At 44.7% G+C, this 115,343-nt stretch carries 109 protein-coding genes, 1 pseudogene and 2 riboswitches (2 of these 112 only partly in view); of the genes and pseudogenes, 33 read left to right on the top strand and 77 right to left on the bottom strand.

Features of this window, described 5'->3' with window-relative positions; all coding sequences use genetic code 11:
* The gene (locus tag RH061_RS04500) for an IS3 family transposase (protein WP_311070725.1) occupies positions 1 to 47 on the bottom strand (it extends 1,134 nt beyond the left edge of the window). Within the gene, positions 1 to 47 belong to an annotated coding region that runs on past the window's edge; the region does not span the whole gene.
* A gap of 206 nt (positions 48 to 253) precedes the next feature.
* Here RH061_RS04500 and RH061_RS04495 point away from each other — a divergent pair.
* Genes RH061_RS04495 through RH061_RS04485 form a run of 3 tightly spaced genes read left to right on the top strand, consistent with a single transcriptional unit; the run spans position 254 to position 1,310 of the window.
* Positions 254 to 619: a DUF2089 domain-containing protein gene (locus RH061_RS04495; protein WP_311074254.1), complete on the top strand. Its 366-nt coding sequence runs from the start codon at positions 254 to 256 to the stop codon at positions 617 to 619.
* Between the two features lie 12 nt (positions 620 to 631).
* Positions 632 to 1,015 (top strand): SHOCT-like domain-containing protein, encoded by a 384-nt coding sequence (locus RH061_RS04490; RefSeq protein ID WP_311074253.1) that lies wholly within the window; start codon positions 632 to 634, stop codon positions 1,013 to 1,015.
* A 4-nt stretch (positions 1,016 to 1,019) separates the two neighbouring features.
* The gene (locus RH061_RS04485; RefSeq protein WP_311074252.1) at positions 1,020 to 1,310 is read left to right on the top strand and encodes a hypothetical protein; all 291 of its coding nucleotides are present in this window, start codon (positions 1,020 to 1,022) and stop codon (positions 1,308 to 1,310) included.
* Between the two features lie 56 nt (positions 1,311 to 1,366).
* On the opposite strand, the gene RH061_RS04480 is transcribed toward RH061_RS04485, so the two are convergent.
* The 3 genes from RH061_RS04480 to RH061_RS04470 all read right to left on the bottom strand — a co-directional run bounded on the left by RH061_RS04480 (position 1,367) and on the right by RH061_RS04470 (position 2,849).
* A complete protein-coding gene (locus RH061_RS04480; protein ID WP_311074250.1) occupies positions 1,367 to 1,885 on the bottom strand; it encodes a GNAT family N-acetyltransferase in 519 nt (172 codons plus the stop codon).
* 21 nt (positions 1,886 to 1,906) lie between these two features.
* On the bottom strand, positions 1,907 to 2,035 hold the full coding sequence (locus tag RH061_RS04475) for a hypothetical protein (protein ID WP_311074249.1): 129 nt from the start codon (positions 2,033 to 2,035) through the stop codon (positions 1,907 to 1,909).
* A 184-nt stretch (positions 2,036 to 2,219) separates the two neighbouring features.
* Positions 2,220 to 2,849, bottom strand: a complete 630-nt coding sequence (locus RH061_RS04470) for a cell wall hydrolase (RefSeq protein WP_311076265.1) — start codon at positions 2,847 to 2,849, stop codon at positions 2,220 to 2,222.
* A 284-nt stretch (positions 2,850 to 3,133) separates the two neighbouring features.
* Here RH061_RS04470 and RH061_RS04465 point away from each other — a divergent pair, with 284 nt between their 5' ends.
* The 3 genes from RH061_RS04465 (at position 3,134) to RH061_RS04455 (ending at position 6,176) form a co-directional block, all read left to right on the top strand.
* Positions 3,134 to 4,342, top strand: a complete 1,209-nt coding sequence (locus RH061_RS04465; RefSeq protein WP_311074248.1) for an MFS transporter — start codon at positions 3,134 to 3,136, stop codon at positions 4,340 to 4,342.
* Positions 4,343 to 4,648: 306 nt separating this feature from the next.
* On the top strand, positions 4,649 to 5,371 hold the full coding sequence (locus RH061_RS04460) for a DUF3784 domain-containing protein (RefSeq protein ID WP_311074246.1): 723 nt from the start codon (positions 4,649 to 4,651) through the stop codon (positions 5,369 to 5,371).
* A gap of 178 nt (positions 5,372 to 5,549) precedes the next feature.
* Positions 5,550 to 6,176 carry a nitroreductase family protein gene (locus RH061_RS04455; RefSeq protein ID WP_311074245.1) on the top strand — a complete coding sequence of 209 codons (627 nt, stop codon included), beginning with the start codon at positions 5,550 to 5,552 and terminating at the stop codon, positions 6,174 to 6,176.
* Positions 6,177 to 6,203: 27 nt separating this feature from the next.
* Here the strand turns inward: RH061_RS04455 and RH061_RS04450 are convergent, their stop codons facing one another.
* From RH061_RS04450 to RH061_RS04420, 7 genes are all read right to left on the bottom strand, one after another.
* The gene (locus RH061_RS04450; protein ID WP_311076264.1) at positions 6,204 to 6,863 is read right to left on the bottom strand and encodes a DsbA family oxidoreductase; all 660 of its coding nucleotides are present in this window, start codon (positions 6,861 to 6,863) and stop codon (positions 6,204 to 6,206) included.
* Between the two features lie 150 nt (positions 6,864 to 7,013).
* The gene (locus RH061_RS04445; RefSeq protein WP_311076263.1) at positions 7,014 to 7,466 is read right to left on the bottom strand and encodes a GNAT family N-acetyltransferase; all 453 of its coding nucleotides are present in this window, start codon (positions 7,464 to 7,466) and stop codon (positions 7,014 to 7,016) included.
* Positions 7,467 to 7,596: 130 nt separating this feature from the next.
* Positions 7,597 to 8,445 carry an STAS domain-containing protein gene (locus tag RH061_RS04440; protein ID WP_311074244.1) on the bottom strand — a complete coding sequence of 283 codons (849 nt, stop codon included), beginning with the start codon at positions 8,443 to 8,445 and terminating at the stop codon, positions 7,597 to 7,599.
* Between the two features lie 224 nt (positions 8,446 to 8,669).
* Positions 8,670 to 9,284, bottom strand: a complete 615-nt coding sequence (locus tag RH061_RS04435) for a protein kinase family protein (RefSeq protein ID WP_311074243.1) — start codon at positions 9,282 to 9,284, stop codon at positions 8,670 to 8,672.
* Between the two features lie 65 nt (positions 9,285 to 9,349).
* Positions 9,350 to 9,742 (bottom strand): sporulation protein, encoded by a 393-nt coding sequence (locus tag RH061_RS04430; RefSeq protein WP_311074241.1) that lies wholly within the window; start codon positions 9,740 to 9,742, stop codon positions 9,350 to 9,352.
* 15 nt (positions 9,743 to 9,757) lie between these two features.
* A complete protein-coding gene (locus RH061_RS04425) occupies positions 9,758 to 9,886 on the bottom strand; it encodes an FbpB family small basic protein (protein WP_311074238.1) in 129 nt (42 codons plus the stop codon).
* 413 nt (positions 9,887 to 10,299) lie between these two features.
* Positions 10,300 to 11,145, bottom strand: a complete 846-nt coding sequence (locus RH061_RS04420; RefSeq protein ID WP_311074237.1) for a pirin family protein — start codon at positions 11,143 to 11,145, stop codon at positions 10,300 to 10,302.
* A gap of 184 nt (positions 11,146 to 11,329) precedes the next feature.
* A riboswitch (PreQ1 riboswitch) is annotated at positions 11,330 to 11,374 on the top strand.
* 8 nt (positions 11,375 to 11,382) lie between these two features.
* On the opposite strand from RH061_RS04420, the gene RH061_RS04415 reads away from it, so the two are divergent.
* Both RH061_RS04415 and RH061_RS04410 read left to right on the top strand, forming a co-directional pair.
* A complete protein-coding gene (locus RH061_RS04415; RefSeq protein WP_311074236.1) occupies positions 11,383 to 11,868 on the top strand; it encodes a QueT transporter family protein in 486 nt (161 codons plus the stop codon).
* Between the two features lie 423 nt (positions 11,869 to 12,291).
* Positions 12,292 to 13,710, top strand: coding sequence for a glycoside hydrolase family 18 protein (locus RH061_RS04410; RefSeq protein WP_311074234.1), 1,419 nt, complete (start codon positions 12,292 to 12,294; stop codon positions 13,708 to 13,710).
* Positions 13,711 to 13,743: 33 nt separating this feature from the next.
* On the opposite strand, the gene RH061_RS04405 is transcribed toward RH061_RS04410, so the two are convergent.
* Positions 13,744 to 14,493, bottom strand: coding sequence for a 2-phosphosulfolactate phosphatase (locus RH061_RS04405; RefSeq protein WP_311074233.1), 750 nt, complete (start codon positions 14,491 to 14,493; stop codon positions 13,744 to 13,746).
* 326 nt (positions 14,494 to 14,819) lie between these two features.
* Between RH061_RS04405 and RH061_RS04400 the strand changes: the two genes are divergently transcribed.
* Entirely contained in the window at positions 14,820 to 17,879 is a 3,060-nt protein-coding gene (locus tag RH061_RS04400) for an efflux RND transporter permease subunit (RefSeq protein ID WP_311074232.1), read from the top strand.
* Between the two features lie 168 nt (positions 17,880 to 18,047).
* Here the strand turns inward: RH061_RS04400 and RH061_RS04395 are convergent, their stop codons facing one another.
* The 11 genes from RH061_RS04395 to RH061_RS04345 all read right to left on the bottom strand — a co-directional run bounded on the left by RH061_RS04395 (position 18,048) and on the right by RH061_RS04345 (position 34,178).
* Positions 18,048 to 20,057, bottom strand: coding sequence for a phospholipase D-like domain-containing protein (locus tag RH061_RS04395; protein ID WP_311076261.1), 2,010 nt, complete (start codon positions 20,055 to 20,057; stop codon positions 18,048 to 18,050).
* Positions 20,058 to 20,325: 268 nt separating this feature from the next.
* Positions 20,326 to 21,435 (bottom strand): MBL fold metallo-hydrolase, encoded by a 1,110-nt coding sequence (locus tag RH061_RS04390; protein WP_311074230.1) that lies wholly within the window; start codon positions 21,433 to 21,435, stop codon positions 20,326 to 20,328.
* A gap of 24 nt (positions 21,436 to 21,459) precedes the next feature.
* Positions 21,460 to 22,122, bottom strand: coding sequence for an NAD-dependent epimerase/dehydratase family protein (locus RH061_RS04385; RefSeq protein ID WP_311074229.1), 663 nt, complete (start codon positions 22,120 to 22,122; stop codon positions 21,460 to 21,462).
* A 190-nt stretch (positions 22,123 to 22,312) separates the two neighbouring features.
* A complete protein-coding gene (locus tag RH061_RS04380; protein WP_311071405.1) occupies positions 22,313 to 23,866 on the bottom strand; it encodes an IS1182 family transposase in 1,554 nt (517 codons plus the stop codon).
* A 307-nt stretch (positions 23,867 to 24,173) separates the two neighbouring features.
* Entirely contained in the window at positions 24,174 to 25,790 is a 1,617-nt protein-coding gene (locus tag RH061_RS04375) for an FMN-binding glutamate synthase family protein (protein WP_311074227.1), read from the bottom strand.
* A 15-nt stretch (positions 25,791 to 25,805) separates the two neighbouring features.
* A complete protein-coding gene (locus tag RH061_RS04370; RefSeq protein WP_311074226.1) occupies positions 25,806 to 26,435 on the bottom strand; it encodes an NAD(P)H-binding protein in 630 nt (209 codons plus the stop codon).
* A gap of 67 nt (positions 26,436 to 26,502) precedes the next feature.
* Entirely contained in the window at positions 26,503 to 28,581 is a 2,079-nt protein-coding gene (locus tag RH061_RS04365) for a catalase (RefSeq protein WP_311074224.1), read from the bottom strand.
* 154 nt (positions 28,582 to 28,735) lie between these two features.
* Positions 28,736 to 29,119, bottom strand: a complete 384-nt coding sequence (locus RH061_RS04360; protein ID WP_311074223.1) for a hypothetical protein — start codon at positions 29,117 to 29,119, stop codon at positions 28,736 to 28,738.
* A gap of 527 nt (positions 29,120 to 29,646) precedes the next feature.
* Entirely contained in the window at positions 29,647 to 30,156 is a 510-nt protein-coding gene (locus tag RH061_RS04355) for a ferritin (protein WP_311074222.1), read from the bottom strand.
* Positions 30,157 to 30,330: 174 nt separating this feature from the next.
* A complete protein-coding gene (locus RH061_RS04350; RefSeq protein ID WP_311074220.1) occupies positions 30,331 to 32,124 on the bottom strand; it encodes a YhgE/Pip domain-containing protein in 1,794 nt (597 codons plus the stop codon).
* On the bottom strand, positions 32,121 to 34,178 hold the full coding sequence (locus RH061_RS04345) for an efflux RND transporter permease subunit (protein ID WP_311074219.1): 2,058 nt from the start codon (positions 34,176 to 34,178) through the stop codon (positions 32,121 to 32,123). The genes RH061_RS04350 and RH061_RS04345 overlap by 4 nt, the downstream gene beginning before the upstream one ends.
* 162 nt (positions 34,179 to 34,340) lie before the next feature.
* Between RH061_RS04345 and RH061_RS04340 the strand changes: the two genes are divergently transcribed.
* The gene (locus RH061_RS04340) at positions 34,341 to 34,895 is read left to right on the top strand and encodes a TetR/AcrR family transcriptional regulator (protein ID WP_311074217.1); all 555 of its coding nucleotides are present in this window, start codon (positions 34,341 to 34,343) and stop codon (positions 34,893 to 34,895) included.
* 32 nt (positions 34,896 to 34,927) lie between these two features.
* On the opposite strand, the gene rlmD is transcribed toward RH061_RS04340, so the two are convergent.
* The 3 genes from rlmD to pdaA form a co-directional block, all read right to left on the bottom strand.
* Positions 34,928 to 36,445 carry a 23S rRNA (uracil(1939)-C(5))-methyltransferase RlmD gene (gene rlmD, locus RH061_RS04335; RefSeq protein WP_311074215.1) on the bottom strand — a complete coding sequence of 506 codons (1,518 nt, stop codon included), beginning with the start codon at positions 36,443 to 36,445 and terminating at the stop codon, positions 34,928 to 34,930.
* A gap of 15 nt (positions 36,446 to 36,460) precedes the next feature.
* A complete protein-coding gene (locus tag RH061_RS04330; RefSeq protein ID WP_311074214.1) occupies positions 36,461 to 37,321 on the bottom strand; it encodes a DNA-3-methyladenine glycosylase family protein in 861 nt (286 codons plus the stop codon).
* Positions 37,322 to 37,639: 318 nt separating this feature from the next.
* A complete protein-coding gene (gene pdaA, locus RH061_RS04325; protein WP_311074213.1) occupies positions 37,640 to 38,449 on the bottom strand; it encodes a delta-lactam-biosynthetic de-N-acetylase in 810 nt (269 codons plus the stop codon).
* Between the two features lie 117 nt (positions 38,450 to 38,566).
* Between pdaA and RH061_RS04320 the strand changes: the two genes are divergently transcribed.
* Positions 38,567 to 39,580, top strand: a complete 1,014-nt coding sequence (locus tag RH061_RS04320; protein WP_311074212.1) for a DUF3231 family protein — start codon at positions 38,567 to 38,569, stop codon at positions 39,578 to 39,580.
* A 106-nt stretch (positions 39,581 to 39,686) separates the two neighbouring features.
* Here the strand turns inward: RH061_RS04320 and RH061_RS04315 are convergent, their stop codons facing one another.
* Together RH061_RS04315 and RH061_RS04310 are read right to left on the bottom strand one after the other, a co-directional pair.
* Positions 39,687 to 41,240, bottom strand: coding sequence for a fumarate hydratase (locus RH061_RS04315; RefSeq protein ID WP_311074211.1), 1,554 nt, complete (start codon positions 41,238 to 41,240; stop codon positions 39,687 to 39,689).
* A gap of 290 nt (positions 41,241 to 41,530) precedes the next feature.
* Entirely contained in the window at positions 41,531 to 41,716 is a 186-nt protein-coding gene (locus RH061_RS04310) for an SE1561 family protein (RefSeq protein ID WP_311074209.1), read from the bottom strand.
* Between the two features lie 181 nt (positions 41,717 to 41,897).
* On the opposite strand from RH061_RS04310, the gene RH061_RS04305 reads away from it, so the two are divergent.
* Complete coding sequence (locus RH061_RS04305; protein ID WP_311074208.1) at positions 41,898 to 42,401, top strand: DUF421 domain-containing protein; 504 nt, start codon at positions 41,898 to 41,900, stop codon at positions 42,399 to 42,401.
* 38 nt (positions 42,402 to 42,439) lie between these two features.
* On the opposite strand, the gene ggt is transcribed toward RH061_RS04305, so the two are convergent.
* From ggt to RH061_RS04275, 6 genes are all read right to left on the bottom strand, one after another.
* Positions 42,440 to 44,125, bottom strand: a complete 1,686-nt coding sequence (gene ggt, locus RH061_RS04300) for a gamma-glutamyltransferase (protein WP_311074206.1) — start codon at positions 44,123 to 44,125, stop codon at positions 42,440 to 42,442.
* A 219-nt stretch (positions 44,126 to 44,344) separates the two neighbouring features.
* A complete protein-coding gene (locus tag RH061_RS04295) occupies positions 44,345 to 45,703 on the bottom strand; it encodes an IS1182 family transposase (RefSeq protein ID WP_311074204.1) in 1,359 nt (452 codons plus the stop codon).
* Between the two features lie 320 nt (positions 45,704 to 46,023).
* On the bottom strand, positions 46,024 to 46,809 hold the full coding sequence (locus RH061_RS04290) for a YtxH domain-containing protein (protein WP_311074203.1): 786 nt from the start codon (positions 46,807 to 46,809) through the stop codon (positions 46,024 to 46,026).
* A gap of 329 nt (positions 46,810 to 47,138) precedes the next feature.
* Positions 47,139 to 47,972, bottom strand: coding sequence for a YfkD famly protein (locus RH061_RS04285; RefSeq protein WP_311074201.1), 834 nt, complete (start codon positions 47,970 to 47,972; stop codon positions 47,139 to 47,141).
* Positions 47,973 to 48,127: 155 nt separating this feature from the next.
* Positions 48,128 to 48,745, bottom strand: a complete 618-nt coding sequence (locus RH061_RS04280) for a YczE/YyaS/YitT family protein (protein ID WP_311074199.1) — start codon at positions 48,743 to 48,745, stop codon at positions 48,128 to 48,130.
* 716 nt (positions 48,746 to 49,461) lie between these two features.
* Positions 49,462 to 49,848, bottom strand: coding sequence for an OsmC family protein (locus RH061_RS04275; RefSeq protein WP_311074197.1), 387 nt, complete (start codon positions 49,846 to 49,848; stop codon positions 49,462 to 49,464).
* A gap of 161 nt (positions 49,849 to 50,009) precedes the next feature.
* Between RH061_RS04275 and RH061_RS04270 the strand changes: the two genes are divergently transcribed.
* Positions 50,010 to 51,188: an MFS transporter gene (locus tag RH061_RS04270; RefSeq protein ID WP_311074195.1), complete on the top strand. Its 1,179-nt coding sequence runs from the start codon at positions 50,010 to 50,012 to the stop codon at positions 51,186 to 51,188.
* A 47-nt stretch (positions 51,189 to 51,235) separates the two neighbouring features.
* Here the strand turns inward: RH061_RS04270 and RH061_RS04265 are convergent, their stop codons facing one another.
* Positions 51,236 to 52,174, bottom strand: a complete 939-nt coding sequence (locus tag RH061_RS04265; protein WP_311074194.1) for a DMT family transporter — start codon at positions 52,172 to 52,174, stop codon at positions 51,236 to 51,238.
* 192 nt (positions 52,175 to 52,366) lie between these two features.
* On the opposite strand from RH061_RS04265, the gene RH061_RS04260 reads away from it, so the two are divergent.
* Positions 52,367 to 54,286 carry a heavy metal translocating P-type ATPase gene (locus RH061_RS04260; protein WP_311074192.1) on the top strand — a complete coding sequence of 640 codons (1,920 nt, stop codon included), beginning with the start codon at positions 52,367 to 52,369 and terminating at the stop codon, positions 54,284 to 54,286.
* 414 nt (positions 54,287 to 54,700) lie between these two features.
* Here the strand turns inward: RH061_RS04260 and RH061_RS04255 are convergent, their stop codons facing one another.
* The gene (locus tag RH061_RS04255; protein ID WP_311074190.1) at positions 54,701 to 55,516 is read right to left on the bottom strand and encodes a YihY/virulence factor BrkB family protein; all 816 of its coding nucleotides are present in this window, start codon (positions 55,514 to 55,516) and stop codon (positions 54,701 to 54,703) included.
* A gap of 52 nt (positions 55,517 to 55,568) precedes the next feature.
* The gene (locus RH061_RS04250) at positions 55,569 to 55,931 is read right to left on the bottom strand and encodes a YtxH domain-containing protein (RefSeq protein WP_311074189.1); all 363 of its coding nucleotides are present in this window, start codon (positions 55,929 to 55,931) and stop codon (positions 55,569 to 55,571) included.
* Positions 55,932 to 56,240: 309 nt separating this feature from the next.
* Between RH061_RS04250 and RH061_RS04245 the strand changes: the two genes are divergently transcribed.
* Both RH061_RS04245 and RH061_RS04240 read left to right on the top strand, forming a co-directional pair.
* Positions 56,241 to 57,596: an alanine/glycine:cation symporter family protein gene (locus RH061_RS04245; RefSeq protein WP_311074188.1), complete on the top strand. Its 1,356-nt coding sequence runs from the start codon at positions 56,241 to 56,243 to the stop codon at positions 57,594 to 57,596.
* Positions 57,597 to 57,691: 95 nt separating this feature from the next.
* Positions 57,692 to 57,916, top strand: a complete 225-nt coding sequence (locus RH061_RS04240) for a DUF1128 domain-containing protein (protein WP_311074187.1) — start codon at positions 57,692 to 57,694, stop codon at positions 57,914 to 57,916.
* Positions 57,917 to 58,065: 149 nt separating this feature from the next.
* Here the strand turns inward: RH061_RS04240 and RH061_RS04235 are convergent, their stop codons facing one another.
* The 13 genes from RH061_RS04235 to RH061_RS04175 form a co-directional block, all read right to left on the bottom strand.
* Positions 58,066 to 58,650, bottom strand: coding sequence for a molecular chaperone TorD family protein (locus RH061_RS04235; protein WP_311074185.1), 585 nt, complete (start codon positions 58,648 to 58,650; stop codon positions 58,066 to 58,068).
* 48 nt (positions 58,651 to 58,698) lie between these two features.
* Positions 58,699 to 61,797 carry a molybdopterin-dependent oxidoreductase gene (locus RH061_RS04230; RefSeq protein ID WP_311074183.1) on the bottom strand — a complete coding sequence of 1,033 codons (3,099 nt, stop codon included), beginning with the start codon at positions 61,795 to 61,797 and terminating at the stop codon, positions 58,699 to 58,701.
* Complete coding sequence (nrfD, locus tag RH061_RS04225; protein ID WP_311074182.1) at positions 61,787 to 63,079, bottom strand: NrfD/PsrC family molybdoenzyme membrane anchor subunit; 1,293 nt, start codon at positions 63,077 to 63,079, stop codon at positions 61,787 to 61,789. Before nrfD ends, RH061_RS04230 begins: the two co-directional genes overlap by 11 nt.
* A 12-nt stretch (positions 63,080 to 63,091) precedes the next feature.
* Positions 63,092 to 63,979, bottom strand: a complete 888-nt coding sequence (locus RH061_RS04220; RefSeq protein ID WP_215023242.1) for a 4Fe-4S dicluster domain-containing protein — start codon at positions 63,977 to 63,979, stop codon at positions 63,092 to 63,094.
* A 24-nt stretch (positions 63,980 to 64,003) separates the two neighbouring features.
* Positions 64,004 to 64,204 carry a twin-arginine translocase TatA/TatE family subunit gene (tatA, locus tag RH061_RS04215; RefSeq protein ID WP_192469611.1) on the bottom strand — a complete coding sequence of 67 codons (201 nt, stop codon included), beginning with the start codon at positions 64,202 to 64,204 and terminating at the stop codon, positions 64,004 to 64,006.
* 398 nt (positions 64,205 to 64,602) lie between these two features.
* Positions 64,603 to 65,574, bottom strand: coding sequence for an NERD domain-containing protein (locus RH061_RS04210; protein ID WP_311074179.1), 972 nt, complete (start codon positions 65,572 to 65,574; stop codon positions 64,603 to 64,605).
* Positions 65,575 to 65,813: 239 nt separating this feature from the next.
* Entirely contained in the window at positions 65,814 to 67,154 is a 1,341-nt protein-coding gene (locus tag RH061_RS04205) for a sigma-54-dependent transcriptional regulator (protein ID WP_311074178.1), read from the bottom strand.
* Complete coding sequence (locus tag RH061_RS04200; protein ID WP_311074175.1) at positions 67,126 to 69,384, bottom strand: ATP-binding protein; 2,259 nt, start codon at positions 69,382 to 69,384, stop codon at positions 67,126 to 67,128. The genes RH061_RS04205 and RH061_RS04200 overlap by 29 nt, the downstream gene beginning before the upstream one ends.
* Complete coding sequence (locus RH061_RS04195) at positions 69,384 to 70,385, bottom strand: ABC transporter substrate-binding protein (RefSeq protein ID WP_311074173.1); 1,002 nt, start codon at positions 70,383 to 70,385, stop codon at positions 69,384 to 69,386. Before RH061_RS04195 ends, RH061_RS04200 begins: the two co-directional genes overlap by 1 nt.
* A 133-nt stretch (positions 70,386 to 70,518) precedes the next feature.
* Positions 70,519 to 71,415 (bottom strand): phosphogluconate dehydrogenase (NAD(+)-dependent, decarboxylating), encoded by an 897-nt coding sequence (gnd, locus tag RH061_RS04190; RefSeq protein ID WP_311074172.1) that lies wholly within the window; start codon positions 71,413 to 71,415, stop codon positions 70,519 to 70,521.
* 145 nt (positions 71,416 to 71,560) lie between these two features.
* Positions 71,561 to 72,421, bottom strand: coding sequence for a MurR/RpiR family transcriptional regulator (locus tag RH061_RS04185; protein WP_311074171.1), 861 nt, complete (start codon positions 72,419 to 72,421; stop codon positions 71,561 to 71,563).
* A gap of 219 nt (positions 72,422 to 72,640) precedes the next feature.
* Positions 72,641 to 73,390: a type I methionyl aminopeptidase gene (gene map / locus RH061_RS04180; RefSeq protein ID WP_311074169.1), complete on the bottom strand. Its 750-nt coding sequence runs from the start codon at positions 73,388 to 73,390 to the stop codon at positions 72,641 to 72,643.
* Positions 73,391 to 73,712: 322 nt separating this feature from the next.
* Positions 73,713 to 74,231 carry a type 1 glutamine amidotransferase domain-containing protein gene (locus RH061_RS04175; RefSeq protein WP_311074168.1) on the bottom strand — a complete coding sequence of 173 codons (519 nt, stop codon included), beginning with the start codon at positions 74,229 to 74,231 and terminating at the stop codon, positions 73,713 to 73,715.
* Between the two features lie 202 nt (positions 74,232 to 74,433).
* Between RH061_RS04175 and RH061_RS04170 the strand changes: the two genes are divergently transcribed.
* The gene (locus tag RH061_RS04170; RefSeq protein WP_311074167.1) at positions 74,434 to 74,709 is read left to right on the top strand and encodes a late competence development ComFB family protein; all 276 of its coding nucleotides are present in this window, start codon (positions 74,434 to 74,436) and stop codon (positions 74,707 to 74,709) included.
* Positions 74,710 to 74,810: 101 nt separating this feature from the next.
* On the opposite strand, the gene treR is transcribed toward RH061_RS04170, so the two are convergent.
* Positions 74,811 to 75,536 (bottom strand): trehalose operon repressor, encoded by a 726-nt coding sequence (gene treR / locus RH061_RS04165; RefSeq protein ID WP_311074166.1) that lies wholly within the window; start codon positions 75,534 to 75,536, stop codon positions 74,811 to 74,813.
* A gap of 284 nt (positions 75,537 to 75,820) precedes the next feature.
* Between treR and RH061_RS04160 the strand changes: the two genes are divergently transcribed.
* Positions 75,821 to 76,141: a helix-turn-helix domain-containing protein gene (locus RH061_RS04160; RefSeq protein ID WP_023625726.1), complete on the top strand. Its 321-nt coding sequence runs from the start codon at positions 75,821 to 75,823 to the stop codon at positions 76,139 to 76,141.
* A 134-nt stretch (positions 76,142 to 76,275) separates the two neighbouring features.
* On the opposite strand, the gene RH061_RS04155 is transcribed toward RH061_RS04160, so the two are convergent.
* Positions 76,276 to 76,404, bottom strand: a complete 129-nt coding sequence (locus RH061_RS04155) for an anti-repressor SinI family protein (protein WP_311074163.1) — start codon at positions 76,402 to 76,404, stop codon at positions 76,276 to 76,278.
* Between the two features lie 29 nt (positions 76,405 to 76,433).
* Positions 76,434 to 76,519: riboswitch (cyclic di-GMP riboswitch) on the bottom strand.
* Between the two features lie 229 nt (positions 76,520 to 76,748).
* The gene (locus tag RH061_RS04150; protein ID WP_311074161.1) at positions 76,749 to 76,943 is read right to left on the bottom strand and encodes a hypothetical protein; all 195 of its coding nucleotides are present in this window, start codon (positions 76,941 to 76,943) and stop codon (positions 76,749 to 76,751) included.
* Positions 76,944 to 77,164: 221 nt separating this feature from the next.
* Here RH061_RS04150 and RH061_RS04145 point away from each other — a divergent pair, with 221 nt between their 5' ends.
* The gene (locus RH061_RS04145) at positions 77,165 to 77,509 is read left to right on the top strand and encodes a helix-turn-helix domain-containing protein (protein ID WP_311074159.1); all 345 of its coding nucleotides are present in this window, start codon (positions 77,165 to 77,167) and stop codon (positions 77,507 to 77,509) included.
* Positions 77,510 to 77,770: 261 nt separating this feature from the next.
* Positions 77,771 to 78,436: a nitrous oxide reductase accessory protein NosL gene (locus RH061_RS04140; protein ID WP_311074157.1), complete on the top strand. Its 666-nt coding sequence runs from the start codon at positions 77,771 to 77,773 to the stop codon at positions 78,434 to 78,436.
* Between the two features lie 77 nt (positions 78,437 to 78,513).
* Here the strand turns inward: RH061_RS04140 and RH061_RS04135 are convergent, their stop codons facing one another.
* The 8 genes from RH061_RS04135 to motA form a co-directional block, all read right to left on the bottom strand.
* Entirely contained in the window at positions 78,514 to 79,224 is a 711-nt protein-coding gene (locus tag RH061_RS04135; protein ID WP_311074155.1) for an ABC transporter ATP-binding protein, read from the bottom strand.
* Positions 79,217 to 80,035: an ABC transporter permease gene (locus RH061_RS04130; protein WP_311074153.1), complete on the bottom strand. Its 819-nt coding sequence runs from the start codon at positions 80,033 to 80,035 to the stop codon at positions 79,217 to 79,219. The genes RH061_RS04135 and RH061_RS04130 overlap by 8 nt, the downstream gene beginning before the upstream one ends.
* A complete protein-coding gene (locus RH061_RS04125; RefSeq protein WP_311074151.1) occupies positions 80,032 to 80,496 on the bottom strand; it encodes a nitrous oxide reductase accessory protein NosL in 465 nt (154 codons plus the stop codon). The genes RH061_RS04130 and RH061_RS04125 overlap by 4 nt, the downstream gene beginning before the upstream one ends.
* Complete coding sequence (nosD, locus tag RH061_RS04120; RefSeq protein WP_311074150.1) at positions 80,493 to 81,839, bottom strand: nitrous oxide reductase family maturation protein NosD; 1,347 nt, start codon at positions 81,837 to 81,839, stop codon at positions 80,493 to 80,495. The genes RH061_RS04125 and nosD overlap by 4 nt, the downstream gene beginning before the upstream one ends.
* A 764-nt stretch (positions 81,840 to 82,603) precedes the next feature.
* Complete coding sequence (locus RH061_RS04115) at positions 82,604 to 83,962, bottom strand: IS1182 family transposase (RefSeq protein ID WP_311072532.1); 1,359 nt, start codon at positions 83,960 to 83,962, stop codon at positions 82,604 to 82,606.
* 314 nt (positions 83,963 to 84,276) lie between these two features.
* Positions 84,277 to 85,494, bottom strand: coding sequence for an MDR family MFS transporter (locus RH061_RS04110; RefSeq protein WP_311074149.1), 1,218 nt, complete (start codon positions 85,492 to 85,494; stop codon positions 84,277 to 84,279).
* A 114-nt stretch (positions 85,495 to 85,608) separates the two neighbouring features.
* Positions 85,609 to 86,382: a flagellar motor protein MotB gene (gene motB, locus RH061_RS04105; RefSeq protein WP_311074148.1), complete on the bottom strand. Its 774-nt coding sequence runs from the start codon at positions 86,380 to 86,382 to the stop codon at positions 85,609 to 85,611.
* Positions 86,375 to 87,169: a flagellar motor stator protein MotA gene (motA, locus tag RH061_RS04100; protein ID WP_311074146.1), complete on the bottom strand. Its 795-nt coding sequence runs from the start codon at positions 87,167 to 87,169 to the stop codon at positions 86,375 to 86,377. Before motA ends, motB begins: the two co-directional genes overlap by 8 nt.
* A 199-nt stretch (positions 87,170 to 87,368) precedes the next feature.
* Here motA and RH061_RS04095 point away from each other — a divergent pair, with 199 nt between their 5' ends.
* Positions 87,369 to 88,850 carry a methyl-accepting chemotaxis protein gene (locus RH061_RS04095; protein ID WP_311074145.1) on the top strand — a complete coding sequence of 494 codons (1,482 nt, stop codon included), beginning with the start codon at positions 87,369 to 87,371 and terminating at the stop codon, positions 88,848 to 88,850.
* Between the two features lie 57 nt (positions 88,851 to 88,907).
* Here RH061_RS04095 and RH061_RS04090 read toward each other — a convergent pair whose 3' ends face one another.
* Positions 88,908 to 89,282: a DnaJ family domain-containing protein gene (locus RH061_RS04090; protein ID WP_311074143.1), complete on the bottom strand. Its 375-nt coding sequence runs from the start codon at positions 89,280 to 89,282 to the stop codon at positions 88,908 to 88,910.
* A 173-nt stretch (positions 89,283 to 89,455) separates the two neighbouring features.
* Between RH061_RS04090 and RH061_RS04085 the strand changes: the two genes are divergently transcribed.
* Positions 89,456 to 91,270 (top strand): solute:sodium symporter family transporter, encoded by a 1,815-nt coding sequence (locus RH061_RS04085; RefSeq protein WP_311074141.1) that lies wholly within the window; start codon positions 89,456 to 89,458, stop codon positions 91,268 to 91,270.
* Between the two features lie 542 nt (positions 91,271 to 91,812).
* Here RH061_RS04085 and cydB read toward each other — a convergent pair.
* The 3 genes from cydB to RH061_RS04070 all read right to left on the bottom strand — a co-directional run bounded on the left by cydB (position 91,813) and on the right by RH061_RS04070 (position 95,019).
* Entirely contained in the window at positions 91,813 to 92,841 is a 1,029-nt protein-coding gene (cydB, locus tag RH061_RS04080) for a cytochrome d ubiquinol oxidase subunit II (RefSeq protein WP_311074139.1), read from the bottom strand.
* Complete coding sequence (locus RH061_RS04075; protein WP_311074137.1) at positions 92,831 to 94,183, bottom strand: cytochrome ubiquinol oxidase subunit I; 1,353 nt, start codon at positions 94,181 to 94,183, stop codon at positions 92,831 to 92,833. Before RH061_RS04075 ends, cydB begins: the two co-directional genes overlap by 11 nt.
* A 224-nt stretch (positions 94,184 to 94,407) precedes the next feature.
* Positions 94,408 to 95,019, bottom strand: coding sequence for a peroxiredoxin (locus RH061_RS04070; protein WP_311074134.1), 612 nt, complete (start codon positions 95,017 to 95,019; stop codon positions 94,408 to 94,410).
* Positions 95,020 to 95,134: 115 nt separating this feature from the next.
* Here RH061_RS04070 and RH061_RS04065 point away from each other — a divergent pair, with 115 nt between their 5' ends.
* Positions 95,135 to 95,299, top strand: a complete 165-nt coding sequence (locus RH061_RS04065; protein WP_311074132.1) for a hypothetical protein — start codon at positions 95,135 to 95,137, stop codon at positions 95,297 to 95,299.
* A 126-nt stretch (positions 95,300 to 95,425) separates the two neighbouring features.
* Entirely contained in the window at positions 95,426 to 95,743 is a 318-nt protein-coding gene (locus tag RH061_RS04060) for a YbjQ family protein (RefSeq protein WP_311074131.1), read from the top strand.
* Positions 95,744 to 95,774: 31 nt separating this feature from the next.
* Here RH061_RS04060 and RH061_RS04055 read toward each other — a convergent pair whose 3' ends face one another.
* Positions 95,775 to 96,194 (bottom strand): GNAT family N-acetyltransferase, encoded by a 420-nt coding sequence (locus tag RH061_RS04055; protein WP_311076260.1) that lies wholly within the window; start codon positions 96,192 to 96,194, stop codon positions 95,775 to 95,777.
* A 54-nt stretch (positions 96,195 to 96,248) separates the two neighbouring features.
* Positions 96,249 to 96,680 (bottom strand): annotated as a pseudogene (locus RH061_RS04050) (NUDIX hydrolase); the annotation flags it as partial.
* Between the two features lie 85 nt (positions 96,681 to 96,765).
* Here RH061_RS04050 and RH061_RS04045 point away from each other — a divergent pair.
* A complete protein-coding gene (locus RH061_RS04045; RefSeq protein ID WP_311074130.1) occupies positions 96,766 to 98,862 on the top strand; it encodes a DNA topoisomerase III in 2,097 nt (698 codons plus the stop codon).
* A 130-nt stretch (positions 98,863 to 98,992) separates the two neighbouring features.
* Positions 98,993 to 100,261: an MDR family MFS transporter gene (locus tag RH061_RS04040; protein WP_311074129.1), complete on the top strand. Its 1,269-nt coding sequence runs from the start codon at positions 98,993 to 98,995 to the stop codon at positions 100,259 to 100,261.
* 231 nt (positions 100,262 to 100,492) lie between these two features.
* Here RH061_RS04040 and RH061_RS04035 read toward each other — a convergent pair whose 3' ends face one another.
* Positions 100,493 to 100,888 (bottom strand): hypothetical protein, encoded by a 396-nt coding sequence (locus RH061_RS04035; protein WP_311074127.1) that lies wholly within the window; start codon positions 100,886 to 100,888, stop codon positions 100,493 to 100,495.
* A 200-nt stretch (positions 100,889 to 101,088) separates the two neighbouring features.
* Between RH061_RS04035 and RH061_RS04030 the strand changes: the two genes are divergently transcribed.
* The gene (locus RH061_RS04030) at positions 101,089 to 102,321 is read left to right on the top strand and encodes an aminopeptidase (protein ID WP_311074125.1); all 1,233 of its coding nucleotides are present in this window, start codon (positions 101,089 to 101,091) and stop codon (positions 102,319 to 102,321) included.
* 114 nt (positions 102,322 to 102,435) lie between these two features.
* On the opposite strand, the gene RH061_RS04025 is transcribed toward RH061_RS04030, so the two are convergent.
* Positions 102,436 to 102,642, bottom strand: a complete 207-nt coding sequence (locus RH061_RS04025; protein WP_311074124.1) for a lipocalin/fatty acid-binding family protein — start codon at positions 102,640 to 102,642, stop codon at positions 102,436 to 102,438.
* Between the two features lie 392 nt (positions 102,643 to 103,034).
* Here RH061_RS04025 and RH061_RS04020 point away from each other — a divergent pair, with 392 nt between their 5' ends.
* The gene (locus tag RH061_RS04020) at positions 103,035 to 103,307 is read left to right on the top strand and encodes an acylphosphatase (RefSeq protein ID WP_167833894.1); all 273 of its coding nucleotides are present in this window, start codon (positions 103,035 to 103,037) and stop codon (positions 103,305 to 103,307) included.
* Positions 103,308 to 103,345: 38 nt separating this feature from the next.
* Here RH061_RS04020 and RH061_RS04015 read toward each other — a convergent pair whose 3' ends face one another.
* From RH061_RS04015 to RH061_RS04005, 3 genes are read right to left on the bottom strand one after another with little or no spacing between them, the layout of a single operon-like run.
* Positions 103,346 to 104,617, bottom strand: a complete 1,272-nt coding sequence (locus RH061_RS04015) for a hypothetical protein (RefSeq protein ID WP_311074121.1) — start codon at positions 104,615 to 104,617, stop codon at positions 103,346 to 103,348.
* Between the two features lie 12 nt (positions 104,618 to 104,629).
* Entirely contained in the window at positions 104,630 to 105,022 is a 393-nt protein-coding gene (locus RH061_RS04010) for a DUF6114 domain-containing protein (protein WP_311074120.1), read from the bottom strand.
* A gap of 14 nt (positions 105,023 to 105,036) precedes the next feature.
* A complete protein-coding gene (locus RH061_RS04005) occupies positions 105,037 to 105,609 on the bottom strand; it encodes a DUF6230 family protein (protein ID WP_311074118.1) in 573 nt (190 codons plus the stop codon).
* Positions 105,610 to 105,814: 205 nt separating this feature from the next.
* On the opposite strand from RH061_RS04005, the gene RH061_RS04000 reads away from it, so the two are divergent.
* The 3 genes from RH061_RS04000 (at position 105,815) to RH061_RS03990 (ending at position 108,805) form a co-directional block, all read left to right on the top strand.
* Positions 105,815 to 107,314, top strand: a complete 1,500-nt coding sequence (locus RH061_RS04000; protein ID WP_311074116.1) for a LuxR C-terminal-related transcriptional regulator — start codon at positions 105,815 to 105,817, stop codon at positions 107,312 to 107,314.
* A 110-nt stretch (positions 107,315 to 107,424) separates the two neighbouring features.
* Complete coding sequence (gene mscL, locus RH061_RS03995) at positions 107,425 to 107,793, top strand: large-conductance mechanosensitive channel protein MscL (RefSeq protein ID WP_311074114.1); 369 nt, start codon at positions 107,425 to 107,427, stop codon at positions 107,791 to 107,793.
* Positions 107,794 to 108,472: 679 nt separating this feature from the next.
* A complete protein-coding gene (locus tag RH061_RS03990) occupies positions 108,473 to 108,805 on the top strand; it encodes a DUF3243 domain-containing protein (RefSeq protein WP_311074112.1) in 333 nt (110 codons plus the stop codon).
* Positions 108,806 to 108,874: 69 nt separating this feature from the next.
* Here the strand turns inward: RH061_RS03990 and RH061_RS03985 are convergent, their stop codons facing one another.
* Positions 108,875 to 109,813 carry a magnesium transporter CorA family protein gene (locus RH061_RS03985; protein ID WP_311074110.1) on the bottom strand — a complete coding sequence of 313 codons (939 nt, stop codon included), beginning with the start codon at positions 109,811 to 109,813 and terminating at the stop codon, positions 108,875 to 108,877.
* A gap of 180 nt (positions 109,814 to 109,993) precedes the next feature.
* On the opposite strand from RH061_RS03985, the gene RH061_RS03980 reads away from it, so the two are divergent.
* Both RH061_RS03980 and RH061_RS03975 read left to right on the top strand, forming a co-directional pair.
* On the top strand, positions 109,994 to 110,257 hold the full coding sequence (locus RH061_RS03980) for a hypothetical protein (RefSeq protein ID WP_311074108.1): 264 nt from the start codon (positions 109,994 to 109,996) through the stop codon (positions 110,255 to 110,257).
* Between the two features lie 88 nt (positions 110,258 to 110,345).
* Complete coding sequence (locus RH061_RS03975) at positions 110,346 to 111,005, top strand: TrkA C-terminal domain-containing protein (protein ID WP_311074107.1); 660 nt, start codon at positions 110,346 to 110,348, stop codon at positions 111,003 to 111,005.
* 13 nt (positions 111,006 to 111,018) lie between these two features.
* On the opposite strand, the gene RH061_RS03970 is transcribed toward RH061_RS03975, so the two are convergent.
* The 4 genes from RH061_RS03970 to RH061_RS03955 all read right to left on the bottom strand — a co-directional run.
* A complete protein-coding gene (locus tag RH061_RS03970; protein WP_396654883.1) occupies positions 111,019 to 111,402 on the bottom strand; it encodes a DUF1284 domain-containing protein in 384 nt (127 codons plus the stop codon).
* A gap of 115 nt (positions 111,403 to 111,517) precedes the next feature.
* The gene (locus RH061_RS03965) at positions 111,518 to 112,849 is read right to left on the bottom strand and encodes a polysaccharide biosynthesis protein (protein WP_311074104.1); all 1,332 of its coding nucleotides are present in this window, start codon (positions 112,847 to 112,849) and stop codon (positions 111,518 to 111,520) included.
* Positions 112,850 to 113,267: 418 nt separating this feature from the next.
* The gene (abc-f, locus tag RH061_RS03960; RefSeq protein WP_311074103.1) at positions 113,268 to 115,157 is read right to left on the bottom strand and encodes a ribosomal protection-like ABC-F family protein; all 1,890 of its coding nucleotides are present in this window, start codon (positions 115,155 to 115,157) and stop codon (positions 113,268 to 113,270) included.
* 161 nt (positions 115,158 to 115,318) lie between these two features.
* Positions 115,319 to 115,343, bottom strand: partial view of an RAxF-45 family protein gene (locus RH061_RS03955; RefSeq protein ID WP_311074102.1) — the 3' end only. 131 nt of this gene lie beyond the right edge of the window; the window shows 25 of its 156 coding nt (coding positions 132-156); its start codon lies off the right edge, out of view; it ends in the stop codon at positions 115,319 to 115,321.

The raw sequence follows: 115,343 nt of genomic DNA, 5'->3' as shown, positions 1-115,343 counted from the left end.
TTGAATTCATTTGTATAACGTTGAAACTGTTGTCCTTTCTTAGCCATAGAAAAATCCCCTCCAAGTATCCATTCTTACCTCCATGGTACCATGGAGGTTTTTTTGAATGTCTACTTAAAGGGGATAATATCATAGGACAGGTTTTTATATTTTTAATAATAAAATTGAATTTATTAATTATTTTTTAAAATTATATTTACATTTTTAATTATGATATATATTATAAGTTTAATAACACCGAAAGGAGGCAGTCATGGCATATCCTGTACTAACAAATTGCCCTGTTTGCAGCCAAACCCTAAAAATCACAAAGCTAAAATGCAATCACTGTGATACAACCATTGAAAATGAATTTGAACTATCAAGACTTGCTTCTTTAACAAAGGAACAGCTTCATTTCGTCGAAATCTTCCTTGTATCCCGAGGAAATATTAAAGAAGTGGAAAAAGAGCTCGGAATTTCCTATCCGACTGTCCGGGGAAAGCTTAACGATATTATCACTGCCCTAGGATATGACACTCAAAAGAAAAATGAAACGGATGAAAAGAAAATTGTTACGATGCTGGAGAAGGGTGAAATATCTCCAGAAGATGCAATCAAACTCTTAAAAGGTGAATAGGAGGAAATTGTGATGAGTGAAGAAATTTCAAGGATATTAACGATGGTACAAGAAGGAAAAATCGATTCCGAAAAAGGTGCCCAGCTGATCGCTGTGCTCAAGGAAAAAGAAACCTCTGTCTTACCTGGCAAACAAAATAAATACTTAGATAAAACACTAAAAATCCGTGTTGTATCCAAGGAAAGTGACAATGTTAATGTCAATGTACCGATCAAGCTAGTAAAAGCCCTTCTCAAAACAGGACACAGCATCGCTTCAAGCATCCCTCAATCCCAACAATACGTCAAAGATCTCGATATCAACATGCTGATCGATGCAATCGAAAATGAGCTGGACGGGAACATCGTTGACATCCAATCAGCAAACGGCGATACAGTTAAAGTCGTCATTGAATAAAACCATGATGAAAATAAAAATCAGAACCTCTAACAAGATTGCATTCTCCCTCCCTATTCCTTACACAATTTTAAAAGCGGCCAGTTCCATTCTTGCATCTGAAAAATTCAGGAACCATATGCACAAATGGGCGGATCAGGATCTTGAACATAGACATGTTCCCGTTGCAATTTTCGATACTATATTGAACAAGCAGCTGATGAATGAAATGATCCGCGAACTGGGCAATCATAAAGGAACCGTGCTTGTTGATGCCCGTTTACATGACGGTACTGAAGTCATGGTAAAACTATAAAACAAAGAAACCCTGACTCCACTCCATTTATAGTGAAGCCAGGGTTTTTATCTATTTTAGAACAATTTTTCAAAGCAAATATACAACTCATGTCCTTCCGGCTTTCCATTCATCATTACTTTTCCGGTAACCTTATAACCCCTTTTTTCGTAAAAGCTGACTGCTCCTTCGTTTCCGGAATATGTATCAAGCCGGAGCGCACCATATCCGTGATCCTTTGCAAAGTCCTCGGCAAACTGCAGCATTTTGCTGCCATACCCGCCGCCCTGTGCAGATGGGTCTACACAGAATGAATGAAGAATCAGCGGCATGCCTTCTGTTTCAGACCAATCAGCATTCTCCCATTCCGGAGCCTGCCACTCGTCGAGAACCATCACTCCAATGGTGTTCTCTCCTTTTTTCAATACAAACAACTCTTCCCCCTGCATTGCGTTCTCAAAATACTCATGGTTGGGATACTGTTCATCCCATTGCAGAATGCCTCTCGACTCAAGGTACTCTTTGCAATCCGCAAACATTGAGCCGATGACAGGCAAATCTTTTTCTGTAGCCCTTTCAATCCGTTCTTCAGCCATTTTCGCGCTCCTTCGATGCCATTATTCACTGTCAGGCGTTGAATTAAAAAAGTTTGCACTCTTGTTCTTCTTCTTTTCCTCGTTTTTCTTCTTATTCATTTTTCCATCGGATTCATAACTTAACTTGAATTGTTTGTCCTTCTTTTCCATCCCGATTCCTCCTAGATTGAAATACTTACAACGCCGTCCTCGCTGATTTAGCTTTTTAAAGAATCTGTTTTGCACATCCGGGCAGCGAAATTCGAGTCGTCCTTACTTAACAGTATTCTGTGCCTTTTTTTACCTCTGAATGCATAAAAAGCACCGGTTTCTAAGGAAACCGATGCTTAACGCTTTAATATGCAAAGGAATGATTGCCTATCTGTTTGGTCACTGTCCTCGTAAAAATCCAGTGATCTGTCGCAAGCTTAGGATTATAATAATAAACAGAACCATAAGAAGGATCCCAACCAAGAAGAGCATCCTTTACAGCCTGGTACGCTGTATCATTCGGCTGAAGATTGAACTGTCCATCATTCACCGCTGTAAAAGCATTTTTCTGAAAAATGACATCATGGACGCTATCAGGGAAGTCAGCAGAATCAACTCTGTTTAAAATCACTGCAGCTACAGCTACTTGTCCCTGATAACTCTCACCCCTGGCTTCTCCATAAACCACATGGGCCATCGTCTCGATTTCCTGGATAAGCCTTAATGTCTTCGGGCCGACGCCTCCAACCTGTTCGAGACCAAAGTCCCTTTGCAGCTCCTTCACCGCTTCAGTAGTAACTGGTCCAAAGTATCCCGTTGTCGCCGCATTAAAATACCCGAGCTTCTTCAAAACCGATTGAACATATGTAACGTCTGACCCGACCGACCCCATTCCGATCGTGGCTGCCTGTGCTCCTGTCTGCCCAAAACCAAGCACAGCCAAAGCACAGAAAGCAGCTGTCAGGCTTTTCAAATACTTCTTCAAAAACTCCACTCCCATTTCTATTCAACTTGTATGTATGATCAACTCCAGCGGTCTTGAAAGTAGCACCTCCTTTTTTTCATATCCATATACATTTCCCGGAAATCAACACTGGAAACTCGTACAAAAGAATGAAATTATATCCTTTTCATAGTGTAAATTTCATATGCCCATATCTTTTTTTACATTCTCAACGTTATTAACATGCACAGTAAAAATATTTAGCTTTACGAAGATTTGTAATTATTTCATAATGGTGTAGAGGATAAAAATAAATGAAACCGAGAGGCATAGATATGTGGAGAAATAAGAATGTCTGGATTTTATTGACCGGAGAGTTTATTGCCGGTTTAGGACTGTGGCTTGGGATCATTGGTAACCTTGAATTCATGCAGGAACAGATTCCTTCTGACTTTTTAAAATCACTGTTGCTTGCCGCGGGATTGCTGGCCGGGATAGCCGTTGGCCCGCTCGCAGGGAGATTGACGGATCAATACAGCAAAAGGACGGTCATGCTGATTTCAGGCTTCGTACGGGTCATCAGTGTCGTTTTCATGCTGATTGCCATTCAAACCAGTTCAGTATGGTGGATGCTTGTATTTCTCGTTTTACTGCAAATTTCCGCTGCTTTCTACTTTCCGGCATTACAGGCAGCGATTCCGCTTGTTGTCGACGAGAAGGACTTATTGCAGCTGAACGGAGTCCATATGAATGTGTCCACATTATCGCGGATTATCGGAACTGCCGCTGCAGGGATTTTACTTGTGGTCATTCCCTTGAATGCTGTGTATCTGCTATCGATGGCGGCATATATCGTCCTTTTCGGACTGACCTGGTTCTTAGATTTTGCCGAAAATAAAAAGGATTCTTCAGTCAAAGGCAGCCAGCAAAAGCAAGGATTCAAAGATGTATTCCCTATCATCGTCAAGCTGCCGATCGTCATGATGACCCTTATTTTGACCCTGATTCCACTCATTTTCCTGGGAGGTTTCAACCTGGTTGTCATCAATATCAGTGAACTCCAGGACAGCAGCGCCATAAAAGGCTGGATCTATACTGCCGAAGGACTTGCCTTCATGAGCGGTGCTTTTTTAATCAAACGAATCAGCTATAAATTCTCACCATACAAAATTTTGTTTGCAAGCTCGATGCTGATTGGCTTCTCCCAGCTAATGCTCTATTTTGCCAATCAGCCAATCCTGACAATCATCTCTTTTCTGATGTTCGGATTTTCTGTAGGCTGCTTCTTCCCGACGGCCGCGACCATTTTCCAGACAAGAGTGCCTAAAGACTTCCACGGCCGTTTCTTCTCGTTCCGGAATATGATGGACCGTGTCTTCTTCCAGGTTGTCCTGTTGATGACCGGATTCCTTCTCGATGCAGTCGGGCTCCAGAATATGAGCGTCATGTTCGGTGCATTGTCGATCGTCATGACCGCAATCTTCTTCCTGGGCTCACGCAATCTAAGAGCCTCCGCGGAAACCGAGCAAAGCATAAGCTCATGAATCACTAACTGTAAAAGCTGCCGCTTGTAACCGGCAGCTTTTATTTTTTAGCATAAAATGAATTAGCAAGTATGGAGAAGCAACGTAATGATTCTATGACGGACACTTTTCTTCTTAAAAATCAAATTTCTGTCTGTCATCATGGGTATTACGGACACTTCTGTTCATAAATATCAAATTTCTGTCCGTCATCGGGACCATGACGGACACTTCTCCCCTCAATCACCTAATTTTTGTCCGTAAGTGAAACTTGTGTTCCTTGCAATCCGTATTATTAGAAAAGGAATTGTTCTGGAGGTGTTTTTGATGACATTATTCATTGGGATCCAGCTGTTTATGATCCTTCTGTTCCTGTTCTTCGGCTGGGCGATTGTGAAAAGGGAATGGTACTGGCTGATATCCAATTTCAATGGCAAACCGAAGGATGAGCAGAAGCAATTAATCATGAATGGCTATCCACAAAGGGTCGGGAAGCTGATGCTCGCCACAGCAGCGGGAATGGTCATTTTGCTGCCTTTAAGCTTTACCTCTTTTCCATATTCGCTGGAAGTCCAGTTTGGCTTCATGATGTTATTCTTACTCGGCGGTCTAGTTTATCTGTCAAAATATGAAGTCAGGGAAAAGCGGAAGCGAAGCTACATCTTCAGTAGCCTTCTCGCCATTGGAACGATTGGGTTTGTCGTCGGCCTTTACATTTTGGGGTATCAGGACTTTGAACTAAAGGACAATGGTGATTCTTTTGAAATTACAGGCATGTATGGCGAGGAATGGGACTACGCAGAAATTCGGCATGTGGAACTTCTCGAGGAAATGCCCGAAGTGACCTGGAAGGAAAATGGCTTCGGCCTTGCAACGTTGGCAAAGGGACAGTTCAAAGTAACGGATTACGGGAGCAGCCTGCTCTTTATCCACAAAGATTCCCAGCCTTATTTATTCATAAAAACGGATCAAGACAAGATCTTTATCAATAGCAAGAATTCTAAACAAACGGCGAAATGGTATGAGTTAGTGACTGAAAAGACTAAATGAGGATGTACCGTGGAAACGGGCATCCTTTCTTTCTGTCTCCCTTAAAAAATTTTAAAAGCCCCCTAAAGTCCAGTTATTGGATTGAAAGGTTCAGGTCATACTGTTTGACTTAATTACTTACTAATAGTAACCTGAATACTGCTTACTAAAAGTAACTACAACTTTGGAGGAATTCAAAATGAACACTTCTGAGACTAGCCTGTCCAGTGTCATACGTGAACGGCGTTCTGTCAGAAAATATGATCCCGACTTCAAGATTTCACAAGAAGAGATTATAGATATTTTAAGAGAAGCTGCCCTGGCACCTTCTTCAAGCAATCTCCAGCCATGGAAGTTTCTCGTCATCCAGGACGAGGAAACCAAACAAGAACTAAGAATGATTGCCAATAATCAGGAGCAGGTCGAAACTTCTTCAGCGGTTATTGCGGTTCTAGGCGACAGAGAAATGTACCGTAATGGCGAAAAAGTATACCGCAGTTCATATGAAGCTGGCTATATGGACGAATCAATAATGAACAGAATGATTGAGAACACCAATAAATTATACTCTTCTGCACCTGTTGCGATAAGGGAGAACATCGCGTCTTTCGATACCGGACTTGTTACGATGCAGCTTATGCTGATTGCCAGAGCCCGAGGTTATGATACTGTTCCAATGGGCGGATTCAACAAGCAGCAATTCATCGAAAAATTCAACATTGATGAGCGCTATATGCCTGTCCTCCTGCTGGCTCTTGGAAAGGCTGCTTCACCTGGGCACCCAACGACCCGCATTCCAGTCGAGGAAATCGTGGAGTTTATATAAGAGTATAGAAAAGAACTAGTCCTCAGACTAGTTCTTTTTATTAGGGATTTCACAGCCATCGTCATCACAAATCATTTCATCATCGCTGTTCAAAACGGTAATTTCATTCTCGGCAATAACCTTTTTCAATGACTGGACGATCACATCCGTCGGCTGTGCGCCTGTAATGGCGTATTTCTTATTGATAAGGAAGAATGGCACACCAGTAATGCCATACTGCTGCCCGGTGCTTTCATCAGCACGGACTTCATCGGCCATTTCACCATTGGCAAGCATTTTCTCTACTGCTTCACGGTCGAGTCCCACTTCGACAGCCAATTCTGTCAAAGTTTCATGGTCTCCTATGTGCTTTGATTCGGTAAAATAAGCCCTTAAAATTCTTTCCGTCATCTCTGCCATCAATCCATGCTTTTTCGCAAACATCGTCAGACGGTGCGCATCGAATGTATTGGTCAAGATGAGTGTATCAATATTATATTCCAGGCCGGATTCCTTTGCCATTTGCACCATATTTTGCGTGCTTGCTTTTGCCTGGGCAATGCTCATTCCATACTTCTTCGAAAGACCCTCATACATATTATAATCAATATCCCGTTTCATGTTCGGATCTAGCTCAAAGCAGCGATACGTCACTTCTATCGGGTGATCAATCTGTTTGATAGCGTCATCCAGACGCCTTTTGCCAATATAGCAGAACGGTCAAGCAAAATCAGTCCACATTTCAATCTGCATGTTGGATCCCTCCAGTTAGTTATTTCACACTATAGTATAGGTGTTAACCCTGTAAATTACACGAAATTCGACTCGCAGAACGAAGGCCTGCCAATGCCGTGATCTCTATTCGATTTCATAAACCATCCAGTCTGTTTGCATACCGCCCATTTTATTGTAAAGGCTCTGGGCAACATCATTATCCTTTGCCGTTTCCCAAGTCATATAAGCGAAGTCATTCTCCCTTATATATGCCAGGCACTTCGCAAATAGCTGCTCTCCTGCCTTCTGGCCTCTTGCCCCAGCAGAAACGAATAAGTCATTCAGAATCGCCGCCCGTTTTACCTGAAGAGTACTGAAGGTAAAATACAGCGTTGCAAATCCGACAACTTCCTCCTCTATTTCTGCCACAAACTGAATACCCGATTCTGGATGTTCCTGCAAATGTTGAATCAATTTTTTCAGATCAGCTTCATTGGGTTCAGGTTTTTTGTAAAAACCAACAATATACTGGGTCATTAAGTTGTATAGCTCCGAAATATCCCCTTCTTCAGCTTTCCTAATTGTCAGTTCCATTATCTTTCCTCCGAAAAATATATTTTCCTTTACAATCCAAAACATCTTTTCTATCAGTTAAACTGAAATTCTCTTTTTATTTGGTAATTCCTCTTTATAAAAAATAAAAAAGCTGCCGCGGCAGCTTTTGGATTTATGCATTTTGCAGAGTCTGGATCTCTTTGAATGCCTGGTGCAGATTTGATTTTACCATGATACCTTCGAGGTTGAGACCAAGTGTAACCATTGTATGTGCAACCTCAGGACGGATTCCGGTCATGATGGTCTTAACACCTACTAGTGATAGGGCACTGATAACCTTGAAAAGCTGGTCCGCAACCATTGTATCGACGATCATGACTCCTGATACGTCAAAGATAAGATGAGAAAGCTTGAGTTTCACAGCCTGGTCCAGCGTTTCTTCCATCAACAGCTGGGCTCTTTCCGTATCAACATTCCCTACTAGCGGCAATACCCCTACCCCAGGCATTAATGGAACGACTGGTACTGACAATTCCAATAATGCTGTTTTTGCGTTTTCAAGGCTCTTCTGGTGCGCGTCGACAAAAGTCAGGCTGAAGCTGTATATTGCATGGTCCATTAAAGGATCAATAATATCCAGTACATCAAAGACTACTGTTGCAGACATCTCCTTGGCCTCATGTTTGAGCGCCTTCCAGATATGCTCACGATAATAGCTCGTATCTTTAAGTGCCTCATCGAGTGATGCACCAAGTCTATAGATATACTCACCGGTTTCCTTGCCCCAGTTAGTAATTTTTTCAAAAACCTTGCTCTTGTCCTCATGCTCTATCAAAGCCTGGCCGAATAATTCGATGAAGTTAGCACGGATTTCAAGGATTTGAAGTTCAATTTTACCAAGTTCATATTTCTGCGCCTCTGTCAAAACGGCGTCAGAATAGCGGTCTTCATGGACAGCCTTTGCGATTTCGTGCTTCCTGCTGACAATAGCTTCTCCCAATGCTTGCAGTTCTGTGGTCATTTAGATTCCTCCATATGTTCACTGACAGTATGATATATATTTTTCCTACGGATTAGATTTCAAAATTCACTGTTATAATCCATCATAACGCAGTTTTAGAATTCAGGACAAGTTTTTGCACTTATGGGCCTCCACATACAAGGAATCTTACTCGACTGCCATTTTCGCAGTCATGAATTATAAACTATAACAAGCCATTGATAGCAAAAAAAAGACTGCAGCCGTTAATTAATTGATGGCAGCAGTCCTTTCTTATAGAAAAATGCAATTAAATTGATCGCAGGCTCTGGCATTTTCTTGGGAAAACGTTCATGCCTGTAATATTTGTAGAACGCGTTTTTCAAGTCCTCCCACTGGGAGCATCGCTTCGTTTGCCTAAATCTCGCCACATCGATCAGCTTGACTTGATCATCAGGCGTGATGATAATGTTCCGCAGGTGGATGTCGGATGGATTCAAGCCTTTTTCTCTGGCAAGCTTAAGGGCATGATCGACTTCCTCAATATGTCCGGCAGCGATCGGCATGCCATTTGCCAAACATTGATAGAGCGTCATGCCCCGGACATAATCCATGACTAAATAATTCCGTCCTGATTCATGGAGAGCAGGGAAAAATGGATTTCCGGCAAGCTCCTTATAAATTTCCGCTTCTTCTGCTGCAATCTTCTCAAACTGTGGAAAAAATACCTTCAGAACAAGATTTGTACCGTTAATCCTGAACGCAAACGCACTCCTGCCCTCTCCAACAAGTCTTAATGATGAATCTTTATGAACCAAAGCTGCTTTTGATCCACGGATTGAATAGACTACACTGTTTGCAAGATGTTCATATTGATTCATTCTCATGCCCCTTTCCCTTTATTTCCAAAAGGCTGCAAAGGTTTGTTCATTACTGATTCCCAGAATCAGCCCTTTACAACCTTGATCAAATCTTCGTCCCAGCTCTCTATGCCCTGTTTAAAGACTAACTTTGTTTTAAAGTGATAAGAGATATCTTTATTTGAAGGAGGAACATCTTCCGGGAGCAGGAAGCTGAACGGCACGTCATCATCCCCATCCGGCTGGATCTTTAACTGCACATCGATTATTACAGTATCCAGTACGCTTTCTTCCTCAGTCTTTAAGTTAACCATGACAAGGGCACACTCAATCATCTGGAGGTCCTGGTCTACCGTCCCACCCTTAATCAAGAACTTTCCATTCACTGACTCACCTGGGATTAAAACATCCTTCTCCAAAATCAAGTCAATCTGGGCTGAGCCTACCCCCATCAAAGACATATACTTTCGTAATAACATCCTGTTCCTCCGTATTCACTTTTTTGGATTGGTGTATTTCTCATCAAGCCGCTTCTCAATTAGCTCGATCCTCTTCTCGTCTGCTAGCAATTCTTCCTTATTCTTTTTAATTAATTCATTAAAACTAAGCTGTGTTTTTCTCATACTATCCACACTCCAATACTTAAATTTATGTTCGTACATCGTAAAATGTCTCTTTCTATTTATAAATAGCTGAAGATTTGCCTTCATTTTTTCATATGCACGGATCATGGCAATCCTCGCAAGCTTTACCACTTCTCAATCAGGTCAGTGTTCACTTCCGCCGGTTATCCAATAGAATAAAGAAAAGACCTTCACCTAACCTGGTGAAGGTCTCGAAACAAATAAAGACCTTCACCGAATTGGTAAAGGTCTTGCTAACAACTGTCGTTGCCAACAAAGCCGGGAGGGATTCTCCGTAATGACGACTCTGTTGTGAAAGCTACTCCCCTTTAGGAGAAGTATTCGAATTTATACTGTTATGATACATGACTGAATAGCATACGTCAATTATTCAGCTTGAAGGCCAGACTTCCTTATTTTGCCGCCTCTCCGAACTTACCTTCCTGGTAATCACGGTAAGCCTGGCGAATCTCTTCCATTGAATTCATCACGAAAGGACCGTAGGCAACGACTTCTTCTTTGATCGGCCTTCCTGAATAGACCAACACTCTTGATCGCTGGTTTGCTTTCAGGCTTAGTTCGCTTGTTCCCTCGCCTCCGTCATTGAAAGTCAATGTCGCTGCAGCAGACTTTTTAAGGTTTGTACGGCTTGAACCGGCCTCTATATCACCTGAAAGTACATACAGGAAGGCGTTATGTGACTCAGGCAATGCATATGAGAAGTCAGCGCCCTCATCCAGCTGGATTTCTGATAAGGTAAAAGGCACCAGTGGCTCTAGAGGCCCTTGCACTCCAGCTGTTTCGCCTGAGTAAACCTTTAAAGTGCCGCCTTCGAACTGGACAACCGGTGCATGTTCGGAATACACATTTTGATAAGAAGTGGTTGTGCCCTTCAGCTCCTTCGGCAGGTTCAGCCAGAGCTGCAGTGTATGCGCTATGTCATTATCCACTGCCTCTTCTGCATGCCGCGCGCCGCTGCCAGCGTTCATGTACTGGATATCACCAGACTCCAGGATGCTGTGTCCTCCATGGTTGTCAATGTGCTCCAGCCTGCCATCAATGATATACGTGATGGTCTGGAAACCACGATGCGGGTGATCGGAGAAGGTCCCGCGCTTAAACCAATCCTCCGCCATTAAAATGAAAGGATCTAGTTCCTTCCAGTCTTGGGGATTCAGCACAAGCCCTGCCTGGACATGCGGCATCCCTCTTTCCTCATATTGGACTGTCCAATGCTTCTTGATATCTCTTATGAACATCTTCATATCCCCTTTATCGAACTAGCTTACATTACTATCATTAAATTATAACAATCCTATGTAATATTTTAAAATAAAGATACTTTAAACTGAGATATCCTGTGGTTGGCCCAACAACTATTATTCTAAGAAAATTATATTGTGAGAAGGCCTTCTATCCTATATAATATTAAATTGGCTTTTAAATAACGTGGTTCGTAACCATCCCACGTAAAAAAACTAGGAGAGATGAAAAAAATGAATACTAGAACGATTGTCCGGAATGGGATTCTGGCGGCTTTATACATTGCCGTTTCCGCCGTCATCCAGCCATTTGGCTTCACTAATGTGCAATTCCGTGTGTCAGAAATGTTCAACCACCTGATCGTTTTCAATAAAAAATATTTCTTTGGAATCGTTTTGGGAGTATTTTTAACAAACCTGCTCTTTTCACCAATGGTCGCATATGACCTCGTCTTTGGAGTGGGGCAGTCAGTGATATCCTTGTTGATCACGATTTTCACAGCCAAATATATTAAGAGCATCATTGGCCGCATGCTTGTGAACACATTGGTCTTCACATTCACGATGTTCCTGATTGCGATTGAACTGAACCTGGCATTCCAATTGCCATTCTGGTTCACATGGCTGACAACGGCTGCAGGCGAATTCACGGTAATGGCTGTTGGTATACCTGTCATGCTTGCAATCCACAAACGCGTAAACCTTGAAAAATTAGTATAAGATAGATGAAAACGCATGGATAAGAGAGTCCATGCGTTTTGCTATGTCTCAAAATTGAAATTCTAGATACCGACTTAAGCTTCAACTGCGATTTGCCCGAACTTGCACCTACTTCGGACATTTCAATCAGCTTCTCCTCTAATTTTGTCCGAACTTGCACCCACTTCGGACATTTCAATCAGCTTCTCCTCTAATTTTGTCCGAACTCGTACCTACTTCGGACATTTCAATCAGCTTCTCCTCTAATTTTGTCCGAACTCGTACCTACTTCGGCCATTTCAATCGGATTCTCCAGTAATTCTGTGCGAACCCGGCAGATATTTATCAAACTCTTATGTACAGGCCGATAAACATCCTCCTTCAACATATAATAACTTTTTTTCTCATAGCATATTGTAGGACTTTTTCCTGAGGGGGTTCATTATGATCATTCATGTTGTGCAAAGAGGGGAAGCTCTGTGGCAGATTTCAAACAGATACCAGGTGAGTGTAACACAAATCAGCGAAATAAATGACCTTGAAAATCCAAATCAATTGGCAGTGGGCCAGGCATTGCTTATTCCATCTTATGATGCATTTCATTCGGTTCAATACGGTGAGGCACTATGGTCCATTGCCCAGCGTTACGGAACGACCGTGGATGCCATCATCCGTGCTAATGCCATAACCAACCCTGCTCTGATCTACCCTGGGACCGTACTCCGCATACCTGCTTCCCGCCACATCATCCAACGCGGCGAGACCTTATGGCAAATTTCCCAGCGCTATGGTGTAACCGTACAGGCAATCATCAAGGCTAATCAGATTCAAAATCCTAATCTTCTTTATCCAGGGACGATCCTCGTCATTCCAAAACCGAAACCGACGATTGAATCAAATTCCTTCACTTACCATTCTGACGAAAAGGCGATAGAACTTGTCGGTGAAGTTGCTGACCTGATGACCTATATCGCTCCGTTCGCATATGTCATCCAACCTGATGGTTCCCTAATCCTTTACATGAAGGACGATACCGAAGCTATCCAGACAGGACTGGCACAAGGGGCATTGCCAATGATGTCGATCACCAACTTTACATCGACAGAAGCCGGAGAGAACATAGCCCATGCAGTTCTCGCCAGTGAAGCGAATCGTAATACATTGCTCAACAATATCCTTTCTGTCATGCGAGAAAAAGGTTACCGCGGCTTGAATATTGATTTTGAAAATGTACTGCCTGCAGACCGAGAGTTTTATAATACCTTTCTTCAAGAAGCTGTTGATGCACTCCATAAAGAAGGCTATTTCGTTTCAACTTCGCTTGCGCCGAAAGTCAGGGCTGACCAAAAAGGTTTATTATACGAAGCCCATGATTATCCCGCACATGGCAGAATAGCGGATTTCGTCGTTTTGATGACCTACGAATGGGGATACCGCTTTGGTTCGCCGCAGGCTGTTTCACCATTGAATGAAATCAGAAGAGTGCTTGATTATGCAGTTACTGCGATTCCAAGGAATAAGATCCTGATGGGCTTCCAGCTATATGCCAGAGACTGGATCATCCCCCATGTCCAGGGCCAGGAAGCTGAAACATACAGCCCTCAGGAAGCTGTCAGCCGAGCCATCAAATATGGAGCTGCAATCCAATATGATACAGTGGCAGCATCACCCTATTTCCGCTACACCGATGAACAGAGCCGACAGCACGAGGTATGGTTCGAAGACGCCCGAAGCGCCCAGGCTAAGTTTGACCTGATCAAGCAATACAACCTGCGTGGCGTCAGCTACTGGGTGCTCGGCTACCCATTCCCGCAAAACTGGGCTTTGCTGGAGGATAACTTCAATATTAAAAAATTGACATAGTTTGAAAGTGCCCGGCTCCAAGCCAGGCACTTTCTATTTATATATAATAAACCTTCCTTCATTTAAAACGGGCACGATGTCCGTCAGATTTAATTGGCTGCAAAACTTCACATCTTCCTCATATCCTCTTTCTCTCAATTCACGTCCGCTGCCTGAATCCCAAACCAATTCTCTTAATCGAGATTCCGAACTTTTAAAAGCTCCAGCGCATACCTCTGCTTCCGGGGACTTGCTGCCGCCAAGAGCTGCAAGGATGGCCCCTGCTCCTAAATAATCCTCTATGGACGGCCTAAGCCGGTCTTCATTTTCATGGGCATCATTCCACAGTTCCCCACATGGCACGACCGTGATGTCTGCTCCTGTTTCCTGCTGCAGTGTATCCGCAACCACCGCAGCCGCAGAAGCATTGAGCAATGACCCAATCAATAGTGCTGGCACTTTGGAAGCAATCCACGAACAATATGCACCATTGAGTGAAGATAATACATAACGCTGGTTGCGATGCTCCTGATTAAATGTTACCGGCGACAAGGTGGGATTTCCCGTCCTTGCTGCTTCTGCCCTGCCAAGTATATATGTTGCTCCAATGCCGCTCGCATATTTTTTGCCATCGAGATTTGGAGGGTATGGAAAGATCACTGCCCCTGCATTCAATGCAGCGACAACTGTTGAGGAAAAGCTTAGTACATCGATAATGATGACAATATCCCCTCGGCCGGCTGCTTCCCTTGCCCCTCTTCTTCCCCATTCCATTTTCACTTTAAAAGGAGCCTGACTGAACATGAAACTCACCTCGTTTTTTTACAAAACTATATTCTCGTTTTATATGCCTATTCCTTCTCAGTCTTAAGCCCTATATGAAAATCTGTCTCTGGCTCATTATGAATATCCCACACGAGGGATAAAATGGAAATATCTTAAAGGACATGGAAAATTTCTTACTTTCTTCAGATGATTAATACACAGATAGGTATTTATATGGAAAAATATTAATAAAAACGCAAATAAATAGTTATTTTTTCCTATGAATATGTGTATAATCTGTTTTCGGGTGAATAAATTAGAAATTTTTTACAATCCTATTTTGCGATAATAATGGGGAGGAACTTATGGATTTATTAAGATTTATTGTTCAAAGGAAAATCTTGATCAGTTTAATGGTTGTATTAGTTTTATTGATTGGCAGCTTTTCAGTTTTAAAACTCGATAAGGAACTCTTTCCATCAATCAAGATGGATGGTGCTTATGTGGAAATCTATGCAGGGGAAATGCCGGCAATTGAAGTGGAAAGAACCATCACTACTCCGCTTGAAAAAAAGATCCTCGGCATTGAAGGTGTAGAGGAAGTCCTTTCGAGCAGCAACATCGGAAAAAGTTCCATGCAGCTAACAATTGAACGTGGCCGTGGAGAGGAAGTATTCAAGGAAGTCGAGTCAGTTGTTAATTCCACAACCTCCGATATGAGCGGTGTCAAAGATGTGATGACCGGACAATTTGGCACTAGCCAGGCTTACGACTTTTTCATGGATGTATCTGGCTCTGACATGGAAAAGATGACAGCCTTCACTAAGAATATTCTGGAACCAAGGCTGGAAGCTCTTCCTGAAGTTCATGATGTCTTGCTTTCAGGCAGCCTGGAAAAAGAAGTGACTGTTGAACTGAAGCGTGACGAACTATTAAAAAACGGGCTGGATGCCGCACAGGTGATTGGAGCAATCCAGCAGGCAAACAATGAAGCAACACTGGGCCAGCTAAACAACGAAACAAACTCCCCTTCTCTTAGATGGAATACACAGCTAGAATCGGTCGAGAATGTTAAAAACCTTCAAATCCCGGCAGCGAATGGTTTTATCAAATTAACACAGATTGCAGACGTTAATCTGCAGCCCCTGGAAAGCTCCTCATTCGTCTGGAAAAATGGCTCGAAGGATTTCATTTTTGTCCAGGTAGGCAGAGTAGCCGATGCCACTCAAATCGAGATGGCGGAGGCAGTGCGTGAGGAAATCAAACAAATCAGAAAAGAAGGCTTGGTCAGCGGCGTTGAATTGAATGAAATGGTTGCCCAGGCGGATTATGTCAAGGAATCCATAGATGGTGTGACAAGCAACATCCTGTTTGGTGCCGCTATTGCCGTTGCGATCCTTTTGCTGTTCTTGAGAAATATCCGTGCTACATTGATTGTCGGACTATCGATCCCAACATCAGTGCTGCTCACTTTCGCTTCAATGTGGGTTTTTGGTTACAGCTTCAATATGCTGACCCTGATTGGTCTCGGACTCGGAATCGGGATGACGGTCGATTCATCCATCGTTATTCTTGAATCCATTTACCGCAAAAAAGAACTAGGTTTAAAGAGTCTTGAGGCAGTCATTAACGGAACCAAGGAAGTAGCTACTGCCGTACTGGCTTCGATGCTGACGACGATCGTCGTGTTCGTGCCAATCGGCCTGCTTGGCGGTGAGATGGGCTCCTTCATGATCATCCTTTCCGTTGTTGTCGCCATCACGCTCATCAGCTCTGTGATTGTTTCATTCACACTGATTCCTTCTCTATCCGAGAAGTTCCTGAAGCTGAAAAAGAAAGAAAAGATTAACAAAGATGGCCGCCTTGTACGTGGATACAGCAAAATGATTTCATGGACCATCAAGAAAAAACGCCACAGCTTTGCTGTCATCGGCCTTTTCTTCCTGATGCTCATTGGATCGCTTATGCTTGTAACAAAGATTCCAATGACCATCATGCCAGACATGATGAACCGCTATGCTGAGCTCATGGTAACCGTCGAACCGGGTCTAAACCTGGATGAAAAACAGGAAATCGTAAGTGAAATGAACAAAGCATTAGACGAAATTCAAGATGTTGAATCAAACTATGTAATGGATAACGGCAACATGCTTTACACGATCATCAACATGACAAAAGGCGATGAAATCACAAGAGAACAAAAAGATGTAAATGAAGAAATCCTTAAGTCATTACGAGGTCTTGAAGAGAAGGTACCTTTGAAAAGCGCAGCAGCAGCTATGTCTGGAGGCGGCGGTTCCCCTGTTCAAGTCAATATCTCAGGTGAAAGCTTTGATGAACTCCAATCTACTGCTGACGGGTTTATTGAAGAGCTTAAGTCTATTGAAGGAATTGTAGCAGTCGAAAACTCCATTGAAAGAACTTCAGTTGAACAAGTCGTCCAACTGAATGAGTCTGAAATTGAAAAAGCGGGATTGTCACAGCCGCAGATCAAGCAATTCATTGAGCAGGCCTTTTTACAGATGCCTGTAGGGGAACTGAAAATCAATGAGGAAAACGTTCCGTTAAAAGTGAAATGGGACGAAGAGATGAACACTAAATCCGCTTTGCTTGACCTGAAAGTACCAACTCCTTCAGGTGAGAAAAAGCTATCTGAGTTCATCTCATTGAAGAGCGTCGAAAATCCAAACGAAATCTCTCACAAGGATGGCGAACGATATATCACGATTTCTGCAGATATTGAAGGAAAAGACCTGGGCACCATCAACCGAGAAGTCCAGAAGCTGATGGACAGCTATGACGTACCAGAAGGCTACAGTATTGCACCTGCAGGGGATCTTGAGCAGCAGCAGGAAATGGTTCAGGATATGGTTCTGATCCTGTCGATTTCCATCTTCCTTGTATACCTGGTTATGGCTGTCCAGTTCAACCATCTGGGACACCCGCTGATCGTCATGTCCGTCATTCCGATGACCATCGTCGGCGTCATTCTCGGATTATTCCTGACACAGCAGGAATTGAGCATCATGTCCGGAATGGGCATCATCATGCTGATCGGGATTGTCCTGAACAACGCAATTTTATTGATTGACCGCACCAATCAACTGCGCAATGAAGGCTTTACAGTCCAGGAAGCACTCGTTGAAGCTGGTAAAAACCGCATCCGTCCAATTTTGATGACAACACTGACAACAGTTGGCGGCATGCTTCCACTTGCAATGGCTTCAGGGGAATCAGGCAACTACCAGGCACCAATGGCTACTGCCATCATTGCCGGCCTGAGTTTCGCAACCCTGATCACCCTGCTGCTGATTCCAGCCGTTTACTGCATCTTCACAAGAAGCGCTGAAAAGCGAAGCTGGTTCAGTAGGAGAGCTAAGAAAAGAAAAGAAACTATCACACCTGTTCCAGAGGTATTGAGCTAAACAACGATAGGAGGCAAAGCGATTTTTGGAATCGTTTTGCCTTCTTGCTTTTTCAGGAGTGTCAGGACATCTAGATCCTTTCACATTTTCTCGCGAGATTTTCACTAGGGCATTTTGCTATCGCTATAAATATAAAAGTGCCTAACCACTCGGTTAGACACTTTTTTGTTACTGCAATATTCCGCCAGCCTGGACATAGCGTGCGTTGAATTCTTGCACGAACTGGTTGGTGATGGCTGCGTCATGGATGATCAGCATGTTCTCGTCATTCACATTGTTGCCATTGTTGCTCCAGTTCGTTGATCCGACGATGACAGTCGGGTCACTGTCTGTATCGGCATCGATCAGCATTGTTTTGCTGTGGAGCTTGCGTGTCTCTGCATCCGCATAAACAGGTGCTGGGTTATTCCAGCGCGTGTTTGGATTGTTCACGCTTGTCTGTGAAGCAGTCCGCCCTGTCATATCGACACTCGCAGACCACCACTGGTTCCAAAAATCAGAGTCGAACAACCCTTTCACATCAAAACCAGTCAAGGTTCCTTCCATATCATTGTAGGATCCTTCCCACTTATTCTTCAATTCATCCGCTAACGCCTGGTCGCTCCAGGCAAAAATCGAAAAGTATGTATTGAAGTCAGCTTCGTGTCGGATCAGCTCGGCCATTTTCCCCACTGCGTTATCCCCTGCAGAAAAATAGATTTCGACCTTTTTCCCATTGATATCAAGTACATGTGTAGTATTGTCAGTTTTTCGTGTGCTGAAATTCGACGATGCCGGATCTGGATTCACTGTATCGCTGCCCCACATTTCATTGAATTCTGTTTCATAGATACCTGCCAGATGTGGCCAGTTGATTTCGACAATCTGATTCTGGTTGCCGTCAAGGATTCCCTGTTGCATATTTTCATCTGAACCATAAAGTCCAGTGACCGTAAAATTCCATGTTCCCGTAAATACCCAACGGTCATCGACAATTGCGAATTTATTATGCATCTGGTTTCCAGGACTATAGTAGCTCCCTTCCGATTTTGCCTCAGCATCAACGAACAGTCTGCCAGTCGTCGTACTGTTTCCGACAGTGGCAGTTTCTTGTGCAATATCGCTTACACTGGCCGGCAATCCTTTCTCCATTCTTTTCGCGCTGTCTTCCACTGCGAACATTGGTGAGTCTGAAAAAACAACAATGTCATCTGCGGTGCCGATTTTCAGGTCCTCTCCGCGCACCATTTTTTCCAAGTAAAGCCGCATCGTTTCGAAGCGTTCTGCATAGTGAGGGTCCGCTGCGTCCTTTGAATCCGCAATCACACGCACATCTATACCCTCTGCCGCTTTCGCAATCAAAGTATCAACCACTCGCGGAAGGTTGATTTCATATGTAGCAAAATCAATGCTCTTTGTTGCCGAGTTCAGCCTCTTGATTAAAATATCCTCAAAGTTCACATTATAGTTCGCCTCATTCCCTGCTGAAGCATACTGTGGAAATGCGCATTTATTAAAATAAACGTTCATTGCACCCTCAGCTTCGGAAACATTATTCACACGCTGCGTCCTGTCATCACAAACGCTTGGTGCTACAGGAGGTGTCGAACCACCACCTGCATCGCCGCCAGAACCGCTGCCATCTGCACCTGTTGAATTGAAGGCCTTTGGAGTTCCGATTCCATCAGCGTAGCTTGCACTGGCAGTTGCCCAGTTCGTGGAATCGAGGCCCGAAACACCTGGGTCAATTCGTTCCATTGACGCTTTCGCCGTATTATCACCCGCATACCAGCTGTCTACCTCGTCGATCACCGCTCCGGATGCATCAATCAATTTAAGATGTTCAGCTGTGTTTCCCAGCGACCCGCTGTAGATAAGATCAGCCTGGATTTCTGTTACGGATTGGTCATCTGTTTTTTCAAGCAAAAAATAACCGTTTGCTGGAAGAGTGCCGCTCAGCGTGATGGCAGGTGCACCATCGGCTGCATTCAGCTGCCAGCCGTCAAGCACTACATCAGAACCTGAATTGTTATAAAGTTCGATCCATTCATCGCTATAGCTTTTGTTCGTGCCCATCCAGGCAACTTCACTGATGACTACATTCGCGGTCTCAGCAGCATTCACGGTTGGTGCACTGGTCATGAATGACGGGTAAAGAGTTGAAAATAATAGAATCATTGCTGGTAAAACAGAAATCATTTTCTTCAACTTTGACTACCTCCTCAAATATAAATCCAAGATAATCATAATGTAAAAAAGTTGTCGAAATATGATGATTTTGTAAATTTTACGAAAAATGATTCTATTTAAGGAGTTTAAAACTAGTGTGAACAATCACAAAGGAATCTATTGACCCAGAAACCTTCCAACCTGTTTCCAATCCTATCTACAAAAAAAGATTCCAATTGAATATGGAATCCTTTGCACTTATAAAACTGATGTAAGCGTGTCAAAACCAGACACCCTTTTACATTCTAACTTTGGTCAACCCCCACCAGACTGTTGCTGGATAATCATCAAGTCCAACCGTGAACGTCTCTCCAATCCTCGGGGTCGCTATCTGGACTCCTGCTTCTTTCGCTGACCGGACTGCCCTTTCAACAGGATCATGCCATGCGTGGAGAGCAAGGGTGAAAGCTCCCCAGTGCACTGGTATCATCAGCTTTCCTTGTACGTCCTGATGTGCCTGAACTGTTTCTTCAGGCATCATATGAAGCGCTGCCCATCGAGCGTCATACTGGCCGCATTCCATCAATGTTAAATCAAATGGGCCATATTTTTCGCCGATTTCTTTAAAATGTGGACCATAGCCGCCATCTCCGCTGTAAAAGATGTTTGCTTCATTGCCATTGATCACCCAGGAGCACCAGAGGGTGGCATTCCTGTCGGTAAGACTTCGGCCAGAAAAATGGCGGGCAGGGGTACAGGCAAGCTGAAGCCCATCGAAGGAGAATTCATTCCACCAATCATGTTCCTGGATGATTTGAGGTGAAATTCCCCATCTCTGCAGATGTGCTCCTACTCCGAGTGGAGCGATAAAATTCTTCACCTTACCCTTTAGTTTCATGATCGAGCCATAATCCAAATGATCGTAATGATCGTGCGAAAGTACAACTGCATCTATAACCGGAAGGTCCTCAATCTTAAAAGGCAGTTCCTTGCTATACCGCTGGTTTCTCACCGGAAACGGAGTCGGTGCTTTCCCGAACATCGGGTCGAATAATATAGTCTTGCCTTCTATTTCAAGCAGGAAGGCAGAGTGCCCAAACCAGGTCACTTTTGCTGCTGAATCTTCTTTTGCTCCAGGTGCATATGAAGCCATCTGAATCGGGACTACCGGCCTTCTCTCTGGATTGCCTTTTATATAGTCCCTCATCATCGAAATCATTGAGCTGAAACTGGTATTCCATGAAGTTTCAACCTGATTGATAAACCTTCCGTTTCGATATTGCGTAGAGCTCGCGTAAATGGATTTTCTTTCATGAGTATGTTTTCCGCCAAAAGCCGGATAGTAGGTCAGTACAGCATAAGCTGCCAATAAAAATAACGCCAAGAATATGAATAGATTCAACATCATGTATACCTCACAAGAATTGATTGATCATTGGCCCATTTCCTGGATTTTTTCAGATGGATATACCGTAAGTCCCGGCGCATCTTTCTGGGCTGCCTGATACATGGCGGATGCTACCGTCCTGCCTTCGATGGCTCTGAATTTCCTGAGCGGCCCAGCAAAAAGGAATGGGACTTTCGTAAAAATGGCAGCAGCCGTTCTTTCACCCAGCCTGAATTCATCCCGCTCTCCCAATAACAAAGATGGACGGAAGATGGCGGTTGTCTCAAATGGAATTTGTTTGATCTCTTCTTCTAGCTTCCCTTTCATTTTCGAATAGAAGATCGGTGATTCAGGATTGGCATTCATCGAACTGACGAGTAAAAATTTCTTTGCTCTCTGTGAACTGGCCAACCTGGCAATCGCCACTGGATAATCGACATCTATTTTCCACATTGCTTCCTTTGTCTTCGCCTTCTTGATTGTTGTCCCCATGGCACAGAAGACTTCATTAACAGCAAAAATCTCTTGGTGCTGATCCAGATGATCGAAATCCACGATTCTTTCTTCGAGTTTAGGATGATCGATTCCAATCGATCTTCTTACAAGCGCTACGACTTTATTATATTCGTTCGCATTTAATAGAAACTCCAGCAACTCTTTTCCTATCAAACCGGTCGCACCGACAATCAAAGCTGTTTTACCCGCCAAGCAAGTAACCCCCTAATTCATACCGTAATACTTTCTAATTTTGCTGATAAGAATATTTTAACCTTAAAACGAGGCTGACTCAAAAGGTTGAATAAATTCGACCTGAGAGTCGCCTCTTTTACTTTTTATCCAATTTATGGGTTTGGATTTGATGGATTTATAAGGGAAAGAGGGATATTCCTCCCCTTAGTTACCCTAATTTTTGTTCGCTTTCCTTGTTGGCTGCCCACTTCAAAAGATTGTGTGCAGCGCAAATAAGACCCCAATCCGTGGTATTTTTGGAGAGGCCTCTTAACCCAAATCTTTTAAACCCTCGATTGTGTTTAATCTGCCCAAATACTGGCTCGACATCTATTTTTCTCTGCCTGTATCTTTGGCTTCCTTCTTCCGCAGCCAATCGTTCCCGAACTTCTTTTCGTTGTTGTTGGTTTTTCACTGAGACCTGTACGGTCTTTGTATCTTTGTCTTTGGCACAGGTTGTTTGGAATGGACAGTTCATACAATCGGTACAGCGGTACGTGCGCTTCACGGAATCGTAACCGTTGTCGGACTTTCTTTGACTCTCATACTGGAAAACCAGGCGTTTTCCGTTTGCACAAATCCATTCATCTAGCTCTTCGTCATACTCCATATTTTCAACTCGGCCAATTTGTTCCTTCCATGCCTTTGTCTGTTCCTTGTCAAAAGTATTGTATTTAATGTACGCTTCTATTTCCTGTTCTTCACAATGTGCATAGTTCTCTTCGCTTCCATAACCAGAGTCGGCAATAACGGCCTTTGGCTTCGGGCGGTTATGTTTTTCCAAAAGTTCAAGATGGGGAATCATGCATCCAGGATCTCCAGCCCGTTGATGGAGGCTGAAGTTGGTGATGAACTGATTTTCTGTTCCAATCTGAACATTATATCCAGGCTTTAACTGCCCGTTCATCATGTGGTCCTCTTTCATTCGCATAAAAGTGGCATCGGTATCCGTCTTAGAAAAGCTGTTTCTCTCTCCAAAAGTCTGTTTCTGAAGTTCATACTTCTGCTTTCGAGGTAGAAGGTCTTTTTCCAGTTGGCGCTTTGCCTTCTTTAAAGGTTTGTTTTTTGGATCCTGTTCCAGTCTCTCTTCCAGCTTTTTAATGGTTTCTTCAATTTTTGCAGAAGAGATGGGTGTCTCTTCGAGCTTTTCCTGAAAATCTTGTTCCCTTTCTGCTTCTTCATCTTCTTTGGTGATTTGTTCAATCCCAAAGACAATCTGGCGGAATTTCTCGTCCAACTTTTTATCGTATTTTTCAGTGGACTTCTTCCAAACAAAAGTATACTTGTTGGCGTTTGCCTCCAATTTGGTCCCATCCAGGAAATAGTCTTCTAGCTTCACAAGTCCTTCCTCCCGAAGGAGGTCGACTATGGAAAAGAACGTCTCATAGATGACATCTTTCATGCGTTCGGAACGGAAACGGTTGATGGTACGAAAATCAGGCTTCTGTTCGCCGGAGAGCCACATGAACATAATATTCTCTGTTAGCTGTTTCGCGATTTGTCGAGAGGAATAAATACGGTTGGCATATGCATAAAGAATGACTTTTAACATCATTTGAGGATGGTAAGGCGGCCGTCCTCCACCAGGATAAAGAGAGAGAAAGATATTGGGGTTCATCTGGTCGACGGCAAAATCAATCAATCGAACAAGGTGCTGTTGAGGAATCAAAACTTGAATGTCCATTGGAAGGGTCAATTGGTTTGTGTTATAATTTTTATACAAGAAAATCTCTCCTTTTGTATAGTTGGTTGTGGTGACTTAATTATAACAAAAGAGGTTTTTCTTGTATTTTTTTGCACAAAAAATGAATTTAGAAACCTGAGTTGATTGGAGTGGAAGGCGCGTAGACTCCTGCGGGCGCAGCTGGTCAGGTGAGACCCCGCAAGAGCGAAGCGATGAGGAGGCTCAGCGCCAGCCCCGCGGAAAGCGAAGCGCCTGGAACGGAAATCAACGGACCATTTTTACAAGTAGTCTCAAAAATAAAGAGGGTGCCCAAAAGTTTATACTTTTGGGACACCCTCGCTTGATTCTAATCTATCTTTCTTTCCTTTTGTAATTGTGTTCTCCTTGCAGCAATGATCAAATCTTCTACTGGGGACACACGCCCAAGTTCATCTTTGTGGACGATATGTTTCCGCTTAAACTGTGTCGGGCTGTCCAAGCCTGCAGCGGCTGCCAGATTGTACAGGCCTTCACGCAATGAGATGATATAATTGGCGACCCGGTACATTTTTTCATCCACGACAAGTCCATCCTGAAGCTTCTTGTCTGTGGTCGCCACTCCTGCCGGGCAAGTATTTGTGTGGCATACCTGGGCCATGATGCAGCCGACACTGATCATCATCCCGCGGGCGATGTTCACGAGGTCCGCTCCCATTGCGAGAGCGATCGCCACTTTATCAGGAGTAATCAATTTCCCTGAAGCAATCAGCTTCACCCGGTCCCTGATTTCATACTGGCGAAGCATTTCATCTACAACAGGCAAAGCCGAATGGATTGGCAGTCCGACTGTGTCCGCCAGCTCCTGGTAGGTTGCTCCCGTACCGCCTTCTCCGCCATCAACGGTGATGAAATCAGGACCTTTCCCGCTTTCCTTCATGTAAGCAATCATATTTTCAAGTGCGTCCATATCACCGACGACAATCTTGATTCCTATCGGTTTGCCGCCAACCGAGCGTAATTCTTCAATCCAATCGAACATCGATGGGACATCGCTGAACTCATAGAAACGGTTCGGGCTGTTGATTGTCTTCCCGACATCCACCAGACGGATCTTGGCGATTTCTTCGGTTACCTTCTCACCTTCAACATGGCCGCCGCGCGTCTTCGCTCCCTGTGCTAGCTTAATTTCAAACGCTTTTACCTGGGGCATTTCACTTTTCTTCTTGAACTCTTCCCATGAAAACTCTCCGCTCGGTTTACGCACCCCAAAAAGGTCTGGCCCGATTTGCATGATGATATCTGGGTTCCCGGCAAGGTGATGGTCGGATAATCCGCCTTCCCCTGAATTCATCCATGTCCCGCCTGCCAGCCCAAGCCCTTTTGAAAGTGCCTGGATCGCTTTTTCACCTAGGGCCCCATAGCTCATTGCCGACTGACCTACCTGCCCCTTCACCCTGAAAGGATAGCGACAGGTATGCTCGCCAAGCACAACAGCATCATCATCCTTCAAATAATAAGGATCAGCCAGTTTTTCCTCGCTATGCTCTTTCCTTGTAAAAAGGCCTTCCCCATCAATCTTGTAAACTCTTGTTTTAATTTTATCAGCGTTATCGACCTTCATTTCATCAGTCAATTTAGGAAATAGCGTATTCCTGATGTAAAATCCTTCTGCCTCGAAATCTCGAAGCGATCCGAATCCAATCAATCTTTCTTTATACTTGCCTGCCTTTACGACATCCTGGTACTCCTTTCGGGAGAAAGGCTTACCCTCATTGTCTGCATTGAATAAGTACTGGCGCATTTCCGGACCAATGTGCTCGGTAAAATACCGAACCTTTCCAAGCACAGGAAAATTCCTTAGAATGGAATGCTGCTGCTGCCTGTCATCTTTAAAATATAAATAGATAAAGAGAAGGACAGGGACCAGGATAATCAATGCTATGAAAATAAACAAGCCGATCACTAGATAATCCGTCAAACCCATTGAAATCCTCCTTTCCTATAATGAAGATAAAGCTTTTGTTATGACTGTATCTCCTTCTGCCACTTCGAAAGTTTTGTTAAAAGCAGCCTCGTTTTCCAGCGATATGACTAATACCTCCGCGATGTCCTCATTTGAAATTTCAAGCTCATTTGAATCCAGCGTTTCAGCTGCAGATACTTTCCCATGACCGGGTTTATCTGTTAAAGCTCCCGGCTGCACGATGGTATACGTCAAATTGGATTGCCGCAGCAACTCATCGGGCATCTCTTTCGCGCCAATTTCCCGGCTGTCATCGCCTTCCGCTTCATTGGCCATGATGGCGCTCATCATCACAAAACGCTTAACACCCTGCTTCTCTGCTTCTTTTACAGTCTCAATGACCGACTCATGGTCCACCATTACAGTCCGGCCTGTTTGGGCCCTCGGATTGGTGCCAGTTAGATAAATGGCGGCATCATATCCTTGGAATAATGTCGGCAGGATTCTTTCTTCATATAGAACTACTTCTGTAGCTCCTCTCTTTTTCAGCAGATCGATCTGATTCTCATCGCTGACGACCGCACAGGATGTATATCCATTTTCCATCAGCTTGCTGACAACAAACTCCCCGACGCTGCTATGAGCCCCAATAACGATTACCTTCATTACATTCCCTCCTTTGTAAAAAAGAGAAACAGATAATATCCGTTTCTCTTTTTGAATTACTTAGTCATTACATCATTCGGTTCCAGTGGCGGTGCGCAATAACTGCATCGATGAATTTCTGGCTGTCGCCTGTCACTTCCTTGCTGCTCTCGAAAACGACTACACCAGGAGCACCTTCAGCATTTATGCCTGCCGCTGCGAATAGAACTGATCCCTCTATTCCAGCACCAATTGCCTTGAAATGGCTGTATGCTTCATCGACGAAATATACTGCTTCTTTCTTTTGCTTTAGGCTTTCCACGCTTTGCTGTCCGCCTGCTACATACAGGGCATCGTACAATACGGAACTGCTTGTAAGGAACGTGTGATTCACTTCGATTTCTCTACCGTCATCGCCTTTAAGCATGCCCAGTTTCTGGCTGATGACTTCCGCGGTGATGCCGCTTTTTTCCAGCATTTCCATCAAGCCGAAAATTTCAGCGCCATTGAAGCCATTGTCAGCAAGGATCGCTACCTTTCTTGTATTTGGCAGTTTCACAGTATTCATCTGGCTAAGCGCCGGTGAAGTCAGCGTCACTTCCATCGGCTTGCTGTCTGCCGGAACTTCCATGCCCAGACTATCCGCCACCTGCTCTGCAAGGAAGGAGTCAATATTACTCAGCATCTCGACAACCTTCTTTTGGATGTCCTTGCTTTTCACTTTTCCAAGCTCAAAGCTGTAAGCGTCGATAATATGCTGTTTTTCCACATCCGACATGCTGTTCCAGAAAAGGATCGCCTGGGAATAGTGGTCATTGAAGCTGTCACTGCGCTGACGGACCTTCCTGCCTTCCACTTTTTCCTGATAATGCTCAAAGCCTCCCTCGTTCGCAGGAACAGGCTTTGGATTGTTATTCTGCAAGGAGTTCTGATGATAGGAAACCTGTCCTCGGTCAATCGTCATCCTGTGCATGCCGTCGCGCTGGTTGTTATGGAATGGACAAACTGGCCTATTAATCGGGATCTCATGGAAATTAGGACCGCCAAGACGTGTCAGCTGGGTGTCTGTATAAGAGAACAATCTTCCCTGCAAAAGCGGGTCATTCGTAAAATCGATACCTGGCACTACATGGCCCGGATGGAAAGCGACTTGCTCTGTCTCAGCAAAAACATTCGTGACGTTCCGGTCCAGAGTCATTTTTCCGATGATCTTGACGGGTACTAATTCCTCTGGCCAGATTTTCGTAGGATCCAGCACATCAAAATCGAATTTAAATTCATCTTCTTCCTCAATCATCTGGACGCCAAGCTCAAATTCCGGATAATCGCCTTTCTCAATAGCCTCATACAGATCTTTGCGATGAAAATCCGGATCTTTCCCGGCAAGCTTTTGCGCTTCATCCCAAACCAGTGAGTGGACTCCCAGCACCGGCTTCCAATGGAATTTTACAAAACGGGCCTTGCCTTGTTCATTGACAAAACGGAAAGTGTGGACCCCGAACCCTTCCATCATCCGATAGCTGCGCGGAATGGCGCGGTCGGACATCGCCCAAATGACGGTATGCGCGGACTCCGGATTATTCACAACAAAATCCCAGAATGTATCATGGGCGGTCGAAGCCTGCGGAATTTCATTGTGCGGCTCAGGTTTGAAGGAATGGACCAAATCAGGGAATTTAATCGCATCCTGGATGAAAAAAACAGGGATATTGTTACCGACAAGGTCGTAATTGCCTTCCTCTGTATAAAACTTGGTCGCGAACCCGCGTACATCACGGACAGTATCACCAGATCCACGTGAACCTGCCACCGTTGAAAAACGCACAAAGACCGGTGTCTTTTTGCCCGGATCCTGCAAGAATTTCGCTTTCGTATATTCAGCCATTGGCTCGTACACCTGAAAGTATCCATGAGCCGCATACCCTCTTGCGTGGACTGCACGCTCAGGAATCCGTTCATGGTCAAAATGGGTCATCTTTTCACGGAAGTGGAAATCCTCCATCAATGTCGGTCCGCGCACTCCCGCCTTCAAGGAATGCTCATCATCTGTTACACGCACTCCCTGATTCGTAGTCAGCGCCTCCCCATCATGTCCAGATCTGAATTGTTCAAGCTGCTGATCCTTGGAAGTCTCGTTCACAGAATGATTCTTCTCGTCTTTATTCATCGATTATTCCTCCCGTTCTAGATGTGGGAGCATGTGGACTTCTATGTAATCGCTCTCAGGCTGCCTTTTTATCGTACCAACAGACACCATGCCCCTATATGGTCGTATACCACAAGCTAAAGCCCGCTAAACGATTAGTTAGCGGGCTCTCGATTTATAAGTTCTCATTCAAGTATTGCTTCGCATCCTCAGGTGAAGCAAATGGTTTTACCAAGGTGATCTGCTTGCTGTCATTCGCAACCGCCAGGAACCCGTCTGCAACCTGGATAATATCGGCCGACACCTCTTCTTGCCCGTCAATTTTGACAGTATCCGAAATAGTCGCCTGGCCCTTATCTACCCAGGTCTGTACCTCAACAGCGTAGGCATCATAATCCATTCCTTCGTAAAACCTTTCCTGCAGGTAATCCGTTGTCACCGGATCCTCCTCTGTCTTCACTTCCGTTTCCGGCGGACCCTCCTGGCCAACTTCACTATCATCAGCACTGCATCCAGCAAGAATCCCAGCCGCTGCCAAAGATATCAGTAGTTTCTTCATAAGATCCTCCTTGTTGTAAGATTCTCTTATCATCCCTATACCCTAAATACCAGGCAAAAATAGTTTCCGGGACATTTTGGATGGAATTGGTAAAACCACAACAGTTCAATATCAATTGGTATTAAAACTTGTATAACTGGGATTATAATTGCCACATGGATATTCAAATTCAATCGTCATAAAATTTATAACTGTTAAATCGTATGGTCGTTACTATTCGCGTCTCCATCGAGCCTATGGATCACGCTTTCCCTGCTGGGCGCCTCTTTTCGCGTCTCCATTAGGCTTATGGATAGCACTTTATTTTACTAGAAGCCCATTTTCATGTCTCCATCAAGCCTATGGATGACGCTTTTTCCCCGTAACCTTTAAATCAATTGAATGAACAGATAATGAATCTCCAAAATAGTCAAAAAACACTCCTCTCCTGGCTCGTGCAATCCTATTTCAAAGCCTTTTTAACCATTCCAGCATCCTCTTCGGCACAAAAAACAGGATTCCCATCCGAGGAATCCTGCTGTATCACTTTATTTTGACTCTGGAGCAGTGAATGAACGCTGAGCAAGTTCATTTTCGAGCATGAAGAATGCGTTGCTGTCCTGGTCAATCCGGCGCAGCTTCTGGATGAGGCTGTCGAACAGGGCTTCTTCTTCAACCTGTTCTTCAATGAACCATTTTAGGAATGTCATCGTGGCATGTTCACGCTCATCGAGTGCGATATCCGCAAGTTTGTAAATACGGCGTGTGACTTCCTTCTCGTGCCCAAGTCCTTTTTCAAAAACATCAAGAACGGACTCGAATTCGTTTGACGGGGCATGGAAGCCATCGAATGTCACGCGCTCACCCATATCATTGATGAAATTGTAAAACTTCATCGCATGGAAGCGTTCTTCTTCAGCTTGTACTAAAAAGAAATTCGCAAAACCATCTAAATTCTCCGCTGAGCAATACGCAGCCATCGCCATATACGCATGTGCAGAATAAAATTCATAATTCATTTGTTCAACCAAACCATTAACCAACTTGTCGCTGATCATTGTGATTCCTCCTCAATTCATGCAGCATTATCTTTGTACGCTAACATAGTTATTTTGCCTTCACATTTGAATTTTACCCTTTTGTGCTGTTTAAAACCATGTTTATCCAATGGTCAAAAATAAAAAAGACAGTCCTGAAGCCAATTTCAAGCTTCCTGAACTGTCCTTCATCCACTAGAATAAATCCATCAAAAGATCCCAAAAGCCTTTCTTCTTCTCAGGCTTTGCTTGTTTCTCTTCTTGTTCCTCTTTTTCAATAGCTTCTGTTTTGATGACGAATTGGACGGAAGTAATGTTCTCGTTCTTCGCTGACACAAAAGAAACTGGCACGAAGTCCGATTTGTCATACTCCTTGATCATTTCATTGATTTCCTGCTGCATTTGCTCAGGCAGGTCTTTCGTTTCCTGATGCAATTCACTTGTTCCGTCGTTGAGTTCACTGACTCCTTTGTTCAATTCACCTGTGCCATCTGCCAGACCTGCAACTCCAGAATGCAGCTGATTATAGGAAGCTGCCAGCTTGCTCACTCCTCCTGTATAACCAACAAGACCGGAGTGGAAATCCCCGTATTGAGAGGATAATTCCGCGAGCCCTTTCTGCAGCTGTTGCAAGCCGCTCATATCCATATCCTTAAGAGATGCAGACAGTTCATCGGCTATCGCTGTAAGCCCTGCGCTCATTTCGGATACCGATCCGCTGACTTGCTTCAGTGTTGGGTCAACGGCTGCAAATGCTTCCTGTACTTGTGAATAAGTCCCTTTGACTTTCTGGGCAGCTGTATAGGACTCAACCAGCTTATTGACAACATTTGCATCAGCGCCGCTGCTGTATAATGCTTCTATCTCTTTCTCTGAAACCTGATGAGCCGGAATGCCTTTAATCGCGCCATCAAGTGCACCGTATGCCATAGCATAATTTTCACGCAAAGTTGCCAGTCCATCGGCTGCCTGCTCCATCCCACTGGCTAATTGAGTCAGGACTGCAGGCAGTTCACTCAAGCTCGTTACATCCATTTGAGCTGAATCTACGGAAAGTGACGTGCTGATTTGTTTCAATGCATCGCCAATGGAACTCGATGCTCCGACGATTTGTGAGGATGAACCATACAGGTCGCTCATGCCGCTTTTATAATTTGCCGAACCATCGCGCAGGCTTGCTGCGCCATTATTCAGTTCCGAAACACCTTTTTTCAGGTCGCCAACGCCATTATCCAATTCCCTGATTGCCTCTGACAATGCCGACATATCATCGGTCATGCTCTCCATTTCCGAAGTGTCGATCGGCAGGGTCGACGGAACGGCTGCAATATCGACGCCTGTGAATTCAAAATCCACCACGTCAGCTTCGACGTTGAACTCTTCCTCCTGGCCTGGCATTACTGTGAAAGTAATTTGTTTGTTTTTTCCCGCATTCGCAACCATGCCGCCATCAGCTTCTATATTTTGATAGCTATTCGAGAGTTGCAGGGAAACTTGCAATAAATAATTCTCAAAATAAATGCTGTCTGCCTTTTCGTTGGCAGCAGTATTGATCTTTATTTCCAGATTGCCTTCTTTTCCCGCAAGCTCCGATGCTTCAACCTCATGTCCATCAAGCAAATAGGAAATCTCAATATCCCATGGCAGCTCTGTATTGTCTTCCATGTTTCCCTGATAATAGAACTTTCCTTCAGGAGCATCAATCTGGACGGCCTGCCCTTTCTGCTCAAGTTCAGACAGGTCAGTCAGGTTCTTGACGCTGCTATAATTCCCATAATCAAGAATTTCCCCAGCCTTCGCTATCTCCAATGTATTGACGACATAAATATCATCGAGATCTCCATTGGATTTCAATGTCGCGTATACGACTTCGTCTTTGGAAGTGATTTTCCCTCCAGTTTCTGCTGCCGCACCGTAACTAAGAAATGAAGGCAAGATGATCATCGATGCGATAGCTGCAGGAAGTAATTTATTTGTTCTCATCATCATTTCTCCTCGTGAAAATTTGCTTTATAGGTCGTCTTTTCAATGAATTTATCGAACACCAGCAGCATCGCCGGCAATAAAAATACGACCATCACAAACGCAAGCAATGCGCCCCTGCCTAATAACAGACCGATGGATCCAACAATAGGGTTGGAAGACGTCAACCACAAAATAAATCCGACACTCGATAAAATTGCTGCGGATATAGAGATGGAGAACGTTTTTTCATCCAATGTTTTCAAGATTGCTTTTTTCGCTGACATTTCCTGGCGGTTATACTGGTAAGCTTCCGTCAGCAAAATCGCATAATCCACCGTTGCCGCTAGCTGTACCGTACTGATGATCAAATATCCGACAAACACCAGCGATGAACTTGTAAAATACGGAATCGACAGATTGATCCAGACGGCTGACTGGATTGTGATCAGCAATACGAGTGGAATCGAAATCGACCTAAAGGTTGCCAGCAGGACAATGGCAATCGTCACGACTGTCAACACGTTCACGACGAGATTATCCTTGTTGACGACATTCTTGATATCATACAATGTTACGCTTTCCCCGAGGCTCAATGCCCTGTCGCCATAATATTTTTCAGCTGCTCCGTTTACCTTTTGAACGATTGAAAAAGGAATATCCCCTTCTGTCCCCTGATTCGTATTGATGATGATCCGGCTGTAATTCTCCGAATAAAATTCTTTCGTGATTGACTCCTCCAAATACTCAGGCGGGATGACCGAACCTACCATATTCACATAGGCAATCACGTTTGTGACGTAATCCAGATCCTCCAGCTCCTGGACTAGCTCTGCTTCCTTTGCTGTATCTCCTTTAGGAACCAAAAGGACAATCGGAGTCGTTTCTCCAAACGCCTCTTTTATCTCGATAAAATCACTGCCGGCACGTGTTGTTTCCGGCTGTTCCCCAAGGCCGTAGGTAAATGCCGTATTGCTTTGCGCCAAAAAGCTTGGAACGAGAATAGCCAAAACGAGCAGCAGGCTTGGTATCTTAAATTTGAGGACAAAGTTGCCGATTCCTGTGAAGCTTGGAACAAAACTTCTGTGCTGCGTTTTGTCCATCCATCTATAAAAAAGTAAAGTGAGCGCCGGTAAAAACACCATGACGCTGATAAAGCTCAGGACTATTCCTTTTACCAAATTGATTCCTAAATCGGAGCCTATCTCGAATTTCATGAATGTCAGGGCGATGAATCCAAAAAATGTTGTCGCCGCGCTGGCGGTAATCGCCGGGAACGACTTTTTCATCGCTAGACCCATGGCTTCTTCAGGATTATTGGTCTGCTTCCGGTAATCAGAAAAGCTGTGAAGCAGGAACACCGCATAATCCAGTGAAACGGCCAGCTGCAAGATCGGTGCGACTGACTGGGTGACGAAGGATACCTCGCCGATGAAAATGTTCGTTCCCAGGTTGATCAGAACCGAAACCCCGATCGCCGTCAGGAAAAATAAAGGTTCCACCCATGATGTTGTTGAGATCACCAAAATGAAAATAATGATCGGTACAAGCAGGACGGCTGCGTACATCGACTCTGTTCCAGCCATTTTTTGCGAAGAAGCGGTATTGATGGCTTCGCCTGCAATCGCACCGTCTTCTCCAATCAAATCATAAATAGCATCGGTGATTGGAACCTCATCACCAGAGCGGACACTGATCGAGAACAGCGCATTTCCATCTTTGTAGTAATTTTCAACGGTCTCTTTGTCTGCCATTTCAAGAGGTGTTTTCAAATCCACCACATCATCCAGCCATATGACGTCACCAACACCATCTATGGCCGACAATTCTTCTTTTACCCTAAGCGCTTCCTGCAAGGAGATATCCCTGACCATCACCCTTGTATCCGGTACCTCAGCTGTGAACTCCTTCTCCATGATTTCCATAGCCCTTGTTGACTGGGCATCTTCTGGCAAATAGTCCACCATATTATAATTGACCGACACAAAAAATTGCGCCACCGTTGAGATTAACGTAAATAAAACAAACGCAATCACAACAGCTTTCTTATGTTTTATGACTATTTCAGCAATACTTCTCATTCTTCAACCTCACTTGAGTCTTTTGCCATTTCACTTTATCATTATATAAACACCGTGTTGTCTATTCAACAAACAGTTGGGCAAATAACGTGCAATAAACAACATAAAGTTTAGTTCTGTTGCTTAACTCAATATTTTACAGATAAAGGAAGTTTTAATAAAATGGACAGACGAAAAAAGTATACCAGGATGGTTCTTAAGGAAAGTCTGATGAACTTATTGAAAAACAAACCGATTTCCAATATCACCATAAAAGAAATCTGTGAGCTCGCCGACATCAATCGCTCCACATTCTATTCTCATTATTCCAGTCAATATGACCTGTTGAATGCAATCGAAGAAGAATTCATTGAAGACATGGTCGCGACGCTGAGCCAATATAATTTTTCCGAAGAAGAAGAAGCTTTGAAGATGACAGAGAAGATTCTTGAGTATATTGCCCTGAAAAGCGATGTATGCCAGACACTTTTAAGTGAAAACAGCGATATCCATTTCCAGAAAAAAGGCATGATGATCACCCAGGAATTCATCTTCAAAAACTGGATCTCCGACATCCATTTTGACCGTGAGACCTTCGAATATATCAATATTTTTGTTGTCAGTGGATGTATTTATGTAATAAAAAACTGGGTGGAAAACGGCATGAATAAAACACCTAAGGAAATGGCAGAGATACTCAACAACTTTATCAACAAAGGATTATCAAATATACGATAAAGCGCCAGCCTAGATCCAGGCCGGCGCTTTCATTATTTCAGCACAAGTCTCGTGACGCTCTCAATCTGTGAAGTGTGAGGGAACATGTCGACTGGCTGGATGTATTCAACTTTATACTTTGAACTCAATGTCGTGATATCCTTCGCGAGCGTTGAAGGATTGCAGGATACATACACAAAGGTTTTAGGCTGGATTTTCAGGACGGTCTTGAGGAATTCCTCATCGCAGCCTGTTCTCGGCGGATCGACGACGATCACATCGGGACGCCACCCTTCCTTCAACCATTTCGGAAGCAGTTCCTCCGCTTTGCCCAGATAGAATTTGGTATGCTTAACGCCGTGTTTCTCTGCATTCTTTTTGGCATCATCGATGGATTCAGGTATAACATCCATTCCCCGGACCTCGCCAGCCTGATTGGCCATCCACAAACCAATCGTTCCAACCCCGCAATACGCATCCACCAGCTTTTCCCTGCCTGAAAGCATGGCGGCTGATTTCGCTTCATTATAGAGTTTTACCGTCTGTTCTGGATTAAGCTGGAAGAATGTACGAGCAGACAATTCAAATTGCAGGTCGCCCAGTGTTTCCTGGATAAAATCGCTGCCTTCCAGTGTTGCAGTTTCGTTTCCGAAAATGACCGAAGTTTTTTCTCCATTGACGTTTTGGACAATCGAGTTCACCTCAGGCAGCCGCTTCTTGATTTCCTGGATGATGATGTCCTTTTTCGGCAGTTCTTTCTTCGTCGTAATCAGTACGATCTGGAGCTCTCGGGTCTGTACTCCCGTTCTCGCCACGATCGTGCGCACAATTCCTTTATGCTTTTTCTCATTGTAGATTGGGATCTTCAAATCCTGAAGAATGCCTTTTACAACCTCAGTAGCTTTTGTCGTTGCAGGATGCTGGACAGCACACTGTTCGATATTGATCAGGTTATGGGAGTTCAGGCCATACAATCCGGCAAGTATCTTACCATCCTTTTCGCCAACCTGGAACTGGCTCTTGTTCCGGTAACCCCATGGATTCTCCATTCCAATCGTGTTTCGGATATCAAGACTATCAATTTTCAGCTTTGTATGGCGCTCTAAAGCCTGGATGACAATATCACGCTTTTCATTGAGCTGCTGATCATAGCGCAAATGCTGAAGCTGACATCCTCCGCACTGATCATATACCGGGCACAGCGGCTTGATGCGATGCTCAGATTGTTTACGGATCTTCTTGATTTTCGCCTCAGCAAACTTAGGATGGACTTTCGTCGCCTCCGCAACAATCTCCTCACCTGGCAAGGCCCCCGGCACGAACACCACCTGGCGCTTGAAATAGCCGACACCCTCACCATTGATGCCAAGACGCTTGATTGTCAGGGGAAAGGTCTGTTTCAACTCCAACTTTGCGGTTTGCTGGTCTTTTTGCGATTGCTGGCCATTTTTCTTATACGTGGCTTTGCTTTTTGGGCCTTTGTTAGGCTGCGTATTGCTTTGGGGACCTTTTTTGGTATGTTGCACAATTTTTGATTGTTGCTCTTTTTTGACATGCTGTTCTTTTTTCATAAAACTTCACTCCAATTATTCAATGCTTCTCCATAAATAGAGCGAAGCATAGCTTAAATAAGGATTCCATGGTTCCTTAAACTTTTCCATCTGCGCTGGAGTCGGTTTTCCCTCCAAATTGAAGTACTTCTTCAGGGCATTCTGGATGCCGATATCACCCATTGGGAACAAATTCGGCCGACCGAGTGCAAACATCAAAAAGTTTTCGACCGTCCATGGGCCGACACCGCGGATTTTTATCAATTCTCTAGCGACTTCCGCATCGGGCATTGATTTCATTTTTTCAAAATCAAGCTGGCCTGATGCGGCCAGTTCGGCGATTCCAATCACATACTCTGCCTTCCGTCCGCTGAACTGCAATTCACGCAGCTCTTCCACCGTAAGCTGCGCCACTTTTTCTGGAGAAGGATAAAACCAGACTCCATCATGCTCTTCGCCGTATGTCGTGACAAATCGTTCTGTCAATGTAAAAGCAAACTTCAAATTCAATTGTTGATGAATGATGCTCTTGACCAAACTCGAAAATGGGTCAAATTCCAGAACAAGTGGAGTTCCATAATGATCATTGAACAAGTCTTTCAATTGTGTCACCTGGAAATGATCATGAATATGGATCAATTCAACATTCCATTGAAAAATTTCATAAAGACGCTGGATCGTCATTTCGTAGTCATCGTTAGAACGAATGAGGAATTCAGGCTTTTCCAGAGTCCCAGTTCCGATGACTTCAGCGACGATTTTTTTATTTTTAAAAACAAGCGGCACCTTCACAAGCCGCTTTTCGATATCAACACAATGCAATGGATCGAGTGCAAGCCTGCTTAATGCAAGATCAAAATCATATGGCCCTGATATCGACACTTTTTCTTCCCACATACACAAACCGCCCTTAAGTATTTTTCCCGTATTATAGCATTTCCGCAGTTTTTTTACGAAGATAGGGGATTAATTAAAGGAAAACTGTATTAGTTGGGTTCGAAGATAAGTTAAAAATTAGGGGGTACTGTGTTTTTATAGCGAAAAAAGAAATTATATAGCGAGTTTTTCTTTTATATAGCGACTTTTTTCTTTTTATAGCGACTTTTCATTTTATATAGCGACTTTTTCCTTTTTATAGCGAATTGGAAATTATCAAGCATTTTTCCCAATTATAAAATCCCGGCACAAGAAAAGATGCCGGGACAAACAAACTTACTAGTACAACATCGGGTCTTTCATTCCGCCTTTGTTTAGCATCAAATCATCCAGGCTTCTAAAATGGTAGCCTTGCTCCTTTAAATCCCTGATTACTTTTCCAAGGGCATCAGCGTTGTCTTTTGATACAGTGTGCAGAAGCAGGACTGCGCCCGGGTGGATTTGCGTCATGATTTTATCATATGAGTATTGGGCGCCTCTTTGCTGGTCGGTATTCCAGTCAACAAAGGCGAGTGACCAGAATACATGGGTATAGCCAGCTTCCTTCGCGACCGCCATCGTCCTTTCGCTGAAAATTCCGCGCGGCGGCCGGAGATAGGTCATATGTTTCTTGCCCGTGATTCTTTCTGTTTCAGCCCTGACCATTTCCAGTTCCTTTTTGATCTTCTCATCACTGATCTTCGTCATGTCAGGATGATGCCATGAATGATTGCCGATGATATGGCCTTCATTCGCCATTCGCGCAACAAGCTCAGGTGCACTATCAAGATAATGGCCAGTCACAAAAAAAGCGGCCGGAACTTTTTCTTCCCTTAAAATGTCGAGGATTTTCTCGGTATAACCATTTTCATATCCGTTATCGAAGGTTAGATAAATATCCTTTGAGTTCTTGTCTCCCTTGTATACTGCTCCATGGTCTTCAAGGATGACCTCAAACATCCTGCCGGCATCTGCCTGCCTTCCGTTGCGGCCCTTCTTGAAACCCCAGTGCAAAGGTGAGTTGGAGTTTTCCTCCGCACCAGTCGTTCCCGGCAAGGTAATCAACAGCAGCATCGCCGCAGCAAGAATGATTTTCAAAATTCTTTTCATGATGTTCCTCCATTGATGTTTTTCCTTATTGTTTGTCAGGTCGTGAAAAAAATTCTTATAAGTATATTTCAATTTGAAAGGCAAATAGTAAAAATACAAAACACTAAGGAGAACATTATGTCGGAAGAACAAAAAATCAATTGGACATCCGGGGAAATCGGCAATCTTTGGAATATATACATGGCTAACTCGATGGCAACATGCATGTTCAGACATTTTCTTTTGAATGTGGAAGATGAAGAGGTTAAAGACTGCCTGTTAACTGCTGACCAATTGAGCAGGGACATCCTCTCGCAATTGAAGGAGCTCTTTAAACGTGAAGGGATTGCCATCCCTATGGGATTTTCATTGGAGAAGGATGTAAATGTGAATGCGCCCAGACTCTTTTCCGACAGCTTTTACCTGAATTATCTTGATATGATGGTTAAATACGGTGCACTTTATTATAGTGTTGCTTTGCCTGGTTTCTCGAAAATGGATTTGCGGCATTCCATCACAGAAATCAATATTTCTACCCTCCATCTTTCAAACAAGGTAACAGAAATGATGCTGAACAAGGGTCTGCATGTGAGGGCGCCATCCATACCAACAATGAATGAGGTTTCCTTTGTTGAAAAACAAAGCTTTTTTAATGGCTATTTTGGCGATAAAAGACCTCTCACTGCTATGGAAATCACACATTTGTTCCTGAACATCCAGGTGAATGCAATCAAAACAATCTTAGTCATGGGGTTCAGCCAGGTGGCTAAGGTTGAAGAAGTAAGGAATTATTTTTTACGCGGAAAAAAAATCAACATCAAGCAGCACAACACACTTTCTCAAATCATGTACAAAGAAGACCTGCCTGTTTCAATCCCAAGCCAGTTCATGATTACAGAATCGATTGAGGCACCATACTCAGATAAGATGATGCTATTCCATATTTCAAACCTGTCCTCCGCAAAGGTGCGTAACTTTGGAGATTCCATGGCGGTAAGCCCGCGGCATGATCTCGGGTCGACCTACGCAAGATTCCTGATCGAGACAGCGAATTTCGCAGAAGATGGATGTAATATCCAAATTGAAAATGAATGGATGGAAAGGCAGCCAGGCAATGTAGACCGTAACCAATTGGCAAAGCAAAAGAAATAAAGAAGCGGAGCCGGCACTAGACAAGCGTCTCAGGGAATCAGGTGCACCAGCTGGACAATGTAAAAAGGAGACTCCCTCAAAAAAGGGAGTCTCCTTTCGTTTTGATTTATTTGTAAACTCGTTCAGCGAACTGTGCTAATTTTTCAAGGGATGATTTCTCAACATCCTCATGGAGGCTGTTTCCGTGTGAGTCCATCGTGACAACTGCGGTAAATCCTTCGACGTTCAGATGCCACATGGCTTCAGGAATACCAAAGTTCATAAGGTCAACGCCTTCTACTGACTTGATGCAGTCAGCATAATACTGCGCCGCTCCGCCGATGGCATTCAGGTAAACACCACCATGCTCTTTCAAGGCAGCAAGCGTCTTCGCGCCCATTCCGCCTTTCCCAATGACCGCACGGATGCCGAATTTTTTCATGATATCGCCTTGATAAGGCTCCTCACGAATGCTTGTTGTCGGGCCTGCAGCCTTTACATGCCAGTTCCCTTCTTCATCCTTCAGCATGACCGGTCCGCAATGGTAGATGATCTGGCCATTCAGGTCCACTGGCGAATCATGGTCTGACAGATACTTATGGATGGCGTCGCGTCCGGTGTACATCATGCCGTCAATTTTCACGACATCTCCCACCTTCAGCTCGCGGATTTGCTCTTCGGTAATCGGAGCAGTCAATGTGACGACATTCTCCTCGGCCGGTGCTTCAACAGCTGCTGCGATCTCCTGGGCTGCAGGCTGTGCGAAGTCAATCTTTTCACCCTCCTGGTACATCCATTCCTGGATTTCCCCTGTTTCAGGGTTCACCGCTACACCAAGGCGGCGATATGCCCAGCAGTTATACGCAACAGAGACGTAGAAGCTTGCAGGGATGCGGTTCATGACACCGATTTTGCAGCCAAGAAGCGTCGTCTCGCCGCCAAAGCCCATCGTGCCGATGCCAAGCTTGTTCGCATTTTCCAAAACATATTCTTCTAGGTCACGTAGATCTGGGTGCGGATTGACATCGTCTACTGTACGGAATAACTGCTCTTTGGCAAGATCATAACCAGAAGAACGGTCGCCGCCAATACCAACTCCGATGAAGCCGGCACTGCAGCCTTGTCCCTGTGCCTGATAGACTGAATGCATGATGCACTTGCGTATGCCATCAAGATCACGTCCGGCACGTCCCAGCCCTTCAAGCTCAGCTGGAAGGCTGTACTGGATATTTTTGTTTTCACAGCCGCCGCCCTTTAATATCAGGCGTGCATCAATGTAATCTTTTTCCCATTGCTCGAACTTAATGACAGGAGTTCCTCCGCCGAGATTGTCACCGCTGTTTTCGCCAGTCAGAGAATCTACAGAGTTCGGACGAAGCTTTCCATCCTTCGTTGCCTGAGCAATCGCGTTGTAGATCGCTTTTTTCATTTCAAGCTGGTTCGCGCCAACCGGAGTCTTGATTTTAAAGGTTGGCAATCCAGTATCCTGGCAGATTGGCGACACATTGTCATCCGCCATTTTAATATTATTCGTGATCGTATCAAGGCTCATCGCCGAACGGGTTCCTGCGTTTTCACGCTCTGCCGCCGCCTTGATCGCCCTGCGTACATCCTTCGGAAGGTTCGTGGATGTTTCAACAATCAGCTCGTACATGCTTTCCTGAAACTTTTCGATATTCATCTGTCTACCCCTCTCCCCTTGTTTGCTGTCTCTTTATATGTGAAAATTTTATAACAATTTCTCCGATATCATTATACTCCTATCATGCCTGCATTTAAAGATAGAAAGTGGAATCGTTTACAAATAGAAAAGCGAAAGCGGCTCGACCAGCTCCGACAAGCGTTGGAGGAGCTGACAGTGAAATCGTGCTTTGACTTCATTGGCAGGACCGAAGCGACTCGAAGAGCTAGGCGGTGGAGCTAGACAAGGAAAGTTTATGAAACAAAATAAGAGACCCCTCAAAAGGTCCCTTACATATCGCGATGCTTAAACTCGCGGCATTTTGCGTCCATTTCCTCAACGATCTGAATCATGCGGTCGATATCTTCGAGGTCCGCTTCCTCTGGATCAATTGCTTCGAGCAGCTCAGCAAACATATCCAGACGCTGCTTCAGGAAGACGACCTGCGTATTTTTATCATTAATCGGATTTCCCAAAATTTCTCGCTCCTTTCACTACCCTTAACATCCTACCGAAAAATAGGTAAATGTGCAATATGACGGCTAATATAGTAAGCCCCTTATGGAACAAGGCTTAGGTGATCTATTGGATAGTATTCCCCCTTTCCCATATGTTTGCCCAGGCTTATTTAGGAAAAAACATAAATGAGGTGATTAGATGTTTTTCAATTCATGGGATAATATTTGGCGGACATTGATTGTTGGCGTGCTCGCATATGCTGCACTGATCTTACTCTTACGCATCTCCGGCAAAAGAACACTTTCAAAAATGAATGCTTTTGACTTAATCGTAACAGTTGCACTTGGTTCTACGCTGGCAACAATCTTATTAAATAAGAAAGTAGCCCTGGCAGAAGGGGTTACCGCATTCTTCGTTTTAATAGCCCTTCAATATGCAGTTGCCTGGAGTTCCGTACGATTCGACAGCTTTAAAAGGCTAATCAAGTCAGACCCAAAATTACTATTTTATCAAGGCAGGTATTTAAAGGAAAATATCGTAAAAGAGCGTGTGCTCGAAGTTGAAATCCTCCAGGCTGCACGCTCCAGCGGTATCGATTCTATGGATCAGGTGGAAGCCGTTGTACTCGAAACAGACGGCAGCATTTCTGTCATTAAAAAATCAGACTCAGAGACCAATACATTGGCTAGCGTCGACAAATAAGAAGCAGGCTGCTTAAACAGCCTGCTTTTTCCATCTAATTATCCATCAATTCCAGTGGCCTTTCCCTCGCGGCTTGAATCAGCCGCTCCATAAATGAGGCCTTTCTCACGATCAATTTGGATCGCCTGGACATTGCCGAGCGGGAATGGTCCATCGGCGAACTCGAAGCCTCGAGATTCCATCTCTCCCTTTGCCTCCATGCTAATTCCAGATTCCCAGCCAATCAGAGGGCCAGTACTATTGAAAATCCTTGGCTCCTCAATAGCTTCTTTAAGATCCATCCCAAAATCAAGAACATTAATCAGTGTCTGGAACACGGAACCGATGATCGTTGGACCACCTGGTGAACCTAGTGTCAGCACCGGTTCATCATCCTTGAAAACAATCGTCGGCGTCTTGCAGCTTACCGGACGTTTGCCTGGCTGGATCTCATTCAAGCCGCCAGGGACTGCATCAAAATCAGTCAACTCGTTATTCAAAACAAATCCATGATCCTTGACCATGATTCCTGAACCAAATGGGTGCTCGACCGTAGATGTACATGCGACAATATTTCCCCATTTATCTATGACGGTGAAGTGGGTCGTTTCACTTCTCTCCTTTTCAGGCTCGAATGGCTGGCGCACGATATTGATTTCTTTACCGCCTGTATAAGCCCATGGGTTTCCGAAATCGACTGAGTCATTCCTTCTCTCAAAGCTAATCAATTTTCGCCGTTCCGCAAGATACTCTTCATTGAGCAACCCATTTAACGGAATATCACCAAACTCGGGATCTCCCGAAAATGCGATTTTATCTGAAAAAGCAATTCTCATTGCTTCTGTAAATAAGTAATACTTTTCCCAGGATTTCGCGTTATATTTGCTGAGGTCAAAGCCTTCCAGCAGTTTTAAAATTTGCAGCATCGTTGTTCCTCCTGCACTTGGCATATTGGAGGAAGCAATTTTGTAGTCTCGATACGTTCCCCAGACAGGTTCATCAACCGTGATTTCATAATCTCTGAGGTCAGACATTTCCATGATGCCGCCAAGTTCCTTCAGCGTTGAGATGATTGCTTCACCAATCTCGCCTTCATAAAAGGCTTCGATGCCATCGCGCTGTAGGATGCGGAATGTTTTTACGAGGTGCTCTTTCTGGTAGACATCCCCTTCTTTAAGGGATTTGCCTCCCGGCTGAAACAATTCCCTCGCATGGTCGCCGAGACGATAGTCAAAGGTGTTAAGGATTTCTTCCATCACCCAGTTTACTTCCACACCTTTTTCCGCCGCCTGGGCAGCAGGTTCGATTAGTTCAGCCAGCGGCTTTGTCCCATATTCCTTCCTGGCTGCTTCCATTGCTTTCAGGATTCCAGGGACGCCAACTCCTATACCATGGGTCGACCTTTCCTTAAACGGAATCACTTCTCCCTTATCATCCAAAAAGAGTTCCGGATGCGCTGCTTTAGGAGCCCTTGTATGGCCATCAAAAATTTTCGTTGTCTTGCTTTCGGCATGGTAGACCATGAAAAATCCGCTTCCGCCAATTCCGGTCATCATCGGTTCCCCGACATTCAGTCCAAATTGGATGGCGATCGCCGCATCTATAGCGTTGCCTCCTTCACGGAGGATCTTCTCTCCGGCATCCGTGGCAATTGGATGTGCCGAAGCGGCCATCGCAATTTTCCCTGTAGCTGTTTCTCTATCAAAATCACACCTGTTCGAGCGTGTTTTCATTTTCTTGTCCATTGACTTGTCCTCCCTATCTATATGCCTGTACTTATAATTACCCCCGTGTTGAATACTGGAAACAACCAAATATATGGGAGTGTAGACAATAAAAAACCAGTCCTGGGAAACAGGACTGGCCAGTTTGTCGACAAAAGGGGTTCGGAATGGTCTAATTCCGAACCCCTTTTTGGATTTTATTGGATTTTTCAAAGAAAATAGACTCTCTTTACTATACTTTTAGGCCATTACTGGACTTCTCCATGTCCAGTTGGCCATCTTCTTCAGGTTCAAGGCAGCGAAAGTAAGCATCGCCTGCATCGACAATTTTTTTAGTCCCCTCAGGGTTGTCCAACGCATGCCATGCTTTTCTTTTGCATCTGCGAATACGCGCTCAATGGTTTCTTTGCGTTTCGCATAGATTTGTTTTACTTCTGGTTTGTGCCTCAAGTGGTCTGCCTCTTCCACATACTCCTGCCAGATATGGCGCGTTACAACCTTTTGGTGGTCCTTACTTTCTGTGCATTGCGCTAAAAACGGGCAGTTGGCGCAGATCTGTTTGGGGGATTTATATTCACGATACCCCTCTTTAGTTGTGGTCGAATACTTTAGGACCTCACCGGCAGGACACAAATAACAGTCGTAGAATTCGTCATATACATACTCATATTTACGGAAGAATCCGTCCTTCGTTCGTGGTCGGGTATAAGGCAAAGCCGGGGTCATTTCGTTTTCCATCAGAAACTTCGTAATAGCTGGAGTTTTATAGGCTGCGTCGGCCGCAACGGCCTTGGGCTTTCCGACTTTCTCTATCACTTGTTCTACCAGTGGCTCAAGGATCAGGCTGTCATGCGTGTTACCAGGTGTCACAATTGTCCCCAGGACAAATCCGTTACTATCTGATGCCGCATGGAAGGAGTAGGCAAACTGTTTTGTCCGTTCGTCCTTGACGTAGTATCCACTCTCCGGATCGGTGGTACTTTCCTTGATTTCCTTTGATTCTTCCTTGTCGAACTTATCGGGAGGAAAAGGCTTCTTTCCATGCTCTTCCCGATCCTGATTGATTTCTTCCTGGAGTTTCTCTTGATACGCCCGTGTTTCCTTACGCACCACTTTCTTCTCGAATTTATGCTTATTCGCACTTGCTTTTACATGGGTTGAATCAATAAAGACATGTTCAGCACTAATAAGTTTCTTATCAGCTGCGGTCTTAAGAACTCGATAGAAGATCTGTTCAAACAAATCGGTATCTTTAAAACGGCGTTCGTAGTTCTTCCCGAAGGTGGAGAAGTGGGGCACTTTATCATGGAATCCATAACCCAAAAACCAGCGGTAGGCCATATTCGTTTCTACTTCGGCAATGGTCTGGCGCATGGAACGGATGCCAAAGGTATATTGAATGAAGGTGAGCTTAATTAAAATCACAGGGTCAATGCTTGGGCGCCCTATCTCAGAATACACATCCTTCACCAAGTCATAAATGAAAGAAAAATCAATGGCTGATTCCATCTTACGGACTAAATGGTCCTTAGGAACGAGCTGGTCTAAAGCCACCATTTCTAATTGGTCTCGTTGGATAGGATTGTTCTTCGAAAGCATCTTTATCACCTCAAGCGTTATATGTATCTATTTTAAAATAGACTTATGTTTAGTTCCACGCTAAGTTTAGAAATCCTGTTGATTGGAGTGGAAGGCGCGTAGACTCCTGCGGGCTCAGCTGGACAGGTGAGACCCCGCAGACGCCAACGGCGGTGAGGAGGCTCACCGCCAGCCCCGCGGAAAGCGAAGCGCCTGGAACGGAAATCAACAGCCCCATTCCAGGAACAATCAAAAAAAGACTGTAAACAAACGCGATTTTCATCGAGTTTGTCTACAGTCTGACCAGTCCTGGGAAACAGGACTGGCTTTATGGTCATAGTTTAGCGATTATTATCATTCTTCTGGTTTTCCGGTGATACAGTAAAGGCATTAGAAGTATTTCCTAATCCTGTTGTATCAGACGGTTTACTTTCCATGCCTGTAGCATATGCATCAGCAGAACCGTTCGAGCCGGAGTATGAAGAGTTTGATTCGGTTGCAGAGTTAACCACCGGGTTATCCATTGCAGTTGAACCTGCTTCCTTCACTTTTGACCCTACTTCCTTGAGTTCATCCTTAGCATTCATCACTGTCTGCATTGCATCGGATGAATTAGACTTTGCCTCATTCATCTTGCTGAACACATCGTCATTCAGGCGCTGGTAAAGGTTTTGAGCATCACTGATGGCTTCTTTCAGAATGCTGGATGCTTCCTTAAAGCTGCTCATCATTTGTTCCTTTACATCAGTAGGATTGTTTTTGACTTCGCTGAACACATTCATTGATGTATCCTTGGCATTGACTGCTTTATCCTTCACCTTTGTACGGGTGTTTGAGTCAAGCAGTGTCAATGCACCGCCGATCGCTGCGCCAATCAGCACACCCTTCATCAGCTTGCTGTTCGATGACCCTGTGCTGTTAGAGTTGTCTACAGCATAGCTGCTGGAGTAGCCTCCCATTGAGGAATTGTTTGAATATGAATCCCCTGAATTTGTGCTCGCGTATGTTGTTGTGCCAGTTGTCGTATCATACGTTGCATTCTCAGTTGAAGAACTGTACATATTGTTGTTCATATTATAATTAGAAGTGTTACCAGTTTGGTTATTTGAAAGAATGTTGTCAGACATAATAAATTTCCTCCTTTAGTGTTTGGTGTTTCAATTTGTTATGTCTATCTAATTCCCGGGTCAGACAAGCGTTAAACAGGATATATATACCTTTTGTCAAGAGGATAAAATTACCACAATTTGAAAAGCGCAAGCGCCTTGGTCAGCCCCGACAAGCGCTGGAGGGCCGACCGGTGAAGTCGTTCTTTGACTTCATTGGGCGGACCGAAGCGACTCGAGGGGCTAGGCGCTGGAGCTGGACAGTTCTCGAAGTGAGATTTATACTTTCTTATCTTAGAACAAAAAAGCCTTACTCCTTTTATAGGAATAAGACTTTACTGTTTTTTCTTTTATCGTGGTCTTTCACTTGAAACAAAACCGAAGCTGACATGGTCCTGCACTGGAATCCATGCACCAATCCCCTGCGAGACGACATTTTTGACGACGATGAACTTCTTGCTTCCTTTTAGCATCAAGTAGACCTCACCATATGTCACTTTGCCCTTTTCATTGATTGCCGGGGCGTAGGCGTAAAGGTAGCCAAGGCGTTTGGGCTGGATATTATAGATATGATCCTTTTTGGTACCAGCGCCGACAATGGTTTCGAACGCCAGCGGCAGTCCAGTTTTTTTAGCTGCTTTTAAAAGCATCATTTTTTGCACGTCTTCGGCGTTCTTGATTTTTGCTGTCAAGCCGCCCTTCACAGATTTTTGCTGTTCCTGCACATAATGGATTTGATAAATAGAATTCCCGCCGCGATTATCAAAGTAGTTCGTATTGATTTTCTGGAACTCCCAGTTCGGGGAAGTTTCGGTGGACACATAATTCAACGGCCACTCCCCAAGGTAAACAATCGCACGATAGCCGATTGCAAAAGGAGTGCTGTTAATGGAAGTTTCATTCAGCATTCGGATCAAATCCGGGTTCTCAATCTTCACTTTTGATGTCTTCAAAAGGTTCTTTGTCAGCTCACTAGGCTGAAGGAAAGGCAAATCCTCTGTCGGGTTTGGATATGTGTTGTCCTTTGTGATATTCATGACTGAGTTCGGGATTGTATACTTTGCAGTTTCCTCCTGCTTTGGTGGAGGAGCCTTTTTCCCTTTTCCCTCCTCAGCAAAGCCAGGCGCTAAAATGGACATCATGAAAACAATAGTCATAACTAGAATAGCTGCTGCTTTTTTCATCGGTGTTGTTTTCTCCTTTCACTACGGGAAACTTATAAGTTTGTTTATAGTGTTTTCGGAGTTCATTAACTTTATCCAAAGTTAGGGTGCTTTTCGGAAACTTTGTTTGTTCGCTTCTATAAAAAAAAGCCCTGCGTTTGTGCAGAGCCTTAAAATCATCGGGCCGATGTGAGCAGCTTATTATAAAGTTTTTCACAGTAAGGGTAGAACAATTGGATCAGCGGGCCAATTGCGAAGGTTACAATCAATGTACCGATGCCGATCGGTCCTTTAAAAATGAATGCAGCGGACAGGGCTAACACTTCACCAAGTGTTTTAGCTACCATGAGATTGAGTCCAAAGCGTTCTCTTAATGCCATCATGAAATTATCGATTGGGATTAACGGGAACTTTGGCTGCAAGTATACTGCCAGCCCGAAGCTTAGCGCGACCATTCCCAGAATGAAGACTGCAAATTGTTTTGCGTAGCCGGTCACAACCAAATCTTCGAACACTCGCAACAGCCAGAAGTCGATCAGCACACCAGTGATCAGCAGCGTGATAATCGCTGCAACGTCCGGACGCCTTTTTACTAATGCCGCATTGATGAAAATCATGACAATTCCAACAATCACAACCCAGCTGCCAGGTGTCAGCCCCACAGTTTTCGATAAACCGACATTGAGTGCGTCCCATGCACCGGTGCCCAATCCCGCTTTAATCGTCATCGATACTCCAAAAGATAGAATTATTAACCCAATGATGTAAAAAAGAGTGCGATAAAAAAAAGCCATATTTCTTATTCTCCTTCTTGTAACCTTTAATTGGACATTTTGGCCGCCCACTGGCTTTGAAATGTCCATTAAACACCTTTTCTTAGACATTTTGGCTGCCCAGCAGCTTCGAAATGTCCATTAAACACCTTTTCTTAGACATTTTGACTGCCCAGCAGCTTCGAAATGTCTATTAAACACGTTTTTTAGACATTTTGACTTTCCAACAACTTCGAAATGTCCATTAAACCATTTTTCTAAGACATTTTGACTGCCCAGCAGCTTCAAAATGTCCATTAAACACCTTTTCTTAGACATTTTGAGTTCCTACTGGCTTTGAAATGTCCATTAAACGCCTTTTCTTAGACATTTTGGCTGCCCAGCAGCTTCGAAATGTCCATTAAACGCCTTTTCTTAGACATTTTGAGTGCCCAGCAGCTTCGAAATGTCTATTAAAACACCTTTTCTTAGACATTTTGACTTTCCAACAACTTCGAAATGTCCATTAAACCACTTTTCTTAGACATTTTGGCTGCCCATTGGCTTTGAAAGTGTCCAATCTCACGTGTCCGTTTTTATGTCTAACTTCAGTCCAACAGGAACTTGCTTTTTTACAGCGAAAAAAGAACCCTGTCCTCCCGGAACAGAGTTCATTGTTTCTATTATATTAAACCAGGTAAAATCCAATACTCATTATAGCATATTGCGCTATGGGTGTAACTCGCGTTTCAGAACAATTATTGAACAATTTCAAACGTTTCCTCAACCTCAATGCTGCCTACGACCGATTGGACCATCGAGCAATTTTTCCTGGTCAGAGCCATGGCCTTTTCAATTTTCTTTTCATCCAGATTTTTGCCGGCAATACGGAAGTGAACCGTAATCTTGCTTACTCTGTTCGCTTCTTCCTCAACACGTTCAGCGTCCGCCTTGATATGGATATCCTCAATATCCATCCTCATTTTTTCGAGGACCTTGCGCAGGACCCCGCCGCTGCATACAGCTACTGATGATACGAGCAGTTGGTATGGTCTGAAACCATACTGATCATCACCTGCTACATCAAGCCTGCCAAATTCTGTTTCTGTAAAATAACCAACATCAGGTTTCATTTTGAATTCCATGATACTCTCTCCCTTATCTATCCTCTTATATATTCGTTAATTATGACTATTACCATGAGATTACACTATTTTTTCCTTAATTAAAAATAAAAACCGTTGCACTAAAATTTTTATATCGTTAACATCTAAAGAGTATTAAGTACTTCAGGGAGATTTTAAACATGAACATAAGTATAAAGCTTCGTTTCTGGATTTTGGTCAGCATCGTCGCAATTTCAGGTTTTTCACAGGGAATGCTGCTTCCCTTGATTGCGATTATTTTTGAACAGGATGGCGTGTCTTCATCGATGAATGGCTTGCATGCCACAGGCTTATATATTGGCATATTGATTGCCTCTCCATTGATGGAGGCACCGCTCCGCAGATTCGGTTACAGGCCCATCATCCTTATCGGCGGCTTTACCGTCGCCATCTCACTTGCACTATTCCCATTATGGAAGTCCTTTTGGTTCTGGTTCTTGCTAAGGCTGGCAATCGGGATTGGCGACCATATGCTTCACTTCGCAACCCAGACATGGATTACTTCTTTCTCTCCTAAAGAGCGGATTGGAAGGAATATTTCTCTTTATGGATTATTCTTCGGGCTGGGGTTCGCTGCCGGCCCGCTGATGACAGGTTTCGTAAAAATAAACACAACACTGCCTTTCATAATTTCCTCTGCGATAAGCCTCGCAGCATGGCTGACCGTCTGGCTTTTAAAAAATGAACGGCCAGAACACGACATGGACTCTACTTCATTCTTCGGGACAATGAAAAGGTTCGGGAAAGTTTTCAAATACGCTTGGGTCGCATTCCTGCCGCCGTTCGGCTATGGATTTTTGGAAGCAAGCTTAAATGGGAACTTCCCTGTTTACGCCATGAGATCTGGAATTGGCGTCGATGCGGTCGCACTCCTGCTTCCGGCATTTGCGATAGGGGGAATCCTTTCCCAGCTTCCGTTAGGCATATTGAGCGATAAACTCGGCCGAAGAAATGTGCTGATCTTCGTCACGCTAGCAGGTTTCATCAGCTTTACTGCCGCTGGCATGCTTGAGAATTCAACAGTTGGTCTGCTTATTTGCTTCTTTTTAGCGGGAACGGTGGTTGGTTCCACTTTCTCTCTCGGCATCAGCTATATGGCAGACCTGCTGCCGAAACAGCTGCTGCCAGCAGGCAATTTAATGTGCGGGATCTTCTTCAGCTTTGGAAGCATCAGCGGCCCATTCATTGGCGGGCTGGCGATACAGTGGCTGAATGGCATCAGCTTCTTTTATGTGATCAGCACGATGCTGCTGTTGATTTTCATCGCCCTGGTTGCCGTTCGTCATGATGGGTCAACACAACAGGCAAACTCTGTTTAAGTACAAAAGTGCATGTTCAATCTTCTAAACAACGCAAAACAGCCTCCCTATTTCGCAGGGAGGCTGTTTCTTTTTCGGGCCGGCCGGTTGACAAGCACGATTCCGACGACTACAAATATTAAACCGGCAATGACAAAATAATGTATTGGTTCGGCAAGGAGCACCGCTGATAACATCACCCCGAATACAGGGACCAGGAAAAGATACAACGAGACCTTGCCAACTTGATTGTACTTCATGACATTGTTCCATAAAATAAAGCCTGCCGCTGACAGGAATGCCAGATATAGGAGCATCAAACCTGACTTCAAATCGAAATCGAAAGGCGCTATCCCCACTGAAAAAGCTCCAATTGCAATCAATCCAAGGGACCCCAAAATCATCTGGTAAGCTGTTAAATATATGACCTCCATTTTACCGCTTCCCTGTTTGGCAAGGATATTTCCGTAGGCACCAGCCATCATCGCTCCCATAAGCAGAATTTCGCCGATACCAAAACTGATTTCATAATCTCCATTAGGCCAATTCGCGAATATGACCCCAGTGAATCCGACCATCAGCCCGGCAACCTTCAAACGGCTCATCCTGTCATCCGGATAAAGGAAGTGCGCGAGCAGGATCTGGAAGAATGAAGTTGTACCTGCAATGATCGAACCCTGGATTCCAGTGGAGTAACTGAGTCCGATATAAAAAAGGACATATTGTAAAAACGTCTGGAACAGGCCGATTTTCAGGAGAGACTTAGTCGTTTCGGGCCGAAATTTCATATTCCTTTTTAAAAGAAAGAACATGATCAGGATCAGCAGCCCGGCAAGCAGGAAACGGTATCCTGCAAACAGCATTTGCTCCCCCATCTCTTCCGGCCTGATATCAAGACTGCTATAGCTCAGCTTTATGAACGGGAACGCACTTCCCCAGAGGAAGGTCGCACCGACAGCTGAAACAGCAATTCCAAGCGGGTGGGTAAAAAAGTCTTTTGTTGTCATTAAACTATCTCCTTAGACAGACGCATAATTCTTTCAAAAAGCATATATTGTATGGTAACATAATAGTGAACACAATATGTATTTTTTGACTCGGATTCTCGCTGTCACCAATTTGGTGGCAGCTTTCGTGTTTTTTAAGGGTAATGATTGTGATTATTAGTATCATTTAGAGATTTAAAGGAGGAGAAAAGGATGGCACAGGGAGCAAATGCTTTGTTAAAGAAAAACTCGGTTCCTGAAGTAAGCTTTTTTGAAAAAATAAAGCCTCATGCGGAGCTGATCGCAGCCGGAATCAGTGGGATCCTGATTGCTGCGGGATGGATTTTAAGCAAGGGAGATTCACAAACTGCATCTGTCATCGCTTTTATCCTGGCCTATGTAATCGGCGGTTTTGCAAAAGCGAAGGAAGGTATAGAAGCGACGATTGAAGACAAAGAACTGAACGTCGAGATGTTGATGATTTTTGCTGCGATTGGTTCGGCCATTATTGGTTACTGGACAGAAGGCGCGATTTTGATCTTCATTTTTGCAATGAGCGGAGCACTTGAAACATATACGATGAACAAGAGCCATAAGGAAATTTCCTCTTTGATGGAGCTGCAGCCAGAGGAAGCATTGAGGATTGTGGACGGGTATGAGGAAAAAGTGCATGTTTCAGAACTTGAAATAGGCGACATGATTTTGGTGAAGCCAGGTGAAAGGATTCCTTCAGACGGAAAAGTTGCCAGGGGGCAGACAACGATTGACCAGGCTGCCATCACCGGGGAATCCATCCCGGTTTCAAAGGATTCCGGAGATGATGTTTTTGCCGGTACGGTCAACCTGACTGGATCAGTTACCGTTGAAATCACAAAACGAAATGACGAAACACTGTTCCAAAAAATCATCCAGCTCGTCCAGAACGCGCAAAGTGAAAAGTCTCCATCCCAGCTGTTCATCGAACGGTTTGAGGGCACTTACGTAAAGGTCGTCCTGGCAGTTGTTGTGCTGATGATGTTTGTTCCTCACTTTCTGCTTGGCTGGAGCTGGACGGAGACGTTTTACCGCGCGATGATCCTTCTTGTCGTCGCCTCCCCATGTGCACTCGTTGCCTCGATCATGCCTGCTACTTTGTCGGCGATTTCGAATGGCGCGAAGCACGGAATTTTATTTAAAGGCGGCGTCCACCTGGAAAACCTGAGCCACCTTAAAGCAATTGCTTTTGATAAAACCGGAACTTTGACAAAAGGCAAGCCGGAAGTAACCGATGTGATTGTAGCTGAGGGACTTGATTCTGATGATGTCCTGCTCAAAGCAGCATCGATTGAAAGTCACTCCAACCACCCGCTGGCCAACGCCATCGTGAAACACTCCAAGGAGACGCTTGGCAAAGAGCTTGTTCACCCAGAGAGCATCGAGGATGTGTCTGGCTGGGGAGTGAAGGCCCATTTTGAAAATGAGGATTGGAAAATCGGAAAAGCCGACTTTGTCGGAAGGTCCGCGGCAGAGGCATTCTCTGGCGGAGCCGCTGTAAAGCTTGCAGCACAAGGAAAGACAATTGTTTTCATCGAACGGAATGGCCAGCTTGCAGGTTTGATTGCATTGAAAGACGTTGTCCGTGAAGAAACAAAACAAGCAATCGACCTATTGAAGTCAGAAGGCATCTACACCGTCATGCTCACAGGAGACAGCCAGAACACGGGTAAGGCAATAGCGGCCGAAAGCCATGTGGAAGGATACATCGCTGAATGCCTGCCCGAAACAAAGGTTCAGGAATTGAAGAAATTGAAAGACCAATATGGCCAGGTTGCCATGGTGGGAGACGGCATCAATGACGCCCCGGCACTTGCGACCGCGAATGTCGGCATCGCGATGGGAGAAGGTTCCGATGTTGCTTTGGAAACAGCAGACGTCGTTTTGATGAAAAACGACCTGCCAAAGATCGCCGAAGCCATCAATCTGTCCCGCCGGATGAACAGGATCGTCAAACAAAACATCGTATTCTCGATTCTAGTCATCATGGTGCTCATCGCATCCAACTTCCTTCAGCTGCTCGACCTGCCATACGGCGTCATCGGCCACGAAGGCAGCACTATTTTAGTCATCTTGAATAGCTTGAGGCTGTTGAAATAAAGTTTAGCTCCCGTTGGATAAAACCAGCGGGAGCTTTTTATTGAGCTGTATTGAGTCAAGTAATTGATGACGGACACTTCCTCTTTGCTTTCTCCGCTTTCTGTCCATCATGATCTTGATTAGGACACTTTTCCTCTGCTTCCACCGACTTCTGTCCATCTTGCCCTATCAATAAAGAAAAGCGCCCTCCGAATGGGGGCGCGTGGTGTTAGTGATATCCGTTTGATCCGTTTGCTGAACCGGATGTTTTTTGGCTGTGGTTGCTTTTGCCTTTTTGCTTTGTGCTTCCATCTTTTTTCGTCTTCTTTGCCATCCTGAATTCCCCCTGACATTATAAGTGAGGAGCAAGCCTCTACATTATCTTCTGCTAAAATAGCAGACGTTACCGAGGTAATTTCAGGATAGTTAAAAGTGTCAGCATCCTGTTTTCTTCTCACTGTAATAGGCATTGATTTCTCCGCCAATGATGATGATGTAGGCGGATAAATAGAGCCAGATCATCAGGACGATGATTGCCCCGATACTGCCGTAAGTAGCGGTGTAGGAAGCGAAATTGCTGACATAGTAGGAGAAGCCCAGCGAAACAAGAACCCATCCACCTGTGGCAAAAATTGATCCTGGTAAGCCGCTAACGCAGGTGAGTTTTTTGTTTGGCGCAATCCAGTACAGTCCAAGGAAAACAACAAACAAAATCAAAATACTGATGGCCCAGCGAAGCATATTCCAGACGTAAAGAAATTCTTCCTTCAGGCCAAAATTCGCGAAAAGCCAGCTGCCGATTTCTTTTCCGAACACCGGCAGGATCAATGCGACCAGAAATACAAAGATCATGGCAAAGGTCAAAAAGATTGCCATTAACCTGCTTACGATGAACGACCTTGTTTCCTCTACTCGGTACGCACGGTTAAATGCCCTGACAATGGCATTGATCCCATTTGAGGCTGACCAAACAGTCGCCAGCAATCCAAAGCTCAGCAATTTTCCGTCTTTTTTCATGATATCCTCCAGGCTGTTCTTAATCAGGTCCATCGATTCACCTGGAGCATAATCATCAAAAAAACCGAGGATATCCATTTCTGAAATTGGCAAATAAGGAACCAATGTGACCAAGAAGATTAACAGCGGAAACAAGGAAAGCAAGAAGAAATAGGCAAGCTGTGCGGCAAGAGCCGGAACATCATCTTCCTGTATCCTCTGCCACATATGCCTGAAAAATGATATATCAACCATTGATTCACCTCATTTATGCTTTCCCAGCTCACACCAAGGGCTTGTCAATCAATCATTCATTTTTATCTATATGCTGCTGTCCTTGACCGGATGATGCAATCTTCCTCAGCGTTTCTTTCGTGTCCTTGACCAATTCCGTAACCTGAGGGGGTACATCCTTTATTTCTTCTACTTTTTCAGTGATAAAAGCAACATCCTCTGTTACTTGTTCCACTGTTGCCCGCACTTTATTCGCTGTTTCCCTTAGATCATCAATAAATTCATTTGGATTTTTGATCACATATGCCACACCACTGGAAACCTTGCTGAAATCCTTTTTTACAGCCTGCCGGGTCGATTTTTCCAAAAGAGTAACTGCACCGCCTGCCAGCGCTCCTAAAACCATGCCCATCCAAAATTTACTCGAACTGCCCATATTTTCTCCTCCTAAAGTCTTCCTGATCTTTGCAGGTCTCAACTTGCCTGCATCCTAACTAACATTTTCCACGATTGCCACTACTTCATGCAAGTATTGAGAAAAATAATACAGTTTTTTGGAGTTATCTTCCGTGAATGTAAAAGATCTTTGCTAATTCTCTATTCGCAAAGATCCCTTAACAGCAAGTGCTCACATATGATTTCATTCCCTCTACTAAGTTTTACCTAATAGATATCGCTTGACTTACCACCAATTATCAGAATATTCTTGTACAATAACATTTTTTGAATTCTGAGGGGGAGCATTATGACATTTGAAGATTGGATTGGAAAAATCAGTGGATGGGTTTGGGGCCCGCCTTTATTGATCCTGCTTGTAGGGACGGGAATTTATCTTACCTTCCGCATTGGCTTCTTGCAAATGAGGCTGCTGCCTTATTCACTGAAACTCGCTTTTTCGAAAAAGCAGGACAAACGGTCTGAAGGGGACATTTCTCATTTCCAGGCTTTGATGACAGCACTGGCTGCAACTGTCGGAACAGGTAATATCGCTGGTGTTGCAACAGCAATTTTTACAGGCGGACCTGGTGCCGTTTTCTGGATGTGGATTACGGCCTTTTTTGGAATGGCCACAAAATACGCGGAAGCTGTTTTAGCTGTTAAATACCGGGTTGAGGACGAGGATGGCGAAATGTCCGGCGGTCCAATGTATTATCTTGAACGCGGGCTTGGACAAAAATGGCTTGGTGTCTTATTTGCCTTATTTGGTGCGGTTGCAGCTTTCGGAATCGGCAACCTGGTGCAGTCAAATTCAGTCGCCAGCGTCGTACAGTCGACTTTCTCTGTGCCAGCATGGGTTACGGGACTTGTCCTGACTATTTTCACTGCACTTGCCCTGATTGGCGGAATTAAGAGCATCGGGAAAGTCACTGCTCTTTTCGTGCCAGTGATGGCAGCATTTTACCTTCTTGCTGGTCTTATCGTCATGACCATGAATTTTGACCTTGTCCCAGCAGCAGTTGCACTTATTTTTACAGATGCCTTCACTGGAGAAGCGGTTGCTGGCGGTGCGCTTGGAACGGTCATCCGGATGGGTGTTGCCCGGGGTGTCTTCTCAAATGAAGCCGGTCTTGGATCCGCACCGATCGCTGCTGCTGCAGCCAAGACAGACTTGCCGGGACGGCAGGCACTTGTGTCGATGACCCAAGTGTTCATTGATACAATTGTCATCTGTTCGATCACGGGAATAACCATTGTAATGGGCGGGTTGTACACAGGAGATACAACAGCAGCTGATCTTACTTCAGCAACCTTTGCAAAATTCCTTGGCCAGACAGGCTCTGTAATCGTTGCGATCGGATTGCTGTTCTTCGCATCATCGACCATTATCGGCTGGTCATATTATGGAGAAAAATGCTTCTCCTATCTGTTCAGCAAGAGTGTGGTATTATACTATCGAATCGCATTTGTCGCTGCTGTGTTCATCGGTGCGATTTCCCAACTGGAAGTTGTTTGGGGTGTAGCCGACGTCATGAACGGATTGATGGCCTTCCCTAACTTAGTTGGGCTGCTCGGCCTTTCGGGAGTAGTCGTAGTTGAAACAAGGAATATCTTGAATGCTATTAAAGAAGAAAAGAACGAAACTAACACGTATAGTGCCTGATTGGAATCCGGCGTCATATAGGCGCCGGATTTGTAATTGACTTTTTTTGACGGACGTGGAAAGATGGTTGTACAACCATTGAAAGGATGAACGGAGTGGACTTAACTAAAAATTCCCCTGAAAACGTTGATTTCATGATCGAAAAAATCAAGGAAAAATTGAATGTCATGAACCTTGGCGCAATCAAATCGACGCATTTTGACGGCGATATGTATGAAGAACTGAAGGAAATCTATGATATGATCATGCGAAAAAACACCTTCAGCCCGAATGAAATGCAGGCAATCGCTGAAGAGCTTGGAAACTTAAGAAAGCAGTAATTAGAGCAGGCACTATCAAAGTGCCTGTTTTTTGATGTTTGGGAATGGGTTATCCCAATCAACTCGAAAGACCAGTTGCCAGAGTGAGAATTTCCGAAGAGGTTTCAGAAGAAAACGGTCCCCAATTATGAGGACCGTTTCTTCATTATTTAAGCTGCCTCCACCCACTCGTCGCTCATCATTTCCGCGTAGAAACGGAGGAACTCTTTAAAGAACGGATGGTTGATTTTTGCTTCCGCATTCTGAAGCAATGGTTTCAGGACTGGCTTGATGAATCGGGTCAGCATCTCTCCCTCTATTTCTTCGAGCTGCTTCAGGTGATCGCGGTCGCCTTTTTGTTCCGCCTGGATTTCTCCCTGTAAAATAGAACTCAAGAACGCCGTCATGCTGCCGAAATGGTCTGGCAGCCGGTCTTGCTCGAGCGGAAAATAAAAGGCTGTTTTTTCATAAAGGCCAATCAGGCATAACAGTTCATGCCTGCGGGCTTCTTCATCTTCATTATTTTTACTATAAGATGAAAAATAAGGAGAGACAAAGTGATCTCCCGGTATGAAAAAGTGATTGTCATACCAGAGCTGCACTTCATCCCGATTGTATAAGGAGTGAAATGACAGTTCCTTCACCATTCCTTCAGGGACATCGTTCATGAATGCTTCATAGGTGTCCCAGTCCCCAAGCCAGATGCTTGTCATGATATTCGCAATCGCCAGCTTTCCATATCGTTCTTCCATCATTGTCTCCACCTTCATTTTTCAAGAAATTTCGGAGTTTCTCCGATGTTGTTACGCTTTCTCCACGTCCACGAATACGTCCTGCTGTGCCGGGCCGCCAATCAGCAAGTCTGCGAGATAGCCTTCGAAATAGCTGCCATCGCGGTCTGATAAGGCATTGACTGAGAATCCAAGTCCGCGCGGTTTTGCATAGCCTGATTCTTCATGGAGCGGTTTATTGAATTCATAGCCTGTGTGGCCGTATTTGCCGGCTGGCTCGATTGTTTTGCCGTCCACTTTGACCGCTTTTGAGCCATAGGCATCATGTCCGAAGCTGAAGTTCGCTCCAACCACTCCCGGCTTGATTCCTGGGGTCACGAGCGCACGGCCCTTAACTTTTGAGTTATTGGATGAGATGTAGATTTCATCATCCGTCTTGATGCCTTTTTTCTTCGCGTCAATCGGATTTATCCACAGATAGTTCTCCGGCTTCACTTCACGGAGCCAGGCATTTCCTTCTGTACGGTGCGTTGCCATATTCCTTGATTTCCAGTTGATGAACTGCAGCGGTTTGTTCGGCTTGTAGACTTCGCCATCATATGTCTTGATTTCCTCTGCCACCGGCACGCCTTCAAAGAACTTGCCTGTGTATGCACTCTTGAAGCCTGCTGCTTTTTCATCGTAAAAATAAACCTGTTTTGCCCACTGATACTTGAGTTTGTTGCCGATATATTCATCGCCTGCTGCCTCAAAGCGTCCGCCGCGATTCAATACATAGACGACTTTCTTCCATTCTTCCGGTTTGACAGCATCTTTCAGCTTCTGGATGTCGAAATATTTACCGAGTGCTTTCTGCCTTGCTTTTTCAAAAATTGCCAGTTCTTCAGCATTGGCATCCTTGACGGGCTTCTGGCCGTCAAAGGCGATGTTCGCAATCCGTTTTAAGTAATAATCTTCAGGAGTGTGTATCGCCGATCCGTCTGCCAATGCATTGTCACCGACACCTGGAAGTCCTAAACCTTTTAGTAAATCGATATAAACTTGCTCCGTTGGCCGTGCGTCAGGTACAACCCTTGTCACCGGCTGGATGACTCCGGCGAATTTATGCTTCAGGATCGGGAAGATGTCCTCCGCGTTCCAGCTTTCAAGGTACGCAAGATCCGGCAAAATGAAATCTGCGTATTTGGATGTCTCGCCAATGACCACATCTGATGCTACAACAAGTTCAACCACTTTAGGGTCCCTGATGAATTTAGCCTGCATTTCTGATCTTGGGCCAGCCATGACCGGTGATGTCCTATTGATCAATAAAGCCCTGATTTTATATGGATAGCCTTCCGCGGAGCTTGGAAGGACATCATGGATCAGTTTATTACCGAACGGATACCAAGGGCGTTTTGCCGGATAACCATCTTTTTCAAATAGCGATGTCTTTTCATAAGGAACCTTATGCCTTGTGACCGGGATTCCCCATCCTTTGTTGGCGTTGGGCACCGTAACGAGATCGTAGCGGCCTTCGGTTGCTTTGTATTTCGCGCCAAGTACGGTGTCGCCGCCCTTCCAGTCATGGTTGCCGACAAGGTGGTTCAGCATATTGATGGCACGGACGCTGTAGTAGCCATTCGTGTGCATCGCTGGTCCGCGGTAAGAGTGGATACCGACCTTCTTGCCATGCGAAGTGAATTCACGGGCAATCTGGACAATCTGGTCGACTGGCACATCTGCCTGCTTGGCGTATTCTTCGATTGATTTTTCCATGACCCTGTCTTTAAAAATCCGGAAGACAGATTTCACTTTGATGCCATTAATGGTTGTGTCGATGTCAAGGTCCCCATTCCGCGCCTTTGTATGCGGAACTGGCTTGCCGTTTTCAATCACTACAAATTCTTCGCCGCCGATTCCAAGTTCTTGAGCACGGACGAATGGGCGCTTCTTATCCCCGACATTGACAAGGAAGGAGGCATCGCTCCAGGTTGTTTCGCCATCTTCATTCGCTGCTTCCTGGTTCGGATTGCGGAGATAAATATCATCATATCTGTTGTTTTCGATGATCCAGCGACACATCGCCATTGCAAGCGCTCCGTCCCCGCCCGGTTTTACCGGTACCCACATATGCGCTTTCTCTGCTGTCTTGCTGTAGCGCGGATCGATGACGACCATTTTCATGCCGCGGTCGATGGCATTTGTGATCTGCGGTGCAAATGTAGTCGGCCCACGGTTTGCCACCATTGGGTTTGTGCCCCAGACGATGACCATCTCAGCGTTATCATAATCCGGGATCATCCGTTTCTTCGCTTTTTCAGCATCATGTGAGCGGACATTACCCATTACGCTCGTGATGCCGCAGTATCCTCCGTGATCGTAGTAGTTGGCAGTGCCGAGGCTGTTGGCTGCGAGACGCTCGATGAATTCGCGCCTGTGCCCTGCCATGACGGCAATCTGGTTCGCCTTTGGCCCAAGGTCCGGATGGTTCGTATCGATCAGGATATCCTTGTATTTTTTATCGAAATCGGCCTTTGTCATTTCGCCTGCTTTTAACTTATCCCAGTCAGCCATGACTGCAGCTTCCGGTGCGTATTTCCACATTTCTTTTAACCCAGGTGTGCGAAGGTCCTTGCTGCCCTCGAGTATTTCCTTGTATGCCTCTTCCCAGCTGACCGTTTTCCAGACGCCGCTGCCTCGTTCGCCTACACGCTTCAATGGCTTTTGGATCCGGAATGCATCATAGTTTGTCTGGATGCCGGCCTGCCCTTTCAAGCAAGTGCGGCCGCCACGAAGCCCGCGTCCCGTTTTTGCGACATCCCCGGTTCCTTTTACAGCCTGCGAAACCGGTGTGTCATAGTTGATATGGCCGATTTGCACCATATTGATCGGGCTGTACTGGTTGCCGGCGATCTTACGGACGATGGAAGAGTATGCCCCGCCTGCCGCTCCGGCTGTGATATAGGTTTTGATCGTACATGTCGCATTGCATTGCTGGCATGAAGTGAAGATGACATTTTCCGCTGTATAATCCTGATAATCCGTGCCGGTACCGTGCGGCTCATCGATCCAGACATCGCCCATGACCTGCTTGATTGGCCCGACGAATGCCGGTCCGACGAATGCGACCGCTCCAAGCGTTCCGAGCGCTTTTAAAAACCCACGGCGTTTCATTGGTTTATTTTCCATTATGGCTCACCTCGTCAGAAGTTTCTTCGATCGGCAGCAGCAGCTCACCGAATGAGTAGATTAATAGCCCCATGGCGACGACGCCGACGCTGACCATCCATTCCTTGATTGTTGGTGCGTAATTGCCCCATGGCAGTTCGTGGAACACCGGTGTGACTAGCGGCGGGACAACAATATTGAAGCGGACTCCGATGATCCCGATGACAATCAGGACAGCAGCCACAAGCAGTGCATTGACGTTCTGGCTCGTTTTTTTCCAGAAAACAATCGTGATCGGGATGACGGCTCCCAGGAACATTTGCACGAACCAGAACGACCAGGCTTTTTCACTGGCCATCATCGTTGCCAGTGTATCAAGGTGTTCTGCCTCAAGTCCGTACCAGCCGATCAGATATTCATAGAATTGGAGGCCAAGGTCGATGATCAGGAAGCCGACCATCAATTTTGCCAGTGAGACGACCATTCCCCGGTCAACAGGCTGTTTCTGCACTTTTTTCTTGATGATATACATCGCTAACAGAAGAGCCGTTCCCGAAACCATCGCCGATACGACAAAGATGATCGGGAATAAAGCGGTATGCCATGCCGGCCTTGCTTTTACAACAGCGAAGATCGTACCAGTTCCGCCGTGGACCCCGAGGATCGCCAGGGGAATCCCGATCGTGCCAAGGATTTTCATCCACATATGGTCACGCTTTTTAGTTGCAGCATTGATGGTTGCGTTTTTAAAAGTGATGAATCTTGCGATAAAACCTTTCAATGAGTTCGTTCTTGCCGCGCGGACGAGGTCTTCCCTCATCGCGATATACAGTTCAACCGTTAATAGGCCGATATAGACCAGGTAAAAGTGGACTTCCCACGCAAGCGGTGAAGTGACATTCCAGTAGATGATCGCATTGAGCATGCGCTCCGGACGGCCAAGGTCCATCAGGACGAAGGTCAGCGCGACGATCATACAGACAATCGCGGTGAAAAGCGCCGCCTTACCAACTCTCTCGTACTCTTCCATCCCGAAAACGTAGATCAGGGTTGATAGCAGGAACGAACCCGCACTCAAACCCACGAAGAAGATGTAAAAAGCGATCCACGCTCCCCACGGGGTGATGCTTGATAGATTCGTAGCCGCAAGCCCCGTGAAGAAGCGCTCTACGATAAAATAACCGCCGATCAAAAAGGCAACAGTTAAAGCTGAAATCCATATTTTAAAAGCATTTGATATCGTCACATTGACTTTTGGTTTTGTTGTGCTTTTCTCTTTTAAATCAACAGCAAGATTGGCCATCGCCATTCCCTCCTATCTTAAATAGATGACATTCGGATGTGTTCCAAGCTCTTCCTTCAGCCGGAATGCTCTTGGACTTGCAGCAAGCTTTGATACCACACTGTTCGGGTCGCTGATGTCGCCGAAGAAGCGAGCATCGCCAATGCAGGTTTCCACACATGCCGGCTCTTCGCCTCTTTGCAGGCGATGGAAGCAGAAGCTGCACTTGCGGACTGTGCCGATTGGTGTCTTGCCTTTCTCGCGGCTGCCGCGTTCGACGCCGTATTCAGGGCTTGTTACATCATTGGCACCTTGCATTTCCTGCTCATAGCTTTCGCCGAAATCGAAGGAGCGCGCGCCATAAGGGCAGGCAACGATGCAGTAGCGGCAGCCGATGCAGCGGTCATTGTCGATTGCGACAATTCCGTTTTCCATTTTATAAGTCGCCCTTGTCGGACAAACCTGGGCACAAGCCGGTTTGTCACATTGCATGCACGGCCTTGGCAGGTTGACGGCCTTGATGTTCGGGAACTCTCCTTCGAGCGATTCCATGACGACATTGTAGGAGATTCCCGGCGGCGTCCTGTTCTCCGCCTTGCAGCTGACGGTACATGTATCACAGCCAACGCATTTTTTCAGGTCGATGACCATCGCCCATTTCGGGCCGTCGCCCTTTCTGATATCAGGTCCATCAGCTGAAGCGTAATAGTTGCCGAATTCCTTTGTCAGTGATGAAGAATAGACTTTATGGAAGTCTTCGATCTTCAGTTTGCCGCTGATGACCTTCCTGGCATCACGCGCCATGTTCAGGCCAAGCTCTGTGTCATACTGTGATTCATCCATTTCCTTCTTTGCATCTGGCAGCATTTTGTCGACGATTTTATCGTAATCCACCTTTTTCTCGTTTGAAAAAAGACCCATTTTACGTCACCTCTTTTTATGCGTTTAGATTTCTTTCTTGATTTCCTTAAGGTCATCCGCGATATCGTCAGTGATATCACTTGTCAGTTCACGAGTCGATTTCTTGAATTCCTTCAGCGTCTGTCCGAACGCCCTGCCGATTTCAGGCAGCTTTTTCGGACCGAAGATGATCAGCGCCAAAGTAAGGATCAAGATCAAACCAGGAATGCCAATATTGGATAGCATGTCGCCACTTCCTTTTCTAGTTTTCTTGCTTATTTATAATGCAAGCTGCGTGCCAACTTTTTGGGTATGGCTGATTTTCAGGAGTATAGCTCGGTGGAGTGCTTGTGGGAGTAAGGAGCGAGGGGAATCGTGACACTTTTGTGAACGAGAAAAAGCGGATGAAATCGAACTTTTGGCTCGATCTCATCCGCTGGTTATGTGACATTTTGGCATGGTATTGCAATTTTGGCATGTGACATTTTGGCATGGTACTGTAATTTTGACATGTGACAATTTAGCGTCGTGTTCTAATATTGGCATGTAACAATTTAGCATGGTGTTCCATTTTGGCATGTGACACTACAGCTTGGTGTGTATGATTGGCGTACGCTTCGATGAGCAAATTTCCGAGCAATTGATCATTCCCATAACCGAAAGTTCTTGTCCGGGGTGTAGATTCGTCCTTTTGTGGATCCGGTGCTTTCAAGGTCCAGCGCCGAAAGCAGCCTTTTTGACTGGTGGATGGATGAGATGTTGAGGAAATCGCTGAATTGTGCGTTGGAAATCGACGGCCCATTGATGAGAAAGAAATCTTTCAATGCGGCAACATGTGCGTCCTTTGAAGTATGGCCGCACTTCTTGCAACCCCATAGACCATGAAATCTTTCCATGCCGATTGTATGGCAGGCTGGACACTCCACTCCTTTCTGGAAGTCACTAAAAGGAAGTTCTTTTAATTCTGGAAGATAGGGTGTATGTTTTCTCAATAAAAGCTTGACCATTTTCTTTATATCTTGATTTGTGATTATCTCTTTATGATATTTTTCTAGAAACGGATTGATTTTATAAAAAATGCCCGGGGATTTGAATACTCTTTGGCTGACTTCTTTATTTTTGGTAGGGTTCTTGATCAAGGCTTGTGAATTGGTGATAGCAACCAGCGGTTCAAACGGAGGTGGAGAAAATTGATGACTTGTTAGAAAGGCTTTGAGCTGCCGGCCTTGTATTTTTGTCTGGAGGATGGGGTCAGGGTAAACTTTTTCATTACCATTTAAATATTGGATCATTTGGTTGAATTCAGGGTAAAATTCGAGCGTCCCGGCATAATACTTGGAATCAATTGGTATGATGAAGGAATTGGAGATAAATAGGGTATCGATTTGGAAGTGAGTTTCATTATAGGGGATTCTAATATCATGCAAGATTGTGAACTTAGAATGGTCTATTTGTGAAACATGGTAATCTAATTCTTTTTCACCTTTATAGCCTGCCCGTTTCCTGGATAATTTGTTCTCGAATTCTGTTTTTCGTGGATGATTTACCGGTAATCGCCTTACAATTGCCTCATAAATCCTTATTTCTTTTGGAATGGACCGATTTTTCGCTATCAAAAGCTTCACTCCTTCTGTATATTCTCCTAATCATTCGATAATTGCATTAAGATTACCTGCTTATGTAATTGTGAACAATTTTATTGGCGAAGTTCACAACTTTATTGGCGATTTTTCCGATTTATTGGCGAAAAAAATTTTTTATTGGCGATTTCAATCCATTTATTGGCGAAAATCAATTTTTATTGGCGAACTGGTAATTATGAGCGTTTTTTTCCAGTTCGCCGCACCCCAACTCACTACTCTTTCAACCCATATTGATCAATCTTCCGATAAAGATTCCGGACGCTGATGCCGAGCACGTCTGCTGCTTTCGTTTTGTTCCAATTCATCTGCTTTAAGGCGTTCTCTATGTGCACTTTTTCGACTTCTTCAAGTGAGCAGAGCCTGGTCGCCCCATCAACGGAAGCGGCGGTAACAGCTACCTGTTTCGGTAAAAGCAGATTGTCCGCTTCTATCAAGCTTCCTTTCGATAGCAGCACGCCGCGTTCGATCAGGTGACTCAACTCGCGGACATTTCCCGGAAAATCGTATTGCTCCAGCGCGGCAAATGCTTCTGTCGACAACTGCTTCGACGGGTCTTTCGTCCTCACAATAAAGTGCTCTATCAGCGCGGGTAAATCACCTTTCCGTTCCCGCAGTGGCGGAATCGTCAGTTTTACAACATTCAACCGGTAATAAAGGTCCTCGCGAAAACGTCCTTCGGCGACTTCTTTTTCCATATCCCGATTCGTTGCGGCGACAACGCGAACGGTCACATGGCGCTCGCGGACATCACCGACGCGACGGAATTCGCCTGTTTCAAGGAAACGCAGCAATTTCACCTGAAGAGCAAGCGGCATTTCGCCAAGTTCATCCAGAAATAGTGTCCCGTCTTTCGCCGCTTCGACTAAACCTTTCTTATCCTGGCTCGCTCCGGTAAAAGCACCGCGGGCATGCCCGAACAACTCGCTTTCCAACAGATGTTCCGGCAGCGCACCAGAGTTCACAGGCACGAATGGTTCATCAGCTCGGCTGCTCCAATAATGGAGGGCCTTCGCAAACAGCTCCTTCCCGGTGCCGCTCTCGCCCTCAATCAGGACAGGCACATCGCTGTCGGCAATCCTTCGCGTCATCTCGAGCACTTCCTTAAAATTGGCGCTGTCGCCGATGATGTTGAATTCATTATGCTGGGCGATGATTTTTTTCATCGAATCATTCTTCTCTTTGAGCACTTTATTTTCCGAAGCCTTTCCTATCGTCAGTTCCAGTTCTGATAGATTATAAGGCTTAGTGATGTAATCGAAGGCGCCCACCTTCATCGCTTCAATCGCGGTATCGATCGTCCCATGCCCTGTCAGGATCAGCACTTCGATATCAGGCTGGATTTTTTTGGTTTCTTTTAACAGCTCGATGCCATCCATTCCGGGAAGGCGGATGTCATAAACGCCGATGTCATATTCATTCTTTTTCACGAGTTCAAGGGCATCCTCTGCCGTGCCTGCGCTGTCCACGTCGAAACCTTTCCGCTTCAGCCTCCTCTCCAAAAGCTCAAGCAAATCCTGTTCATCATCAACGACCAACAATCTTGTTGCTGACATCGTAGCCCACCTCCGTTGTTTCTAATTCTGTGTTTCCGTAATTACTTGTATCGTCCGTTTTCATTACCTGGCCGCCCACTATTTCGTCCGTTTTCACTGCCTGATCTTCCACTTTTTCGTCCATTTTCATTGCCTGGTCTTCTACACCAAGCCCTGCTCTCATCGAACGCTCTGCGGGCAGCTGGATTTCCACTGTTGTTCCTTCTGCAGGTTTGCTGTCAATCGTGATCGACCCGCCAAATTGCTGGATGATGCCATAGCAAACGGATAAACCTAACCCGGTTCCTTTGCCGATCGGCTTAGTTGTGAAAAACGGATCGAATAGTTTATCCATTGCTTCGGCAGGAATCCCGTGGCCGCTGTCGGTCACTTCGATCGATACCTTCCCGTCAACAGTGCCATTCGCCGATACAACAAGTTTACCTTCGCTTTCCATCGCATCGACCGCGTTATTGATCAGGTTGACTATGACCTGCATCAGCTTAAGCCCATCTCCGCTAACCAGCGGCAGCCCCTCCGCGACTCGGAGTTCAAGCTGGATGCGCTGCTTTTTCAGCTGGTGCTCGACAAGGCTGATGCTGTTTTCGATGATTTCCCTGACGCGAATTCGATCTTCTGTCCAATCATTCTTACGGGAAAAATTGAGGAGGTTTCCGGTGATCCGTTTGCAGCGCTCGGTATTTTCCTTGATTTTACGAAGATAATGCTCCATCTCTTCTTCATCGAGGTCCTCGTCCCCGGCCTGAATCCTGTCAATCAAATCCTCCGCATATACATTGATCGTTGCCAGCGGATTGTTGACTTCGTGTGCAAAGCTCGATGCCATGATGCCGAGCGCGCTCAGTTTATCCGTCTGGATCATCGTTTCTTCCATCTGTTTTTGCTCGGTGATGTCCTCGAGCACGACGAGGAATTCCCCTTCTTCCTCAATCGCGTGATTCAGCGGGAACACTCTGTGCCTGAAGATCCGCTCGCCATTGGCACCATCCTTGGACTTCATGACTTCATCGGCGATTTTATCTAGGTCCGGACAAGTAATCGGACAGTTCAGGCATGGAGCATTCTCCCCGCCGATCACCGCATAACATGGCAGCGTGAGCCTATCCTCTTTCAGCCACTCTTTTAAAATCGGGTTCATCCAGGTGATCCGGTATTCTTTCGTCACGAGCGCAAGCCCGGCTCCAATTCCGTTCACTACCACATCGAGCCTTTCCTTCTCCTGCTCTAGCAATCTAGATTTTTCGAGCAGTTCCTTGCTCATGTCGTTAAAAGAGTCAGCCAATTTTCCAAGCTCATCGGTGCGTTTCATTCTAACCGGGCTGATTTTCACTCCCTGCTTCAATTTGTTCATCTCCCGGTCAATCGAAACGATCGGCCTTGTAAAATAAAGCCCTGCCCAAACACTGATCAGGCTGACGGTTAAAATCAGCAACGCAACCGCACCGATTCCGTTCTGGAACATCCTGTTGATCGGAGCGAATGCCGTTGCTTTCGGCTGCTCCATCACAAGCACCCAGTCCAGATCCTCAATCTCTGCCGTAACCCCTAGCTCATCCTGGCCGCCAGATGTTTGCTTTTGCCAGAGCTTGCTGTAATCCTGGTGGGCGATGACGCGTTCTTTGTCATCCAGCAAATAAATATAAGAAGAGTGGTCCTGGCGCATCGAAGAAATTTTCCCGATGATTTTCTGGAGCTGGACCGTGACTCCGATTGCTTTTTTGCTGTCGCCTTCATAAAAAGGAATCGCCAGTTTCATGACAGGCTGGTCATACTGGTTGAATGCCACCTGACCGTATACCTTGTCTCGGGTTTGCAGCTGGAACCACATATCGTCCGTAAACCACCGTTCCATATCGCCGGCGATATTGAGCTCGTAGCGGGACACCCGGTTCTCGACAAAGCCTTTGTCATCCGCGATAATGACCTCTTCGATCGATTCGCTTTGCTGCAGTAGCTCATACAAAGCACTTTGTTCTTTATTCAATAGATTCAGAGAAGCAAGGACATGGATTCGCTGGAATGTCTGGCTGAATTCGTATTGTATTTCCCGCGATAGATTCTCGAGCACCAGATGCTGTTTTTCAAGAATCCTTGTTTCGAGGTCTGATTTTACAAAAGAGTAATAATACAGGCTGAGGAGCAGCAGCGGAATCGTCGACATGACCACTCCAAACACAAGCACCTTATTACGGATGGTCTGCGAATGCATGAAATCCATCAAAATTTTCATCACTTGCTCCCTCCCTGCACTTCAGGGTGGATCAGGTCGGCGATATGCAGCAAGTCTTGATTATAGCTGACGCCCAGTGCGTCCTTCGTTTGCTGGTTGACGACAAACCTTATGCCATCTGGCAGTTCAACAGGCAAATCCCCCGGCTTGTTTCCCTGCAAAATCAAGCTGACGAATCTAGAAGCCTGATATCCCTGTGAATAAAAGCTGGATCCGTAGCTCGCCAGCAGCCCTTTTTCCGCTTCAAAATCATACAGACCCATTGCCGGGATTTTCTTCTCCTTTGTCAGCATGACTATTTCATCTGTCAATGACTCAATCCTGAAGCTCGGCAGGACGAGGATGGCCTCTCTTTTGCCGGACGAATTCCATAGAGTATCCAGACAGTCCTTTGAAGCATCACAAGGTGCAATGTCCACACCCAATTCCCTGGCTGCACTCCTCGTTTCCTCAAGGCTCAATTTACTGACATCAATCTTACTGTCATAAATCACATGCACCCTGTCAATGGCCGGCACAAGTGCGGTAAGCATTTCGAGACGCTTGCCCGAAATGCTGGCATGGTAATTATTGATTCCGGTAAAATTTCCACCCGGAGACTTGTAATCTTTTATCAATCCCAGTTCCTTCGGCGCGGCAAGGCCTGCAAAAACAACCGGAATGTCGATATTGCCTTCATCCATTTTTTCCTTTAGACGAAGAGTTTCAATTCCGCCAAGTGTCACGATCAGATCAGGCTGCTCCTTAAGCAGCTGATCAATATGCTTGCCAATCTTCTCTTCATCATCATGGGCATTTTTCACGGTAAAATGGATGTTCTTCGCGCTGTATCCCAGATCCATCAATCCTGCTTCCAGGCCTGTTAATTTCTCATAGCGGTTTTCGCCGATCATCAGGACGCCGATTTCAACAGACTCTTCCCCTTTCACTCCCAGAAAAGCATAGATCATTGCCGAAACGGCAACCGTCGTCAGGAAAAAGAAATACCACTTTGTCTTCACGTTCCGCGCCCCCATTTTCCGTATTCACTTCCACTATAACGGAAAAAGCAATGTAGCCATCTTGCAAAAAAGGATAATTTTATGAACAACAAAAAAGGTCCTCCTCTTTTCGAGGAGAACCTGGTTTCATGTTTTATTTCTTTTCGACAGCATGTCCGCCGAATTCGTTTCGCAATGCTGCGACAACTTTTCCTGTGAACGTGTCGTCTTCAAGTGAGCGGTAGCGCATCATCAATGAAAGCGCGATGACTGGTGCTGCTGTTTGCAGATCCAACGCTGTTTCAACTGTCCATTTTCCTTCACCAGATGAATGCATTACGCCCTTGATACTTTCAAGCTTAGGCTCTTTGGAGAAGGCATTTTCCATCAGTTCCATCAGCCAGCTGCGGATGACCGATCCATGGTTCCATACACGAGAAACTTCTTTATAGTCATAATCGAATGGGCTTTTTTCAAGAATCTCAAAACCTTCAGCGATCGCCTGCATCATTCCGTACTCAATCCCGTTGTGCACCATTTTCAGGAAGTGGCCGCTTCCGACCTTCCCAGTGTAAAGATAGCCGTTTTCAATCGAAATGTCCTTGAAGATAGGCTCAACATGAGCAAAAACTTCTGCATCGCCGCCGATCATTGTGCAGGCACCATTGCGAGCGCCTTCCATTCCGCCGCTCGTTCCCACGTCCATAAAGTGGACGCCGGCTGCAGAAAGCTTTTCAGCACGTCTTAATGTATCCTTATAGTTTGAATTTCCGCCATCAATCAGGATGTCGCCTTCTTCCAAGTATGGTGTGAACTTCTCGATCACCTGGTCGATCAATTCTCCGGCAGGAATCATAAGCCAGATCACGCGCGGCTTTGGCAGCATGTCCGCCATTGCCTGATAATCAGCTGCAATTTCGGCGCCTTCTGCTTTGATTTTCTGCATTGCTTCTTCATTAATATCATTCGCCACAACTTCATGGCCGTTTTCCATCAGGTTCAATACTAAGTTATAGCCCATTTTGCCAAGGCCAACCATTCCTAGTTTCACTTCGATGCACTCCTTTTAGTTAGCGTCTTTTCGAATGTTTTTCCGGACTGGATATGTGTATTCACGAAAAGTGCTTTTCTTATAACATGATAGTATCAAATATTTTTTCATATGTATATCTATTTTATGAAAATAATTTTCAAGACTAATATCTTTTAATCGAAATGGCTTCTCTTATTTTCTGCAGGTTGCCTAGCGTTTGTTCCTGCCTTGTTACGGATACTGCAACATGAAGCACGTCAATTAGGCTCAGCTGAACCAATCTTGAAGCCAAGGCCTCGGATCTGAATAGAGTTTCCCGTGATGTGGTATAGAGAACGTAATCCGCTTCTTTTGACAAAGGCGACTTGTAATGGCCCGTGATCGCGATGGTCGCTGCACCGTTAGCTTTTGCTATTTTCAATGCTTCTATGACATCTTTATTACTGCCGCTATGCGAAATGCCGATTGCCGCCTGCCCCGGGCCGAGCAGCGCTGCTGAAATGATCTGCTGGTGGCCATCACTATGGGCATTGCAATGAATGCCTGTCCGCAGGAATTTATGATAGGCATCAAGCGCAATCGCCGATGACCCGCCTGATCCATAAAAATCGATTCTCGTAGCCTTGCCTAGAACATCGATGATACTTTCAAGTACTTTGGCATCCAGAAGATTCAGCGTTTCCTTCATCGCTTCGATATGTCCGGCGAACACTTTTTCCGCAAGGGTTACAACCTCGTCTTCTTCCTTTATTTCTTCATGGATATTCTTGATCGGTTCCACTAGTTCACTCGCCAGAGCAATTTTGAAAGCTTGATAGCCCCTGAATCCCAGCCTTTTACAAAAGCGGAAAATCGTCGCCTCAGCAACAGAAGCATACTCCGCAAACTCGGTGATCGATAGATGAATGATTTCTTGCGTATTTTTCAATATGTAATCTGCAACCGCCTTCTCTTTGGAGGAAAGCGATGAGTAGATGGCGTTTATTTTAACGACAACATTTTGTCCATTTAGTTCGCTGGCCATATTTCCGCCCCCTTTTCTGTCGACTTTATTTTACCAAAAAAATTTCATCGTTATTTGCAGAGAATGAAAAATTTTTTCACCTGTCATGAAAAAATCGGGCCAAACTTTAGTTCAGCCCGAAGTTTATTTTTCCTATCATGATAGAATCGTATCAAACTATGGTTCGACCCGATGGACTTTTATTAATCGGACCAACTTTGGTTCAGCCCGATGCAGTTATTAATCCTGTTCAGTTAAAATGACCGGACCATCCTTTGTGATCGCGATTGTGTGCTCATACTGGGCAGACAGCTTGCCGTCCACTGTCCTTGCTGTCCAGCCATTGTCATCCATCTTCGTTTTCCACTCCCCGACATTGACCATCGGTTCGATCGTGAACACCATGCCCTCTTTGAGGCGCGGACCTTTTCCCGGCAGACCATAGTGCGGGATATCCGGTTTCTCATGGATCACAGAACCGATTCCGTGGCCGATGAATTCACGCACAACCGAAAATCCCTCGCCCTCAACATAGGACTGGATCGCATGGCTGATATCACCAACACGGTTGCCGTGCACTGATGCGGCAATTCCGCGGTATAATGCCTCTTTTGTCACTTCCAGCAGTTTTTGCGACTGTTCGCTGATATTGCCTACTGCATAGCTCCAGGCAGAATCAGCAAGAGCCCCGTTCAGGTTGACGACCATGTCGATCGTGACAATGTCGCCATCCTTGAGCGCTTCTTTCCGCGGAAATCCATGGCAAACCTCATCATTGATGCTTGCGCAGGTTGCATACTGATAGTTCCGATATCCTTTTTGCTGCGGAGTCGCACCATTCTTTTTCAAAAAATCCTCCACAAACTCATCAATTTCCCAGGTTGTAACCCCTGGCTTGATGATTTTGCGCAGCTCTTTATGGACAGAAGCAAGCAACTTTCCAGCTTCCTTCATATTTTCAATCTCTCGTGCCGATTTTAAAACAATCATTCCTTCATCTCCCTGATTCAACGTCATTCTTATAATATATTATACAAAGATAGGAGCAAAATGAACTGGTTGTGGGTTGATGTGAGAAAATTGAACTGAATATATAGCTACCACAAAACTTTATTGGCGAAAATATAATTTTATTGGCGATTTCACTCCGTTTATTGGCGAAAATTCAGTTTTATTGGCGATTTGTCCCTATTTATTGGCGATAATCAAACTTTATTGGCGAACTGGAAATTTTCTGCGTTTTTTTCCAGTTCCAAAGACTATTCATCTCAAAATAAAAAACCCTTCTGCCTCAGCAAAAGGGTTCTTTCAATTATTTTTCCAACACTTTAAGAGCCTCACGGTTAAACGCTGGAATATCTTTCGGTTCTCTGCTGGTCACCAACTGGTTGCAGCAGACGACGACTTCCTTGTCCATGTATTTCGCTCCGGCGTATTCCATGTCGACGCGGATGGACTTGTAACCTGTTGCGCCTCGGCCTTCGAGAGTCTTGGCTGTCAGCAATAGCTGTGGACCATGGCATATCGCAAATACCGGTTTCTTCTCATCCATGAAATACTTGGCGAATTCCACGAACCGCTCGTCCTCACGAAGCTGGTCAGGGGAGAAGCCGCCTGGTATGAACAGTGCATCGAAATCTTCCGGCTTGACGTTGTCGATGCTTTCGTCGATCTTGACCTCTGCTTTGCCTTGCTTGCCTTTTACTGTCTTCCCTTTTTCTTTTTCAATTGTCATAACTTCATGTCCGGCTTCTGTAAAAGCGCGTGAAGGCTCAAGATACTCCACATCTTCAAATAGATCGGTTATTAAACAGGCAATTTTTTTACCCATAATTTCAACATCTCCTTTTTAAAAATTCTCCACTATTTAAAATTCCCTGTCCTCAGACTATGAAACATCCTGAAACCACTTCCATAATTTTGTATAAAAACATGCAATTAGACCTATCTTATACCAAAGATAAAAAAAACATTTTATATTTCCTTCATTCAACTATAATTTAACTTAGGACATCAATAGGGAGAGAGGCATCATGAACTTTAGTTATGTCAATGTAATGGAAGAGGTCGTTTCTACGCTTGTCAATGTGCTGATGATGAGCCCGGATTACCAGACTTTCTGCAATTGCCAGAAGTGCCGGAACGATATCATCGCCATCAGCCTGAACACTCTTCCAAGTCACTATGTCACTACAGAAGACGGCCGGAAGATGGTCTATGAACAGCTTAATACCCAGGAAAACAGAGCCTGGATCAATAAAAGGATCATCAGTGCCATACATCTTGTCGGAAAGTATCCGAAGCATTAAGAACAGCGTCGTCTGACGAGCTGGAGCAGGACGCGGAATTCTAATAAAAGCTGCCATTATATTGCCTGGTTCATCCGGCAACATTAATGGCAGCTTCTTTTTTATATAGATTGAGTATCCATACGCCTGGCAAAATCAACGAACCGGAACTTGTCGGGACGGTGCCTTGACTCAGTATATTGAAACAGAGTGGCATCATCAAAATGGATATAGTTCTTCACGATGACGATTGCATGGAATCCTTGCATATCGAGAAGTTCACGGTCTTCGGCGCTCGGCTCCTCCACGGTGAATTCTTTCTTTGCAAAGCTGATTTTCTTCTCAAGCTGCCCTTCAATGTACTCAAATATCGAGTTCTCGCATTTCTGGCGTGACAGCCCTGGCACATGCCTTTCTACCAGGTAATCCTTATCGAGAATCACTCGTTCTTCATCAATATGCCGTACTCTTTTTACCTTCCAAACCTTTTCATCATCATCAACATTCAATTCCCGCGCAATTTCCTGGCCGGCCAGCTCGAGAGTGAAATCCTCCACCGTCGTTTTAGCCTTACCGCCCATATTCTCTGCCAGTTCTTTAAAACTGATCAATCCAGTAATCGGAAACTGATGCCTTTTCAAATCGAGTACAAGTGAACCTTTGCCGCGGATTTTTTGGATGAAGCCATTTTGGGCAAGCAGATTCAGCGCTTTGCGGATGGTTTCCCTAGAAGTTTGATACATGTCCGCAAATTCATTTTCGGATGGCAAAATTGTTTTAGGAGGATAATTTCCTCCCTGGATTTGTTTCGCGATTTCTTCATAGATCAATAAATACTTTTTCTGCACAACACATCACCGTACCTTGTCTGATTGCTACCATTTTACCTTTTTTAAGTCCGTTTGAATACAATAGTCTTTGGCCATAAAAACTTCATAAAATCAGCTACAACTTTCAACTGCAACTGCCGATATAAAAGCTGCGAGTTTTTTCCCAACTTGTTTTTTCCTAAAAGTGAAGCAAAAAAACTTGGTGTGTGGTTATAATTGTTCTATAAGGTGTTCTTAATATGGAACTATTTTATCAGATTTGTTATGATATAACTATAAATTGATAAGGTGTGTGGATAACAGTGATTGGTGAACGCGTCAAAAAACTTCGACAAGAGAAAAGAATGTCCTTATCCGAATTGGCAGAACAAGCTGGCGTGGCAAAATCCTATTTAAGCTCACTGGAACGAAACCTTCAAACGAATCCTTCAATCCAATTTTTAGAAAAGATCGCTGGAGTACTGAATGTGCCAGTGGACCATCTGATCCATGAACAACCCGATAAAGAGAACATGGATTCAGACTGGGTCAATCTTGTAAAAGAAGCAATGGATTCCGGGATCACGAAGGACCAGTTCCGTGAGTTTCTTGAATTCAATAAATGGCGACTCCACAATAAATGATATCAAGGGCAGCTTTGGTGGCTGTCCTTTTTCATGCAAGGCCGCAACAAGTGTACGTAAGGAGGCCAATGCAAAATAAAAAGCACCTCCATAAGAGCTGCCCGATCGCACTTCTATTGTCTATGTATGGATTCCTAGCTATTTTTTGTCTTCGTTAAAAATTCCCTGATTTCTTCTTTGTTGATTCCCATTTCCAATGCTTCCATTAAAAGCTGCATCCATTCTGTATCCAATTCTTCAAAAACTACCTGCTCTTTAATCAAGTTCTTCCCCCCAAAATACAATTAGTATTCCAGGCAGTCCGGCCATCATAGTCAATTGCACCTTAGACCCGTGACTTTGCGTCCTAGTTTTTCAACAAGTTTGCCTTTTTCTGTATCTTTTTACTCACTTTTAAGTCCCAATGTCATTGTACCTTGTTCTATATATTTAACATGTAAGTATTTGTCGGCCGCATCAGAAGGTTTTTTTCTTTTTTCTTCCAAACAATTACAAAATCATAGTTAGAAAGAGTATTTTTCTGAAAATTACAACCATTTTGGTGAGATATTTTGTCAAATAATATCTCTAATTGTTGAACTCTTTTTATTTATTCACCCCCATAAACTCAAGAGTTGGCCATTTTCTTATACTTTTGCTTTTTCCAGTCCGACATAATGGCCACTTTTTCAAGACTGATAGCATTAAAGAATGGATATCGGGTTAAATCATTTCCGCAAATCGGGCAGAGCCATTCTCCTGCCTCACTGCTGCTAAACGACGGACGATTGCATCGATCACAATTTTTTCTATACACAGACATCCTGCCTCCTTCTTAAAGTGGCTTACTGCCTTATTCCATTGAAGTATAGTTCATTTGTACCAATTCTGAAAAAGTCTAAAATATGGCGAATTTTCTTAAAAAAGAACAAAAATCGTTCTTTTTTAAGAAAATGCTCTGTTTATCTTAGTTTCTTGTATTTTTAAAAGAACCTTTTTGTTCGTTATAATGAATTAATAGATGAATTCAAAGGAGATCCCTATATGAAGGTTGGCGAGAAAATTAAAAGCTTACGGCTTGAAAAAAAGTATTCTATTAGCGAGCTCTCTGAAAAAGCGAAGGTTTCTAAATCCTATCTCAGCTACATCGAAAGGGGAATCCAGGAAAATCCCTCTCTTCAGGTGCTTTCCAGGCTGGCAGACAATCTGGATACAACTGTGGAGTATTTGATGGGACAAAATAATACGAATGCTTTCATGAAGCCTGTTGATGAGGAATGGGCTGGACTCGTTGATGAAGCTATAAAAAACGGAATAAGCAAAGAAGACTTTGCTTATTATTTGGATTTCATGAAGTTTACAAGCAGGAATAAACAGGATAAACAATAAGCATATATACTAAAGTACAATTTTAAATCGCTCTTTAGACCATATATTTCACGTTCATTACTGCTTAATCTTCTTTTTGGGCCGACAAAATACATAGTCAGTCCCCCATGCACTGTAACCTGGCATCCTATAAACGATGCTGGAAACCTGTCACAAAATATTCATAAAAACAAACTACTTCTCACGATTTCCCCACTGATTTTTCGCATTTTAATCACAACTCCTTGATAGGATTGAAATCGATCAAAGGAGGAGAATAAAATGAAGAAATTATTTGCTGTCATGATAGCATTCTTTTTAATGATAATTGTTTCTGCTTGCGGAGATGAAGCAGCAGAAAATGAGCAGAAAGACGGACAGGAGACTGCCGCAACAGAGATGAAGCATGAGGAAAATGATCACGATCATGGAGATGGACCTCATGAACCTGGTGCCAATGATGTTTGTGCTTTCTGCAATATGAAGGTATACGACGAAGCTGATCCAATGGGAGTATTCACAGCTCAGGCTAAAACGAAAGACGGAGAATATGTATTCTTTGACGACTCCGGATGTTTATTGAATATCACACGTCGTGATGATGTGGAATTTGAAGAAACTTGGGTACGTGATTATATTACATCTGAATGGATCGATGCCGATTCCGCAATTCCTGTAAAAGCAGATATTAAAACACCTATGAAATACGGCTATGCTTTCTTCAAGGAGAATGAAAGCGCCGAAAAATTCATTTCAGAAAACAACGACAAGAATCCAGCAATGGCAACATGGGAGCAAATCGACCAAGTCTCAAAAGAACGCTACATGAAAAAAATGAAGATGAACAATGATAGCATGGATAAGAACAGCGATAGCATGGAAAAGGATAGCGATATGGATGGCGAAAGTGAAATGCATGGCGACAGCGAAGAGGATAGCGGCCATTAAGTATACAGCATCTATTAATGACAAAAAAAAATCCCGGTGCAGACATCAGCACCGGGATTTTTTTTCATATTCATGAACTAATGAAAGAACACTTTTTCAAGAGGTGTATAGATTCCATTTTTTTGTACAAGTGATTCTACTGAATCACAATACTGCAGCTGCCCTTCCTGCATGAACGCAGCCCTGTCTGCCAATTCCTCGACGAGACTGAGGATATGGGTAGTAAAGAAAATTGTCCTGCCCTGCTTTTTCTCTTCCTGGACAATTTCCTTGAAGCGGTATACCCACAATGGATCAAGACCATTGGTTGGCTCATCGAGGATACGCAGAGGAACATCCGGCAACAGCGCCTGTGCCAGTGAAAGACGTTGCTGCATTCCTTTAGAGTATTGTTTGATTTGCATGTTTTTCACATCGAATAATCCAACCTGTTGCAGTGTTTCTACGACTTTCTCACCACTTATTCCTCTTAATCTCGCAAAAAAAGTCAAGGCTTCCAAACCTGTCAGCTGGCGAGGAAAGAGCATTTCATCCGGCATATAGGAAAATAGCTTTTTGAATCCCTGGTTTTGCGGGTCAATGACCTTTCCGTCCATCAAGATCTTGCCAGCAGTCGGTTTCATCATCCCTGTCAGCATCTTGATCAACGTACTCTTACCCGCGCCATTTCCGCCGCAAAGCGCAAAGATTTCAGGCTTGTTGATGGTGAAGTGAATGTCAGTGATTTTTTTCGTCTCACTATAATGTTTTGCCAGTCCTTCTATTCTGATCCATTCGCTGCTATTCATCACTAACCCCCCGTTTCATCCTGTACACTGTGAAGAGGACAGGCAGTACCGTCCAGAGCAAAACGGCAAGTACAAACATCATTTTCCCGGCCAATCCATCTGCCCAGATGGTCAAGTCATATAATCGCGGTCCAAATACAGAAGCTCCATCAAGTGACAAGATTGACTGGACTCTGATCAACTCTACCGGATTCAGAAAGATAGACACAGTCAGCATTGGCAGCAGCCACTGCTTCATCAGGAACATGCTTAATCCCATAATGATAAATTCATAGAAAAGCACAAGGAAAGCCCAGACAATCAGGCTTATTCCCAGTGCTTGGAATCGTGTTTTGGCGATTATGCCAATCATCATTGCCAGCGACAGAAAGATTGCCGCTAGCAAGATCGAATATAGATAAAATAATATCAACAAGGAAACTGAGACTCCTCCGCCGACGAAGAAAATGACGAGCAAGGCTGAGCCATACCCAAATGTCAAAACGGACCAGACGGCAATAAATAATCCTGCATACTTCCCAAGGATGATGGCCCACGGGGAAATCGGATAGGTCAGCAGCAGCATTAGCCCGCGGTCTTCCTTTTCGCCTGACAGGAATAAGCTGCCGATCAACAATGACAGCAAGGGAATCAGCAACAAGTTGATATTCAGCAAGCTGGCTGTCATCCTGTTAAAACCGTCAAATCCAGTTCCGCCAGTGTTTCCAAGGAACGCAACCATCACAGCCAGGGATGAGAACAATAATCCAAAACCTGCAAGCCAATGGCTTCTCATCATTAAGGTCATTTGCTGCCTGGCGATGTGCCTCATTGCTCCCAGCTCCACTCATGTTTCTTTAATGACTCATAATCCAGTACTTCTCCCATTCCCTGGTCTTTTACGTACTTCTCCGCACTCTCTTTGTCCTTGAAACTGACAACACCATTTGCCATTGGCGTCCAGAAATCAGGATGGTACGCATGGAAGGCTTTTTCAAGCTCGACCCATTCTCCTGTGTCCACATCACGGACGTATTGTTTTGCGGCATTTTCTTCCTTAAGATGTGCCTCCATTTCCACAAATTCATCCATACATCCTATATCATCAAATTTATAAACTTCCCCATCAGCAGTGACGACCTCGGTAGCAAAGTGCTCATGGGCAAGACCCATATTGCACACCTCACACACATCAATTTCCGGGTTGATTTCCTCTGGTTCCATCGTGCTGTTTTGGCAGCCCGATATCAACGCGGCCGACATTAGCAATAAAGCTCCAGTCTTATTAATCATGACAGTTTCCTTCCTTTCACAATGACAAATATCGATAACAAAATGAACAGTATGCCTATTAAACCAGGCACCATCCGATCCTTGCTGTGATGTTGTGCTTCCTGAAGCATGGCTACTGGTTCTACTAGCGGGCGGGCATCATACACATCTGCTGTCCCAAAAGAAGGAAACAATGCTTCTGCCTTTGTCCACAGCTTGATTGAAGGACTTTCAAAAAAGAATTGCCAGTACGGCTGCTTGCGCAACAGGCGATCGTACAGGGAACCTGCCTTGTATGCTTCCTCTCCCACACCATCACCTGAAAGGTCAAAACTGCTGTAATCATCCCAATAATTACCCTTCACACCATCATCAAGCCTCATATCCTCCCCTGAAATCTTGGACGGGACGACATTTCCGATAAAATTATTTTCGGTAAACGTATTATTTTCATTCTTGCCCATGAATTCCAGGCCAACTTGATTTGCGGCAATCTGATTCCTGTTGACTTGAGTATCGGCCCCATATTCCAGGGAGAGTCCGGTGCTGTTCCGAAGAATTTCATTCCCCTCCACGAGTACGTCTTTTGTTTCATAAATCAAGATACCGTAACCCCGGAAATGAAACTGGTCCGTCACCTTGTTTTCAATAAAATCAATGCCGGCAGAATCCATCACCATGAGCCCTGTCACATTTTTTTCGACATGGTTCCTTTCCGCGAGGATTTCTTCACTGAACATAAAGTGCATGCCATAGCGTGATTCGCTGACGTGGTTATCAAGCACCTTGATGCCTTTCGTAAAATCAAAATATATACCATCCTGGACATTCACAATCTCATTTTCTTTCAGCAAATGGCCGTCACCCTTGAACATATGGATGCCGTTCCCACGCTTGGAAAAATGAGATTCATTGCTTGTAATGCTGTTTCCTAGTATCTGATTTTCATTGCTGTTCGCTATATAAATTCCATTCTGGACATCTTTTAAAGTATTGTTCTGGATTACATTTCGGTGAGCTTTTTTAATATAGATTCCGCTGTCCTCCTGACCAGAGCCGCTATTCTGGATGGTGAGTCCTTCAATAACCACATTTGAAGCTGTCACCATGATGACATTCCCATTTCCACCCCCATCAATGATGGTCCCCTTTTCTCCTTTTATATAGATTTCCTTATTGATCATCAGACTTTCTTTATATACTCCTGGAGCGACAAGGATGGTATCCCCATTTCTGGCACCTTCTACAGCTCTCTGGATTGATTGGCCGCGCTCCACTTTGAACTCCTCAGCAAAGGTATTCATAGGGATGAATAATAGAAGCAAAAAGAAAATGATGGCAAGCGGCTTTTTCAGCCTCCACATAAAGCTGCCTCCTCCCGGCAATAGTTTCTTTTTAAAATTTAGCAAAAAAATGTGAGGAAACCTTGAAATATTTGTTGGAAAACATTGAAGTTACTAATGTGATTTACTGTGAAAGTAGGGGATAACTCGTTAACTTGTGAAGTTTTCAGAATAATCAAAAGTAATTGTGTCTATTTTGTGACAAATCCAATATAATGTTATTAATATGCAAACCTTAATAAGGTTAAGGGAGGACTTGGACATGACCATTGTTCATCTATTAAACTTCTCCATTCCAATCGCGATGATGCTCGTCATCGGTTACGGCATCGATAAAATGTGTCAGCCTGATACAACGGAACAGGAAGCCGAGTAATGATTGCGGCTTTCTTTTTTTGCCATAAAGATGGGGATTATGACATACAATTACCATTTCGCTATATAAAATGAAAATCGCTATATAAAAGAAAAAGTCGCTATAATATTTAAAAAGTTGCTATATAATTACATAAGTCGCTATATAAATGAAAAAGTCGCTATAAAAAATTTTTTTCGGTATGTAAAATTTCTTTTTCGCTATTGTAAACTACCCTTTTCGCTAAAAACTTCTTTCTACGTATGCATTAATCTAAAATATGCGAGCTAGCCTGCACAAAAAAAGCAAGATTCCACGTGGAATCTTGCTTCAGTTTGTCGACAAAAGGGGTTCGGAATGGTCTCATTCCGAACCCCCTTTTGGATTTCGTCGGATGTTTTAAAGAAAATAGACTCTCTTCGCTATACTTTTAGGCCATTACTGGACTTCTCCAAGTCCAGTTGGCCATCTTCTTCAAGTTCAAGGCAGCGAAAGTAAGCATCGCCTGCATCGACAATTTTTTAAGCCCCCTTAGGGTTGTCCAACGCATGCCATGCTTTTCTTTTGCATCTGCGAATACGCGCTCTATGGTTTCCTTACGCTTCGCATAGATTTCTTTTACTTCCTGCTTGTGCCTCAAGTGGTCCGTTTCTTCCACATACTCCTGCCAGATATGGCGAGTTACCACCTTTTGATGATCCTTGCTTTCTGTACATTGCGCTAAAAACGGGCAGGTTGCACAGATGTGTTTTGGGGATTTATATTCACGATACCCCTCTTTTGTGGTGGTCGAATACTTCAGGATCTCACCGGCAGGACACAAATAACAGTCGTAGAATTCGTCATATACATAGTCATATTTACGGAAGAATCCGTCCTTCGTTCGCGGTCGTGTATAAGGCAAAGCCGGAGTCATTTCGTTTTCCATCAGGAACTTCGTAATAGCTGGAGTTTTATAGGCTGCGTCGGCCGCAACGGCTTTGGGCTTTCCGACTTTCTCTATCACTTGTTCTACCAGTGGCTCAAGAATCAGGCTGTCATGCGTGTTACCAGGTGTAACAATTGTCCCCAGGACAAATCCGTTACGGTCTGATGCCGCATGAAAGGAGTAGGCAAACTGTTTTGTGCGCTCGTCTTTGACGTAGTATCCACTCTCCGGATCGGTCGTGCTTTCCTTGATTTCCTTTGACTCTTCCTTATCAAATTTATCAGGAGGAAATGGCTTCTTCCCATGGTCTTCCCGATCCAAATTGATTTCTTCCTGGAGTTTCTCCTGATACGCTCGTGTTTCCTTACGCACCACTTTCTTCTCGAATTTATGCTTATTCGCACTTGCTTTTACATGGGTTGAATCAATAAAGACATGTTCAGCACTAATAAGTTTCTTATCAGCTGCGGTCTTAAGAATTCGATAGAAGATCTGTTCAAACAAATCGGTATCTTTAAAACGGCGTTCGTAATTCTTCCCGAAGGTGGAGAAGTGGGGCACTTTATCATGGAATCCATAACCTAAAAACCAGCGGTAGGCCATATTCGTTTCTACTTCGGCAATGGTCTGGCGCATGGAACGGATGCCAAAGGTATATTGAATGAAGGTAAGTTTAATTAAAATCACAGGGTCAATGCTTGGGCGCCCTACTTCCGAATACACATCCTTCACCAATTCATAGATGAAAGTAAAATCAAGGGCTGCTTCCATCTTGCGGACTAAATGTTCCTGAGGAACCAGTTGGTCTAAAGCAACCATTTCTAATTGATCTCGTTGGATTGGATTATTTTTCGAAAGCATATTTATCACCTCAAGCGTTATATATATCTATTTTAAAAGAGACTTATGGTTAGTTCCACACTAAGTTGATGAATTCTGTTGATTGGAGTGGAAGGCGCGTAGACTCCTGCGGAATCAGACGGACAGGTGAGACCCCGCAGGCGCCAACGGCGACGAGGAGGCTCACCGCCGGCCCCGCGGAAAGCGAAGCGCCTGGAACGGAAATCAACAGCCCCATTCGAGCACCATCCAAAAAAAGACTGTAAACAAACAGGATTTTCATCGAGTTTGTCTACAGTCTGAAGCAAGATTCCACGTGGAATCTTGCTTTTTTATCATCCCTTCACGACTGTTGCTGCTGTTTTTACAAATATTTTGTTTCCCTGAATGAAGAACAAGATACTTCCGAGCACTGCCAAAGCGATGAACGAGAATAACACGGTTCCACCTGCTTCATTCAATAAATAACCTCCGGCAATCGGACCGATAAAGTGGCCAATTTTCCGGAACTGCGCGGCTCCGAAATAGGTTCCGCGAAGCTCATCTGTTGCGAGCTGGTCGACGAGATAGCTGCTTGATGGGAAGATGAGAATTTCCCCTACTGTAATAAAGACAATGGCCAGTATGCCAGTGTACCAACCTGTTACAAACCCGAATGTCAGCATGCCCGCTGATAGGAAGACTGCTCCTGCCATCATCACCTGCATCGTTTGGAATCTTTCTGCAAAGTGGCTGATCGGCATCTGCAACAGGACGACCATGACTGCATTGATGGACAGCATCACAGAATATACGAATACTCCATTTGCAATCGAAGACTCAAGATATTGCGGAACATTCGACTCCATTTGGGAGTATCCAAAATTAATGATGATGGTTCCTAATATCAAATACCTTAATGCTTTATCTTTGCCAATGATCTTAAGGGAGCTGGCAATCGTTACTTTACTGGCCCCTCCAACTACCTGATTACCCAGGTCGTATTTTTTCATCATCAGTGCCAGAATCAGTACATAAATGAAATACATGATCCCTGTCACCATGAAAGCCGATTTGGCTGAAACCACTGCGAGATAGGCGCCCAGCAACGGTCCGACCGAAGCTCCGATATTGATCGCGGTATATCTCAGAGAAAATGCCCTCATCCGCTTGCTTTTTTCCGTCAGGTCGGCAATCAGCGCCTGGCCGGTCGGTTCGAAAAATGACCCGCTCAAACCATTCAATGCATTAAGAATAATGAACCAGCCCGGTGTCTCTGCAATCATAAAGCCAAAATAGACGAGCGACATCGAAAACAATGAACCAATCATGACTGGTTTGCGTCCCAATCGGTCAGATAAATGGCCGCCGAGGAAACCGCCGACCACTCCTGATAATGGGCTGATCCCAATCGTCAATCCGATCAATACAGGGTGCAAGTCAAGATTCCTGGATAGGTAAATGGCCAGGAAAGGAAGCGTCGCGAATGCTGAACCCCTTGCAAGAACAGTTCCGCTCAGCAGCACCCATACAATCGGATGGAACTGCCGGTAATAGTTTTTAAGTTTATTCATTTGGTTTACCTCATAATTTTAGATTATTAAATCATAGCAAATATCCAAAATTATGAAAATACCCTTTTAAAAATAAATAAACCGCTGCCTATCTCATGGCAGCGGTCCTTCGTTTTATTGTCCCGGATTATTGCTTGTCCGCGGAAGAATCAGAATTTCTACCCGGCGGTTCCTTGCCTTGCCTTCTGCTGTGTCGTTCGTGGCGACTGGCTGGAATTCACCGAATCCTTTTGCGCTGAACCAGCGCGGGTCAAGCTGTTCATTTTTCAAGATGATCTTCATGAATTCGACGGCCCTCATGACGCTCAGTTCCCAGTTCGATTCATATCTTGCAGTCCTGATTGGCACATTATCGGTGTGTCCGCTGATGATGATATTCCTTGGAGGCTCCATGACCAGCAAGTCAGCGATTTCGTTGGCAATGTTGATATCGGTAGTACGGACCTCCGCCCGTCCCGATTCAAACAGGACATTGTCGCGGATTGTCAGCAGCAGCCCCTCATCGGTCAACTTCGTATCCAGTTTATCAGTCAGCTTTTTGTCTTCTATATAGGAGTTGACCTTCTGCTGGATCGCGAGAAGCTCCATCTGATCTTTTGCCATATCGGCCTTTTCCTCGTCATTCTTTTCAACATCTTCCTTGCGTTCATCAGGCGATTCCATTTGGCCTTCAGGCATAGGGCTCTGGAACTCGAACACCCCGGTCCCGCCGGCAAAAACATCATTGAACGCTTTTGAAAGTTGCTGGAATTTGACAGCATCGACCGAACTCATCGCAAACAACACGATGAAAAGTGCCAGAAGGAGGGTGAGCAGGTCCGCATACGGAATCAGCCAGGACTCATCCATATGCTCATCGTGGTGCTTCTTCTTCCTTCTCCTACTCATCCGTCGCCACGCCGCTTTCCTCAAGGATCAGCTTCCGTTCGCCAGCCGGCAAATAAGAAGCAAGCTTTTGCTCGATCACTCTTGGTGCTTCCCCTTCAAGAATGGAAAGGATCCCTTCAATCATCATGTATTTAACCTGAGCTTCCTGCTTCGACTTTCGCTTCAATTTATTAGCAAATGGATGCCATAAAACATAACCCGTAAAAATACCCAGCAAGGTCGCAACGAATGCCGCACTGATTGCTTTTCCTAACTCTTCTGTATTATCCATATGGCTTAGCGCCGCAATCAAGCCAACTACCGCTCCAAGAACACCAAGTGTCGGAGCATATGTGCCAGCCTGTGTGAAGATGGCCGCTCCAGAAAGGTGGCGTTCCTCCATCGCTTCCACTTCTTCTGTTAAAACATCCCTGATGTAGTCAGCGCTCTGGCCATCAACAGCCAATGATAATCCATTCTTGAGGAACTCATCATCAATCTCACTAGTTTTCGCTTCAAGAGCAAGCAAACCCTCTTTACGGGCTAGCTGGGCCCATTCAGAAAACAGGCGGATCAGCGAGGGCAAATCAGCGCTTTCCTGCTCCTTGAATAAAATTTTAAAAAGTTTCGGGACTTTCTTCAGCTCTTTTGCGGGAAAGGCAATTGTCACCGCCGCAACCGTACCCACCAATATAATCAAGATCGCTGCAGGATTGGCAAGGGCACTCGGGCTTACACCTTTGAAAACCATTCCTACTCCTACCGCAATGATCGCTAATATGACACCAATGATCGACGACTTATCCATGTACGACTCCCCTGTCTGCTATACTTCTATTCCTGTCTCAAATGTTAACTGTCATAATATCTCTTTTTATTTCGACATATTTTTAAAAATCTTAAGTGATGGGCACGAAAAATAAATTTTCCTAAACAATAAAAATTCAGTTTTTCTATGCCGATATAATATAAGCAACAATTAAAAGACAATCTAAGGAGGCTATTTCGTGGAGGCTATTCAAAATCTCCGCAAGCAGGATACAAGAAAGAAGAACATCTTAATGCTCAGCACTTATTCGGTATCCTTGATTGCGACAGCTGCCTATACAATTATTGGAAATGAACCATTCTATAAAACAATGGTTTATGTAAGTGAATTAACATTCTTCATCCTGTTTTTCCTGATTTTCCAGCTATGGCTTAAGAAGGAGTCCATATTCCCTTATGCCGCTTTTGCTGCTATTTTCATCCATCACTTCTTTTATATCGGATTGTATGGAGGCAACGGAGCCTTCTTGCTCGTCCTGCTGTTCCTGGCCGTTTTTTCAGCCATCCATTTTGATATAAAAATCTTTGTTACCGGGTACAGCCTGGGCCTTGTTGCCGTTATTATGAACACCATGCTGGCGACAGAAAACCAGGACTTTTTAAGTAGTACATTCACGGCAATTGTACTTTGCTACATCTTAATCGGAGCAGTGCTGTTCGTCTTGATCCGTTTGAACAAAGCTGCATTTAAATCGCTCGAGACCTTCCTGGCGGATTCAGAAAATGAAAAAGTCCGTAAAGAACAGCACAGCGCTTTGCTCCATGGTGAACTTCTAGTCGTTACTGAAAGCCTTGGCAAAATCAATAACCAAATCCAGACCCATCTTTCTTCACAAACGGAAATGAAAATCGCTGTTAATGAAATTTCTGCCGGAAGCCAGGTGCAGACGGAACAGATCAACCAAATTTCCGAAAATGCAGAACTGACAAAGCAGAGAATGGATGAAATGTCCGATATGTCCGTCCTGCTCTCAGATAATACTTTGCAGGCAGCCAAGGCGTCCGAAAGCGGCTCATTGAAAATAGCCGAGCTTCAGGGCGACATGAAGGATCTTGCTTCTTCCATTTCCGAATTGAGCCAGACATTCTCCATGCTGACGAAAAAAATAGAAGAAACGAATGGCTTCATCGTCAATATCAGGAACATCACCGAGCAAACGAACCTGCTCGCTTTGAACGCTTCGATTGAAGCGGCACGGGCTGGCGAAGCTGGCAAAGGGTTCTCTGTTGTTGCCAACGAAATCCGCAAACTCGCGGAAATGACGAAAGAAACAGCCATCCAGATTACCGAGAACCTTACTTCTGTAAATGAAACGAACTCAGCTGCTCTGGAAAAAATGAACGACAGCAGTGAAAAACTAACCGAAAGCCGTTCCGCTGTTGAGGAGGTTTCCGGATTCTTCACAGAAGTAAGCAGTACATTGCGTGAGCTGACCAATCAATTCGGCCAATTCGAATTGACGGTCAGTGATGTTAAAAATCAGACAGGCGATGTCGAAGCCTCCACACGTGAGCTTGCAGCCATTATCGAACAGGCAACAGCAGGCCTCGAGGAAATGAACGCCACGATCGAAACATTGAACGACGATAACCAGACAATTGCTGCCTATGTCAGCCAGACTGCAGCTGCGGCAGAAAAGATTAAAACATTAGGCGCATAAACGCCAGATTCATTCCATAAAAAGGGCCAGGCGGATTTCTCCGCCTGGCCCTTTCCTTTATAGCAGCTTCTTTTCAATTTTCCGTTCGTAATTCTTAAATAGCGAGGAGTTTGTTTTCGCTCCCCGGCTGGACATGATTTTATTGTATCTTAGAAGCTTCTGGCTAAGTTCCTGGTTCAGTCTGTTTTTTTCTTCTGGATTTTCACAAGTGCGGATCAGGTCCTCGATGGACATCACTTCCTGCCTGAGCCTCTGCTCTTCAGGAGAGAAGCCGGCATTTTTCAGCATTTTGTAGGCCATTCTCAGTTCTTCTGGCACGGCTGACAGATCTTCCAGATTCAAAGGCTTCCCGTAGCCAGGCAAATTTTCAAACTCCCCTTCCCTATAGGCTTTTTTAATCCGATCCTCAGACACCACCATTGAAAAATCCATCTGAACCACTCCAGTTCATTATTAGTATTTATACTATCATTATATTACTTTAATCCAGTATTTTCTAATTTTAATATTTGGAAAAAGTGATTTTATCACGTTAAAGGTTTAGAGAGTTAGCAAGCTGGTTATTTAGTATGTAAAAATAATTACACAACAAGGGGTGTCATACAATGGTTTTAGGGGGTATAGGATTCACGCTTATTTCAGCCGCCTTCTTCATGGGGCTGGTCGCATGGTATTCGTATGTAAAAACAAAGGGTGAAGTCAGTGATTCTGCAGGTTATTTCTTGGCAGGACGCGGACTGACAGGCGGCTTCATTGCCGGCTCACTGCTGCTTACCAACCTATCGGCAGAGCAGCTTGTCGGCTTGAATGGACAAGCCTATCGCACCAACTTATCGAATATGGCATGGGAAGTTACAGCCGCTTTTGCCATCATCATCATGGCGATTTATCTGCTTCCGAAGTATCTGCGCGGCAATTTTACAACGCTTCCTGAATTCTTGAGCAAGCGATATGATGAAGGTGTCAGACAATACACCGTTCTTCTATTCATGCTTGGATATATTCTCGTTACCGCGCCTTCCATGCTGTATTCCGGAGCGCTTGCTGTATTGCAGCTCTTCAATTTTCCTGAGCTGTTCGGGATTTCCTATGTGGCTTCCGTTTGGATTGTCATTTGGCTCATCGGAATCATTGGAGCGATCTATGCAATTTTCGGCGGACTGAAGGCTGTTGCGATTTCTGATACATTGAACGGGATTGGCTTGATCATCATTGGACTGCTTGTTCCCATCCTGGGCCTGATTGCCCTTGGTGATGGAAGTATCGGCGATGGAATGAAACAAATCGCAACCACAAACCCTGAAAAAATGAATTCGATTGGAACAAAGCAAGATTCCGTGCCATTCGGCACCATTTTTACCGGAATGATTTTCGCTAACTTATTCTACTGGGCTTCAAACCAGTATGTGATCCAGCGTACACTCGGTGCGAAGAACCTTGCTGAAGGGCAAAAAGGCGTTTTGATCTCAGGATTTTATAAATTATTAGTACCATTGACAATGATGATTCCTGGAGTCATCGCCTTCCATATGTATGGAGATGGACTGAAATCTGTAGATTTGGCCTATCCTGCATTGATAGCCGATGTATTGCCGACGTGGATGTCAGGCTTCTTCCTGGCCGTCCTGCTTGGCGCCGTCTTGAGCTCATTCAACTCATTATTGAACAGCGCAGCAACAATGTTCGCGCTTGATATTTATAAAGCACGCTTCAACCCTGGAGCAGATGATCAGAAGCTGATTTCAATCAGCAAAATCGCCGGCACTCTCCTCGCAGTAGTGTCCCTGTGTATTGCACCACTGCTGATGAATGCTCCTGAAGGCTTATGGGACTTGATCAGAAGATTCACAGGATTTTTCAATATTCCCATCATCGTCATCCTGCTCGTCGGGATTTTTACAAAACGAGTACCTGCGCTTGCAGCCAAATTCGTGATTATCTTCCACGTTATCACTTATTATATGCTCGTTTGGGGCACACAGCATCTGTTCGACTTTACTGTACCGATCCATTTTATCCACATTTACGCCATCTTGTTCGTCGTTGAAGTAGTGATCATGATCGCCATCGGAATGTGGAGACCTACAGCCAACCCATATACATTCCGTTCTGAGGCGGCAGTCTACATGGTCCCATGGAAATACTCCCTGCCAGTATCCATTGTCCTGCTGGCACTTGTAGCCATCATCTACGTCGTCTTCTCGCCAATCGGGCTAGCATATGCTGGAGGTTATGTATCATCGGCATTTTGGCCAGTCATCGCTGGTATACTCGGAATTACAGCTTTCCTATCCTATCTGGCTATCAAAAAATGGAACAAATCCTATGCTGAATATCTATTGAAAGAAAATGCCGTCAAGATAAACAAGGAAAAATCAACTGCAAAAACCAAGCTCAAACCAAGAACCACAGAATATTGATTTGTATTATGAGACCTACCAGAGTGCTGGTGGGTCTCTATTGATTACTCCGGGGGAGCTTGCTCATAGACATTTCGGTGCTGCTGCTGATTGGAGATGTTTATTAAACCTTTTTTTAGACATTTTGACTCCGGTCCTTGCTTGAAATGTCTATTAAACCCCTTTTATTAGACATTTTGGTGCCGGTACTTATTTGAAATGTCCATTAAACCCCTTTTATTAGACATTTTGACTCCGGTCCTTGCTTGAAATGTCCATTAAACCCCTTTTATTAGACATTTTGACTCCGGTCCTTGCTTGAAATGTCTATTAAACCCCTTTTATTAGACATTTTGGTGCGGGTCCTTGACTGAAATGTCTATTAAACCCCTTTTATTAGACATTTTGGTGCGGGTCCTTGACTGAAATGTCTTTTAAACCCCTTTTATTAGACATTTTGGTGCTCAGTCCTCACCTGAAATGTCTATTAAGCCTCAATTATTAGCGATTTTTAAACGCTCCCGCCACACAAAAGGCGTCTGGCCATCCAGACGCCTTTCTGGTCATTGATATCCCTTTGCGCTTTCTTTTACTATTTTGTCCTTGAAAAGTGTGTAGCTCCAGGACTGATAAGCAATGATGATCGGAACGAAGATGACGGCAACGACGAACATGATGGTCAGGTTGAGCTTGCTGCCTGCTGCCTCAAAAAGTGTGACGCTATAGGCGCTGTCTATGCTTGAAGGCAGCATGTTCGGGAACATTCCAGCAAACCCGAATGCCATTTTCGTAAAAATCGTCACGCAGACCGCGGTAAAGGCATAACCGATTTTCTTTTTGAAAATAAAGTACACTGTCGCAAGCATCGCAGCCAGTGAGAGCATCGGCACAATCCAAAGGACCGGTTGCTGCGAGTAATTATCAAGCAATGGCGTCCTATTCACAGTCGCCAAAAAGAACAGCGATAGCATGGCCGGGGCCACGCCAGCTAGAATCCTTGAAATTCTGTAAGCCCGAACGGCGGTTTGCCCTGCAGTCTTCAGCTGAATCCATAAAGATCCTGACAGCAGGAATAATGACACAAACAGTAATCCACCTAAAATGCCATAGCCATTCAACAGGCTGAACAAATTGCCTTCATAGCCATTAGCGCCGATCAGCAGACCGCGGTACAGATTGGCGAAGGTGACCCCAAATAAGAAAGCGATCAAAAAGCTGCCAGTGAAGAAACCCCATTTACACGCTGCCTGCCATAGCGGATTGTCGTCCTTATGCATGAATTCAAGTCCGATTGCCCGAATGAACAAAGCAATCAGAACCAGGAACAATGGTGTATACAAGAAGCTGAACATATCGGCATAAACTGCTGGAAAAGCTGCGAATGTCGCTCCACCTGCAGTGATGAGCCAAACCTCATTCCCTCCCCAGAACGGTCCGACCGCCTCCTGGAGCTGGTTGCGCTCCTGGCGGTTTTTCGCAATGAACGGAAACAGCATTCCAGTGCCAAGAGTATATCCATCGAGGATGAAATAAACCGTCCAGATCAATCCCCACAAACCGAACCAAATGATTGCAAGTGTATCATGAGACATGCTTTATGCCTCCTTCGAGACCATATTTAACCTCAGATTCAGGACCCTTTTTCGCATATTTGATGATTAAATAGACATCAGCAATCAGCAGCACCGTATAGAAAGTGACCAGAGCTGCCAAAGAAAACACCACCTGGGACATAGCGATAGGCGAAACCCCCTCCGAAGTTTTCATCAATCCATATACAACCCATGGCTGTCTTCCCGCCTCAGCCACCATCCAGCCGGCATTGATCGCCAGGTAAGGGAGCAGCACAGAATAAAGGACCAGCTTCAAATATCTTGGTGAGTTCTCCAGTTTATTTTTCCGGTAAAGGTACAAGCCGTACCAGGATACTGCAAGAAAGAAGACTCCGAGCGCGACCATGACTCTGAACGCGTAAAAGACCAATTCCACATTCGGCCGTTCATCTTTAGGGATATCATTCAAACCAGTGACTTCCCCTTCAAAGGAGTTTGTATAAAAGAAGCTTCCCAATTTCGGTATGCTGATTGCCTCAAAAGCATTGCGTTCGTTTTCCTGGTCCGGAATCTGGATCAGGTGAAATGGCATGTCCTTTTGTGTTTCCCAGACTGCCTCCATCGCTGCACCTTTTGCCGGCTGCATTTTCGCCGCGAATACACCTGACTGGTGCCCGATGAAAGGTGTCAGCGTGGCCGAAAACAGAGCCATGGCCAATCCGTACTTGAATGATTTTTTATAGAACGCCGTTTCATTCTTCCTTAACAGATGGTAAGCACTGATGGCCATCATGAAGAACGCTCCGACAATGTAGGCACTAACAACAGTATGTATGAACATATACCAGGCATAAGGATTGGTGACGAGCTCCCAGAAGCTATTCAATTCCACTCGGCCATTTTTCAGGATATATCCGACCGGGTTTTGCATGAATCCGTTGGCGGTAATAATCCACAGAGCGGATATATTCGTTCCGAGAGCGACCATCCAGATCGAAAATGCCCGCAGCTTTGGTGAAAACTTATCCTTGCCGAACAGCCAGATGCCCATAAAGGTCGATTCAAGGAAAAAGGCGACCAGAGCTTCAATCGCAAGCGGCGATCCGAAAATATCTCCCATGTACTTCGAGTATTCAGACCAGTTCGTGCCAAATTGGAATTCCATCGTAATACCTGTAATCACGCCAAGCACAAAGTTGATCGCGAACAGTTTTCCCCAATAATCTGCCATCCGCTTATAGGTCACATCAAGGGTGCGGGCATACTTTGTCTCCATGATGGCAACGAGAATGACTAAACCAATGGTCAATGGAACAAATAAAAAATGATAAAAAACAGTGACAGCAAACTGGATCCGGCTTAATATCAGGACCTCATCCATCTACGGTTCCTCCTAATTGATTTCGTTTGTGAAATTCTTAACATAATCTCAATTCTATTGTAAAAAAACTTTGTGAGTGATATCGAAGATTTTTGTAGAGAATTTGTGACATTTTTATCCACGGATTGTGATGCTGGTCACAGACAAAAAATAAAGCGGAAACGCCTACGACTAAAGCTGGAGCTGAACAAAAAAACAGGCCCTTTTTAACAGGACCTGCTTCCTTAAATATTCCCTATATTGGATGGGTCCGTACTGACTCCTTGCTGGCCGGGCACCCAGTTCGCCGGCACACCTTTGCCTGTTTGCTTGGCATATTCGAAAGCCTGCAGCATCCTTACATGCTCAGGAAGATTTCGGCCAACATTCCCAGGATAAGTAAGCTTTGCCCTGATGATGCCTCCTGGATCAATGAAAACCGATGTTCTGAAGCAGGCCCCTGTTGTTTCATCCAGAACCCGGTAGGCACGGCTGATGACCTGTGTCCTGTCGCTTACCATTGGATACGTTACATTCTTCAAAGATGGAGAGGTCTCCTTAAACACCTTGTGAGAGTAGACACTATCTGTGCTGATAGCCAGCAATTCAGCCCCCAGCGCCTGGATATAAGGGTAAACAGCGGCGACCGCCGCCAGTTCTGTCGGTCAGACAAAGGTGAAATCGCTTGGGTAAAAAAATAAAATGACCCACTTTCCCCGATAATCCTCAAGGTTAATTTTCCTAATGTCCCCATTAATCAAGGCATCTGCTGTAAAAAGCGGAGCCTGGTCATCACGATTTGCACAAAATACAGTCGGGCACTTCACCAAATCTTGAGCGTACAATTTTTCGTCCATTTAAGCCGCCCTTTCTTTCTGAAAATTTGTATCTATACAATCATATGCAACAGATTTTTTATATTTCAGGTCCCATCAGGAAAAACTACTTGGGACAAGAAAGGAGGATTCATAAATGAGCAGAGGCAAAGAATTCAACCACAAGAAAAAGGGCCATCCCGGAGACCTGCCTTCAGGTGCACTGAAAGCAAAGCGACCTGAAACAGAAGCCCAGGAAGATGAGGAATTCCTCGTAGTCCAGGAAGCGTTCAAGAATCGCGTAGAGGAAGACGAGGCATAATGTTTCCAGGACTCGGCTAATAACTGCCGGGTTCTTTTTTATTGAAACTTTTTCCAAAGGAAATCGTATATGTTGTTATACACAGTTTTTTTACTAGCCATAAATTTTCTGAGGAGGAATATGAATATGATCGTAACAACTACTTCAACATTGCAAGGAAGAGAAGTCGTGAGCTATATGGGGATTGTTTCCGGTGAAGCAATCATGGGCGCCAATGTGGTGCGCGACTTTCTCGCAAGTGTCACTGATGTGATTGGCGGCAGAAGTTCTGCATATGAAAACAAACTTGCCGAAGGCCGTGAAATTGCGATTCGCGAAATGGAGGATAAGGCACGCCGCATGGGCGCGAATGCCATCATCGGCGTCGACCTCGATTTTGAAACATTGCGGGAAGGTATGATGATGTGCATCGCGACAGGTACCGCCGTCAAAATTAAGGAATAATGCTAAAAGGACCAGGCAAACAGCCGGGTCCTTATATTTTCTCTTTTTTAAAATGGGCGATCACCAATCCGTTACCGACTACTGAATCATGCTGGCGCTTGAAACCAAGCTTCTCATACAGCTTCACTGCAGGTATGTTCTCTGCCCCGGTTGATACAATAATTTGAGAACAATCAAACTGTTCTAGTTGGGAAAGCAACTTCCCGGCTATCCCTCTGCGGAAGAAATCAGGGTGAACCATCATGCGGTGGATATCGATTACTTTCCCTTCTATTTTAAAAGAGATTGCCCCGGCAAGCCTGCCTTCGATATAACAGCCAATAAACGTTTCGCCGCAATCCTGCAGCTGATTGAATGTTTCTTTTAACGGTGGGATTTCATCTGTGCCGATCAGTTCTGCTTCTATTATGTAGGATTTTCTCTGGAGCTCCAGAACTTCTGCACATTCCAAAATGTCTTTAAGATTGACTTGCCTGAATTCAGGCAGGAACCCGCTGTCATTTAGCCTGCTTAATATCAGCTCTTGCCTTTCAGTTAACGGTGGCAGACCGTCTAACGGGAAAAATCGCAGCTCCTTGCTCTCCCCATCATTCATCTTCAAAGTCCCTTCCCAATCCGCACAGGCATACAAAGCAATCGCGTTATAAATCTCATCACCATTTGGATATTGGAAATAGTACTCTTTTCCAGCAACCACCTCTAAAAATTCCAGCGTGTTCAGAGTAAGTCCAGTTTCCTCGAACAATTCTCTGCGAGCCGTCTCCTCGAAGCTTTCGCCAGGCTCCATCGCCCCTCCGGGAATTCCCCACCTGCCAGTATCGGTCCTTAGCTGCAGCAGCACTTCATACTCCCTATTAAAAACAAGCACAGCCGAGCCAACCAGAATGAAAGGTCTGCTGCCAATCAGCTCACGGATTTCTTTAATATAATCGCTCATGCTCTCCCCCATTACAAAAAAACGTTTTTTTCCTTTATACTAAGTAAAGCATACGTAAAATTGTTGTGTTTTGAAAGGAGCAATCATGAAATCATTAGTACTTGCAGAAAAACCAAGTGTGGCACGTGAACTCGCTCGTGTACTTGGCTGCAATAAAAGTCATAAAAGTTATTTTGAAGGTAACCAATATATCGTCACATGGGCGCTCGGCCATTTGATTGAACTTAAGATGCCCGAAAATTACGACCCAAAATATAAAGTGTGGAAGCTAGAGGAGCTGCCGATCATCCCTGATAAAATGGGTCTGAAAGTGATCAAGCAGACGAGCCATCAGTTCAAGGCCATTGAGCATCTGGCTGAACGAAAGGATATCGGCGAATTTATTATCGCGACTGACGCTGGGCGTGAAGGTGAGCTCGTCGCCAGATGGATTCTCCAGCGCATCAACTGGAAAAAGCCAATCAAGCGACTGTGGATTTCCTCCCAGACGGACCGCGCCATCAAGGACGGTTTTAAGAACCTTAAGCCTGGCAAGCAGTTTGAAGACCTGTATGAATCAGCTGTCTGCCGCGCCGAAGCTGACTGGCTGATTGGATTGAATGTTTCGAGAGCTTTGACAACGAAATTCAAGGATCCTTTATCTGCAGGCCGTGTTCAGACCCCTACACTTGCGATGGTCCTCGAACGCGAGGACGAGATCAATAAGTTTGTGCCGAAGGAATACTGGACCATCCAGGCGAAAGTTGGCTCATTGAATGCAGAATGGGAGCATAAAGGCGAAAAGCGTATTTTTTCAAAGGAAAAAGCAGAGCAAGTTCAAAAAAAGCTTTCCAACAAAAAAGCTGTGCTGAAATCGCTGGACCGCAAGCAAAAATCAGAACCACAGCCGCTGCCTTATGATCTGACAGAACTGCAGCGTGACGCCAATAAACGTTTCGGCTTCTCGGCCAAGAAAACATCCAATGTCCTGCAGGGATTGTATGAACAGCATAAGCTCGTTACCTATCCACGAACGGATTCACGATATTTGACGACCGATATGGAAGCGACAATGGCGGACCGCCTTCAGGGAATCATGTCAGGCTACCGTGACGAAGCAAAGCCTGCCCTTGCGCTAAAAGGAAAAGTCCAGGCGCGCCGGGTGTTTAATAATGAAAAAGTAACCGACCACCATGCGATCATCCCGACAGAGGAGCGGCTTCACCTTGCCGATTTGTCACCGGATGAACGGAAGCTGTATGACTTGATCGTCCGCCGATTCCTGGCTTTATTTTACCCTGCTTATCAATATGAAGTGATTCATGCCAACTTCGATGTCGAAGGAGAATCACTGTCAGCCCGGGAAACGAATGTTCTTGAGCCCGGTTTCAAAAAGGTGCTCGGAAAAGACGAGGATGATGCAGCTACCCAGTCTTTGGGCCATCTTGAAAAAGGCAAAAGTTATTCAGTCGGCCAGGTTAACCTGAATAAGAAAATGACCGAACCGCCGCTTCGTTTGTCTGAATCGGATATCCTTGCAAAAATGGAGAAATTCGGGCTCGGCACTCCGGCAACGCGTGCGGAAATCATAGAGCGGATCATTTCGTCAGAGGTCGTTGAAAGGCAGAACGGCCGCCTGTACCCGACTAGAAAAGGCAAGCAGCTCATTGACCTTGTGAACGATGAACTGACCTCCCCTGAGCTGACGGCTAAATGGGAAAAAGAGTTGGAAGAAATCGCCCGCGGCAAAGGGGATCCGAAGGCGTTCAAGAAGCGAATTCGCGAACAGACAGCCCGCCTTGTATCCGAAATCAAAACGAGCGACAAGACTTACCGTGCCCATAACCTGACAGGCTCAAAATGCCCTGAATGCGGTGAGTTCATGAAGGAGCGCAAGACAAAGGAAGGACGCATTCTCGTCTGTTCAAGCCCTGAGTGCAACTTCCGCAAGCATAAGGATCCAAAGCTTTCACAAAGACGCTGTCCTCAGTGCCATAAGCGAATGGAGATCCACAACGGCAAAGCTGGCGCCTACTTCCAGTGCCGACGCTGCAATGTTGTTGAAAAGGCAGAGGATAAAAAGAAAAAAGGCGTAACCAAGCGTGAGGAGCGAAAGCTGAAGGAAAAATACGCTCCGTCCCAGGAGAACTTCGGCACCAGCCTCGGAGACTTGCTGAAGGCAGCAATGGAGGATAAGGATTAAAGAAAAAACTAAAGCGGCCCTTGTGCCGCTTTTTTCAATTGCAATACATTTGACAATTTAACTTGTAAAAAATTCCTACGGAGTAGTATGATATTCGTTGGTTGTCATTCGATATAAAAGGAGTAACATCATGAGGATTAGGGATTGGGATCGAAACTTGAAGATTCGCTTGTTTGGCGAAGCTTTAATGAATATAACATTTTGGATGTTCTTCCCGTTTTTGACGATTTATTTTGCCGAAAGCTTTGGTAAGGACAAAGCTGGATTCCTGCTGATTTTTTCACAGGTCTTCTCGGTGTTTGCCAATCTGCTTGGAGGCTATACGGCCGACAGGTTCGGCCGCAAGCGAATGATGGTCATTTCAGCTTTTGGCCAGGGAATCGCCTTCCTTGTTTTCGCATATGCCGTTTCACCATGGTTCACCTCACCGATGCTCGGTTTCATCTGCTTTACCCTGGTTGGGATGTTCGGCTCGATCTATTGGCCTGCCAGCCAGGCGATGGTCGCCGACGTTGTTCCCGAAAAAGACCGGAGCAGTGTTTTTGCGATTTTTTATACACAAATCAATATCGCCGTTGTAGTCGGTCCAATTCTCGGAGCGATTTTTTATGTCAAATATCGGTTTGAACTGATGATTGCTGTTGCGATTATTTCCATCCTTCTTGCACTCGTCCTCGCAAAATGGACGCGCGAAACGGTGCCTGCTTCAGCCAGGCAGGCACGTGCAGAGAATGGCAAATGGTATGACTTCCTTAAAGACCAGATTGCTGATTACAAGGTCATTGTCCAGGATAAAATTTTTCTCATGTTCATCATTGCAGGGATTTTAGCGGCTCAAACATTCATGCAGCTTGATTTGTTATTCCCTGTTTACACAAAGGATACGGTGCATAATCAAACCGTGTTCGAACTCGGCAGCAAGGTATTCACCGTCAATGGCGAGCAGGCTTTCGGACTGATACTTTCTGAGAATGGATTGCTGGTTGCCCTCTTTACTGTCGTTGTAACCAGATGGGTGACACGTTTCCGTGAACGAAACGTATTTGTATTGTCCTCGCTCATTTATGCGGTGGCAATTTTGATGTTCGGTGCGACAAATTGGATTTGGGGACTAATTGCAGCGATGGCTGTATTCACATTGGCTGAACTGATGACTGCCGGGCTGCAGCAAACCTTCATCTCAAACCTGGCACCCGAGAAAATGCGCGGCCAGTATTTTGCCGCCGCTTCATTAAGATATACGATCGGCCGGACAATTGCCCCAATCAGTATTCCGCTGACTGTTTGGATTGGGTATGGCTGGACATTCACCATCCTTAGCATTCTCGCCGTTTTGAGTGCGGTGCTGTTCTGGGTGATGTTTAAGATGTATGAGAGTAAGAAGGCTGCCGGGGTTTAAACGGGGAATTTGAAGTTGGTCGATATATTTCAGAATGTGGTCGATAAATTAGAAAAATGTGGTCGATATAATTAAAAATCCGCTGATATATTGCAAAAAGTGATCGATATATTTGTTTTTTCGCCAATATATTGATTAGAAAGTACGATGATATGATGATAAACACTATTGAAAAGCTCAAACTCACAAAAAATCCATGCAGAAAAGCGATTCCGCATGGATTTTTCTCTATTATTTTACCTTTGCATCGCTATATTTGAAGGTCATGAACACAAATAGCAGGAAGCTGAGAAGCAAAGTGGAGCCGCCGACGATATAGAACACCATTGTGAAGGTTTCTGGCAGCGGGAATGGCTTCACATTATAAAGCCACATGCCTAAAGTCAAACCGAAGCTGCCGATGATGGCAGTCCAGATATGGAATAATGCTAGTTTTGAAGATTTAGGCACCTCGTATGAACGGTAGTAGCTTGAGAAGGCAAACAGGCTAAGCCAGCCGACTACGAGAATATGCGCATGGACCGGGCGGATCGCATAGTCCCCTGCACCTGCCATATGAGAACCGAGGAATGCTCCAATGAAAGCGTAAATCGCTGATAAGCGCAATAAAACTACGTCAAATTTCATTTTAAAAAAATCCTCCTATACCCCTTTTTATACCGCTCTATTTTACCCTACCCTTGGGCCATGAGGCTAGTTTGATAGACTAGCAATTTTAGACAGATAAGGATTGCCCTGTATGTCTAGTTAAGTCGAATGTCTTAAGTTTCTTTTTTCCTATAAAATCGTTACAATATAAAAGAAGATTCAGAAAAGGGGCGAAATAGATGAGTGATTTTCAAACGAATTTAGAAAAATATGCAGACCTTGCTGTCAAGGTTGGCGTGAACATCCAGAAGGACCAGACGCTTGTTATCAATACAACGATCGATTCAGCTGAGTTTGTCCGTCTTGTTGTGAAAAAGGCGTACGAAGCCGGAGCTAAAAACGTTGTCGTCAACTGGAATGATGATGTTGTGAACAGGACAAAATATGACCTTGCACCAGATGAGGCCTTCACTGAGTACCCTGAATGGCGTGCGCGCGAAGTGGAAGAGCTTGCTGAAAACGGTGCAGCATTCATGTCCATCGTTTCTTCAAGTCCTGACCTGTTGAAGGGTGTGAAGTCTGAACGCATCGCGAATTTCCAGAAAGCTGCTGGAACAGCACTTTCAAAGTATCGCAAATACATACAATCCGATAAAGTAAGCTGGACAGTCATTGCCGCTCCTTCTGAAGGGTGGGCAAAAATGGTGTTCCCTGATGACACTGCTGAAACAGCTGTGCAGAAGCTTTGGGACGCGATTTTCAAGGCAGTCCGCGTGGATACTCCAGATCCAGTAGCTGCATGGAAAGAGCATGATTCTTCCCTTCATGAAAAGGTTGACTACCTGAATGGCAAGCGTTACAAAAAGCTTCACTACAAAGCACCTGGCACTGACCTAACAGTCGAGCTTCCTGAGAAGCATATCTGGGTTGGCGCTGGCAGCGTGAACGAGCAAGGCAATGAATTCATGGCCAATATGCCGACTGAGGAAGTATTCTCAGTACCATTGAAAACGGGCGTGAACGGTTATGTCTCAAGCACAAAGCCACTTAGCTACGGCGGAAACATCATCGACAATTTCAAGCTTACTTTCGAAAATGGAAAAATCGTCGGCGTTGAAGCTGAAGAAGGTGAAGAAATCCTGAAACAGCTCGTGGCGACTGATGAAGGTTCACACTATCTTGGTGAAGTTGCCCTGGTACCATTCAACTCGCCAATCTCTCAATCAAATGTACTTTTCTTCAACACACTGTTTGATGAAAACGCGTCAAACCACTTCGCTATCGGCAGTGCTTACGCATTCTGCGTTGAGGGCGGCAAGACGATGTCTTCAGAAGAATTGGCTGAAAACGGCCTGAACGAAAGCATCACGCACGTCGACTTCATGATCGGTTCCGATAAAATGGACATCGACGGCATCACAGCAGATGGAACAGCTGAGCCAGTGTTCCGCAATGGCGATTGGGCTTTGTAAGATTGGGTATTTAAGGCAGCAGCCGGACATTTTGTTCGGCTGCTTTTTTTTGCCGTGGTTTGAGAATATAGGGCAGAAGCTGAACTACTTCTGACAGCTTTTGCTCCTTCTCCCTCAAACCTGTCTGAACTTGGCTCTTCTTCTGACAGCTTTTACTCTCTTCACCTCAAACCTGTCAGAACTTGCCTCTATTTCTGACAGCTTTTGAACTTTTCCTCTTAAACCTGTCTTAATTCCTTCGTTTTCTTGACAGCTTTTCTGCATTTTCACCCAAACCTGTCTTAATTCCTTCGTTTTCTTGACAGCTTTCTGTATTTCCACCCAAACCTGTCACGATTCCTTCGTTTTCTTGACAGCTTTTCTACATTTTCACCCAAACCTGTCTTAATTCCTTCGTTTTCTTGACAGCTTTACTGCATTTCCACCCAAACCTGTCTTAATTCCTTCGTTTTCTTGACAGCTTTCTGTATTTCCACCCAAACCTGTCTTAGTTCTGGATTGTCATGCATGCATTTCAACTATTCTCTCCACTTGTACAATCCATTGCCTGCTCGTTGGGTTTCGGTACTACACTACGAGCATATTAAACAAAATATAAACTTCCGTTTTCCTTATGCGCCCTAATTCTGTGTGATATAATGAAGTTACTAAGCAATCATTACATATAACATTAGATATATTGTTAACCTATTCGTTTATCTGGGGGCGACGTCTTGATCCAATTACAAATTATTGTGACGGGTGAGGTTCAGGGTGTGGGGTATCGGTATTATACTCAAATGAAGGCAATCCAATTTGGCATTACGGGCTGGGTGAAGAATCTACCGGAGGGCGGCGTGGAAATCCTTGCTTCGGGTTCCAGGCCTGACCTTGAGAAGTTCACCGATGAAGTGCGAAGGGGCAATCCTTTCTCTACTGTTAACCATATCGAAGTGAACGAAACAGAGAAAACTGAAACCTATAAGTCATTTGCGATAAAATATTAGAAAGGCAGAGGTTCCTTCCTCTGCCTTTGTTGTTTAAGTTAAAAATCTATTATCGATCCATCAGGCTCTTTTAAAATAGCCTCCCTCATTTTCTTCAGCTGTTCTTCCTCGCTTGGATTCAATCCAAGTAGCGACAGAAGTCCGAGAGAATCCAAAAGCCCTTCTGTCCATTTTTCAAGCTGAGCTGTCAATGTGGTGTCTGTCGGGCATAATTCATCTAGCATTTTATTTTCGGCCAGTGCCTTATCGATCAGTTCAAGCGCCAATTCCTTTGTGATCTCGCCATTTACCGCCTCCAGTTTTTCGCACGCTGTTTTGGCTGTTTCATCCACAACTGCCTCCACTGGGTCGGTCACTTTTTTCGCAGTATCCGCCGTTTCCTTGACGACCTCCTTCACTGGTTCTGTCGCTTTCCCGACTGTTTTTTCAACAGGCGCAACCACCTTATCGACTGTATCCTTGAACGGTCCGGTGACTTTGACAACTGTGTCTTTAAGTGGATCTGTTACCTCTTTGAGCGGATCTGTCACCTTTCCGATTGTATCCTTGAGGGGATCAGTTACCTTTCCGATAGTTTTATCAAGTGGGTCGGTCACTTTGCCAATTGTGTCTTCAAGCGGATCTGTCACTTCCTCCAACAGGTCGTCGGCTGGATCCACGATCGTACCTATTGTATCTTCCACTTGATCACCTAGCTCTTCTTCCTCTGCACCTTCACATGTCAATGGTAGCTGGCCGCTGGTGATTTTATCGATTTCCGCCTTCATCTGGCTAAGGGGCATTGACCCTAGTTCCTGTAAAATTTCCAGGGTGCCTGGCTTCTTTACTCCCCCATTGCCATTCACTGTCTGCAACTTTAACTGATCGAGGCTGCTGTTAGCGGCATTCATTGAATGGGCGACCATTGTCATGCCTTCAAGAGCGGCATTCGGAATGATTTTTGCGGCGTGGACGCATGCTCCTTTAAATGAAATTGCACTTGCGTCGACCTGCATTCCTTTTATATGGACAGGGCCGCTAGCTTTCATTGTGAGACTAACTGTCCCGCCCGAAGTCTGGAACTGTTTTGTCAGCTTCATGCCGTAAATCTTTGCTGAATCGTAGGTGATCCGCAGCATTGGCCTGGAACTGGATCCGGATGTCTCACCAGTCACAAGCATTGCTTTCATATTTTCGCCAACAACCCTATCTGCCTGGATGATGAATCCGTCTGCATCATTGCCGGCTGCGTCTGCTTTTTCAAAAAAAGGGAAGAAGGACAAAGCTGCTAGCTGAAAGCACATCACTACTAAAAAGATCCGGTTCTTCATATCTTCTCCCCTTTACCCCGTTTTGGCTGGCTGCGCAGCGGTATCTGAGACTGGTGCTCCTGCCGACTCATCGGCAGGCACCATTCGCCATGCTGTCAGCAGGGCCCCGCCGATGATCCCGAAGATCGTCCCAAACAGGAAGCCGCCCAGTGCGCCGATGACCGAAAGAATGGATAAAAAGATAACGATGATACCCAGCGCTTTAGAGGCACTCGGCAAAAAGAAGGACATCAATCCCATCAGCGTGATCAGGCCGCCAAACAGCAAGCCGATGACGGCTACCGATCCTGGAAGAAAGGTGCTTAAATAAAGATTCAACGGCACCCATAAAATCATCAATCCGCTTAACACGCTCAAAATCGCTCCAAAGAAAGGCCGTGTGTGCCTCCACTTTTTAAAAACCATGCTTGTCACCTCGATTATTTCTTATCGATTTTTTCCACCGTCAATTTCATGCCAGCCATATTGATCGTTTCTTGGAATAAGTAATGTGTTTTCAATTTAGCATCTTCAAGGATAATGGTGCTTGATGTTTGCTGGAATTGCTTCGTCCAGTCCGTGCTGTTGTTTTCTGCAAGCGCAAGGTTTTGAAACTTGGCGTTCGCCTCAATCAAGCCGGCATCATGCTGCAGCCCGGAGATCTGTACAGGTTTCGATGCCTGGATTTTGACGCGGATCCACTCCCCTCCTACCTGAAAATCCTTGTATAATTGCAGATTGTCGATGGTCAATTTTTCAATAATATTCGTCCCCTGTGGCGTTGCGTCTGAGCTGCTCGTTTCACCAAGCTTAGGGTAGAATGTGTAGCCTTCTCCTTCAAGCTTATCGAATTCAACATAAAAGTCTCCTACACCGGCAATGGGTACCGCATATGCCACACCTGAAACACCGAATGAAACTAGCAAAATCCCAAGCGCAAGAAGTCCAGCTGCCAGTGCACCCCAAAAAACCTTTTTATTCGTCTTGCTTTCCATTACGACAGCTCCGGTCAAGAAAGCCACCTCCGTAAATTTTTTTAAAATTCAAAATTAACTCTTCCTTATTAACATATCCCCGAAAAATCAAGCCTACAACTCCGAAAAAAATCGTTAACAACGTGTTAACCCCGTTATATGTCGGGTTAAAAACGTTAACGGACAAAAATCAGAATTTCGAAGCGAATGGTATTTTACCAGAATCTGAGAGTGAGGTTGTCTGATGGAACATAAGATTGAGGATTTGGCCATTAGAGGATTGTTCCTTTTAAAAGAATGCGAGAAACCGTTTCTTAAAGAGTGGTTCCATTTAAAGAAAGACATGAAAGCCTGGCAAAACGATCTTGTCTCTGAATTTGAAAACATGATTGTTTATGGTTTCAATAACCTTTCACGGACCACATTTGACTCTACAAATGATTTCATTCAATTATTAGTCCTTAAGTGGCAGAAACGCCATCCCGAATTCGTTGATGATTTCGATGCTATCTTTCTGATCAGTGCAGTAGAAAACTTATTCCATAAAGTCTTAAAGAGAAGGAATGCCGGATTCCTCGAGCACCAGGCGGTACAGGTCTTTTTTACGAGAATCCTCGACAAGGTCCTGCGGACGCAGCAGCCGGAATACAAGGATGACAAATGGCTGAAGACGATGTTGAACCTTCGAGCTGTACCAAGTAATTGGCTTGCTGTCATCCGCAATGATAAAACACAGCACAAAGTAAACAAAGTCGTCTGTGCTGATGGTATTTCCGTTAACGAACAGCTGGTCACCATGTGCGAGGGCCTGCAAGCGCAGCAGCCAGCAGACCTGGCCACTGCGCTTTCGAGATTGTTGTCACCCGGTCAGGACCAGCCTCAAATCGTCACGATTCCCTGTCTGACTGAAACATTGTTAATTTGTGTGAAGGATAAAGCGGAGACCGTGACAGATGAGCAAAAAGAGACGCTTCGAAAAATGTATCTGAAACAGATGAAGCTGAACCACCTGGAAAGCGAGCTTGAGTGGAAGGATGCCACCCTTCTTTTCCAGCAGGTGCTGATCCAATCTCGAAGTGCCTCGGATGCTGTTAAAATGATTACCCAGGGCCTGGTTGATTATCTGCCCTTTTCACGCTGTGCTCTCTTCATCTATTCTCCTGGTGAGCATAGCGGGGTCGGCGTCCATGCCCATAATGTCCATACAGGCTCTGTGCAGCATATAAAGGAGAGCATCGCTGAATTTCCGCTGCTTACAAAATACTTAAAGCATTTCAGTCATTCCAAACCCATTTTCATTGAAGATGCGGCGGATATCTTGCCGGGAAAATACGTGCGCGATTACAGCCTGAAATCATTGGTTGTCCTCCCAATCTATGTGCCGGCTGAAAATAAACTGATTGGCCTGGCATTGCTTGACCGCGGAGAAAACACATCATTTACCGTCGACAATCAAACTCTGACAGCGCTTATCAAGTTCGGACAATATGGCGGTGAATTGTTGAACCAATACTATGAGGATGCTGTCCAGCTTTTCGGTGTCCAGCGTGCCGTCCTGACCATCCGTGAGCGTGAAGTGCTTAAACTGATTGCCGAAGGTGCTTCCATCAATGAAGCAGCCCAATCCCTGCATCTCAGTTCCTACACCGTCCGCGACTATATTTCAGCCATCATCCAGAAACTTGATGCGAAGAATAGGACCGACGCTGCGGTCAAAGCGTTGAAGATGAGGCTGATTCAGTAAAATCAAAGAGACTTTTTGGGCCTGTCACCACCTTGGTATCAGGCCCTATTGCTTTTTCCCTGACAATCTCGTAAAATATAAGGGATATCATTTTAGGGGGTACATAGTAAATGTGGAATGAGTTCAAGAAATTCGCCTTTAAAGGAAATGTGCTGGATCTCGCTGTCGGGGTCATCATCGGTGCTGCTTTTGGAAAAATTGTTTCCTCACTGGTTGATGACATTATCATGCCAATTGTGGGTGTGCTTTCATTTGGAGAGGATTTCTCAACACTTACTTACAAAACGATAAAATACGGCGCATTCGTCCAGTCTATTGTAGACTTTTTCATCACAGCCTTCGCCATCTTCATTTTCATCAGAATCATCAGCCGCTACCGAAAAAAAGAAGAGGCAAAGCCTGCAGCTCCTACACCTGATGTGAAAGAAGAGCTTTTAAAAGAAATTCGTGATCTTCTAAAGGAACAGAAACAAATCTAGTTTTCCTGGAATTGGATGAAATGCCAACTTTTTAATAAGTTTATTAAGTTTTCTATGATTTCTCGCGGGTATATGTATAGTGCAAGGCCAATACAAAACCTAGAAGGGACTGGTTAAAGTGCAAAACTTTACGGCGACTTCAGAAAATGTCATTGGCTTAGCACATGGAGGAAGATTTGCGTTGCTATCTCAAGGGACGCTGGTCTTGAATCGATGGACTTAATATCGATTGACCGCATTTTTTGAATAGCTCGAGCAGAACACTCCTCTAAGTTAGTCCGCAGGATTTAGCAAGGCCAATACTAGTAAGGAAGGGACTGGTTAAGTTGAAAGACTTCACGGCGACTTCGGAATACGTCATTGGCTATGCAAGCGGAGGAAGATTCGCGCTGCTGTCTCAAGGCACGCTGGTCTTAAATCGATACATTTAATATCGATTTACCCCAGAGCGCAAATTGAATAGCAACAACAGAATTACTCCTCCCATCGTCCGTATGTCGGACGCAAAAAAGGTGCAGGCCTAGTGGCCCGCACCTTTTTTGCGTCTATCAAGATTAATGCCACGGTATCAAAGTTCACAAGATTTCTACACAGAATCCTGTGAATGTGCCACGCAAGGTTTACTAGATTCCAGCTTCAGGGTATTGAATAACTATCTTTCACAAGGAGGTTTTTTTACATGGAAAAAGATCATATGATTCATAAAGATGGCGAAGTGGATACTAGCAAGGTGGATGAAACGCTTGATCGCATGGACACGCAGCAGGCGGATGAGATCCTTGGTGATTTCAATGAGTTCAGGAATTATCTTAGTAAACGCATCAAGCTTGGTAAAACAGCTGGCTTGAATGAAGAGCAGCTTGCGAAAACGGCGGAAAAGGTTGCAGATTACCTTGCGGAAAACGTCACACCGCGAAACAAAGAGGAACAGCTGCTGCAGGAGCTGTGGAAAGTTGGCACAAAAGAACAACAGCACGCACTTGCACATATGCTTGTGAAACTGGCTGAATAACAAAATCGCCCTTTCCCTGGGCGATTTTTTTCGTATTCTGAAAGCCGGGAAACTCGTTTCCAACGAACTTCATCCAAAGAATCTGTTTTTCTTTTTCACCTTCAGGATGTCTCCCATCCATCCCTTCATCTTCACATAATAATAGAGTGCAGCTGTTGAAGCGAATATCAATAGTCCCGCAAATAAATAGCCAAATTTCCATTCCAGTTCCGGCATGAATTTGAAGTTCATTCCCCATATCGCGCCCCAGGCGGTCACTGGCGTAAACAGGATTGTCATGACGGTCAGGGTTTTCATGATTTCGTTTCCACGATGTGTCGAGACAACTTCTTCAAGGTTGATCATTGTATCGATTGCCTGCTGGTATTCATCAAGCAGCATCCGAACCCGCTGCACTCGGGTTTCCACCCGGTTGAATTCGGTCTTCTTATGAATCTCTTTTCCATACGCTTCTTCAGCAACGTATTTCAATTCCACAATCGGAATGACCAGGTTTTTCCATACCAGAAGCTCATGTCGGTTTTCATAGATTCGCTCCAAAATCTGAAGGTTATTCTGCTCCTTCATTTCCCATAGTAAATCATGAAGTCTTTCTTCATAGGCATCAATCTTATGCAAATAGCTGGATAACAGGTTTCCCAGAAGAATGAAAAAGCCTTCAACTGCATTCTCAGCCTGATTCATTTGTTTGTGAACTCCAACCGGACTGACATCAAGAATTGAAAAATCAAAATCAACGGTTATAAAGAGCTCCTTGCCAATATAAAAATGAAAGATATTCTTCTCAGACTTATCCTCAATATCCTGCTGATAGATAAGAGATCCCCAAATGTACTCCTCTCCCCTAGTTTCTGTGTTAAGTTCAAGAAGATTGGCTTCTCGGTCCTTAATATTTTCAAGCCACTCTTCACAGGAAAAATCATTCGAGATTAGCTCTCTTATCTTCTTATCGTCTCCTCTTTCAAACTCATGCCACATCCACTTATGGTCATTAAATGTATGTTTCAATGGTCTCAGACCCTTTCATTTGTTTTATCAACTACTACTCTTCCCTATATCATCCCGCTTGAAACGACTCGTTGTAATACCTGGCAGACTTTCCATTTTAAAAATGTTTCTGAATTTTATTGAGCGGGTAAATAGGAATATAGACAAAAGCATAGAAAAAACTAAATTGGAGGGATCAATATGCAAGCAAAAGCAAAAAATGCTGTCATGCTGGGTGTCGGAGCAGCGGCACTATGGATGGCAATGAAACCAGAAAATAAAGCGAAACTTACTGAGATGGCTTCTCAGGTGAAAGAAAAAGTCATGCCATCCAAGCCAGATGTGATTCCGGTGCAAAAAGCTGGCAATCCTGACCCACTGGATGTTGAGGACAATAAAATGGTCAGCGAAGGCGCAATGTACGGAGTCAACTACTACAACGAGAACTTACAAGAACAACGATAAAAAGGTCCGGGGAAACAATCCCCGGTCTATTTTTGTTTAATTCACACCTCGTCGATCAATACTAGATACTGCGAGGGGGCTGGAGGTTATGGGTATTCTATTTGTTTTCATCTATCTGTTCATCGTTTTTACCGTGATTGAGATTAACACATCTATATTTGTTGCAACTGGTCTTGAGCGGAAAATCGCCCGGTTCCAGGTCATTTCCATGCTAACAGGGACAGGCTTCACCACTGGAGAATCCGAATTGATCATTGACCATCCTGTCAGGAGGAGACTGGGTGCATTTTTGATTCTGTTTGGAGCCTTCTCGCTTGCGGTGATCATTTCAGCCATCAGCAAACTGCTGGAGGATAATTTTTATACAATGGAAATCGCCTACGTTGCCGGTGGATCATTGGTTCTATTGCTAATATTAAGAGCGCCGACGGTTCAACACTTGATGTCCGGGAAAATGAAAAGTGAGTTAAAAGAAAACTATGATCTGGCAGATCTGCCAATCAGCGATGTCCTTCTTATGGACGAAGAAGATGAAGTCAGGGAAATCACGATAAATAAAGATTCACAGTTTACCGATAAGACATTCGAGCACATTGTGAAAAAAGAGGATGATATCATTCTTTTATTCATTAAAAGAGGCGAAATCAATATCCGCAACAAAGCATATGAAACAAAAATAGAGCCCGGTGATAAACTTGTCGTATACGGCAATAATCCACAGATTGAAGAGAAATTCAAAAATGCCTGACTGGTTGTTTTTATCAACCACGAGTCAGGCATTTGTTTTGAACGCGAAGTTCCGATATTCCTTCCTTGCACACTCCGTATGACAGCCATGAGCAGTTTTTACAAAGAACATCAAGGTCATCAGGCTCGACCTTTTCGGCAGTCCACTTGACCAGCTGGGATTTCAAATATCGTTCTCCCGGCACAAGCCCCAGATGACGAATGACATTCCCATCCATCGTCAGTACATGTTCATTCGAACCCTCACTCGCCTCACAAATTTCAAGACCCCTATGCGGACAGGACATGCATGCATCATCGAACGCAGCAACCACTTTTATGTAAAAGTCCTGCTCAGGGTCACGAATATCCTTTACGATACTTTCCATCTTCTTCACAAACTCCGGACTATAGCCCATCCCCCTGAAACCATGCACGCAGAGGAGATGGTGCCCGCGCAAAACTTTTTCCACACCATCACTCCTGAAAAATATTATCTGTTTATTTAATTCTGCAAAAGTCCTTGTTTTCCTCTTAGTATCGCGAATCTTTGATTGTGCTCTTAGCTATCCAGGTGATGCCGATTTTCTTGCAAATCGTCAGGTAATGAAGCAGCAGGATCACCATGCTGCCAGTATTCATGCCGACGATGACTCCTTCCATCCCCCATTCCGGCCGTGAACCGACGAGGTAGATCAAGGAAAAGGTGACAACCGTTGCATAGACAGAATGGATAAAGGCGTCTTTCACCAATCCGAGGCCGATTAAATAGGCCTGCATCGGGATGGTGAAGTAATGGAATAGGAAATATGGCGCCAGCAGCTGCAAAAAGACCGCCGCTTGTTTTGAATGGAAAAAGGTCATCGTCAATGGCTCGGCCAAAAAGTAAAAGGCAGTAACCGCAGGCAATCCATAAAGCAATGTCAAAAGCATCACCTGCTGCAGCAATTTTTGCAGCTTGAAAAACTCTTTATCCGCATAGGCCTTTGATACAGTCGGTATCAGGATGATCAGGAACGAATGAGCAATGAATGCCGGGAAGAATCCAATCGTCATCGCGATTCCCGCCATCATTCCGAATTGTTCTGTCGCCATCTCAGAAGATAACCCTGCACTGACAATCGCGAATTTTATCAAAAATGGCTGGACGGCATGCGTCAGCGAATGAAAGATCCTCAATCCGGTCGTCGGCACGGAGACTTCCACCAGACTCTTCCTTACCTCTCGCCCGCTTATATGCTTACCCGGAACACGTTTGATGCTCTGATAGGACATAATGAAGTAGTGTAATAGATATAGGAAGACGACGAGTTCACTGCCTGCCAGTGTACAGAAAGCAACAAGGAGAGCCGTTTCGCTTCCAAACTCAAAAAACTGAAAAAGAGCTGAAAGCAGTATGAGCTGGACAGCTCTTCTCACGAAATGGGATATCGCGATTTTCCCCATATCCTGTTTTCCCATGAAAAATCCCCTGGCGATCGCGGTGATTGTCATCACCGGAATAAGCGACAGCACGACCCATTTGAGCAAAGGGTGATAATCTTTGAAAACCGGAATGATTGGAAGCACAATGGCTGCAGCAATCAGTAAAACCGTAGTGAATACCACCGCCAGCCTGATGGCATGGCTGATCATGCTCCGATGGTACGACTCATCCTTCTCTGCGATCATCTTGGAAATCGACACCGGCAGCTCAAAGCTCGCAAGCATCATGATCAGGAAAATGGTCGGCAATATCGTCATGTAATGCCCCATCCCGCTTTCCCCGAGCTCCCTTGCCAGAATCATATTGACGAGGAACTCCACCACCTCTCCAAGAAAAGTAGCAACCACGAGGATTGACATCCCTTTTAAAAAAGTATTCATAGCTTCTCTCCCAATTCGCCTCATTTACTCCTATAAACATATGAGACAAGTCCGGACAATATGTAAGGGGAAATTTTGAGGGGTATATGTGAGGGTTTTTCGAGGAGTTTGGGAGTTTCCGAGGGTGGAATTAGATTTTAATGAGGAAGTTGCGAATTTATAGCTATATTTAGTTATGTATAGCGGGATTATCATTTATATAGCGTTATCGCTGTATAGCGGGATTTTCAGGTTTTATAGTGGATTTTTAATTGTTGTCTAGAGGGATTATCTTTTTATAGCGAGTTTTCCATTTTTATAGCGAATTGCTCACTTTTATAGCGATTTTCATATTTTTATAGCGAATTGGAAAATCCGGCGTGTTTTTCCCAGTAAAATAAAGGAAGAACTGCCTAATAAGCAGTTCTTCAACTTAATGTTATGATATTTCCTCAAGCTTGGAATACAGCTGGTTTCGTTTTGACTCTAGAGCTTCTTTTTCGGCATGGAGCTCCTGTAGCAGTGCGAGGTCGGTCATTGCGGACATCTGCTGATCAAGCGCGGCAATGGATTGTTCATGAATTTCGATTTCCTCGAACAGTGCTTCCTCGTTGGTATCAGCCACAGGTTCTTTGACTTTTTCCTGCCGAATTGCAGGAGGTTTTACAGGTTGAGGAGCCGCAGTCTCGTAATGCTTCCGTTTCTCGGCCATCTTCACTCTGGCACGGTCGTAATTTCCTTCGATTTCTGTCAGATCTCCACCCTCCAGCCAGTAAATCTTGTCAAACAGCTTATTCAAGAAATAGCGGTCATGCGAGACAGCCAGGAGCGTGCCCTCGAAACCATCCAGCGCACTCTCCAGTACTTCGCGTGAATCGATATCGAGATGGTTCGTCGGCTCATCAAGAATCAGGAAGTTGAGATCCTGGTGCATCAGCTGGGCAAGTCGCAGCCTCATTCGTTCGCCCCCGCTCAGCTGGGTAACTTTTTTGAAAACAGATGGGCCATAGAACAGGAATCCTGCTAGAACATTCCTGGCCTCTCCCTCATTCATGACCACCTCGTTCCGGAATGCATCAAGCACTGTCCCATCCTGGCTGGATAGCTCCATATGCTGCGAGAGGTACCCAATTTTGACATTGCTTCCGGTACGGACCTCTCCTTGGTCAGGCGTAAAGCCACCCTGGATGAACTTCAGCAAAGTCGTCTTGCCTGATCCATTTTCACCGACAATGGCTGCTCGATCCTGATATTGAAGCTGGAGATTGACCTTGGAGAACAGCTCTCTACCGCCAAATGATTTCTGAACATCCTTGAAGACCAGCACATCTTTACCGCTGCGAGCTCCTGTTTCCAGTTCGAAATTCATTTTCTTCCTGTTTAAAATCGGACGGTCGAGCTTTTCCATCCTGGCAAGCGCCCTCTCCATGTTCGTGGCCCTTTTATGGAGGGCCGCACTTGGCGGGTTCGCTCTATTCGCCCAGTCACGCAGACGCTTGATTGCCTCTTTCATTTTCTTGATTTTGCGTTGCTGTTCCTCAAACGCCTGGAATTCACGCAGCAATTTGGCCTCTTTTTCCTTGATGAAACCTGAGTAATTGGCATGGTAAAGATCAATCTCGCCATCCTCCAGGTCGAGGATTTTCGTCGCCGTTTCGTCGAGGAAATAGCGGTCATGCGAGATAATCACAACGGTACCATCGTACTCTTTCAAAAACTCTGCCAGCCATTCTGCTGCCATAATATCAAGGTGGTTGGTCGGCTCATCAAGGAGCAGCAAATCCGGATTCCTCAATAAACTCAATCCCAGACCTACCTTCGTTTTCTCGCCGCCGCTAAGGCTGTTAAAATTCGAGTCAAGCATGCCCTCTATGTTCAAGCCATTGGCTATGCGATCAATATTCGCCTCCATTTCATAACCGCCTCCGAGAGAAAATTTCTCCTGGAGAACACCGTATTTGGATAGCAATTTTTCAAGCTGACGCGGATCTTCACCCGCTGCTGCCATCTCATTTTCAAGCTGCTTCATCTCACCCTGAACATCCAGCAGCTCGTCAAAGGCCGTTTGCAAAACATCCCTGGCGGTCATCCTCTCATCATAATTCGGAATCTGCGCAAGGTAACCGATTTTCAAACCCTTTTTCCAGTGAATCTTTCCTTGGTCTGCTTCCTCCATGCCGGCAATCAGCTTCAATAACGTTGTCTTGCCGCATCCATTCGGGCCGACCAGGCCAACCCTGTCTTTCTCGTTTATTTCAAAGGACAAATCTTCAAAAATCAGATTGCCTCCGTACATTTTGCTTATATGGTTAATGCTGCATGCTATCATTATTATTTCCTCCTATTATCGATCCCCCTTTTCAGCTAATGCACCCCGGTTGTTTTTTAACACAAAAAAGCCAGGGGCAGATGGCTCTGCTCCTGGCTCGCGCAACTTACATGAATACAAAAGGAGGGCAAATAGCCCTCCCCATTCACCGTAGCTTGCAATTAAGCGGGAAAAGAGATGATCCTA

The organism is Mesobacillus jeotgali (genome assembly GCF_031759225.1).
GTDB classification, from domain to species: domain Bacteria; phylum Bacillota; class Bacilli; order Bacillales; family Cytobacillaceae; genus Mesobacillus; species Mesobacillus jeotgali_B.
This window is presented reverse-complemented; position numbering and strand designations above follow the sequence as displayed.

Excerpts from the sequence above, each read along its gene's own strand:
- RH061_RS04495 (WP_311074254.1), top strand. The coding sequence starts at position 254 with ATGGCATATCCTGTACTAACAAATTGCCCTGTTTGCAGCCAAACCCTA.
- RH061_RS04490 (WP_311074253.1), top strand. The coding sequence starts at position 632 with ATGAGTGAAGAAATTTCAAGGATATTAACGATGGTACAAGAAGGAAAA.
- RH061_RS04485 (WP_311074252.1), top strand. The coding sequence starts at position 1,020 with ATGATGAAAATAAAAATCAGAACCTCTAACAAGATTGCATTCTCCCTC.
- RH061_RS04480 (WP_311074250.1), bottom strand. The coding sequence starts at position 1,885 with ATGGCTGAAGAACGGATTGAAAGGGCTACAGAAAAAGATTTGCCTGTC.
- RH061_RS04475 (WP_311074249.1), bottom strand. The coding sequence starts at position 2,035 with ATGGAAAAGAAGGACAAACAATTCAAGTTAAGTTATGAATCCGATGGA.
- RH061_RS04465 (WP_311074248.1), top strand. The coding sequence starts at position 3,134 with ATGTGGAGAAATAAGAATGTCTGGATTTTATTGACCGGAGAGTTTATT.
- RH061_RS04460 (WP_311074246.1), top strand. The coding sequence starts at position 4,649 with ATGACATTATTCATTGGGATCCAGCTGTTTATGATCCTTCTGTTCCTG.
- RH061_RS04455 (WP_311074245.1), top strand. The coding sequence starts at position 5,550 with ATGAACACTTCTGAGACTAGCCTGTCCAGTGTCATACGTGAACGGCGT.
- RH061_RS04440 (WP_311074244.1), bottom strand. The coding sequence starts at position 8,445 with ATGACCACAGAACTGCAAGCATTGGGAGAAGCTATTGTCAGCAGGAAG.
- RH061_RS04435 (WP_311074243.1), bottom strand. The coding sequence starts at position 9,284 with ATGAATCAATATGAACATCTTGCAAACAGTGTAGTCTATTCAATCCGT.
- RH061_RS04430 (WP_311074241.1), bottom strand. The coding sequence starts at position 9,742 with ATGTTATTACGAAAGTATATGTCTTTGATGGGGGTAGGCTCAGCCCAG.
- RH061_RS04425 (WP_311074238.1), bottom strand. The coding sequence starts at position 9,886 with ATGAGAAAAACACAGCTTAGTTTTAATGAATTAATTAAAAAGAATAAG.
- RH061_RS04420 (WP_311074237.1), bottom strand. The coding sequence starts at position 11,145 with ATGTTCATAAGAGATATCAAGAAGCATTGGACAGTCCAATATGAGGAA.
- RH061_RS04415 (WP_311074236.1), top strand. The coding sequence starts at position 11,383 with ATGAATACTAGAACGATTGTCCGGAATGGGATTCTGGCGGCTTTATAC.
- RH061_RS04410 (WP_311074234.1), top strand. The coding sequence starts at position 12,292 with ATGATCATTCATGTTGTGCAAAGAGGGGAAGCTCTGTGGCAGATTTCA.
- RH061_RS04405 (WP_311074233.1), bottom strand. The coding sequence starts at position 14,493 with ATGTTCAGTCAGGCTCCTTTTAAAGTGAAAATGGAATGGGGAAGAAGA.
- RH061_RS04400 (WP_311074232.1), top strand. The coding sequence starts at position 14,820 with ATGGATTTATTAAGATTTATTGTTCAAAGGAAAATCTTGATCAGTTTA.
- RH061_RS04395 (WP_311076261.1), bottom strand. The coding sequence starts at position 20,057 with ATGATTTCTGTTTTACCAGCAATGATTCTATTATTTTCAACTCTTTAC.
- RH061_RS04390 (WP_311074230.1), bottom strand. The coding sequence starts at position 21,435 with ATGATGTTGAATCTATTCATATTCTTGGCGTTATTTTTATTGGCAGCT.
- RH061_RS04375 (WP_311074227.1), bottom strand. The coding sequence starts at position 25,790 with ATGGGTTTGACGGATTATCTAGTGATCGGCTTGTTTATTTTCATAGCA.
- RH061_RS04370 (WP_311074226.1), bottom strand. The coding sequence starts at position 26,435 with ATGAAGGTAATCGTTATTGGGGCTCATAGCAGCGTCGGGGAGTTTGTT.
- RH061_RS04365 (WP_311074224.1), bottom strand. The coding sequence starts at position 28,581 with ATGAATAAAGACGAGAAGAATCATTCTGTGAACGAGACTTCCAAGGAT.
- RH061_RS04360 (WP_311074223.1), bottom strand. The coding sequence starts at position 29,119 with ATGAAGAAACTACTGATATCTTTGGCAGCGGCTGGGATTCTTGCTGGA.
- RH061_RS04355 (WP_311074222.1), bottom strand. The coding sequence starts at position 30,156 with ATGATCAGCGACAAGTTGGTTAATGGTTTGGTTGAACAAATGAATTAT.
- RH061_RS04350 (WP_311074220.1), bottom strand. The coding sequence starts at position 32,124 with ATGATGATGAGAACAAATAAATTACTTCCTGCAGCTATCGCATCGATG.
- RH061_RS04345 (WP_311074219.1), bottom strand. The coding sequence starts at position 34,178 with ATGAGAAGTATTGCTGAAATAGTCATAAAACATAAGAAAGCTGTTGTG.
- RH061_RS04340 (WP_311074217.1), top strand. The coding sequence starts at position 34,341 with ATGGACAGACGAAAAAAGTATACCAGGATGGTTCTTAAGGAAAGTCTG.
- rlmD (WP_311074215.1), bottom strand. The coding sequence starts at position 36,445 with ATGAAAAAAGAACAGCATGTCAAAAAAGAGCAACAATCAAAAATTGTG.
- RH061_RS04330 (WP_311074214.1), bottom strand. The coding sequence starts at position 37,321 with ATGTGGGAAGAAAAAGTGTCGATATCAGGGCCATATGATTTTGATCTT.
- pdaA (WP_311074213.1), bottom strand. The coding sequence starts at position 38,449 with ATGAAAAGAATTTTGAAAATCATTCTTGCTGCGGCGATGCTGCTGTTG.
- RH061_RS04320 (WP_311074212.1), top strand. The coding sequence starts at position 38,567 with ATGTCGGAAGAACAAAAAATCAATTGGACATCCGGGGAAATCGGCAAT.
- RH061_RS04315 (WP_311074211.1), bottom strand. The coding sequence starts at position 41,240 with ATGAATATCGAAAAGTTTCAGGAAAGCATGTACGAGCTGATTGTTGAA.
- RH061_RS04305 (WP_311074208.1), top strand. The coding sequence starts at position 41,898 with ATGTTTTTCAATTCATGGGATAATATTTGGCGGACATTGATTGTTGGC.
- ggt (WP_311074206.1), bottom strand. The coding sequence starts at position 44,125 with ATGGACAAGAAAATGAAAACACGCTCGAACAGGTGTGATTTTGATAGA.
- RH061_RS04295 (WP_311074204.1), bottom strand. The coding sequence starts at position 45,703 with ATGCTTTCGAAGAACAATCCTATCCAACGAGACCAATTAGAAATGGTG.
- RH061_RS04290 (WP_311074203.1), bottom strand. The coding sequence starts at position 46,809 with ATGTCTGACAACATTCTTTCAAATAACCAAACTGGTAACACTTCTAAT.
- RH061_RS04285 (WP_311074201.1), bottom strand. The coding sequence starts at position 47,972 with ATGAAAAAAGCAGCAGCTATTCTAGTTATGACTATTGTTTTCATGATG.
- RH061_RS04280 (WP_311074199.1), bottom strand. The coding sequence starts at position 48,745 with ATGGCTTTTTTTTATCGCACTCTTTTTTACATCATTGGGTTAATAATT.
- RH061_RS04275 (WP_311074197.1), bottom strand. The coding sequence starts at position 49,848 with ATGGAATTCAAAATGAAACCTGATGTTGGTTATTTTACAGAAACAGAA.
- RH061_RS04270 (WP_311074195.1), top strand. The coding sequence starts at position 50,010 with ATGAACATAAGTATAAAGCTTCGTTTCTGGATTTTGGTCAGCATCGTC.
- RH061_RS04265 (WP_311074194.1), bottom strand. The coding sequence starts at position 52,174 with ATGACAACAAAAGACTTTTTTACCCACCCGCTTGGAATTGCTGTTTCA.
- RH061_RS04260 (WP_311074192.1), top strand. The coding sequence starts at position 52,367 with ATGGCACAGGGAGCAAATGCTTTGTTAAAGAAAAACTCGGTTCCTGAA.
- RH061_RS04255 (WP_311074190.1), bottom strand. The coding sequence starts at position 55,516 with ATGGTTGATATATCATTTTTCAGGCATATGTGGCAGAGGATACAGGAA.
- RH061_RS04250 (WP_311074189.1), bottom strand. The coding sequence starts at position 55,931 with ATGGGCAGTTCGAGTAAATTTTGGATGGGCATGGTTTTAGGAGCGCTG.
- RH061_RS04245 (WP_311074188.1), top strand. The coding sequence starts at position 56,241 with ATGACATTTGAAGATTGGATTGGAAAAATCAGTGGATGGGTTTGGGGC.
- RH061_RS04235 (WP_311074185.1), bottom strand. The coding sequence starts at position 58,650 with ATGATGGAAGAACGATATGGAAAGCTGGCGATTGCGAATATCATGACA.
- RH061_RS04230 (WP_311074183.1), bottom strand. The coding sequence starts at position 61,797 with ATGGAAAATAAACCAATGAAACGCCGTGGGTTTTTAAAAGCGCTCGGA.
- nrfD (WP_311074182.1), bottom strand. The coding sequence starts at position 63,079 with ATGGCCAATCTTGCTGTTGATTTAAAAGAGAAAAGCACAACAAAACCA.
- RH061_RS04220 (WP_215023242.1), bottom strand. The coding sequence starts at position 63,979 with ATGGGTCTTTTTTCAAACGAGAAAAAGGTGGATTACGATAAAATCGTC.
- tatA (WP_192469611.1), bottom strand. The coding sequence starts at position 64,204 with ATGCTATCCAATATTGGCATTCCTGGTTTGATCTTGATCCTTACTTTG.
- RH061_RS04205 (WP_311074178.1), bottom strand. The coding sequence starts at position 67,154 with ATGTCAGCAACAAGATTGTTGGTCGTTGATGATGAACAGGATTTGCTT.
- RH061_RS04200 (WP_311074175.1), bottom strand. The coding sequence starts at position 69,384 with ATGAAAATTTTGATGGATTTCATGCATTCGCAGACCATCCGTAATAAG.
- RH061_RS04185 (WP_311074171.1), bottom strand. The coding sequence starts at position 72,421 with ATGGCCAGCGAACTAAATGGACAAAATGTTGTCGTTAAAATAAACGCC.
- map (WP_311074169.1), bottom strand. The coding sequence starts at position 73,390 with ATGATTGTTTTAAAATCGGCACGAGAGATTGAAAATATGAAGGAAGCT.
- RH061_RS04175 (WP_311074168.1), bottom strand. The coding sequence starts at position 74,231 with ATGGGTAAAAAAATTGCCTGTTTAATAACCGATCTATTTGAAGATGTG.
- RH061_RS04170 (WP_311074167.1), top strand. The coding sequence starts at position 74,434 with ATGAACTTTAGTTATGTCAATGTAATGGAAGAGGTCGTTTCTACGCTT.
- RH061_RS04150 (WP_311074161.1), bottom strand. The coding sequence starts at position 76,943 with ATGTCTGTGTATAGAAAAAATTGTGATCGATGCAATCGTCCGTCGTTT.
- RH061_RS04145 (WP_311074159.1), top strand. The coding sequence starts at position 77,165 with ATGAAGGTTGGCGAGAAAATTAAAAGCTTACGGCTTGAAAAAAAGTAT.
- RH061_RS04140 (WP_311074157.1), top strand. The coding sequence starts at position 77,771 with ATGAAGAAATTATTTGCTGTCATGATAGCATTCTTTTTAATGATAATT.
- RH061_RS04135 (WP_311074155.1), bottom strand. The coding sequence starts at position 79,224 with ATGAATAGCAGCGAATGGATCAGAATAGAAGGACTGGCAAAACATTAT.
- RH061_RS04130 (WP_311074153.1), bottom strand. The coding sequence starts at position 80,035 with ATGAGGCACATCGCCAGGCAGCAAATGACCTTAATGATGAGAAGCCAT.
- RH061_RS04125 (WP_311074151.1), bottom strand. The coding sequence starts at position 80,496 with ATGATTAATAAGACTGGAGCTTTATTGCTAATGTCGGCCGCGTTGATA.
- nosD (WP_311074150.1), bottom strand. The coding sequence starts at position 81,839 with ATGTGGAGGCTGAAAAAGCCGCTTGCCATCATTTTCTTTTTGCTTCTA.
- RH061_RS04115 (WP_311072532.1), bottom strand. The coding sequence starts at position 83,962 with ATGCTTTCGAAAAATAATCCAATCCAACGAGATCAATTAGAAATGGTT.
- RH061_RS04110 (WP_311074149.1), bottom strand. The coding sequence starts at position 85,494 with ATGAATAAACTTAAAAACTATTACCGGCAGTTCCATCCGATTGTATGG.
- motB (WP_311074148.1), bottom strand. The coding sequence starts at position 86,382 with ATGAGTAGGAGAAGGAAGAAGAAGCACCACGATGAGCATATGGATGAG.
- motA (WP_311074146.1), bottom strand. The coding sequence starts at position 87,169 with ATGGATAAGTCGTCGATCATTGGTGTCATATTAGCGATCATTGCGGTA.
- RH061_RS04090 (WP_311074143.1), bottom strand. The coding sequence starts at position 89,282 with ATGGATTTTTCAATGGTGGTGTCTGAGGATCGGATTAAAAAAGCCTAT.
- RH061_RS04085 (WP_311074141.1), top strand. The coding sequence starts at position 89,456 with ATGGTTTTAGGGGGTATAGGATTCACGCTTATTTCAGCCGCCTTCTTC.
- cydB (WP_311074139.1), bottom strand. The coding sequence starts at position 92,841 with ATGTCTCATGATACACTTGCAATCATTTGGTTCGGTTTGTGGGGATTG.
- RH061_RS04075 (WP_311074137.1), bottom strand. The coding sequence starts at position 94,183 with ATGGATGAGGTCCTGATATTAAGCCGGATCCAGTTTGCTGTCACTGTT.
- RH061_RS04065 (WP_311074132.1), top strand. The coding sequence starts at position 95,135 with ATGAGCAGAGGCAAAGAATTCAACCACAAGAAAAAGGGCCATCCCGGA.
- RH061_RS04060 (WP_311074131.1), top strand. The coding sequence starts at position 95,426 with ATGATCGTAACAACTACTTCAACATTGCAAGGAAGAGAAGTCGTGAGC.
- RH061_RS04045 (WP_311074130.1), top strand. The coding sequence starts at position 96,766 with ATGAAATCATTAGTACTTGCAGAAAAACCAAGTGTGGCACGTGAACTC.
- RH061_RS04040 (WP_311074129.1), top strand. The coding sequence starts at position 98,993 with ATGAGGATTAGGGATTGGGATCGAAACTTGAAGATTCGCTTGTTTGGC.
- RH061_RS04035 (WP_311074127.1), bottom strand. The coding sequence starts at position 100,888 with ATGAAATTTGACGTAGTTTTATTGCGCTTATCAGCGATTTACGCTTTC.
- RH061_RS04030 (WP_311074125.1), top strand. The coding sequence starts at position 101,089 with ATGAGTGATTTTCAAACGAATTTAGAAAAATATGCAGACCTTGCTGTC.
- RH061_RS04015 (WP_311074121.1), bottom strand. The coding sequence starts at position 104,617 with ATGAAGAACCGGATCTTTTTAGTAGTGATGTGCTTTCAGCTAGCAGCT.
- RH061_RS04010 (WP_311074120.1), bottom strand. The coding sequence starts at position 105,022 with ATGGTTTTTAAAAAGTGGAGGCACACACGGCCTTTCTTTGGAGCGATT.
- RH061_RS04000 (WP_311074116.1), top strand. The coding sequence starts at position 105,815 with ATGGAACATAAGATTGAGGATTTGGCCATTAGAGGATTGTTCCTTTTA.
- mscL (WP_311074114.1), top strand. The coding sequence starts at position 107,425 with ATGTGGAATGAGTTCAAGAAATTCGCCTTTAAAGGAAATGTGCTGGAT.
- RH061_RS03990 (WP_311074112.1), top strand. The coding sequence starts at position 108,473 with ATGGAAAAAGATCATATGATTCATAAAGATGGCGAAGTGGATACTAGC.
- RH061_RS03980 (WP_311074108.1), top strand. The coding sequence starts at position 109,994 with ATGCAAGCAAAAGCAAAAAATGCTGTCATGCTGGGTGTCGGAGCAGCG.
- RH061_RS03975 (WP_311074107.1), top strand. The coding sequence starts at position 110,346 with ATGGGTATTCTATTTGTTTTCATCTATCTGTTCATCGTTTTTACCGTG.
- RH061_RS03970 (WP_396654883.1), bottom strand. The coding sequence starts at position 111,402 with ATGGGCTATAGTCCGGAGTTTGTGAAGAAGATGGAAAGTATCGTAAAG.
- RH061_RS03965 (WP_311074104.1), bottom strand. The coding sequence starts at position 112,849 with ATGAATACTTTTTTAAAAGGGATGTCAATCCTCGTGGTTGCTACTTTT.
- abc-f (WP_311074103.1), bottom strand. The coding sequence starts at position 115,157 with ATGATAGCATGCAGCATTAACCATATAAGCAAAATGTACGGAGGCAAT.